General features: G+C 49.6%; 104 protein-coding genes (1 of these 104 running past the window's edge). 37 read left to right on the forward strand and 67 right to left on the reverse strand.

The features are described 5' to 3' along the window. Positions 1-510 precede the first annotated feature (510 nt). The 5 genes from ACM9J1_RS00005 to ACM9J1_RS00025 all read right to left on the reverse strand — a co-directional run bounded on the left by ACM9J1_RS00005 (position 511) and on the right by ACM9J1_RS00025 (position 9,289). Positions 511-2,121, reverse strand: a complete 1,611-nt coding sequence (locus ACM9J1_RS00005) for a type I restriction-modification system subunit M (protein ID WP_415579737.1) — start codon at positions 2,119-2,121, stop codon at positions 511-513. Further along, the gene (locus tag ACM9J1_RS00010; protein WP_415579738.1) at positions 2,118-3,260 is read right to left on the reverse strand and encodes an AAA family ATPase; all 1,143 of its coding nucleotides are present in this window, start codon (positions 3,258-3,260) and stop codon (positions 2,118-2,120) included. The genes ACM9J1_RS00005 and ACM9J1_RS00010 overlap by 4 nt, the downstream gene beginning before the upstream one ends. Next, on the reverse strand, positions 3,257-4,468 hold the full coding sequence (locus tag ACM9J1_RS00015; RefSeq protein WP_415579739.1) for a restriction endonuclease subunit S: 1,212 nt from the start codon (positions 4,466-4,468) through the stop codon (positions 3,257-3,259). Before ACM9J1_RS00015 ends, ACM9J1_RS00010 begins: the two co-directional genes overlap by 4 nt. Continuing rightward, on the reverse strand, positions 4,461-7,421 hold the full coding sequence (locus tag ACM9J1_RS00020; protein ID WP_415579741.1) for a type I restriction endonuclease subunit R: 2,961 nt from the start codon (positions 7,419-7,421) through the stop codon (positions 4,461-4,463). The genes ACM9J1_RS00015 and ACM9J1_RS00020 overlap by 8 nt, the downstream gene beginning before the upstream one ends. 839 nt (positions 7,422-8,260) lie before the next feature. Further along, on the reverse strand, positions 8,261-9,289 hold the full coding sequence (locus ACM9J1_RS00025; RefSeq protein ID WP_415579742.1) for a tyrosine-type recombinase/integrase: 1,029 nt from the start codon (positions 9,287-9,289) through the stop codon (positions 8,261-8,263). A gap of 292 nt (positions 9,290-9,581) precedes the next feature. Here ACM9J1_RS00025 and ACM9J1_RS00030 point away from each other — a divergent pair, with 292 nt between their 5' ends. Next, a complete protein-coding gene (locus ACM9J1_RS00030) occupies positions 9,582-10,601 on the forward strand; it encodes a quinone-dependent dihydroorotate dehydrogenase (protein ID WP_415579743.1) in 1,020 nt (339 codons plus the stop codon). Here the strand turns inward: ACM9J1_RS00030 and ACM9J1_RS00035 are convergent, their stop codons facing one another. The 3 genes from ACM9J1_RS00035 to ACM9J1_RS00045 are packed head-to-tail and all read right to left on the reverse strand — an operon-like array spanning position 10,602 to position 12,477. Then, positions 10,602-11,147: a 3'-5' exonuclease gene (locus ACM9J1_RS00035; protein WP_415579744.1), complete on the reverse strand. Its 546-nt coding sequence runs from the start codon at positions 11,145-11,147 to the stop codon at positions 10,602-10,604. Further along, positions 11,147-11,875: a DUF3307 domain-containing protein gene (locus ACM9J1_RS00040; RefSeq protein WP_415579745.1), complete on the reverse strand. Its 729-nt coding sequence runs from the start codon at positions 11,873-11,875 to the stop codon at positions 11,147-11,149. The genes ACM9J1_RS00035 and ACM9J1_RS00040 overlap by 1 nt, the downstream gene beginning before the upstream one ends. Next, on the reverse strand, positions 11,872-12,477 hold the full coding sequence (locus tag ACM9J1_RS00045) for a SatD family protein (protein WP_415579747.1): 606 nt from the start codon (positions 12,475-12,477) through the stop codon (positions 11,872-11,874). The genes ACM9J1_RS00040 and ACM9J1_RS00045 overlap by 4 nt, the downstream gene beginning before the upstream one ends. Positions 12,478-12,609: 132 nt before the next feature. Here ACM9J1_RS00045 and ACM9J1_RS00050 point away from each other — a divergent pair, with 132 nt between their 5' ends. From ACM9J1_RS00050 to ACM9J1_RS00060, 3 genes are all read left to right on the forward strand, one after another. Beyond that, a complete protein-coding gene (locus ACM9J1_RS00050; RefSeq protein ID WP_415579748.1) occupies positions 12,610-13,473 on the forward strand; it encodes a hydroxymethylglutaryl-CoA lyase in 864 nt (287 codons plus the stop codon). A 183-nt stretch (positions 13,474-13,656) separates the two neighbouring features. Next, a complete protein-coding gene (gene guaB, locus ACM9J1_RS00055; RefSeq protein WP_415579749.1) occupies positions 13,657-15,129 on the forward strand; it encodes an IMP dehydrogenase in 1,473 nt (490 codons plus the stop codon). 101 nt (positions 15,130-15,230) lie between these two features. After that, positions 15,231-15,455, forward strand: coding sequence for a hypothetical protein (locus ACM9J1_RS00060; RefSeq protein WP_415579751.1), 225 nt, complete (start codon positions 15,231-15,233; stop codon positions 15,453-15,455). A 38-nt stretch (positions 15,456-15,493) separates the two neighbouring features. Here the strand turns inward: ACM9J1_RS00060 and ACM9J1_RS00065 are convergent, their stop codons facing one another. The 7 genes from ACM9J1_RS00065 to ACM9J1_RS00095 all read right to left on the reverse strand — a co-directional run bounded on the left by ACM9J1_RS00065 (position 15,494) and on the right by ACM9J1_RS00095 (position 26,456). Further along, on the reverse strand, positions 15,494-17,722 hold the full coding sequence (locus ACM9J1_RS00065; RefSeq protein WP_415579753.1) for a cation:proton antiporter domain-containing protein: 2,229 nt from the start codon (positions 17,720-17,722) through the stop codon (positions 15,494-15,496). 119 nt (positions 17,723-17,841) lie between these two features. Next, complete coding sequence (purB, locus tag ACM9J1_RS00070) at positions 17,842-19,188, reverse strand: adenylosuccinate lyase (RefSeq protein ID WP_415579754.1); 1,347 nt, start codon at positions 19,186-19,188, stop codon at positions 17,842-17,844. A 255-nt stretch (positions 19,189-19,443) separates the two neighbouring features. Beyond that, positions 19,444-20,136: an SIR2 family NAD-dependent protein deacylase gene (locus tag ACM9J1_RS00075; protein ID WP_415579756.1), complete on the reverse strand. Its 693-nt coding sequence runs from the start codon at positions 20,134-20,136 to the stop codon at positions 19,444-19,446. Next, a complete protein-coding gene (locus ACM9J1_RS00080; protein WP_415579758.1) occupies positions 20,133-22,583 on the reverse strand; it encodes a glycoside hydrolase family 2 protein in 2,451 nt (816 codons plus the stop codon). The genes ACM9J1_RS00075 and ACM9J1_RS00080 overlap by 4 nt, the downstream gene beginning before the upstream one ends. Continuing rightward, a complete protein-coding gene (locus tag ACM9J1_RS00085; protein ID WP_415579760.1) occupies positions 22,580-23,239 on the reverse strand; it encodes a copper homeostasis protein CutC in 660 nt (219 codons plus the stop codon). The genes ACM9J1_RS00080 and ACM9J1_RS00085 overlap by 4 nt, the downstream gene beginning before the upstream one ends. Next, positions 23,236-24,219: an isoaspartyl peptidase/L-asparaginase gene (locus ACM9J1_RS00090; protein WP_415579761.1), complete on the reverse strand. Its 984-nt coding sequence runs from the start codon at positions 24,217-24,219 to the stop codon at positions 23,236-23,238. Before ACM9J1_RS00090 ends, ACM9J1_RS00085 begins: the two co-directional genes overlap by 4 nt. After that, entirely contained in the window at positions 24,219-26,456 is a 2,238-nt protein-coding gene (locus ACM9J1_RS00095; protein WP_415579762.1) for a beta-N-acetylhexosaminidase, read from the reverse strand. Before ACM9J1_RS00095 ends, ACM9J1_RS00090 begins: the two co-directional genes overlap by 1 nt. 124 nt (positions 26,457-26,580) lie before the next feature. On the opposite strand from ACM9J1_RS00095, the gene ACM9J1_RS00100 reads away from it, so the two are divergent. Beyond that, positions 26,581-27,243, forward strand: a complete 663-nt coding sequence (locus tag ACM9J1_RS00100; protein ID WP_415579763.1) for a TrmH family RNA methyltransferase — start codon at positions 26,581-26,583, stop codon at positions 27,241-27,243. Here the strand turns inward: ACM9J1_RS00100 and ACM9J1_RS00105 are convergent. The 4 genes from ACM9J1_RS00105 to ACM9J1_RS00120 all read right to left on the reverse strand — a co-directional run bounded on the left by ACM9J1_RS00105 (position 27,233) and on the right by ACM9J1_RS00120 (position 32,019). Then, on the reverse strand, positions 27,233-28,444 hold the full coding sequence (locus tag ACM9J1_RS00105; RefSeq protein ID WP_415579765.1) for a WG repeat-containing protein: 1,212 nt from the start codon (positions 28,442-28,444) through the stop codon (positions 27,233-27,235). The genes ACM9J1_RS00100 and ACM9J1_RS00105 overlap by 11 nt on opposite strands. Next, positions 28,445-29,209 carry a carboxypeptidase-like regulatory domain-containing protein gene (locus ACM9J1_RS00110; RefSeq protein WP_415579767.1) on the reverse strand — a complete coding sequence of 255 codons (765 nt, stop codon included), beginning with the start codon at positions 29,207-29,209 and terminating at the stop codon, positions 28,445-28,447. 83 nt (positions 29,210-29,292) lie between these two features. Beyond that, the gene (locus ACM9J1_RS00115; RefSeq protein WP_415579770.1) at positions 29,293-31,170 is read right to left on the reverse strand and encodes a DEAD/DEAH box helicase; all 1,878 of its coding nucleotides are present in this window, start codon (positions 31,168-31,170) and stop codon (positions 29,293-29,295) included. 273 nt (positions 31,171-31,443) lie between these two features. Beyond that, positions 31,444-32,019, reverse strand: coding sequence for a non-canonical purine NTP diphosphatase (locus tag ACM9J1_RS00120; protein ID WP_415579772.1), 576 nt, complete (start codon positions 32,017-32,019; stop codon positions 31,444-31,446). Between the two features lie 151 nt (positions 32,020-32,170). On the opposite strand from ACM9J1_RS00120, the gene ACM9J1_RS00125 reads away from it, so the two are divergent. Next, positions 32,171-34,540, forward strand: coding sequence for a hybrid sensor histidine kinase/response regulator (locus ACM9J1_RS00125; protein WP_415579774.1), 2,370 nt, complete (start codon positions 32,171-32,173; stop codon positions 34,538-34,540). A gap of 47 nt (positions 34,541-34,587) precedes the next feature. On the opposite strand, the gene ACM9J1_RS00130 is transcribed toward ACM9J1_RS00125, so the two are convergent. After that, positions 34,588-35,511 carry a T9SS type A sorting domain-containing protein gene (locus tag ACM9J1_RS00130; protein WP_415579776.1) on the reverse strand — a complete coding sequence of 308 codons (924 nt, stop codon included), beginning with the start codon at positions 35,509-35,511 and terminating at the stop codon, positions 34,588-34,590. A gap of 339 nt (positions 35,512-35,850) precedes the next feature. Between ACM9J1_RS00130 and ACM9J1_RS00135 the strand changes: the two genes are divergently transcribed. Both ACM9J1_RS00135 and ACM9J1_RS00140 read left to right on the forward strand, forming a co-directional pair. Next, positions 35,851-37,119, forward strand: coding sequence for an aminotransferase class I/II-fold pyridoxal phosphate-dependent enzyme (locus tag ACM9J1_RS00135; protein ID WP_415579778.1), 1,269 nt, complete (start codon positions 35,851-35,853; stop codon positions 37,117-37,119). A 130-nt stretch (positions 37,120-37,249) separates the two neighbouring features. After that, the gene (locus tag ACM9J1_RS00140) at positions 37,250-37,717 is read left to right on the forward strand and encodes a hypothetical protein (RefSeq protein WP_415579779.1); all 468 of its coding nucleotides are present in this window, start codon (positions 37,250-37,252) and stop codon (positions 37,715-37,717) included. 51 nt (positions 37,718-37,768) lie between these two features. Here ACM9J1_RS00140 and ACM9J1_RS00145 read toward each other — a convergent pair whose 3' ends face one another. Then, positions 37,769-38,887, reverse strand: coding sequence for a GTP cyclohydrolase (locus ACM9J1_RS00145; RefSeq protein WP_415579780.1), 1,119 nt, complete (start codon positions 38,885-38,887; stop codon positions 37,769-37,771). 1 nt (position 38,888) lies between these two features. Next, positions 38,889-39,857, reverse strand: a complete 969-nt coding sequence (locus tag ACM9J1_RS00150) for a transporter (RefSeq protein ID WP_415579782.1) — start codon at positions 39,855-39,857, stop codon at positions 38,889-38,891. A 108-nt stretch (positions 39,858-39,965) separates the two neighbouring features. Between ACM9J1_RS00150 and ACM9J1_RS00155 the strand changes: the two genes are divergently transcribed. From ACM9J1_RS00155 to ACM9J1_RS00175, 5 genes are all read left to right on the forward strand, one after another. Beyond that, a complete protein-coding gene (locus ACM9J1_RS00155) occupies positions 39,966-40,202 on the forward strand; it encodes a DUF4834 domain-containing protein (protein WP_415579783.1) in 237 nt (78 codons plus the stop codon). A 62-nt stretch (positions 40,203-40,264) separates the two neighbouring features. Continuing rightward, positions 40,265-42,760, forward strand: coding sequence for a YfhO family protein (locus ACM9J1_RS00160; protein WP_415579784.1), 2,496 nt, complete (start codon positions 40,265-40,267; stop codon positions 42,758-42,760). 18 nt (positions 42,761-42,778) lie between these two features. After that, positions 42,779-44,059 (forward strand): glycosyltransferase family 4 protein, encoded by a 1,281-nt coding sequence (locus ACM9J1_RS00165; protein WP_415579785.1) that lies wholly within the window; start codon positions 42,779-42,781, stop codon positions 44,057-44,059. Continuing rightward, a complete protein-coding gene (locus ACM9J1_RS00170; RefSeq protein WP_415579787.1) occupies positions 44,059-45,522 on the forward strand; it encodes an oligosaccharide flippase family protein in 1,464 nt (487 codons plus the stop codon). The genes ACM9J1_RS00165 and ACM9J1_RS00170 overlap by 1 nt, the downstream gene beginning before the upstream one ends. A gap of 191 nt (positions 45,523-45,713) precedes the next feature. After that, positions 45,714-46,292, forward strand: coding sequence for a low affinity iron permease family protein (locus ACM9J1_RS00175; RefSeq protein ID WP_415579789.1), 579 nt, complete (start codon positions 45,714-45,716; stop codon positions 46,290-46,292). Here the strand turns inward: ACM9J1_RS00175 and uvrA are convergent, their stop codons facing one another. Beyond that, on the reverse strand, positions 46,293-49,079 hold the full coding sequence (gene uvrA, locus ACM9J1_RS00180; RefSeq protein WP_415579790.1) for an excinuclease ABC subunit UvrA: 2,787 nt from the start codon (positions 49,077-49,079) through the stop codon (positions 46,293-46,295). A gap of 295 nt (positions 49,080-49,374) precedes the next feature. Between uvrA and ACM9J1_RS00185 the strand changes: the two genes are divergently transcribed. After that, positions 49,375-49,959 carry an RNA polymerase sigma factor gene (locus ACM9J1_RS00185; protein ID WP_415579791.1) on the forward strand — a complete coding sequence of 195 codons (585 nt, stop codon included), beginning with the start codon at positions 49,375-49,377 and terminating at the stop codon, positions 49,957-49,959. A 274-nt stretch (positions 49,960-50,233) separates the two neighbouring features. Here the strand turns inward: ACM9J1_RS00185 and ACM9J1_RS00190 are convergent, their stop codons facing one another. Beyond that, positions 50,234-50,887, reverse strand: coding sequence for an endonuclease III domain-containing protein (locus ACM9J1_RS00190; protein ID WP_415579792.1), 654 nt, complete (start codon positions 50,885-50,887; stop codon positions 50,234-50,236). 56 nt (positions 50,888-50,943) lie between these two features. On the opposite strand from ACM9J1_RS00190, the gene bcp reads away from it, so the two are divergent. Then, complete coding sequence (gene bcp / locus ACM9J1_RS00195) at positions 50,944-51,399, forward strand: thioredoxin-dependent thiol peroxidase (RefSeq protein ID WP_415579793.1); 456 nt, start codon at positions 50,944-50,946, stop codon at positions 51,397-51,399. Between the two features lie 69 nt (positions 51,400-51,468). Here the strand turns inward: bcp and ACM9J1_RS00200 are convergent, their stop codons facing one another. Further along, positions 51,469-52,932, reverse strand: a complete 1,464-nt coding sequence (locus ACM9J1_RS00200; protein ID WP_415579794.1) for a TonB-dependent receptor — start codon at positions 52,930-52,932, stop codon at positions 51,469-51,471. Between the two features lie 92 nt (positions 52,933-53,024). On the opposite strand from ACM9J1_RS00200, the gene ACM9J1_RS00205 reads away from it, so the two are divergent. The 3 genes from ACM9J1_RS00205 to ACM9J1_RS00215 are packed head-to-tail and all read left to right on the forward strand — an operon-like array spanning position 53,025 to position 54,738. Then, a complete protein-coding gene (locus tag ACM9J1_RS00205; RefSeq protein ID WP_415579796.1) occupies positions 53,025-53,789 on the forward strand; it encodes an MBL fold metallo-hydrolase in 765 nt (254 codons plus the stop codon). 5 nt (positions 53,790-53,794) lie between these two features. Beyond that, positions 53,795-54,307: a hypothetical protein gene (locus tag ACM9J1_RS00210; RefSeq protein ID WP_415579797.1), complete on the forward strand. Its 513-nt coding sequence runs from the start codon at positions 53,795-53,797 to the stop codon at positions 54,305-54,307. After that, positions 54,304-54,738, forward strand: coding sequence for a hypothetical protein (locus ACM9J1_RS00215; protein ID WP_415579798.1), 435 nt, complete (start codon positions 54,304-54,306; stop codon positions 54,736-54,738). The genes ACM9J1_RS00210 and ACM9J1_RS00215 overlap by 4 nt, the downstream gene beginning before the upstream one ends. Here the strand turns inward: ACM9J1_RS00215 and ACM9J1_RS00220 are convergent, their stop codons facing one another. The 8 genes from ACM9J1_RS00220 to ACM9J1_RS00255 all read right to left on the reverse strand — a co-directional run bounded on the left by ACM9J1_RS00220 (position 54,739) and on the right by ACM9J1_RS00255 (position 63,373). Next, positions 54,739-55,383 (reverse strand): alpha/beta hydrolase, encoded by a 645-nt coding sequence (locus ACM9J1_RS00220; protein WP_415579800.1) that lies wholly within the window; start codon positions 55,381-55,383, stop codon positions 54,739-54,741. Continuing rightward, complete coding sequence (locus ACM9J1_RS00225; RefSeq protein ID WP_415579801.1) at positions 55,383-55,706, reverse strand: hypothetical protein; 324 nt, start codon at positions 55,704-55,706, stop codon at positions 55,383-55,385. The genes ACM9J1_RS00220 and ACM9J1_RS00225 overlap by 1 nt, the downstream gene beginning before the upstream one ends. Further along, positions 55,706-56,956: a dihydroorotase gene (locus tag ACM9J1_RS00230; RefSeq protein ID WP_415579802.1), complete on the reverse strand. Its 1,251-nt coding sequence runs from the start codon at positions 56,954-56,956 to the stop codon at positions 55,706-55,708. The genes ACM9J1_RS00225 and ACM9J1_RS00230 overlap by 1 nt, the downstream gene beginning before the upstream one ends. Further along, entirely contained in the window at positions 56,953-58,878 is a 1,926-nt protein-coding gene (locus ACM9J1_RS00235; protein ID WP_415579803.1) for a vWA domain-containing protein, read from the reverse strand. Before ACM9J1_RS00235 ends, ACM9J1_RS00230 begins: the two co-directional genes overlap by 4 nt. 99 nt (positions 58,879-58,977) lie before the next feature. Beyond that, positions 58,978-60,321, reverse strand: a complete 1,344-nt coding sequence (locus tag ACM9J1_RS00240; protein ID WP_415579804.1) for a DEAD/DEAH box helicase — start codon at positions 60,319-60,321, stop codon at positions 58,978-58,980. A gap of 232 nt (positions 60,322-60,553) precedes the next feature. After that, on the reverse strand, positions 60,554-61,315 hold the full coding sequence (locus ACM9J1_RS00245) for a TIGR02757 family protein (RefSeq protein ID WP_415579805.1): 762 nt from the start codon (positions 61,313-61,315) through the stop codon (positions 60,554-60,556). Position 61,316: 1 nt separating this feature from the next. Continuing rightward, complete coding sequence (locus ACM9J1_RS00250) at positions 61,317-62,708, reverse strand: TIGR04222 domain-containing membrane protein (RefSeq protein WP_415579806.1); 1,392 nt, start codon at positions 62,706-62,708, stop codon at positions 61,317-61,319. A 2-nt stretch (positions 62,709-62,710) separates the two neighbouring features. Then, entirely contained in the window at positions 62,711-63,373 is a 663-nt protein-coding gene (locus ACM9J1_RS00255) for an ABC transporter ATP-binding protein (protein ID WP_415579807.1), read from the reverse strand. A gap of 162 nt (positions 63,374-63,535) precedes the next feature. Here ACM9J1_RS00255 and msrA point away from each other — a divergent pair, with 162 nt between their 5' ends. Next, positions 63,536-64,081, forward strand: a complete 546-nt coding sequence (gene msrA / locus ACM9J1_RS00260; RefSeq protein ID WP_415579808.1) for a peptide-methionine (S)-S-oxide reductase MsrA — start codon at positions 63,536-63,538, stop codon at positions 64,079-64,081. After that, positions 64,078-64,392 carry a hypothetical protein gene (locus ACM9J1_RS00265; protein ID WP_415579810.1) on the forward strand — a complete coding sequence of 105 codons (315 nt, stop codon included), beginning with the start codon at positions 64,078-64,080 and terminating at the stop codon, positions 64,390-64,392. The genes msrA and ACM9J1_RS00265 overlap by 4 nt, the downstream gene beginning before the upstream one ends. Here the strand turns inward: ACM9J1_RS00265 and ACM9J1_RS00270 are convergent, their stop codons facing one another. The 6 genes from ACM9J1_RS00270 to ACM9J1_RS00295 form a co-directional block, all read right to left on the reverse strand. Next, entirely contained in the window at positions 64,393-64,701 is a 309-nt protein-coding gene (locus tag ACM9J1_RS00270; RefSeq protein ID WP_415579811.1) for a DUF6787 family protein, read from the reverse strand. It abuts the gene before it with no gap. A gap of 30 nt (positions 64,702-64,731) precedes the next feature. Beyond that, positions 64,732-65,163 (reverse strand): DUF6146 family protein, encoded by a 432-nt coding sequence (locus ACM9J1_RS00275; protein ID WP_415579812.1) that lies wholly within the window; start codon positions 65,161-65,163, stop codon positions 64,732-64,734. 115 nt (positions 65,164-65,278) lie between these two features. Then, positions 65,279-66,241: a D-2-hydroxyacid dehydrogenase gene (locus ACM9J1_RS00280; RefSeq protein ID WP_415579814.1), complete on the reverse strand. Its 963-nt coding sequence runs from the start codon at positions 66,239-66,241 to the stop codon at positions 65,279-65,281. A gap of 183 nt (positions 66,242-66,424) precedes the next feature. Then, positions 66,425-67,498, reverse strand: coding sequence for a 3-phosphoserine/phosphohydroxythreonine transaminase (gene serC, locus ACM9J1_RS00285; RefSeq protein WP_415579815.1), 1,074 nt, complete (start codon positions 67,496-67,498; stop codon positions 66,425-66,427). A 144-nt stretch (positions 67,499-67,642) separates the two neighbouring features. Next, entirely contained in the window at positions 67,643-69,058 is a 1,416-nt protein-coding gene (locus tag ACM9J1_RS00290) for a T9SS type A sorting domain-containing protein (RefSeq protein ID WP_415579816.1), read from the reverse strand. Between the two features lie 22 nt (positions 69,059-69,080). Continuing rightward, positions 69,081-70,136, reverse strand: a complete 1,056-nt coding sequence (locus ACM9J1_RS00295; RefSeq protein ID WP_415579817.1) for an acyl-CoA reductase — start codon at positions 70,134-70,136, stop codon at positions 69,081-69,083. A gap of 187 nt (positions 70,137-70,323) precedes the next feature. Between ACM9J1_RS00295 and ACM9J1_RS00300 the strand changes: the two genes are divergently transcribed. Further along, positions 70,324-70,674, forward strand: a complete 351-nt coding sequence (locus tag ACM9J1_RS00300; protein WP_415579818.1) for a 4Fe-4S dicluster domain-containing protein — start codon at positions 70,324-70,326, stop codon at positions 70,672-70,674. A 57-nt stretch (positions 70,675-70,731) separates the two neighbouring features. Here ACM9J1_RS00300 and ACM9J1_RS00305 read toward each other — a convergent pair whose 3' ends face one another. Then, positions 70,732-71,265: a hypothetical protein gene (locus ACM9J1_RS00305; RefSeq protein ID WP_415579819.1), complete on the reverse strand. Its 534-nt coding sequence runs from the start codon at positions 71,263-71,265 to the stop codon at positions 70,732-70,734. 128 nt (positions 71,266-71,393) lie between these two features. Between ACM9J1_RS00305 and ychF the strand changes: the two genes are divergently transcribed. The 5 genes from ychF to ACM9J1_RS00330 all read left to right on the forward strand — a co-directional run bounded on the left by ychF (position 71,394) and on the right by ACM9J1_RS00330 (position 79,283). Beyond that, entirely contained in the window at positions 71,394-72,488 is a 1,095-nt protein-coding gene (ychF, locus tag ACM9J1_RS00310; protein ID WP_415579820.1) for a redox-regulated ATPase YchF, read from the forward strand. 189 nt (positions 72,489-72,677) lie between these two features. After that, positions 72,678-73,208, forward strand: a complete 531-nt coding sequence (locus tag ACM9J1_RS00315; protein ID WP_415579821.1) for an NADPH-dependent FMN reductase — start codon at positions 72,678-72,680, stop codon at positions 73,206-73,208. 77 nt (positions 73,209-73,285) lie between these two features. After that, positions 73,286-74,236 (forward strand): transglutaminase domain-containing protein, encoded by a 951-nt coding sequence (locus tag ACM9J1_RS00320; RefSeq protein ID WP_415579822.1) that lies wholly within the window; start codon positions 73,286-73,288, stop codon positions 74,234-74,236. A gap of 379 nt (positions 74,237-74,615) precedes the next feature. Further along, positions 74,616-76,469, forward strand: a complete 1,854-nt coding sequence (locus ACM9J1_RS00325) for a DNA topoisomerase IV subunit B (RefSeq protein WP_415579824.1) — start codon at positions 74,616-74,618, stop codon at positions 76,467-76,469. Positions 76,470-76,598: 129 nt separating this feature from the next. Beyond that, a complete protein-coding gene (locus ACM9J1_RS00330; RefSeq protein WP_415579825.1) occupies positions 76,599-79,283 on the forward strand; it encodes a DNA gyrase/topoisomerase IV subunit A in 2,685 nt (894 codons plus the stop codon). Between the two features lie 82 nt (positions 79,284-79,365). On the opposite strand, the gene ACM9J1_RS00335 is transcribed toward ACM9J1_RS00330, so the two are convergent. The 9 genes from ACM9J1_RS00335 to ACM9J1_RS00375 form a co-directional block, all read right to left on the reverse strand. Next, the gene (locus ACM9J1_RS00335; RefSeq protein ID WP_415579827.1) at positions 79,366-79,809 is read right to left on the reverse strand and encodes a YMGG-like glycine zipper-containing protein; all 444 of its coding nucleotides are present in this window, start codon (positions 79,807-79,809) and stop codon (positions 79,366-79,368) included. 151 nt (positions 79,810-79,960) lie between these two features. Next, positions 79,961-80,740 (reverse strand): TerC family protein, encoded by a 780-nt coding sequence (locus ACM9J1_RS00340; RefSeq protein WP_415580440.1) that lies wholly within the window; start codon positions 80,738-80,740, stop codon positions 79,961-79,963. Positions 80,741-80,744: 4 nt separating this feature from the next. Beyond that, positions 80,745-81,122 carry a DNA topoisomerase IV gene (locus ACM9J1_RS00345; RefSeq protein ID WP_415579828.1) on the reverse strand — a complete coding sequence of 126 codons (378 nt, stop codon included), beginning with the start codon at positions 81,120-81,122 and terminating at the stop codon, positions 80,745-80,747. Further along, the gene (locus tag ACM9J1_RS00350; protein ID WP_415579829.1) at positions 81,119-81,703 is read right to left on the reverse strand and encodes a DUF1572 family protein; all 585 of its coding nucleotides are present in this window, start codon (positions 81,701-81,703) and stop codon (positions 81,119-81,121) included. The genes ACM9J1_RS00345 and ACM9J1_RS00350 overlap by 4 nt, the downstream gene beginning before the upstream one ends. 134 nt (positions 81,704-81,837) lie before the next feature. Then, a complete protein-coding gene (locus ACM9J1_RS00355) occupies positions 81,838-82,413 on the reverse strand; it encodes a pentapeptide repeat-containing protein (protein ID WP_415579830.1) in 576 nt (191 codons plus the stop codon). Beyond that, entirely contained in the window at positions 82,410-82,631 is a 222-nt protein-coding gene (locus tag ACM9J1_RS00360; RefSeq protein WP_415579831.1) for a DUF6095 family protein, read from the reverse strand. Before ACM9J1_RS00360 ends, ACM9J1_RS00355 begins: the two co-directional genes overlap by 4 nt. Positions 82,632-82,668: 37 nt before the next feature. Next, positions 82,669-83,496, reverse strand: coding sequence for an N-acetylmuramic acid 6-phosphate etherase (murQ, locus tag ACM9J1_RS00365; protein ID WP_415579832.1), 828 nt, complete (start codon positions 83,494-83,496; stop codon positions 82,669-82,671). Positions 83,497-83,914: 418 nt separating this feature from the next. After that, positions 83,915-84,583, reverse strand: coding sequence for a ZIP family metal transporter (locus ACM9J1_RS00370; protein WP_415580441.1), 669 nt, complete (start codon positions 84,581-84,583; stop codon positions 83,915-83,917). Then, positions 84,583-85,332, reverse strand: coding sequence for a class I SAM-dependent methyltransferase (locus tag ACM9J1_RS00375; RefSeq protein ID WP_415579833.1), 750 nt, complete (start codon positions 85,330-85,332; stop codon positions 84,583-84,585). The genes ACM9J1_RS00370 and ACM9J1_RS00375 overlap by 1 nt, the downstream gene beginning before the upstream one ends. Before the next feature lie 68 nt (positions 85,333-85,400). On the opposite strand from ACM9J1_RS00375, the gene ACM9J1_RS00380 reads away from it, so the two are divergent. Beyond that, positions 85,401-86,558 (forward strand): THUMP domain-containing class I SAM-dependent RNA methyltransferase, encoded by a 1,158-nt coding sequence (locus tag ACM9J1_RS00380; protein WP_415579834.1) that lies wholly within the window; start codon positions 85,401-85,403, stop codon positions 86,556-86,558. 219 nt (positions 86,559-86,777) lie between these two features. Further along, positions 86,778-87,011: a hypothetical protein gene (locus ACM9J1_RS00385; RefSeq protein WP_415579835.1), complete on the forward strand. Its 234-nt coding sequence runs from the start codon at positions 86,778-86,780 to the stop codon at positions 87,009-87,011. Here the strand turns inward: ACM9J1_RS00385 and ACM9J1_RS00390 are convergent. The 4 genes from ACM9J1_RS00390 to rlmD are packed head-to-tail and all read right to left on the reverse strand — an operon-like array spanning position 87,004 to position 90,490. Continuing rightward, positions 87,004-87,792 (reverse strand): class I SAM-dependent methyltransferase, encoded by a 789-nt coding sequence (locus ACM9J1_RS00390; protein WP_415579836.1) that lies wholly within the window; start codon positions 87,790-87,792, stop codon positions 87,004-87,006. The two genes, ACM9J1_RS00385 and ACM9J1_RS00390, sit on opposite strands and share 8 nt — an antisense overlap. Continuing rightward, positions 87,789-88,517 (reverse strand): DUF6048 family protein, encoded by a 729-nt coding sequence (locus ACM9J1_RS00395; RefSeq protein WP_415579837.1) that lies wholly within the window; start codon positions 88,515-88,517, stop codon positions 87,789-87,791. Before ACM9J1_RS00395 ends, ACM9J1_RS00390 begins: the two co-directional genes overlap by 4 nt. Before the next feature lie 46 nt (positions 88,518-88,563). Next, positions 88,564-89,067 carry a DUF6452 family protein gene (locus ACM9J1_RS00400; protein ID WP_415579838.1) on the reverse strand — a complete coding sequence of 168 codons (504 nt, stop codon included), beginning with the start codon at positions 89,065-89,067 and terminating at the stop codon, positions 88,564-88,566. Between the two features lie 13 nt (positions 89,068-89,080). Next, on the reverse strand, positions 89,081-90,490 hold the full coding sequence (gene rlmD, locus ACM9J1_RS00405) for a 23S rRNA (uracil(1939)-C(5))-methyltransferase RlmD (protein ID WP_415579839.1): 1,410 nt from the start codon (positions 90,488-90,490) through the stop codon (positions 89,081-89,083). Between the two features lie 80 nt (positions 90,491-90,570). On the opposite strand from rlmD, the gene ACM9J1_RS00410 reads away from it, so the two are divergent. Together ACM9J1_RS00410 and ACM9J1_RS00415 are read left to right on the forward strand one after the other, a co-directional pair. Beyond that, positions 90,571-91,119, forward strand: coding sequence for a DUF1697 domain-containing protein (locus ACM9J1_RS00410; protein WP_415579840.1), 549 nt, complete (start codon positions 90,571-90,573; stop codon positions 91,117-91,119). Positions 91,120-91,194: 75 nt separating this feature from the next. Further along, complete coding sequence (locus ACM9J1_RS00415) at positions 91,195-91,605, forward strand: OsmC family protein (protein WP_415579842.1); 411 nt, start codon at positions 91,195-91,197, stop codon at positions 91,603-91,605. Here the strand turns inward: ACM9J1_RS00415 and ACM9J1_RS00420 are convergent. Continuing rightward, positions 91,602-92,051, reverse strand: coding sequence for a hypothetical protein (locus ACM9J1_RS00420; protein ID WP_415579844.1), 450 nt, complete (start codon positions 92,049-92,051; stop codon positions 91,602-91,604). The two genes, ACM9J1_RS00415 and ACM9J1_RS00420, sit on opposite strands and share 4 nt — an antisense overlap. 184 nt (positions 92,052-92,235) lie before the next feature. On the opposite strand from ACM9J1_RS00420, the gene rocD reads away from it, so the two are divergent. Further along, positions 92,236-93,480, forward strand: coding sequence for an ornithine--oxo-acid transaminase (gene rocD / locus ACM9J1_RS00425; protein WP_415579845.1), 1,245 nt, complete (start codon positions 92,236-92,238; stop codon positions 93,478-93,480). 29 nt (positions 93,481-93,509) lie between these two features. Here rocD and ACM9J1_RS00430 read toward each other — a convergent pair whose 3' ends face one another. After that, positions 93,510-93,836 (reverse strand): CCC motif membrane protein, encoded by a 327-nt coding sequence (locus ACM9J1_RS00430; protein ID WP_415579846.1) that lies wholly within the window; start codon positions 93,834-93,836, stop codon positions 93,510-93,512. Positions 93,837-93,855: 19 nt separating this feature from the next. Continuing rightward, positions 93,856-94,134, reverse strand: a complete 279-nt coding sequence (locus ACM9J1_RS00435; RefSeq protein WP_415579848.1) for a DUF2752 domain-containing protein — start codon at positions 94,132-94,134, stop codon at positions 93,856-93,858. A 77-nt stretch (positions 94,135-94,211) separates the two neighbouring features. On the opposite strand from ACM9J1_RS00435, the gene ACM9J1_RS00440 reads away from it, so the two are divergent. Together ACM9J1_RS00440 and ACM9J1_RS00445 are read left to right on the forward strand one after the other, a co-directional pair. After that, the gene (locus ACM9J1_RS00440) at positions 94,212-94,385 is read left to right on the forward strand and encodes a hypothetical protein (RefSeq protein ID WP_415579849.1); all 174 of its coding nucleotides are present in this window, start codon (positions 94,212-94,214) and stop codon (positions 94,383-94,385) included. Beyond that, a complete protein-coding gene (locus ACM9J1_RS00445) occupies positions 94,369-94,923 on the forward strand; it encodes a Smr/MutS family protein (RefSeq protein WP_415579850.1) in 555 nt (184 codons plus the stop codon). The genes ACM9J1_RS00440 and ACM9J1_RS00445 overlap by 17 nt, the downstream gene beginning before the upstream one ends. 11 nt (positions 94,924-94,934) lie before the next feature. Here the strand turns inward: ACM9J1_RS00445 and ACM9J1_RS00450 are convergent, their stop codons facing one another. Then, complete coding sequence (locus tag ACM9J1_RS00450; protein WP_415579851.1) at positions 94,935-95,891, reverse strand: hypothetical protein; 957 nt, start codon at positions 95,889-95,891, stop codon at positions 94,935-94,937. A gap of 130 nt (positions 95,892-96,021) precedes the next feature. Here ACM9J1_RS00450 and ACM9J1_RS00455 point away from each other — a divergent pair, with 130 nt between their 5' ends. Continuing rightward, entirely contained in the window at positions 96,022-97,143 is a 1,122-nt protein-coding gene (locus ACM9J1_RS00455; RefSeq protein WP_415580442.1) for a cysteine desulfurase family protein, read from the forward strand. On the opposite strand, the gene ACM9J1_RS00460 is transcribed toward ACM9J1_RS00455, so the two are convergent. Further along, entirely contained in the window at positions 97,140-100,352 is a 3,213-nt protein-coding gene (locus ACM9J1_RS00460; RefSeq protein ID WP_415579852.1) for a PAS domain-containing protein, read from the reverse strand. The genes ACM9J1_RS00455 and ACM9J1_RS00460 overlap by 4 nt on opposite strands. Positions 100,353-100,589: 237 nt before the next feature. Between ACM9J1_RS00460 and ACM9J1_RS00465 the strand changes: the two genes are divergently transcribed. Then, entirely contained in the window at positions 100,590-102,173 is a 1,584-nt protein-coding gene (locus ACM9J1_RS00465; protein ID WP_415579853.1) for a PAS domain-containing sensor histidine kinase, read from the forward strand. A gap of 239 nt (positions 102,174-102,412) precedes the next feature. Here ACM9J1_RS00465 and ACM9J1_RS00470 read toward each other — a convergent pair whose 3' ends face one another. From ACM9J1_RS00470 to truA, 6 genes are all read right to left on the reverse strand, one after another. Next, on the reverse strand, positions 102,413-102,919 hold the full coding sequence (locus ACM9J1_RS00470) for a GNAT family N-acetyltransferase (RefSeq protein ID WP_415579854.1): 507 nt from the start codon (positions 102,917-102,919) through the stop codon (positions 102,413-102,415). A gap of 2 nt (positions 102,920-102,921) precedes the next feature. Beyond that, positions 102,922-104,658, reverse strand: coding sequence for a right-handed parallel beta-helix repeat-containing protein (locus tag ACM9J1_RS00475; RefSeq protein ID WP_415579855.1), 1,737 nt, complete (start codon positions 104,656-104,658; stop codon positions 102,922-102,924). 276 nt (positions 104,659-104,934) lie between these two features. Next, a complete protein-coding gene (gene lpdA / locus ACM9J1_RS00480) occupies positions 104,935-106,323 on the reverse strand; it encodes a dihydrolipoyl dehydrogenase (RefSeq protein ID WP_415579856.1) in 1,389 nt (462 codons plus the stop codon). Positions 106,324-106,366: 43 nt separating this feature from the next. Continuing rightward, the gene (locus ACM9J1_RS00485; protein WP_415579858.1) at positions 106,367-107,026 is read right to left on the reverse strand and encodes a DUF2238 domain-containing protein; all 660 of its coding nucleotides are present in this window, start codon (positions 107,024-107,026) and stop codon (positions 106,367-106,369) included. Beyond that, positions 107,026-108,786: an ABC transporter ATP-binding protein gene (locus ACM9J1_RS00490; protein ID WP_415579860.1), complete on the reverse strand. Its 1,761-nt coding sequence runs from the start codon at positions 108,784-108,786 to the stop codon at positions 107,026-107,028. Before ACM9J1_RS00490 ends, ACM9J1_RS00485 begins: the two co-directional genes overlap by 1 nt. Positions 108,787-108,917: 131 nt before the next feature. Beyond that, positions 108,918-109,661, reverse strand: coding sequence for a tRNA pseudouridine(38-40) synthase TruA (gene truA, locus ACM9J1_RS00495; RefSeq protein WP_415579861.1), 744 nt, complete (start codon positions 109,659-109,661; stop codon positions 108,918-108,920). Positions 109,662-109,870: 209 nt separating this feature from the next. Here truA and ACM9J1_RS00500 point away from each other — a divergent pair, with 209 nt between their 5' ends. Next, positions 109,871-110,365, forward strand: a complete 495-nt coding sequence (locus ACM9J1_RS00500; RefSeq protein ID WP_415579862.1) for a metallophosphoesterase family protein — start codon at positions 109,871-109,873, stop codon at positions 110,363-110,365. Between the two features lie 268 nt (positions 110,366-110,633). Here ACM9J1_RS00500 and ACM9J1_RS00505 read toward each other — a convergent pair whose 3' ends face one another. Further along, on the reverse strand, positions 110,634-111,047 hold the full coding sequence (locus ACM9J1_RS00505) for a DUF4293 domain-containing protein (RefSeq protein ID WP_415579864.1): 414 nt from the start codon (positions 111,045-111,047) through the stop codon (positions 110,634-110,636). A gap of 186 nt (positions 111,048-111,233) precedes the next feature. Between ACM9J1_RS00505 and rho the strand changes: the two genes are divergently transcribed. Next, positions 111,234-113,042, forward strand: coding sequence for a transcription termination factor Rho (gene rho / locus ACM9J1_RS00510; RefSeq protein ID WP_415579865.1), 1,809 nt, complete (start codon positions 111,234-111,236; stop codon positions 113,040-113,042). Positions 113,043-113,167: 125 nt separating this feature from the next. Here rho and ACM9J1_RS00515 read toward each other — a convergent pair whose 3' ends face one another. Both ACM9J1_RS00515 and ACM9J1_RS00520 read right to left on the reverse strand, forming a co-directional pair. Continuing rightward, complete coding sequence (locus ACM9J1_RS00515; protein WP_415579866.1) at positions 113,168-114,247, reverse strand: endonuclease; 1,080 nt, start codon at positions 114,245-114,247, stop codon at positions 113,168-113,170. 106 nt (positions 114,248-114,353) lie between these two features. Then, on the reverse strand, positions 114,354-115,343 hold the 3' portion of the coding sequence (locus tag ACM9J1_RS00520; protein WP_415579867.1) for an endonuclease. 87 nt of this gene lie beyond the right edge of the window; only the last 990 of its 1,077 coding nucleotides appear in the window; its start codon lies off the right edge, out of view; it ends in the stop codon at positions 114,354-114,356.

The raw sequence follows: 115,343 nt of genomic DNA on the forward strand, positions 1-115,343 counted from the left end.
GCGTTTTCGCGACGAATCGAATGAAAAGCTTAGAAGGCATTTTCTTCAAAAATGACCTTGCTTGCGCCAAACGCTTCAAACTTCATTAACGCGCTTCGCTTATCCGCAAAGTTCTTCCGGGTTGACTGTGGTGCTGATACAATCCTGCATAACGTTTTGCGGCTTGGCGTAGTGGCGGATTTTTAGCACAAAAGTTCAATCGAAGAACTGCACTTGAACCTACTACAAAACTGTCATACGAAGCACTGCATCCGCCATTACGCCAAACCGCTGTTACCGGCTGGTGTTCTGTTGTCCGTCTTTGCAAACCATTGTCAGTATTGAGTTTTCGTGTCATTGTCTGTCGGGCTGTGCGTTGCGTTTTTTATTTTTTTTGAAGGGTCGGGAAATTTTTTAAAAACAATTTTGTCCTGCGTTGGCTTTGCAAGCTCTTTGACAAAGCTTTGGTCTGTGCGTTGGCTTGTGCGGCTTTGGCAATGTGCTTGCAAATAGCGTTGGCATTTTCTGTTGTTATATTGGTGGTAGCCCCAATTCCTTTAAAAATTTATTATGTGTCTCTCTTGCTTTGGTAATGTCCTTGTCAAGGTCAACGAGTTTTTTGTTTACCACTTTCAAGTCAATTATTTCTTCGTCTAACGATGTGCTAACATAGCGTGAAATATTTAGGTTGAATTCGTTCTTAATGATTTCGTCCATTGATACTCTACGAGAATAACGGATTTCTTCTTTTCGGTCTTTGTATGTGTCAACAATCTTTTCAATATTTTCAGGTAGTAAACTGTTTTGTCGTTTACCTTTTTCAAAGTGGTCAACGGCATTGATGAACAAAACATCGTCAAACTTCTTGCACTTCTTTAAAACCAAAATACAAACTGGAATTCCTGTCGAAAAAAACAGGTTTGCAGGAAGTCCGATAACTGTGTCAATATTGCCGTCCTCTAAAAGTTTCCGTCTGATTTTTTCTTCTGAACCGCTTCTGAACAAAACACCATGAGGTAAAATGATAGCCATTGTTCCCTCTTTGCTTAAAAAGTGAAAACCGTGTAACAGAAAAGCAAAGTCAGCAGCTGACTTTGGTGCAAGTCCATAACTTTTGAAACGGAAATCTTGTCCCATTTCTTCCGATGGTTCCCAACGATAGCTAAATGGCGGATTGGCTACTATGGCATCAAATTCTAATTTCTTGGAAGGATTTATTTCATTTAAAATTTCCCAATCATTGACCAAAGTATCTCCGTGATGAATTGCAAATTCTGTATCCTTCACTCCATGCAACAGCATGTTCATTCGGGCTAAGTTGTATGTGGTAATGTTCTTTTCTTGTCCGAATATTTTGCCGATTGTTCCTCCTGCATCTGTCATTCTTTTGCGGACGTTGAGCAATAATGAACCTGAACCACAGGTAAAGTCCAATACTCGTTCAATCTTTTTCTTTTCGCCTTTGCTTGGGTCTTGGCTGTCAAGCGTTACAATAGCTGAAAGAATATCTGAAATGCGTTGTGGAGTATAAAATTCACCTGCTTTTTGACCTGAACCTGCCGCAAATTTTCCAATCAGATATTCGTAAGCATCGCCTAAATAGTCAATGTTTTTATCAAAGCTGTTGATGCCTTCTGCAATCTTCTGAATGATGTTGCAGAGTTTTTTGTTTCTTTCTTCGTAGTTCTTGCCAAGCTTATCAGAATCTAAGTTGATTTCAGAAAACAAACCTTGAAAGGTGCTTTCAAAAGATTCATTTTCTATGTATTTAAAACCTTCCTGCAAAGTGCGGAGCAATTCTTTGCTTTGGGTTTTAGCCAATTCGGCAATGCTGTTCCATAAGTGAGAAGGTTCAATCACATAATGAACTTTTCTCCGCATCTGCTTTTCAAACTCTGCAATATCTGCTTTATTCTGTTCATACCAAACAGCAAGCGGTGTTCGCTTGTCGTTGTCTTTTAAAACGGGATAATCTTTCCCTAATTCCTTTTTGGCTGCTACTTCGTAGTTGTCGCTCAGGTAACGTAAGAACAAAAACGAAAGCATATAATCACGGAACTGGTCTGCGTTCATGGCACCACGCAATTCGTCTGCGATTTTCCAAAGTGTATTGCCTAATTGTGTTTGATTATTTTCTGTCATGTTGCTGCTGGTGCTGGAGTTGGGTCATTAAATATTTCTGGAAAATGGAATTCATATTTTGCGAGGAATCCATTAAAAATTCGTTTGAATAATTCTTTGTTATCGCCAATCATTTCTTGTGGGTCAAAAATGGAGTATTTGCCATGGCTGAATAATTGCAAAGCTCTTTCAAAAAGAACTTCATCTTCTAAGCCATGAATACATTTATCAATTTTGTCATACCCGAAAAAACTGGCGGTCTTTTCAAGGATGCTTCGTAAAGCATTAAAATGATAAGTGAATATTTTATCTGATTCTACAACCTTTTTTAGTTCACTAATTGTTGCGATGTGGTGAAAGAACGGTGTATCGCCTGTGTCTTGCAAAGCATAATCGTTTGGCTCTTTGTAGTGCAAGAAGTATCTTTTGTTTTTAACTTTTCTGCCAAATTCATTAAACAATACATTGAAAAATAAACTGTGATGCGTTGAGATTACTGTTTTTATTTCGCTGCCTTCTGTGGTAAGTAGATTGGCTAAATCACAGGCTATTGCTATTGCATTGTTTTCGTCTAATGAAGAAATGGGGTCGTCAATGTAAATATATTTAACCCAGTTGTATGCAGGGTCTTTGTCAATTACTAGCTGGCAAATAGCCAAAAAGAAGCACCAAATGAAAAGCGTTTCTTCTCCTCTCGAAATTTTGATGTTCTCAATTGTTTGTTCTGATCCTTCAACTACAATGCTTCTTGAAAATCTAACTGTTGCGTTTTCATAGTCAATGTTGAATTTCAAATCAACATAATTACGAAAAAAGGATTCAATCTTTACGTCTAACTCCAATTCCTTTAAGCCATCAAAAAATACAGAATCAGTGTTAAGTTTTAAATACCTGTCTGTGTCATTCATAAGGTCGTTGTGCCATGAGAATAAATCTTCCGTAAAGGCATTGAAGTAAAGCGTATCTCTTGAAGTTACATTGCCTTCATCATCATATACCTTACCATCTTCTTTAAACTCCATTGAAAGGCGTGTTTTCCCCGTTCCATTATGGGCAAATAACAGCACCAAGTCTTTCAGCTTTGTATTATCGCCTGTCAAATCCTTTCGGAAGTGTTTGGCAATATCTGTAAGGTTTGTAAATTTTATTACTTCACTCATTCTATTACTTCATTTAAATTAGGAAACAAACCTTGCAATAAGCCTTTCTTGTGAAGTTGTAGTGCCTCTACTTTTTGATTTTGTGCTTTTATCAAATCATCAATTGATGAAAGTGTTTCAGCAATTCTATCTTGTTCTTTCGGATTTTTAGGAACAGGAAATTCGTATTTGATAAAGTTCTTTCCATTGATTGAATTAATAGTTGCACCTAAATCTGCTCTTACTTGCTTGTCATAATAGTCAGATTGGAATAACTGAAAGACAAAAGCAGGGTTATTTGCTCTGAAGACAGTCATGAAAGCACCGTGAGTCGCAAAAGGAATTACTTCAGGAATAATTGCATTTTTACCAATAAGATTTTTTGAACCATTTCTAACACACACTAAAATATCTTTAGGTTTAATTAGGTTAGCTCCGTTTATATCCTCTCTTACATAAACGGAATCTTTTAAATCTATAAGTCCATCCTGAATATTCGACGACCTTAAAACTAATAAACCTTTATCTCGAACATCTTCTGGACTATATGTAAGTCCATTGATTAAATAACCTAATTCACTTAGCTCAGTGACTTCCCACTCCCCACTATTCTCAAACTCCTTAAACCGAAATTTAGGAACAGTTTCACCTGCTTGTGGCAAGAGATTTTGTAGTAAGCCCTTTTTGTGGTCTTTCAGCACCTCCAGCTTTTGGCTCTCGGCTGTGATGACTTCATCTAAGGACGAAAGGCAAGCAGCGATTTTTTGTTGTTCATCTGGTTTTGGAACTCCAATATTTTGGCTTTTGTAATCCGAATAATAAATATGTGGAATGCCCGACCCTTTTACATACGATGAAAAGTCAATTGTATTTAGTAAGTAATACGCCCATTCAATTTGGTATTTTTTTTCATCTTTTGATTTCAGTGCTGATAAAGTTCCTAAAGTTGATGTTTCACTTTCACATAAATTTAAACGACCTACACCCGAACCATCTTTTACTATTGAAATGTATGGGTGTTTATGTTGAAACGTATCAATATACCCAATGATGCTATCAGCTCCATAAACAGCATATCCACTTTGTTTTAATTCAAGTTTATTTAATGCTAATGATGAGCTTTCCGCATTCAGAATACTAGCGATTTGCATTAACTCCCAGGCTTCCTTGCTGTTAAATTCAGGAAAGCGAAGTTTCGGCACTAATTTGTTTTCGTTGTTCTTACTCATACGCTTTCAGTCCTGATATTTCTCGCCCTTCGGCTTTCTTTTTTAAAATAGGTGTCAATTCGGCCATTAACGCCAACTCTCTTTTGGTGCGTTCTTTCCAGCCTAAATCTAAAGGGGCAAACAGTTCACTTAGTTTGTCGGCATCAAAAATCATTCGGCTAATAATAGCATCTGTAAATTGCTGCAAAGCAGAAACTTCTAAACCATTATTGTTGGCAATTTCCGCTAATCGTTTGGCAATTTTTGCTTCTTTAAAGTTTTGATAGCCGTCTTTTATTTCATGCTCGTTTAATGCCTTCCCAACTTCCAGCGTTTTGATGTAGTCAATAATATCTTCCCTTTCTTCCATCAGGTTGGCACTGCTGCTCAATACACCAATGAGTTGGTCACGGGTCATTTTCTGCTTTTTCGGTGTGCCTTGTGTGTATTTGGCAATCAGGTTCATGATGTAATCATAATCCACCACCGAAGAAGCAAACAACACAAATTCAAAATCCAATTGCTGAATGTTTTCAGGTGCTTTGTCGCCTTCTTTTTGCTGAATTTCTTTGAGTTGCTTGGCAATTTCCAAATACGAACTGCGGAATGAACGCAATTGCTCTTCGGGCATCAGTTCGTCTATCTTGGCTTTCTGCTCTTCGTTTAAATCGGTGTATTGGTCAAGCTGTGTTTTCAGACGTTGCACTTCTTTAAAGCGGTTGATAAACTCCACACGGGCAGCATCGCCTTTGATGTTGTAAACCTCTTGCGGTTCTGCTACCATGTTTTTGTCTTCCATCCACTTTTCCATTGCCTTTACTGCCTCTTGATATTTTTCAATCACTTTTGGAGCTGGGTCAACCAACCAAATTTCTTTGGCTCGTCCTGTATCTTCTCCGCTGAACAGGGCAATGGCTCTGTCCACTTCGACTTGTTGTTGCCTAAAGTCTAAAATGTTTCCGTAAGGTTTGGTATCATTTAAAATACGGTTGGTTCGGCTAAAAGCCTGAATCAATCCGTGAAATTTCAGGTTCTTGTCCACATACAAAGTGTTCAGGTATTTACTGTCAAAGCCAGTAAGCAACATGTCCACCACAATCACCAAATCAATTTTGTTCTTGTGCGGATAGTCGGCATTGCTGAACTTCTGAAATTTGATGCGTTGCTGAACATCTTGGTAATACAAGTCAAATTCGGTGATTTTATGGTTTGAGCCATATTGTTTGTTGTAATCGCTGATAATGGCTTCCAATGCCTTTTTCTTCTTTTCAGGTTCAACGTTGTTGTCGGCTTTCTCTTGTTGTAAATCTTCCTGCAACTGCTGAACATCTTTGTTGCCTTCGGCAGGCGGAGAAAATACACAAGCAATATTTAAAGAAATGAAGTTTTCATCTTCTTTGGCTTTGCTTGCCTGAATTTCTTTGAATAGTTCGTAGTATTCAATAGCATCATTGATAGAAGCCGTTGCCAACAAAGCATTGAAACGTTTGCTGTGTGTTGCAGCATCATGTTTTTTCAGGATAGCATTTACAACCGCTTTTTTATGGTCAGTGCTTCCAACAGTTACATTTTTTTCGGGCTTGAAATAGTCAATATGAAATCGCAATACGTTTCTATCTTCTATTGCATGAGTGATTGTGTAGTTGTGTAACGGATTTTGGAAAATGTCTTTGGTGGTTACATACGAGCCAACAGTTCCGTCAATTTGCTTGTAAGTTGCATTGTCGTCAAAAATGGGAGTTCCTGTAAATCCGAATAACTGTGCTTTCGGGAAAAACTCTTTGATTGCTTTATGATTTTCACCAAACTGCGAACGGTGGCACTCATCAAAAATGAAAACAATTCGTTTGTCGCTTAACGGTTGCAAGCGTTCTTTATAGTTGTTTTTGTTGTTTGGGTCTAAAGCCAAACCCAATTTTTGAATGGTCGTAACAATTACTTTATTAGCGTAATCTTCCGAAAGCATTCGCCTTACCAATGTTTCTGTATTGGTGTTTTCCTCCACGCAACCTTCCTGAAACTTGTTGAACTCCTCACGGGTTTGTCTGTCCAAGTCTTTGCGGTCAACCACAAACAAACATTTTTCAATATTCGGATTGTCTTTGAGTAGAGTAGATGCTTTGAAAGATGTCAGCGTTTTTCCGCTTCCTGTTGTATGCCAAATGTAACCGTTGCCTTTGTGTTCCTGTATAGAATTGACAATTGCCTTAACAGCATAAATCTGATAAGGTCGCATCACCAACAACTTTTGTTCGCTTGCAACCAAGACCATGTATTTGCTTATCATTTGGCTCAGTGTGCATTTGCTCAAAAACTTTTCTGAGAAGTCGTCTATGTGTGTAATTTTTTTATTGTCCTCACTGGCAAATTGATAAACGGGTAAAAATTGTTCGTCAGCATTAAAGCTGAAATGAGAAGAGTTGTTATTAGCGAAATAATAGGTGTTACTGCGATTGGTAACAATAAAAAGCTGCATGAAACAAAGCAATGAGTTGGTATAACCATTGCCCGGGTCGCTTTTGTAGTCCACAATTTGCTGCATGGCTTTTCGTGGGCTTACTTCAAGCGTTTTTAATTCTATTTGAATAACAGGAATTCCGTTAATCAATAAAATCACATCGTAACGGTGATTGCTGTTTTCTGTATTTATGCGAAGTTGATTGATAACTTCAAATTCGTTTTTGCACCAGTCTTTTATGTTTACCAAGGTGTAATGCAAAGGCGTTCCGTCCTCACGGCTGAAAGTGTTTATTTCACGTAATCGTTTAGAGGAAGCAAAAACGTCTGAATTGATAATCTCGTCTCGTAGTCTGGCAAATTCAGCGTCAGTCAGGTTAACTCTGTTGAGAGCCTGAAATTTTTCACGGAAATTCTTTTCCAGCGAAGCCCTGTCCTTTATGTCCGACCTGTAACTGTATTTCAGGTCAGTCAGTTTGGCTATTAAACTATCTTCTATTTGTTGCTCTTTAATCATCTAAAATATATATCGGTCAAAGTTACTTTTTTAATCACGTTAATCAGTCTGTGCGTTGGCAAAAAGTGGCTCTTTTGGCTTTGCGAAGGGTCGGCTTGCGGGTGGGGCAAAGCCAAATGTGCCACTTGCGGGCTGGTTAAAATTGTTTTTAAAAAATGCGGGTGGAAAAAAAATAAAAAACACAGGGTCGGCAATGAGTGTAGGCTTACTCGTTGTCCACTTGAAATATGGTCTGTATGTTGTCCAACTGTCAAAATGGTTTGTCCTTGTGTTAATGTTCAAATTTTAGTCGTCTGTTTCATGTTTGCACTGTCGTTTTACACTTGCCGGTAACGGTTGCAGACAGGCGAGGTTCGCGGATCCTGCGAACTGCGTTCTATCGGTGAAGATACAAAATGTTCGTGAGAAGCAACTTCCGGCGGCAAAAAACTAGCGAATCTTGCCTGTTTGCTGTTATGCGGGGTTGTGCCGTCCAATATTCCGCAACGATTTCGGATCGTTTTCGCAACGTTATGATTTGATGCGGTTTTCCCGCAACGGAATGTCATTTTTTTCGTGTAACTTCACTAAGCTTTTCAAGCGCTTCGCTCGGAAAACGCGTTTTCGCGACGAATCGAATGAAAAGCTTAGAAGGCATTTTCTTCAAAAATGACCTTGCTTGCGCCAAACGCTTCAAACTTCATTAACGCGCTTCGCTTATCCGCAAAGTTCTTCCGGGNTGACTGTGGTGCTGATACAATCCTGCATAACTCCCTTATACCTCCCCAAATTCCCATTCCATATAGCAAAAAGAAGGAAATAGGCGGGGTTTTTAGCTACCAAATATATTAAAACATTTATCACAAATCATCGAACGGGCTTTTCACCATTTGAATACTTCTTGTGCTTACGTGCGTATATATTTCGGTGGTGCGGCTGCTGTTGTGGCCAAGGATTTCTTGGATGTAGCGCAGATCCGTGCCGCTTTCCAGTAGGTGCGTAGCATAACTATGGCGCAGCCAGTGTAAAGTTACGGGTTTGTCGATACCCGCTTTGGTCACTGCTACGCGCAAGACTTCACTCAGGCTTCGCGCGTCATAAGGTTCGCCGGGTGTGCGGCCTTCGAAAAGGTAAATTTCAGGGCGGTAGTAGCGGTAATATTCCCGCAGCAACGTCAGGATTTTTGGAGACAATGGCGCAATCCGGTCTTTGCGGCCTTTCGCTTGCCGAATCAATACGACTTGTCGGTCGGCATTAATGTCTTGCGGTTTTAGCGCGAGCAATTCACTGCGCCGCAGCCCGCAGCTGTAAATCATTGACAGCATTGCGCGGTGCTTGATGTTCGCCTGGCACGACAGAATCTCCTTAATCTCACTCTTGCTCAGGACATTGGGAAGATTTTTCGGGTTTTTCGGGCGGTGAATTTTCCCGATATCGATTTTCCGGTTTTCGATCGTCTGAAAATACAACTTGATCGCATTCACCACTTGATTTTGGTATGACGCCGAAAACTTATTTTTCAGCACATATTCATTATTGAAATACACCACATCATCGTCGGTCATGTCAGAAGTTGGCATATCCCCGAAAAATTTCAAAAAAGTCATCAGCGCCTCACAATACGTCCGCACCGTATTCTCGCTGTATCGGCGCGATCGCAGCCATTGCCGGAACCGTTCCACTTCCAGCCGTTGCGGCGTAAATTCAGTTTGGAGGTTAAAAATACGCAGGTTGTCGGGCGATGCGGGCAAGTGCCACACTTTTAAGGAATTGCTCCAGGCCGAACCCGGAAAATCCCGCATCTTGTCAATGTTCCAAGGCGTTTTCTCGAATGTAACCGCAATGCGTCGCTCGCCGCGGTGCTTGATGATTTTGGCTGTCCACTTCATGATTTTGGCGTATATAGAGGCATAAAAATACGCTTTTTTTATTTGGTTTTGAAGCATGTTCCGGTTTTTCGCTGCAACGCCTCGCGCAATTGGCTGCAACGGCCATGCGGCGGCCAAGCGCTTCCGTTGGTCGCGTTGGCCGCGGCGCCTTTGCACGCCGCTTGCCCTGCGGGGTTTCCGCTGCAACCCGGGCTATGGCATTGTTTAGCCGAAACATGCACGCCATCGGAATTCCCACCCGACTAATTATTCATTATTCATTGTTATTTATCTTTGCCCCAACAACACAACCATGTACAAATTTCTCATCCGTCCGCTGCTGTTCGCCCTCGACCCCGAAAAGGCGCACCACATCACATTTTCCGCCATTCGTTTCCTATGCAGGATTCCCGGCATGAAAGCCTTGTTCCGCTCCATGTACGAGATCAAAGACCATAGGCTCGAGCGCGAAGTGTTCGGCATTATGTTCAAGAATCCGGTCGGGTTGGCCGCCGGTTTTGACAAAGACGCCAAATGTTACCAAGAGTTGTCTGCGTTTGGGTTTGGTTTCATCGAAATCGGCACGCTTACCCCGAAACCGCAGGACGGCAATCCAAAGAAACGATTGTTCCGTTTGCTCGAAGATTCGGCCATCATCAATAGAATGGGTTTCAACAACCAAGGCGTCGCGGCGGCAGTTGAAAGATTGCGTACCAATAAAAGTGTCCTCATCGGCGGCAACATCGGCAAGAATAAAGTAACGCCCAACGAAGAAGCCGCCAAGGATTATGAAAGCTGTTTCGACGCACTTTATGACGTCGTCGATTATTTCGTGGTCAACGTCAGTTCGCCCAACACGCCCAATCTCCGCGCGTTGCAAGACAAAGAACCATTAACGGACTTGTTGCAGACCTTACAGGACAAGAATGCCGCTAAGCCAAAACCAAAGCCCATATTGCTCAAGATTGCCCCGGATCTTACCAACGAACAACTGCTCGACATCATCGACATCGTCAACCAAACCAAAATAGCCGGCGTCATCGCCACCAATACCACATTGTCCCGCGACGGGTTGCAGTCGGCCAACCAATCAGAAACCGGCGGCCTGTCCGGGAAACCGCTCACCAAACGCGCCACCGAAGTCATCCGGTTCCTCTCCGAGAAAAGCAACAAATCCTTCCCGATCATTGGCGTCGGCGGCATCCATTCGGCGCAGGATGCGTTAGACAAGTTGGATGCGGGTGCGGCGTTGGTGCAGCTGTACACTGGTTTCATCTATGAAGGTCCGGCGCTGGTGAAAGCCATCAACAAGGAAATTTTGCGTCGCGGCTAGTTATCGCAAAATCGAATACAGTATTTTCGCGATGTTCCGCGCATCGTCCACGCCGCGGTGGTGTGTGCCTTCGAGCGGTAAACCCAGTAGCTGCAGCGCGCCGGCCATTCCGGTTTCATGAGGCAATTTATGCTTCACGGCGAACAGGCTTTTCACGTTGATGTGCGACGGCCCGAACGGAAAACCCACGCCCAAATCGCTGCACTGCCGTTGGAATTGTTTCAGGTCATACGCGCCGTAACTCGCCCATATCCGGCTTTGCGAATCGTATTCCGATTTCAGGATTTTGAGGGCATCCTGGAATGCGATGCCTTCGGTGGTGACCATTTCGGGCGTAATCGTCGTCAGTTCGGTGCAGAAGTCGCTTACCGTTGAGCGCGAAGGCGTTACGATGATGCCGCGATTGTCGGTAACTTCACCGGTGTTTACATCGAGCAGGCAAACGCCAATTTCGATGATGTCGCTGGTCATGCCATCCGGCGGATTGCCGTTCCAGCACGTGGCTTCCACATCAATTACGATGATCTTGTCCAGTTTCTTAGCCATTACAAAAGCGTGATTACAGAAGTTACTGCAAATCCGGTTGCGATGGCTACGCCGAAGCTCAATAGCGTCCCGATCAACACATATTCGGTGAGTTTGCGGTCATTGGATTTCGTCAGGTCGCCGAAGCGGAAGATGGATTTCGCCGCCATCAAAAAACCGATAGACGCGAAGTTTCCGGTTACGATAAAGAAAAATACGAAAAGCCTTTCCAGGATGCCGATGTATTTCCCGGCGTTCTGCAAATCGGCCGTTTGCGAAGTGGCCACATCGGCGTTGGGCGTTTGGCCTGGCGTCCAGATCGAGATGACTTTCTTGATCAAGATTGAGGCCGGTGAAGTGAGCAACAGCACCGCCGCGGCGTAAATCCAGGCGCGGTCGTCCAAGGTATAATGACGCAGGTCAATACCGTTCCACAAAATGGTGATGATGACCATAGACAACACGTGTAAAGCCTGGTCACCAATGAACCAAATGCGCTCCGTGCGCTCGTTTTGGGCATATAGTTTTATCGTGTCGATGACACCGTGCGCCAATGCCAGCAACGCAGCATATCCCACAAATTGGACATCCCAGACTACAGCCCAAGCCAGTGCGAAATGCAGCAACGTGTGCGCGTACAGGAATTTGCTTCTGCCTTTGTGTGCGTTCTTGTGCGCCACCCAACGGTCTGGCTGGAAGACGAAATCGCCGAGCAAATGGGCGAGGAGTAGTTTGGCGAAAATGATCATAGCGTTTTGATTTTATCGCGGAAATAGGCATCCACATCCATCATGAGGTCAAATTGTGCGCGTTTGTGGCGGCGGCTTACGGCGGCTTGGTTGATGCCCAGTTTTTGGCCGAGTTCTTCCTGTGACAAGTTCGGGTTGCCGATGGCCGTCACGACATATTCCGCAGATTGTGCGAGCCAGCCGTCGGCGATGGTCATGGCCAGTTGCAGCATCAGGTTCAGTTCGCGGTCAAAAGCGGTGTTTCCGGTGTTTATGGCCAGGTTGGTCTTGAGTTTCTTAAGCATTTCAAAAGTTTCGCCCGAGCGGATGTATGCCGTGCCGTTGCTTTCGGAGATTTTCGCCGCCCGGTGTTGCGTGTCGCCGATGCCGATGCTCATCCTGAGATCGACACCGACCGCTTTCAGCGCGGCCTTGATTTCGAGCGCCGTCAGCAGGACATCTTCCGGGTTGCCGATTTCCAGTTGGAATTGGTCGCCGCGGTAGATTTCCCAGTCGTGCGGATTGTCGCCTTTGGTCGCCAGCAAATCCTTGAGCCTGTCGAGCCACGCTTTGGTCTTGAGTTTTCGGGAGTTGGCGATGTCGCCGGTGATGATAGCCGTCATAAATTTTTATATTACCAAATAGCGTAATATTTGTAATTATTACCAAATAACGTAATATTTTTGATTATTACCAAATAGCGTAATAATTTTTTGTTTGGCGTCCCGTCATCTTTTGCCTAACTTTGGGCACTTATGAGCGACATCAAGATCATCGAATGTCCGCGCGACGCCATGCAAGGCATCCGGACGTTTATCCCGACGGACACCAAGGTTTCGTACATCCAGGCGTTGCTGCGCGTGGGTTTCGATACCATTGACTTCGGGAGTTTCGTGTCGCCCAAGGCCATTCCGCAAATGCAGGACACCGCTGAGGTGCTGGCCAAACTCGATCTGTCGCAAACCCAGAGCAAGTTGCTCGCGATCATCGCCAACGTGCAAGGCGCGGAATCGGCCTCGAAACATCCGGAAATCAAATATTTGGGTTATCCGTTCTCGATTTCAGAGAATTTCCAGATGCGGAACACCCATAAAACCATTGCGGAATCCATCGTCACCTTGCAGGAAATCCTGGACATCGCCAGCCGGTCAAACAAAGAAGTCGTGGCGTATTTGTCTATGGGTTTCGGCAACCCGTACGGCGACCCGTGGAATGTGGAAATCGTAGGCGATTGGACCGAAAAGCTCGCGGGCATGGGCGTCAAGATTTTGTCGTTGTCCGACACGATTGGCAGCTCTACGCCTGAAGTCATCGATTATCTGTTTGCGAACCTGATCCCGAAATATCCCGGCATCGAATTCGGGGCGCATTTGCATACCACGCCAGACAAGTGGTTCGAGAAAGTAGATGCCGCGTACAAGGCCGGCTGCAAGCGCTTTGACGGCGCCATCCAGGGTTTCGGCGGTTGCCCGATGGCCAAGGACGACTTGACCGGCAACATGCCCACCGAGAAATTGCTGTCCTACTTCACGACCGTCAAGCAAGACACCGGCACGCGCCCGATGAGTTTCGAGAGTGCATACAACGAGGCGAGCAAAGTATTCCAGGCCTACCATTAAATTTCCGGTTTGGCCGCGTTAGGGATGGAAGCGGCAGCCCGGAGCGCAGCGAGGACTACAGCGTACAGCCCGGCGCTTGCGCAACGCCCAAAAAATAGTCGAAATATCTCGCCACCAACCACTAGCAACTAACAACTAAAAGTAGTATATTTGCATGCAATTTAACTACAACAACAAATTGCAATGCACGCACACAACGCCAAGATCGTCGGCGAAGGATTAACCTACGACGATGTCCTGCTGGTTCCCAATTATTCAGAAGTCTTACCGCGCGAAGTCAGCATCCAAACCAAGTTTTCACGCAACATTACCTTGAACGTTCCGGTGGTTTCGGCGGCCATGGATACCGTGACCGAAAGCGCGATGGCCATTGCGATGGCGCAGGAAGGCGGCATCGGCGTACTCCACAAAAATATGACGATTGCCGAGCAGGCGGCGAAAGTACGCAAAGTGAAGCGTGCCGAATCCGGGATGATCATCGATCCGGTGACTTTGCCCTTGACGGCTACCGTGGCCGACGCCAAGAAAGCGATGGCCGAATTCGGGATTGGCGGCATTCCGGTCGTGGACGACCACCGCACGCTGAAAGGCATTGTGACCAACCGCGATTTGCGTTTCGAGAAGAACGGCGCGCGCCCGATCGTGGAAGTGATGACCTCAGAAAACCTTGTAACCACGGGCGAAGGCACGTCTTTGCAGGAAGCCGAAGTGATTCTGCAAGGCAACAAAATAGAGAAACTCCCGGTCGTGGACGCGAACGATAAGTTGATTGGACTGATTACCTTCCGCGACATCACCAAATTGACCCAGAAGCCGATCGCCAACAAAGATTCTTACGGACGTTTGCGCGTGGCCGCGGCCATTGGCGTCACGGGCGACGCGATTGACAGGGCAGAAGCGCTCGTGAACGCAGGCGTGGATGCCATCATCATCGATACGGCGCACGGGCATACCAAAGGTGTCGTTGAAATATTGAAGCAAGTAAAGACCAAGTTTACCGGCATCGACGTTATCGTGGGCAACATTGCTACGGGCGAAGCAGCGAAATACCTGGTGGCCAACGGCGCCGATGGCGTGAAAGTAGGCATCGGACCTGGCTCGATCTGCACGACGCGTGTCGTGGCGGGCGTGGGCTTTCCACAGTTTTCTGCGGTACTCGAAGTGGCGGCGGCGATTAAAGGTTCGGGTGTTCCGGTGATTGCCGACGGCGGCATCCGTTATACGGGCGACATCCCGAAAGCGCTGGCAGCCGGTGCAGATTCGGTCATGCTGGGTTCACTGTTGGCCGGTACGAAAGAGTCGCCGGGCGAGACGATTATTTTTGAAGGGCGCAAGTTTAAATCCTACCGCGGCATGGGTTCGGTGGAAGCGATGAAAGAAGGTTCGAAAGACCGCTATTTCCAGGATGTGGAAGACGATGTAAAGAAACTCGTCCCGGAAGGCATTGTGGGCCGCGTGCCGTACAAAGGCGAACTCAACGAAAGCATGCAACAGTTCGTGGGCGGACTGCGCGCCGGCATGGGTTATTGTGGCGCGAAAGACATCCCGACGTTGCAGGAAACTGCGCGCTTTGTGCGCATCACTTCGAGCGGCATTACCGAAAGCCATCCGCACAATGTTACAATTACCAAGGAGGCACCGAATTATTCACGATAAAAGTTTAAAGTTCAAAGTTCAAAGTTCAAAGTTCAAGGTTCAAAGTTCAAAGTGACTAAACCTTGAACTTCTAATTTCAACTTTCGGCTTTCACCCCAATAATGAAACTAGAGAAGCAACTACTTATCATCGGCATCGTGGCCGTCATTTTTACGGCCGTCGTTTATTTTACGACGGGAAATACCAATACCGCTGGTTTCTCCGGAACGTTCAATACCATTTTTGAATTGTTCCTGATGAGCGCGATGGTGTTTCTGGTGCTGGCCATCAATTTTTTTGCATTGCGTTTTTTTGTCCGGAAGTTGCGGGAGATTGTTCGAAAGTAAATGTTTCGAAATAATTGCCGGGAGTTTCGATCGCGCCATTACTGTTTCAGCGTGGCCAGTAATTTCTTGTCGCCGACGATCCAGAGAATGTCATCTTGCTCGAGGATTTCGTGCGACTCCGGGTTGAGGATGCGTTTCCCTTTTCGTTCCAGGCCAACGACCAAGCCATTCGTTTTTTCCCGTAGCTGTGATTCGCGGATGCTTTTCCCGATGAATTCCGGATGCGTCAGGTCAATCTGTTGCAGCACGATGTCGTCTTCGGCCAGATGTTCGGCCGGTGCGGCTTCGTGATGGTCCAGATAGTCCTGGAATTGCTTGAGCTGCTGGTCGGTTCCGATGACGCATACTTCGTCGCCCGGAAAAATACGTTCGTTGCGGCTCGGCATCTTGATGTTGATCTCGCCGCGTTTGATGAAGGCGATGTTGATGCCGAATTTTTCCCGCAGTTTCAGTTCCTTGAGCATTTTGCCACCGATATTCGATTCCTTGGCGATGTCGAAGAAACTCATGTGGCCGTCCCAAGGCGTGAGGTCAGACCGGCGGCGTTTGTCCTTGAGGATGTCGCGCGCATTGAAATTCTTGAGGAAATGGTTTTCGATCTTGTGGTATTGCGCGTTGAGTTTCTTCGGGAAAATCAGATACAGTACGATGGCTGCCACGAAGGTGATGAACGCCGTTTGCGACGAGAAGAAGTTGTCCAGCAGAAAGCCGATGTACACCAACGTCAGGATAAAACGAAACAAAATCATCATAAAGATCGGGCCGCGGTATTTGCGCTCTGACAGCAATTGACGCACTTGTTCAACGGCCACGCGGCGGAGCGACAACGCCCAAAGGAACGGCGCCACGGCAATCAGCGTTCCGGCGGCGGCGAGCAAACGTCCGAAGCGTGTGCCTTCCACCATCGGCAAAATGTATTGGGCCGAGAGTAAAATCATCGCGACAATGATCACGGAATGAATGACCACTTGCATGAAATAGGCGCGCAGCACGATTTGCCAGTTGCTTACCGATTTGATGGACTGCGCGTTGGCGCTGTAGCGTTCAATCTGTTTGCGCCATTTGCGCGGGAGTTTCCGCTCGAGGAATTCAGATACGGGAACGCTCGCCTTGACCATGAACGGCGTGGTAAAAGTCGTGATGGCCGACACCGCAACGATGACCGGATACAGGAAATCACTGGTGACTTTCAAGGTCATGCCGAGTGTGGCGATGATGAACGAGAATTCCCCGATTTGCGACAAACTCATGCCGGTTTGTACAGATTGTTTCAGTGGTTGCCCCGAAAGAAGTGCGCCAATCGTAGAACTCAGCGACTGTCCTAAAATGGTAAGTAACGTCAAGACGACAATCGGCAACCAATGTTCGGCCAAGGAAGCCGGATCGATCAGCATCCCGACCGATACGAAAAAGACCGCGCCGAATAAATCCTTTACCGGTTTCACCAGGTGTTCAATGTGTTCGGCCTGCGTCGTCTCGGCGATGATGGAACCCATAATGAACGCGCCCAGCGCAGGCGAAAACCCGACGTTGGCGGCCAAGGTCACCATCAACAGGCAGAGCGCGATGGAAATGATCAGCATCATTTCGTCTGTGAGCAGGTTTTTGGCGCGTTTGAGTAGTGTCGGGACAAAGAAAATCCCGCCCACGAACCAGATGATCAAAAAGAATGAGAGTTTCAGGACAGACATCAAGAGTTCGTTCCCGGAAAATTGTTGGCTTACCGCTATGGTCGACAACAAAACCATCATCAAAATCGCAAGCAAATCCTGTACGATGAGCGCGCCGATGACGTTTTGCGCGAATTTCTGTGCCTTTACACCCAGTTCTTCAAACGTCTTGACGATGATGGTCGTGGATGATATCGCGAGCATCACGCCCAGAAAAATACTGTCCATTTTCCGCCAGTCCATCAAATTCCCGACGGTGTAACCCAGCAACAGCATGGTCGTGATTTGTGTCACCGCGGTAATCGAAGCCGTGCCTCCGACCTTGACCAGCTTCTTGAACGAGAATTCCAGCCCGAGGCTGAACAGTAGGAAAATCACCCCGATCTCGGCCCAGACTTCCACACTGTGCATGTCGGTCACCGATGGGAAAAAGTCAAAATGATTCCCGGCCAGGAAACCCGCGATAAGGTAACCCAATACCAACGGTTGCTTGATTTTCCGGAAAAGCAATACCGCAACCCCGGCCGTGACCAGGATCAGGCCCAAATCGGTGATCAACGGATACAGGTGCGTGGCGGCTTCGGCGGTGGCGCTCATTGTTGTTGTTTTTCGGGTTTTCGGTAAGATAGCGAAAAATCCGATTTTCACCAATCCGGAATGAAAAAAAGCCACCGGGAAGGCAGCATTTTAAAGGTTTTATAACAGAGCGGTGCGCGTCAGACCGACAGCCCGAGGTAATTGCTTGGTGTGATCCGGAGCAATTCATCGCGGACGTCCGGCGATACGGAAAGCGTCCCGATAAAGTCGTGGATCGCTTTGCGGTTGATGGCTTCGTTGGTGCGCGTCAAACCCTTGAGTGCTTCGTAAGGATTCGGGTAGCCCTCGCGGCGCAATATCGTTTGGATGGCTTCGGCCACCACGGCCCAATTGTTTTCAAGATCTTGCGCGAACTTGTCTGTGTTGAGCAAGAGCTTGTTCAGCCCTTTGAGCGTGGCTTCGAACCCGATGAGCGTGTGGCCGAGCGGCACGCCGATGTTGCGCAATACCGTGCTGTCGGTCAGGTCGCGTTGCAGCCTCGATACCGGAAGTTTGGCCGACAGATGTTCGAATATCGCGTTGGCCATGCCCAAGTTGCCTTCCGAGTTCTCGAAATCGATGGGGTTGACTTTGTGTGGCATCGCCGACGAACCCACTTCGCCTGCCTTGATTTTTTGTTTGAAGTAGTCCATCGACACATAGGTCCAGATGTCGCGGTCCAAATCGATGACGATGGTGTTGATGCGTTTGAGTGCGTCGAAAAATGCCGCAAAGTGGTCGTAATGCTCAATCTGCGTGGTCGGGAAGGAATGGTGTAACCCCAGGACATTTTCTACGAAATCATTCCCGAATTTCCGCCAGTCAATGGCTGGATATGCTACGACATGCGCGTTGTAATTGCCCGTCGCGCCGCCAAATTTTGCAGCAAACGGAATGTTGAACAACAACCGCATCTGTTCCTCGAGCCGCTCCACGAAAACCCCGATTTCCTTGCCCAGTCGGGTGGGCGAGGCCGGTTGCCCGTGCGTACGCGCCAGCATGGCGATGTCTTTCCATTCGATGCTGAGGTCTTTCAGTTTTTGGATAACCGAAATCAACATCGGCATGTATACTTTTTCAAAAGCTTCCATCGCCGAGAGCGGAATCGCGGTATTGTTGATGTCCTGTGAGGTCAATCCGAAATGGATGAATTCCTTGTGCGCCGACAATCCGAGCCGGTCAAACGCCTGCTTGATGAAATATTCCACCGCTTTTACATCGTGGTTGGTGGTTTTCTCGATGTCCTTGATGGCTTTGGCGTCGTCTGCCGTAAAACCGGTGTAGCACTGGCGCAACTGCTCGAAAATGGCAGGATCGACGCCTTTCAACTGCGGCAGCGGCAGTTCGCACAGCGCAATGAAATACTCGATTTCCACCAAGACACGATAGCGGATGAGCGCTTCTTCGGAAAAGTACGGGGAGAGGGAAACGGTTTTACTGCGGTAACGCCCGTCTATTGGCGATACGGCATTGAGTTCGGTAAGCATTGTGTTGTTTTTTGCAAGCCAAAGATACGGGATAATTCACAAATCACCATTCACCATTCACCATTCACCATTCACAATTCACAATTCACAATTGACATTAATGTGTTCAAGGTTTAAAGTTTAAGGTTCAAAGTTCAAGGTTCAAGGTTGAAAGTTCAAGGTTCAAGGTTTAAGGTTCAAAGTTTAAGGTTCAAGGTTCAAGGTTCAAGGTCTTTCTTCTTTAGTCTTTCTTCTTTCCTCTTTCTTCTTTCTTCTCTACATCATCTCGAGCAACGTCTGCTTTAAGTCTGCTACACCGAGCGATGCGACTTTGTCTATCACCACGACCGGATTTGACAGATTGTATATGCTCGCGGGTTTCGGATCGACGTAAAACACCGGCGTATTCGGTTTGGTGTAATGCATCAATCCTGCGGCAGGATACACTTGCAATGACGTCCCGACGACCGCGAAAAAATCCGCTTGGTGCGCCATCGCGGCCGCTTCTTCCAGCGCCGGAACCATTTCCCCAAACCATACAATGTGTGGCCGGAGTTGGTGGCCGCGGTCATCGGTATCGCCCAGATTCAGGTCATCGTGCCAGTCCAAAACGTAATTTGGGTTGCCAACGCTGCGTACTTTCAGGAGTTCGCCATGTAAATGCAATACGTTTGAACTTCCGGCGCGCTCGTGCAGATCGTCCACGTTTTGCGTGATGATGCGCACGTCGAAATCTTGTTCCAATTCGGCCAGTGCGAGGTGTCCGGCATTAGGCGATACGTCCTTGAGTTGCCGCCGGCGTTGGTTGTAGAATTCCAGCACGAGCTCCGGATCGCGCTGCCAGCCTTCCGGCGAGGCGACATCCATGACGTTGTGGCCTTCCCACAAACCATCGGAGTCGCGGAACGTTTTGAGCCCGGATTCGGCCGAAATCCCGGCGCCGGTCAATACCACGAGGTTCTTTTTCATAGCGTATCGTATAAAGTCTTGATGTTGATTTCGGTTGCTCTCCCAGACACCGTGACGGTTTTCTTCTCGCCGGGCAGTAAATCGAAATAATTGTCGTCGAATGTGGCATCGTCACCCGAAAGGAAAACGTTTTTCGCCAACACATCGGTCGTGATTTGCAGCGTTTTCTCGTCAAGCCATTCCCATGTGACGTTCGGTTTCCGTAGTTTAAGATCTTTCGGTTTGGCCATGAAATAAAGCGCGGAATGTTTTGTGGTTCCCTGAAATTCCATCGTAACGACTGCGTTGTCTGTGTGTTGCTTCCACCTGTGGAAGTCGATTTCGAGATGCGACCGGCTTTCGTTCGCGCCCGCAACAACGGGCTTCGATGTCGTCCAGATTTCCTTTCCATCAAAAGACAGTAACGTCACGGTCAGTAATCCTTTTTCCGGTTGCAGGTTGTCGTTGACGATAAAAACCGAAAGTGTGTCGCCGCGTTTTTCAGCTGAAACCAAGACATCGGCAAAACTGCGCCGTGCCTGATAATGCAAGGCTTTACGTCGTCCGAAGGCATCAATCGAACTCCACGAGGTCACCGGCCAACAGTCGTTGAGTTGCCAGTACAACGAACCCATGCAATACGGTTTCTTGCGGCGGTGCGCTTCCATCGCGGTTTTCATCCCGTCGGCCTGCAGCAATTGGGAAACGTAAATATAATCCTGGAACGCTGTCGGAATTTTATAGTCGCGCGCCATATAGTTGTCGATGGTTTGGTAACCGGTCGGGTGTTTCTGGTGGTTTTTGACCGATGCCGAAGACAAATTCAACTGATCCGCAGGCGTAAAATCCTTAAAAGTTTCCAGCGGCGGCATGCCTTGGAATCCGTATTCGCTCATGAAACGCCCGACTTTTTCCTCGTACACGTCAAAGGGCTCGTTTCCCCACCAAACGCCCCAATAATGCGAATCGCCTTGCAGCAGGCTTTCCTTTCTGCCCCAGCCGATCGAGGGCGAGGAAGGCCAATAAATGAAACGCTTTTGCGAAATGCTGTCCAAGGTTTTTGGGATCAATCGGTGGAATAACTTTTCATAATCGTTCCAGATCTTCGTCGAATCGGCTTTCGAATACTTGAACTGTTTTTGCCAACCCCAATTGTGCCAGCCTTCGTCGTTTTCATTGTTGCCGCACCAGAGTGCAAGGCTCGCGTGATTTTGCAGCCGGTTCACGTTGTCCGCGATTTCGTGCCTGACCGACGCGAGGAATTGGTCATCGCCGGGATACATCGCACAGGCGAACATGAAATCCTGCCAGACCAAGATTCCACGCCTGTCGCACGCTTCATAAAATGCATCGTCCGGATAAACGCCGCCGCCCCAGACGCGGAGCATGTTCATGTTGGCCAGCACGGCTTCGTTCACGATTCGTTCATAATCCTTTCGGGTCACACGCGGCAGGAAATTATCGGGCGGAATGTAATTTGCGCCTTTCATGAACACCGGAACGCCATTGAGCTTGAAGTAAAAACTTTTCCCTTTGTTGTCTTTTTCCTGGACGAGTTCGATGGTGCGCAACCCGATGTGCAACTTTCTGGCGTCCAATTCAATGTCATTTTCCGACAGGCTGATGGCAAAAGGATACAGGAACGGTTCGCCAAGCCCGTTGCACCACCAGCGTTTGGGTTTGTGGATGTCGTATTGGAATTCGACCGTGTTGGTCCCTTTTTTCAAGCGGACGTTTTTTTGTTCCGAATTGATTTTTAGGATGTAGTCGCCGGTTTTTTCACAGGCGATTGTCGTTTTGAAAACGATTTCTGCTTTGGCGTCGGTAAGTAAAGCTTGTTCATAACCGATGTTTCCAAGGTTTGCGAGGCCGTGAAAATGCAACGAAGCGGGTTTCCAGATGCCGCACGTCAGCAATTTCGGTCCCCAATCCCAACCGAAATGGTATTGCGCCTTACGGGTAAATACGCGCGCCGATTCAGGCAAGGTGTAGGGCAATTTTGCGGCCTCGGCTTTCTGGAAGTCGGCGATGGGCTTGAAAATAATCCGCAACGTATTATTGCCTTGTTGGAGCAAATGGGCGACCGGAATTTTCCAGGTGCGGAACATATTGTCGGCATTGAGGATGCGTTTTCCGTTGAGCGTCACTTCGGCGTAGGTGTCGAGTCCGTCGAAAACCAAATCCACTTTCCCGTATTTCTTTTCATCGGCTGAAAGGCCGAAAGTCGTTTCATAAACCCAGGATTCCTTGTCAACCCATTGTACCTTTTGCTCATTGTCGCCGAAGAAAGGATCCGGAATCAGTTGGTTGGCCAGCAAGTCAGTATGTATGGTTCCGGGAACTGATGCCACATAGTTTTTGTTTTCGCCATCGCGATGGAATGTCCAACCGTCGTTGAGGTTTCGGTAACGGTTCTGCGCCGTCATCGCCCATGAAAGTAACAGCAATATGACGGAAACGATTCTCATCCGATATTTTTTAATGCCTTGATTTCATCCGCATCGGCCATTTGCGAGCCATCGGTAATGGCCGACGAATGGTAAAAGTGTGCGCCGACGGTTTCATGCAGCGCCGCAAGATTCGTGGAACGAAGGCCGCCGCCGGGCATGACCGTGATGCGATTCGCCGCTTTTTCCACCAAAGTCTTCAGTACGGGCGCGCCCTCGATAACATTGGATTTTGTCCCCGAAGTCAATACCGTCGAAAACCCGCAGGCGATGATTTCCTCGAGTGCCGATAAGGGTTCCGAAACCTGGTCGAAAGCGCGGTGGAACGTCGCCGGAAGCGGTTGCGCCAAGTCGATGAGTATTTTGTTTCGTTCAGTGTCGATTGTCGCGTCCGGATGCAGCACGCCGAAGACAAATCCGTCAACAAATGGTTTTACAGTTAGGATGTCGGCTTTCATTTGGGCGAATTCGGCATCTGAGTAACAAAAATCGCCGCCGCGTGGCCGGATCATCACAAACAAAACCGTCTTTGTCTTGTGGCGTACTTCGCGGACGATGTCGGTGGCAGGCGTCGTTCCGCCCACGGCATAACCGTCGCAGAGTTCGATGCGATCTGCCCCTGATTGATCGGCGATGGATGCCGATTCGGGATTGAAGCAGGCAATTTCTATCCTCATTTCAAATGATAATCTGAATCCACCAAAACATTTCCGCTGTTGTCTTGCTTGGCGTAGTTGAATCCGCCTTGGATGCAGTACGCGCCGTGGTTGCCGTTCTTGTCCAGCGCGATAAACCCGACTTGGATGTCTTTCAGGTTTTTTCCGCGGAGTTTGGTCAGTTTGATTATTCGGGCAACGGCTTCCTCACAGGCTTTTTGCGGCGATTTGCCTTGCCGCATCAGTTCGACGACCAAATGGCAGCCCGTAATGCGGATGACTTCTTCGCCGTGCCCGGTTGCCGTGGCAGCCCCAATTTCATTATCGACATACAAGCCTGCCCCGATGATGGGTGAATCGCCCACGCGGCCGTGCATTTTATACGCCATGCCGCTCGTCGTGCACGCACCCGAAAGATTGCCGTGTTGGTCGAGCGCAATCATCCCGATGGTGTCGTGGTTTTCGATGTTGGCTTTGGGCTTGTACTCGCTGGTCTTGAGCCATTCCCGCCATTCTTTTTCGGACGCTTCCGTGAGCAGATTTTCTTTTTGGAAACCTTGTGACAAGGCAAACTGCAATGCGCCTTCGCCCACAATCATGACGTGCGGCGTTTTTTCCATGACTGCCCGCGCCACCGAGATCGGGTGCTTGATGTGTTGCAGGGCCGCAACCGAGCCGATGTTCGATTTTTCGTCCATGATGCAGGCGTCGAGCGTCACGTTGCCATCGCGATCTGGCCGCCCGCCGTAGCCTACGCTTCGTTCGTTTGGGTCGGCTTCGGTCACGCGGACGCCGGTTTCTACCGCATCGAGCGCTTTCCCGTTGCTTTTAAGGATTTCCCACGCGGCGGCATTGGCGGTCAATCCGAAGTTCCAAGTCGACAACACGATAGGCTTGGTTCCCACATTCTGAGCGGTAATGCCTTCGAAATCCAGTTTCGGTAATGCCGCGCCTGCCGTGACCAGCGCCGCCTGTTTTAAAAAGTCTCGTCTGTTTGCCATTATTCTGCGCTTATTTCGTCTATGAAAAGCCAGGCTTTTGCACCGGCGCCGGGTTTGCCGTCTGGAATCGTGCCCGCATTTTCGGCGGTTATGTTCAGTTGGGAATAGGCTGATTTTGGAACCGAAACGACAACGCGTCCGTTTTGTTTGCGGATGTCATCGATGGATATTTCCTGCAATAGATTGCCTTGTCCATCGCTAATCTTCACCGATTTCGGGAAATAAATCCAACTGCCCCGGCTTTCGAGGAAGTTTATTTTTATGACCGATATGGTTTCGGCGCGGTTAAGATCGATGATTGCCGAAACGTCGCTGCCGCTGAACCCAAGCCAGTTTTGCCCGTAGCGTTTCGGGTCGCCAAGCAGGCCGTCAACGAGCGCAAAAGCACCGCCGCTGTTGTAATTGGCGTGCGGTTGTTCCTTTAAAGTAATGGCGCGCCCAGTGGTTTTGGAAGATTTGAAATCCTGCGAAATGGTGTTGCCTTTCATCGAACCGTTGTCAAAATAGGCAGCAACTACCGTTTGTGGCTCGGTCACGCGGATGGGTTCGCGGTAGGCCGCAGACTGCAGGGTCGGCGTCGTGCCGTCGGTGGTAAAACGGATGCCTTGTCCGTCTATAGAAGTCAATGTAACCGAAACGCCATCTTTTGTTGGAAGCGGTGCAACCAAGGCTTTCAGGTCGTAGATGTTTTTGGCGTAGTTGATTCCTTTGGCCTCATAAACATCGAAATGACGCAGTAGCCGGTTTCGGAAATCATCATATTTCGCCGGATTTGACGTGCCCCAAACCACTTCAGACAGCGCAGCCATTCGCGGCATGACCATGTATTCGGCGTGCGATGGCGTGGCAATGTATTCTGTCCAGAGATTGGCCTGTGCGCCCAGGATGTACTTTGATTCATCGGCCGTCAAACCATCCGGTGTAACGTTGAAGGCATATACTTTTTCGACCGGAAGGTAACCGCCAATGGCCACCGGTTCATATTTCGGATTGCCCTGATAGGCGTCAAAATAACAGTGCGAACCCGGCGACATCACCACGTAATGTTTTTGTTTGGCCGCCGCAATCCCGCCTTCGGTACCACGCCAGCTCATGACCGCGGCATTCGGTGCCAGGCCGCCCTCGAGGATTTCATCCCAGCCGATGATTTGCCGGCCTTTGCCGTTTACGAATTTCTCGATTCTTGTGATGAAATGGCTTTGCAATCCGTGCTCGTCGCCGAGTTGGAGATCGGCGATCAATTGCTGGCAATGTGGGCAATTTTTCCAGCGGATTTTCGGGCATTCATCGCCGCCGATATGGATGTATTTCGAAGGGAACAACGCCATGACTTCGGTCAAGACATTCTCCAGAAAAGTAAAGGTTTCGTCCTTCGGGCAAAAAACCTCTTCGAACACGCCCCATTCTTTTGCGGTTTCAAACGGCCCGCCGCTGCAGGACAATTCAGGATAAGCAGCAAGTGCGGCGCGCGCATGGCCGGGCATTTCGATTTCCGGGACAACGGTAATGTGCCGCGCGGCAGCGTAGGCCACAACCGATTTGATTTCATCCTGCGTATAAAACCCGCCGTACCGGATCGTATCAAACTTTTGATCGTTGTAATGCCCCACCATCGAGCCGTTGCGCCAGCCGCCGATTTCGGTCAATTTCGGGTACTTCTTGATTTCGATGCGCCAGCCCTGGTCGTCGGTCAAATGCCAATGGAACGTGTTCATTTTGTACATCGCCAGGTAATCGATGTATTTTTTGACAAACGACACCGGAAAGAAATGCCGTGCCACATCGAGGTGCATGCCGCGCCACGAATATTTTGGTTGGTCTTTGATCGAGATTCCGGAAACCTTTACCGAAGCGACCGGTTTGTTGGGCAGGAGTTGCAGTAAGGTCTGGATGCCGTAGAAAATGCCTTTTGGTGATGCCGCAGAAATGGTAATGTTATTTTTCGCGACGTCAAGCCCGTACGATTCATCGGTTGCAAAACCTTGGGCAATCTCGAGCCTGATGGCATTTGTTGCCGCTTTTTTGACGATGGGAAGCTGGAAGCCAGTTTGCAAAAAAATCGCCTTTTGCAAGAATGTCGCCTCGAACGTGTTTGGCGCACAAATGACCGTTTGCCCATTGACGGTGAATGCGCCGGCTTGTTGCTCCACCTGCGCCGGATAAGGAATCAGCGGCGGTTGTTGCGCGCCGAGCGACAGCGTGACAAAAAAGAGGAGCAACAAAAATGGTTGGCGCATGACGTGGTTTTTACTTCGTACCGTTTGGCCTTGGCGGCCTCGGCTGACCAAATATAAGCATTTTGGCTTTGGAATTTTAACGGGCGCGTGTGATGGAAATCGTGCAAACACCTATTTTTACGGCATGATTGACCGCGACTATCTCCGTTATCTCGAAGGTTACCTGACCGACAGCCGGAAAGCGAAATTCCTGCAAGTCCTGTCGCAACGTACCAACCATTTTACCGTGGCGATGGAAGATGTGTTCCAGTTGCATAACACCAGCGCCGTCATGCGTTCGTGCGAGGTTTTTGGCGTTCAACGGCTGCATGTCGTGGAAGAGCGTTATGGGAAAAGCATCGATAAGGAAATCGCGATGGGCGCGCAGAAATGGGTGGACGTCTTCCGATACGAAAACATGAACGATTGTTTGGAATCGATAAAATTACAAGGCTACCAGATTATCGCCACGACGCCGCACCAAGACGATTGCCTGCTTGATGATTTCGATATTTCCAAGCCATCGGCATTCTTTTTCGGGACCGAGAAAATGGGATTGTCCGAAGAAGTGCTCGCGCAGGCCGACGGTTTTCTGAAAATCCCGATGGTCGGGTTTACCGAAAGCCTGAATATTTCGGTATCGGCGGCCATCGTCCTGCAACACGTGACGGAAAAACTTCGCAAATCAGGCGTGGATTGGCAACTGACAGCCGATGAAATCCTCGAGAAACGCCTCGATTGGGCACGCAAATCCATCAAGGACATCGACCGGATCGAAGCGCGTTATTACGGCGGGCTTATTCCTTGAAAAATTCAATGCCGTTTTCACCGACGAAACCTTCGCCGGAATCGGTCGTGACCTTAAACAATCCGAACGACCAACTGCTTTTCACCGGAATCTGTATCCTTTCCGTAATCGAATTGTATTTGGGCCGGATGTACGGATAAGACGTGTTGCGCACATAAAAACCTTTTTTGCCGTTTTGCTGCAGGATGAACCCGCCGAGGTTTTTGTCAGGGACGATGTTGTCGAACGCAATCGGGACGACGATGGCATTGTCTGATTTGACCATGCCCAATTTGCCGTTCAGCCGCACGCCGAAAATCTTTACATCTCTTTCGATTGACGCGAGGCTGATGCTTTCGTATTGCGGCGCGATGGTTTCCTTGTCGGCCAAGCCATCGTAGACGCCGGACAGGCCGTTCTTTTTGACATAGTAGATGGCGTAATGCGGGTCGGCTTTGACCGCATCGTATTGTGAGCCGATACGTTCGGGAATGCTGGCGTCGGCAATTTTTTCTTCATCGGCCAGGCGTTTCTCGTAGATGATTTGATCGAAGTCGTCCGAATCCGGCACTTTGACGTCGGTGAATTTCTTTTCAACGTCGCGGATTTTGGCCAGCCAGACGATTTTGGTTTTGGTGCTTTCTTCCCAGATGATGTCGATCTCGGCAAATTCCGTCGGGACAATTACTTTTCCGGTATTGTTGACCAAGCCCACCAAGCCGTTGTCGTTATAAACGATGAAACTTTCATTCGGCTCCGGCCTGATGCTGCGGTAAACAGGCTTGAAGATTTCCTTGCCTTTGTAGTTGACGCCGATTTTTCCGTCTTTGTGCAGGTATACGTAGTCTTCCCAATAACTGTCGATGGCAATCGAATCATATTGCGCCGAAGCGGTTTCGGACACGAGCACTTGATGGTTTTGGTTGACGGCAATCCATCCAGTTTCGCCTTTGAGGACAAAATTGGCCTTGCCGCCATCGTAATAATAAGCCTTGACCAATTGCCGGTAAACCGGCTGCACTTTGATGTTTCCGAGCGTGTCCGAAAATCCCCAACGGTCCTTGACGCGGTACGGCACCAAGATGTTGATGGTTTTCTTTGGCTTCGGGAGGTGTTTTTTTACGGGTGCCGTTTTCGATACCGTTTTTTTGCTCTTGGTTTTTTGCGCATGAGAAGTGTTGAAGGTGAAGAGCAACGCCAAAAGCAGCAAGACGTATTTCATTTATTTCTGTTTTTTCAGGACTTTGTATTCCTCATAACATTCAGAAATCGCATCGAGGATTTGCAAGTCATTCGCCGTTTGCGCAAATGCCTCGGAGTAATTGCAGCGTCCCAGGATTTCCGGGATGTCTTTCTTGTCGATGCCCAACAATGCGGCGATAGTTTCCCGGTCATACCGCGATTCGAGCATGCCGCGCATTTTTTCGTCCCGCTTGAGTTCCTTGAGCCGTTTGAGTTCGCGGGGTTTCTTCCCGAACAGGTTGTAGAGCGCATCGGCCGGGTTAAAGATGGAACCCAGTACTTTCCCGAACGCGCCCGGTTGGTATTGTCCGGCTTCGTAGCCCTGGTCGTGCAATCCGGCAATGGCGTAGCGGTGGCTTTCTCGCATCGGGATCAGCCTGGAATCTACTTCGAGATAACCCGTTAAGATGTAAGGTTGGATAATGACTTCCTCGAGCGCGATGGCTTTTTCGGTCATGAGAATTTTGTTGGCTTTGTTCTTCACCCAGTCATTGCTCACGCGCACTTTCATGCTGGCATAGCCCAAAAGCGAGACATAGAGCGTGTCGTTGGCTTCGGCCTCGATCTCGAAAACACCGCGTTCATTGGTGGAAGCGCCCCGGACTTTGTTGAGGTTGACGATGTTGACATTCTGGATGGGCAGCAAGGTCTGGTCGTTGATGACCGTACCCGAAATCTTGCCGTTGTCCTGCGCAAAAGTGACGGCCGAACAACACAAAAAAAAGAAGACTGCTAAATACCTCATGCCTGTTTTTGATGCGCTAAAAGTAAGCAAACAGGACGCAATATTGAGCAGCCTTTTTATAATTATCAGAAAATTAACAGATGTTATCCTTTGCGCGGCCGTCTTGCCCTTGGCGCATCAGAGAAACTCTCCGAACGGCGTGGGGCGCGGTCTGTCGCATTGCGGTCGGCACCACGTCTTGGCGCTTTATCTGTAAATTCTTTTTTCCACGGTTTGTCGCCGCCGAACGATTTCTTTTCTTTCTTGAAACCGCCGCCACCGAAATCGCTTCGGGTATCGCGTTCGCCACGACGGGCAAATTTCTTCTTCTCGAAACCGCCGCCGCCAAAGCTTTTTCCGCCACCGCCACGACTGTTGCCGCCGTCCTTGGAGATTTCCACGTTGATGCGGCGTCCGTCCATGGTGATGTTGTTCAGTGTTTCCATGACGCGCTCCGAATGTTCGGCGCCGGTGTTGAAGAATGAAAATCCTTCTTTCACATCAACCTTAAAGACGTCTTCCTTGCCCAGTTCGAGCGTGTCGCGCAGGAAATCCTTAAGCGACATCCAGTTGAATTCGTCGCGCGAGCCGATGTTCACGAAATAGCGCACTTCATTGCTCGAACCAAAAGACTTTCTTTCGCTTTCGGTACCGCGTGCCTGTGCAGACAAATCCTTGGTTTTCTTGTAATAATTCAGGAATCGGTTGAATTCCACCGACACCATTTTCTTGATGAGTTCTTCCTTGTCGAGTTCTTCCAACACGCCCATGATGGCCGGCAGGTAATTGTCGATTTCGTGATCCACTTCGGTGTCCTTGATCTTGTTGGCCAAATGCAGCAACTGGATCTCGCAGATTTCCATCCCCGACGGAATCGTTTTCTCCTCAAACTTCTGCTTGATGATTTTTTCGATCGCGTGGATTTTCCTAAGTTCACTCTTGGTAATGATGACGATCGATGTGCCCAGTTTTCCGGCGCGTCCGGTACGCCCGGAACGGTGGTTGTAGGTTTCGATCTCGTCCGGCAACTGGTAGTTTACCACGTGTGTGATGTTGTCCACGTCGATGCCACGAGCGGCCACGTCGGTAGCCACGAGCATCTGGATCTGGCGCCCGCGGAACGATTTCATGACGCCGTCGCGTTGCGCCTGAGACAAGTCGCCATGCAAAGCGGCTGCGTTGTAACCGTCTTCAATGAGTTTCTCCGCAATCTGCTGGGTGTCGCGCTTGGTGCGGCAGAACACCACCGAGAAAATATCCGGATTCGCATCGGCCAGACGCTTGAGCGCTTCGTAACGGTCGCGCGCCTGCACCATGTAAAATTCGTGCGAGACGGTCGCTGAACCTGAATTCCTTGTGCCGACGGTGATTTCAGCAGGATGGCGCATGAATTCTTTTGCGATGCGCGCTACTTCAGCCGGCATCGTCGCAGAGAACAGCCATGTATTCTTGGTGTCAGGTGTTTCTGAAAGGATTGCGACCATGTCTTCGTAGAAGCCCATGTTGAGCATTTCGTCGGCTTCGTCGAGTACGCAAAAATCAATCTGCGAAATGTTGACGAGCTTGCGGTTGATCATGTCCTGCATACGCCCCGGCGTAGCCACGATGATCTGCGCGCCGCGTTTGATCTGGCGCGCTTGGTCTGTAATCGACGCGCCGCCGTAAACCGCGACCACGTCCAGACCTTTTACGTATTTCGAATAGAGCTTCAGTTCATTGGTGATTTGGAGGCAAAGCTCGCGTGTGGGAGCCAAAATCAACGCCTGCGTGTTGCGGTTTTCTGCGTCGATTTTCTGGATAAGCGGAAACCCGAATGCAGCGGTCTTGCCGGTGCCGGTTTGCGCGAGGGCCACGATATCAATGTCTGCTTCAAGCAACATCGGTATCGCCTTTTCCTGTACTTCTGACGGATTCTCAAATCCGAGGTCTTTAACCGCCAGCAGTAGCAGTTCATTTAGACCCAATTGTTCAAATTTATTCATTATGTGTTTTAAAATTACGCCTCAGGCCCTATGGCCTTTGGCGGTGCAAAAGTAGTCTTTATAAATGGATAAGTAGGGAAGTTTTTGTTTTTATTTTGTATTGAAAACCAATAAGTTAGAATGGTGAATGGTAAATGGTGAATGGGCAATTAAAAAAAAGCGTCGAGTAAAATGGTGAATCACAGTTTAGAGACTTAGTATTTTAACACGAATTCCACCAATTTCATGAATTCAAGCACATTTGAAAATTCGTGCAATTCGTGCAATTCGTGTTTATTTTTTTGTCAGGAAATCAATGAGTTGGCGGACGGCTTTTCCGCGGTGGCTGTGGGCGGCTTTCTCTTCCATGGTCAATTCGGCGAAAGTCTTCTGGAAACCGTCGGCCCTGAAAATCGGATCGTAACCAAAGCCTTGATTTCCGTGGCGTTCGCGGGTAATTTCGCCCCGGACGATTCCCGTGAATAAGTGTTGTTGTCCGCGTAGGTTGAGCGCGATGACGGTTTTGAATTGTGCGCTGCGGTTGGTGGCGGCTTCGAGCTTGTCGAGAAGCTTTGCCATGTTGTCATCGGCATTTTTCTGTTGGCCGGCGTAACGTGCAGAATATACGCCGGGTTCGCCATGTAATGCATCGACTTCCAAACCCGTATCGTCGGCGAAACAATCGAAGCCGAATTTTTGGGTGACATAGTCGGCCTTAAGGATGGCGTTGCCTTCAATGGTCTCGGCCGTTTCCGGGATGTCGTCGTGGCATCCGATGTCGTCCAGACCCAGCAAAGTAATCGAGTTGGGCAACATCGCCCTAATTTCGGCGATTTTGTGTGTGTTGTGCGAAGCGAATACGAGTGTCATCTTACTGGAAAAAAGTGGCAAGTTATATCACGACGGGGTTTCCTGCAAGCGTAGTTTGTGAAATGGACGGTCTGTAATTTTTGGCGTGGCGTTTTTTCGGACTTGTAGGAAGACATTTTTTTGTATGTTTACCAAACCCAAAATAAAACAGATGAGAAAAAAGTTACCCAAATTATACTTGCTTCCGCTGTGCGCGCTATTTTTCTCCAATTTTCTCCATTCGCAACTCATTCTTTCCGAAAATTCCGGGCCGGAGCATTTGTCGCTTTTTCCGCACGCCAGGATTGCCAATGCAGGAAATGACCCTATTGATGTCCGGCAACTGATCACCGGCCAACGCCGTCTTGATTTCCGACCGGTGACCGGCGAAAATATGGATCTCGGGTTCAATACAGACAATTTCTGGGTGACATTTTCAATCCGGAATGCCGCCAGCAAACCTTTGGAATACTATCTGGAAACGGCACGTCCCATCACCGATACCGTTGAGTTGTATATCGTCAGGCCAGACAAGAGTTATGTGACGATGCGCACCGGCGATCACATGAAAACTTCCGATCGGGCCTATCCGCATCGCAAAAGCATCTTTAAATTATTGTTGCCCGCCGATACAGAAATGCAGTATTACATTCGGCTGCGAAGCGACGGGGAAGTCATCAACTTGCCACTTGAGTTGCGGACGTATGAAGACTTGATGTGGCTCACGTCTTTGGAACAATTCACCTTCGGGATCTTCTACGGGATTTTGTTCCTGGCGGCACTCGTCTATCTTTTTTTCTTTTTCGGACTCAAGGAACGGACGTTTATCTATTATTCAATGTATGTCGTGTTCATCGGGCTTTTGCAGTTTTCGCTCGACGGTTATTTTTATCAATACATCACACCAAACGGCAACTGGCTATCTTGTCACGCCGTGTTGCTTTTCGCGCTCGTTGCGGCGTATTTCCTGGGCCGCTACAGCCAAGTCTTTTTAAAGTTGAAAACGTTTGACCCGATGATGAACCGCTTGTTCAACGGTTTGTATGTGGTTATCGTGTTATGGACGGTAATTTTTGTAGGCATGCCTTCGGCGTTGGCCGTAAGTTATCCTGTGGTCAATATTTTGGGGATGTTTGTCCTGACGTTGATCATTGCATCGGTGGTGCGGCTCTACAAAAACAGGCATCCGGTCGATATGTTCTTTACCGCAGGTATTTTCTTTCTGGTCGCCGGATTCGTCATCTTCATCCTGAATAATTTCGGGCAGATTCCAACGAGCTTTATCTCCCAGAACAGTTCCAAATTCGGCACCGGGCTGGAAGTCATCTTCCTGTCGCTTTCCATGGCGAACCTGATCCGGCGCGTCAAAAATGAGCGCGAGGAATTCAACCGTTTAGCGCTGGCCAGGGCAGAGGAAATGAACGAGATGAAAACGTATTTCCTCTCGAATATCAGCCATGAGTTGCGCACGCCTTTGAACGCCATCCTGACGCTATCTTCGGAATTGTCCAAAAACGCCGACGACGACAAAGTCCGGCATGACGCGCAGGTCATCAAGTATTCCGCGCACGGATTGCTGAGCTCGGTGAATGACATCCTGGATTTCTCTAAAATCGAAAAAGACCAGCTGCAGTTCGAGGAAGTACAGTTTGACCCGGTCCGCGTGCTGGAACACATCAAGAACAACGCGACCATCAGGGCCAATGACGCCGACTTGGTTTTCGAATACCAGAAGAGCGGGATTTTTCCGGAGTTGTTGCTGGGCGATGTCACGCGACTGGGGCAAATTGTCAACAACATCCTGAGCAATGCCATTAAATTCACCGCAGAAGGCAAAGTAACATTTACCCTAGAAGGCCAACCGTTGCCTGATAACCGCTGCCGGTTGACCATTACCGTTACCGATACCGGCGTGGGTATCGCCAAAGAGAAAATGCACAACATCTTTGAGTCTTTCACCCAGGACAACATCAACAACAAAAGAAAGTTCGGCGGTCTTGGTCTTGGGCTGTATATCGTGAAGAACTTGGTCGACCGGCAGCATGGGAAAATCACCCTTGACAGCAAACTGGGTGAAGGAACCATATGCCGCGTCGTGCTCGATTATGCCGTCGTCGCCGTTGAGAAGGTAACCGAAACACCCGCCGCAACCTCCGAATTTGACTTGGGCGGCAGACACCTGCTCGTGGTGGAAGACAACGCCATCAACCAGATGGTCATCAAAATGATCCTGAAAAAATGGCAAAATGCCACCGCCGAATACGCCGTCAATGGGCGGGAAGCGCTCGATAAATTGCAGTCGGCACAGTTCGACCTGATCTTGATGGACTTGCAGATGCCGGTCATGGACGGCTATGAAGCCACCGAAGCCATCCGCAAGGGCGAGGCCGGAGATCAATATCGCAACATCCCGATCATCGCCGTCACCGCCGATGTCATGGAAACCAGTAAGGCTACCGCGCGTGAAATCGGGATGAATGATTACCTCACCAAGCCGCTCAAGAACGAAACATTGTACGAAGCCGTCAAGAAATGGTTATAAAAAAAGGCCGCCCGAAGACAGCCTTTTCTATACTATTTCAAGAAAAATTATTTCACGATCAGTTTCTGCACCGCGCCGTTCTGGTTTTTCACGAAATACACGCCGCTGGCGAAATCGCTCGTATCCATAGTCGAAACGTTGGTGCCTTTGAAGATTACTTTGCCGGCAACATTATAGACTTCCACGTCAAAAGCTTCGTTGAAGCTCACCACTTCTTTGTTCGAAGGGTTAGGCGATACCGTGAACGCGTTGCGCGCCGGGTTGATTTCATCCAAGCCCATGGTGGTTGCACTCGACACTTTCACTTGATCAAAACGCAAGGTTCCGCCCGGTGCCGCATAGGTATTGGTGGAACGGCTCGCCAGATAGTCACCCGTCACCGGGTCAAACGCACTCACGATGCGGAATGCCACATTCGGGTTGTTGTTCAGTGCGGTAACGTTTGAAAAGTCAAAAGACCTGCCGTTGTACCAAGTGTCGCCCGTGCCCGTTGCGGCCGGTGTAAAGGTGAAGGTCTCGGCGTCAACCCATACAGGCGCGCCTACCGCGGCATTGGTTGTGTATTGCAACACAATCGTGTTGGCCGCGCCGTTGCTGTGGCGGTTTTCAAAAGAGAACGTGATGCCCATTTGGCCTACCGTGCTCACATTGAATTGCACACCTGCGGTTTTGCTGCCCACGCCCGGTGCCGGATAACCCGTAGTGTTCCAGCCAAAGTTCGGCGGCGATGTCGTTTCGGTTTCGGTTGTTCCAGTAGAACTGTTGCCGCTCGCGAAAGTAGCCGTTGTGCCGCCTACCAATGATGCGGTTCCAGCGCCTTCAGACGGCGTTGGCGCGTTCACGCCGCCGGCGATAGCATCCGCAGCGGTACCGTTGAAATTCCACTTGGCGATGGTGGCCTGCGCAAAAGATGCGGTAGAGAACAACAAGGCCGCTGCCAGTGTATAAAATAAATTGTAATTTGTCTTCATGTAGATTTGTGTTAAAATTTCGCCGCTAAATTATTGATTTAATTCTGATTGTCGTGCAATCCATCGACGAAACGCCTTAATTTAACGTTGGCTTAATCTTTCGGTGTATTTGGTCGGACTTTTTGGGCGAACGGCCGGGCTGTACGCGCTCGCTTTTTTAAACCCCAAAGGTTTGCGAAACCTTTGGGGTTTAAAAAGAGCTCAAACAACGCTTCCATCCCTGTCGCGCAACCGTTTATGTGCGTGGCACGCCACATTTCGCACCCAAAATAAAATTCCAAGATTCAAGAACAACTTGCCACGGGAATGATTACTTTTGCACGCGATAAAACAATGATCATGGTTAAAGATTTATTCGAAAGAATCCAGAACAATAAAGGACCGCTGGGCAAATGGGCTTCGCAGGCAGAAGGCTATTACGTTTTCCCGAAACTCGAGGGCGAACTCGGGCCGCGCATGCAGTTCCACGGCCGCGAAATCCTGAACTGGAGCATCAATGATTACCTCGGGCTGGCCAATCATCCCGAAGTGCGCCAGGCCGATGCCGACGCCGCACAGCAATATGGGGCAGCTTATCCGATGGGTGCCCGCATGATGAGCGGCCACACGAACATCCACGAACAACTCGAAAAAGAACTCGCCGAATTCGTCATGAAAGAATCGGCTTACCTGCTCAACTTCGGTTACCAAGGCATGGTGTCCATCATCGATGCACTGGTCACCAAGAATGACATTATCGTCTACGACGTAGATTCGCACGCTTGCATCATCGATGGCGTCCGGCTGCACATGGGCAAGCGTTTCACCTATAAGCACAACGACATCGAGAGCATGGAGAAAAACCTCCAGCGCGCTACCAAAATGGCCCAGGAAACCGGCGGCGGCATCTTGTTCATCACCGAAGGCGTTTTTGGGATGCGCGGCCAGCAGGGCAAGCTCAAGGAGATCGTCGCACTCAAGGACAAATACAATTTCCGTTTGCTCGTGGACGATGCGCACGGCTTCGGCACGCTGGGTAAAACCGGCGCAGGGGCAGGCGAGGAGCAAGGCGTACAGGACGGCATCGATGTGTATTTTTCCACCTTCGCCAAGTCTATGGCTAACATTGGCGCTTTCGTGGCCGCCGACAAAGACATCATCGATTACTTGAAATACAACCTGCGTTCACAGATGTTCGCGAAGGCGTTGCCGATGATCCAAACCGTGGGCTCGCTCAAACGCCTGCGCATGATCAGGACGATGCCCGAACTTAAGCATAAACTCTGGGAAAACGTAAATGCGTTGCAGAACGGCCTCAAGTCGCGCGGGTTCAACATCGGCGATACCAACACATGTGTCACGCCGGTTTACCTGAACGGTTCCATTCCGGAAGCCATGATGCTCGTGAATGATTTGCGCGAGAACTATCATATTTTCCTGTCGATCGTAGTGTATCCGGTGATCCCGAAAGGCATCATCCTGTTGCGCATGATCCCGACGGCGTCGCATACGTTGCAGGACATCGAGGAAACGCTGGACGCTTTTGAAGCCGTTCGCGAGAAGCTCACCAACGGCACGTACCTGCGCATCGCCTCAGAGAACACCGTAGACATGAGCGAAGAGCGATAAGATCCATCTTCTCCAATATTGCAAGCGCTTCCCAACCGAAGCGCTTTCTTTTTTGCATTTTCCGTAAATTTTGTCACGGGTAAGCGAATATTCCTTAATTTTATGCCTCACTTAACCCAAACCTGAATTTATGAGAAGCCCACTCTTTGCCACCTGCCTGCTTGCAGTGGCTTTTGCCTGTAGTAAAAAGGAAGAAAACAAGAAACCCATTGAAACTGCCGCGCCCGAAGCCACCGCCATGGTCAACGGGAAATCCTGTTACCTCTACGCCAAAGGCCGCGATACGATTACGATGTCCTTGGCCATGAATGCCAATAACGCCAACGGAGAATTGATATACAGACTCGACGGAAAAGACAAGAACGAAGGCACGTTTTCCGGGACGTTTATCGGGGATACGCTGTTTGCTGATTATTCTTTTTCGTCTGAAGGCACGACCTCAGTCCGGGAATCCATTTTCCTGCGTACCGGCGAAGTCTTGACCGAAGGTTACGGCGAAATGGAAGAGAAAAGCGGCAAGATGGTTTTCAAGAACCCGCGCAAGGTGCAGTTCGACGCCAAAAGCATCGTGCTGGCCAAGACCGACTGCAAAGAATAGCCTTGATTTGATCCACAAAAAAAAAGCCGTTGAAAAATCAGCGGCTTTTTTTTATAGGGTTTTGGTGTAGGTGCGGCGGCGCTTATGGATGACCGGGTTGAAATTCTTCCACAAATTATGGATGGCGTGGTTTTCTTCCAATTCCGGCGTGCGGATGCAGGTTTCCACGCGGTTTTTCGCGAATGTCTTGTAGTATTCCCCGAAGATAATGGCCGTGACGCCTTTGTTCTGGTATTCGGGTAAAATCCCGATGAGGTAAAAAATCACTTCCTTGTTCTTGCGTTTGGCCTTCAACAGATCGATCCAGCCGAAAGGAAACAGTTTTCCGCCGGCTTTCTTCAACGCCCGCGACAGCGATGGCATCACAATCGTGAAGGCAATCATTTTTCCGTTGGCATCGTCAATGAACTTGATGTAATCCGGGTTGATGAGGTTGATGTATTTTTTCTTGAAGAAATCTTTCTGCTTTTCCGTAATCGGGACAAACGACGCAAGGTTGGCATAAGTGGCGTTGAACAGGTCGAACATTTCATCCACGCGCGGCATGATGTCCTTGGTACTGGTGAAATTCACCGGGGTAAGGTTGTAACGTCTTTTGACGAGTTCTTCGGCCTTGAGGAATACCGACGGATCGATGCCCACGAAAGAAAAGTAACTTTCGATAAACTCTTTTTCCTTCACGTAATCCAACTGTTCCAGATGCGTCACGTAGTACGGATGGTTGTACCAGGTAATCATCGTCCCGATCTGGTCAAAACCCTCGGTCAGCAAACCTACTTTGTCCAGATTAGAGAAACCCATCGGGCCTTCTACGTGATCCAGCCCGTGTGAGCGTCCGAATTCATAGACTTTTTCCAGCAATGCTTTCGTGACTTCAATATCGTCGATTACATCAAACCAGCCAAAACGGACTTTCTTTTTCTGGAGCGTGCGCACTTCGTCCCAATTGACGATGGCCGAAATCCGACCCGCAGGCTTTCCGTCTTTATAGGCCAGGTAGAATTTGGCTTCGGCACTTTCGAATACCGGATTCTTAGTCTTGTCAAAAGCTTCGGCTTCCTCCGAAATTAGTGGCGGAATCCAATATGGATTGTCTTTGTAGAGCAAGAACGGAAATTTCACGTATTCCATGATTTCCGACTTGGTAACGGCTTCCTTGATGGTAATCATATCATTTGGTGTCTTCGGTGCCTTCAATCGCGTCTTTGCGCTTCTTCTTTTCTTTCTCTTTTTTCTTGTCTTCCTTGCTCTTTTTCTCGTCTTTGTCTTTCGGCGCCCGGATCAACACTTCCTCATAATTCTCGTCGAAACGCCACGAAACGCCGATGCCCGCCGTGAAAATGCCCGGTGTATCTTTGATGTTTTTCCCGAAGGCGGCATCCACCTGAAGGTTTTCCTTGAGCAAATAGGCCGCACCGATGCGGAAAATCCCATCAGAATAGTAATCGCCTTTGAAGCCTTGGTTTTCCACAAAGCCAGACCAGCGTTCGTTGAAGCCGCGTGTCAGGGTAACGACGTAACCGTAGCTTTGGTAGTCGCTGGCCAAATCGTCCGCGAAAATATTCATCACAAATACATAACGCCCAAATTCATTTTGGGTGAGCACCATGAGTTTCGGGGTGATTTTTTCGTTGCGGTCGCGGAACGGGTTGTCGAAAAGATTCAAGTTCAATCCGCCATAAACGGCCACCGACGGTACGAAATCATGCCAGCTGAATTTGTGGTTGGCTTTCCAACTGTAGAGATTGGGCTTGGCCTCATAATTTTTATCGGGGTCGAAAACCAGGTATTTCCCGCCGAGGATAATCTGGTTGAAACCATTGCGGCGCTCATCCAACCGGGGCGATTCATACTTGTCGAACCGATACTGCAAATTCAGGATGAGTTCGAGCTGCTCGAAAAATGCGCCGTAACGCAGGTCGGTGTCCAAGGCGAATCCCGAAGCCTGGTAATTGAGTACGTTGTGGTCTTCGTTGACGTAAGTCAATCCTGCCTCGGCCTGGATCACGGTTTTCCCGATGGAGAACGGCGACATTGATTCGCCGGGACGGTTTGAGTTGATCACATCGGTAAACTGGGCCTGGAGCAAGGAAGTAGCCATCAGCAACACAAATACGATGGCTTGCCTGAAGTAACACATAGCGTCTTTTTTTGGTATCCCCAAAAATACTATTTATTATTTATTTAAGACTGTTAATTCCAAAGCTAACGTTTCAATTCGTAATTTTGGCGAAACATCCAGAAAAGTATGAACGTCCTTAAGACCATCTTATACATTCTCCTTTTTTACTACGCGTTTAAGTTTATCATGCGGTTGCTCCTGCCGGTACTGGTTCAGAAAACCGTAGAGAAGATGGGAGAAACCATCCGCAACCAGCAGCAATATCAAGCGCCACAAGAACCATCCGCGCCACAGCCTTCGGGCAAATATCCTCGCGAAACCAAGAAAGTAGGCGAGTACGTCGACTTCGAAGAAATAGAGTAAAAGTCGCCTTCGGGCGCTTTTTTTATTTTATTTTTACGGGGTAAAAAATGCCACAGCAGCTTATGAAATTACTCCAGAAGAGTTATCCGCACCTGGCGGCGATTGCCGGGTTTGTCCTGATTTCACTCGTTTATTTTTATCCCGTATTGCAGGGCAAGAAGATGTTCCAGTCAGACATCGCCCAATATACCGGCATGGCCAAGGAACAGAATGATTTCCGTTTGGCCGAGCATGCCGAACCCTACTGGACCAATTCGGCTTTCGGCGGCATGCCTACCTACCAGTTGGGCGCGCAGTATCCGCATGATTACATCGGGAAGCTAGACGACATGCTGCGTTTTTTGCCGCGTCCGGCCGATTATCTTTTCCTGTATTTCCTTGGCTTTTACGTACTGTTGATGGTTTTGAAGACCGATCCGCTCAAGGCGTTTTTCGGCGCGTTGGCCTTCGGGTTGTCCACCTATATGATTGTCATCCTGGGCGTCGGCCACAATGCCAAGGCGCACGCCATTGCGTATATGCCGATGGTGATCGCGGGCGTATTGATGGTGTTTAAACGGCGTTACATTGCCGGCGGATTATTGACGTTGTTTGCCGCGGCCCTGGAGATCAATGCGAACCACTTCCAGATGACGTATTATTTGCTGTTGTTGCTCTTGCCCATCGTCGTATATTATTTCTGGAAATACATCAAAGCGAAGGAATTCAAACCGCTGCTGACGGCACTCGGCGTGTTCGTCGTGGCTGGGATTGTCGCCATCGGGACAAACGCCGCAAACTTGATGGCTACTGCAGAATACACCGATTTTTCGATGCGTGGCAAAAGCGAGTTGACATACAATGCCGATGGCACGAAGGACAACACGACCTCGGCCATGAAATACGATTACATCACCGAGTACAGCTATGGCCTGGCCGAGAGTTTTAACCTGATTGCGCCGCGCTTGTTCGGTGGCGGAAACGGCGAAGAACTCGGCCCGGACAGCGAATCGTACAAATACGTCATCAGCCAAGGCGGGTCAGATGCAGAGGCGCGCGAATTTACCACAAGGCTTCCGATTTATTGGGGCCAGCAGCCTATTGTGGCCGCGCCTGCCTATATCGGTGCGGTGGTGTTTTTCCTTTTTGTGTTGGCACTTTTCAGTGATAAGCGCAGGATCAAATGGGCATTCCTGGCGGCCGCGATTCTTTCGTTGTTGCTATCCTGGGGCAAGAATTTCCCGGCGCTCACCAATTTCTTTATCGATCATGTGCCGCTGTACGACAAGTTCCGCGCGGTGTCGTCTATACAAGTGATCCTGGAATTGTGCATTCCGGTGCTGGCCATCATGGGCTTGCAGTCGTTCTTTAAGGAAGAAGACAAAGCCCGCCAATGGAAACATTTGTGGCAGGCGGGCGCCGTGGCATTAGGCGTTATCGTCTTGTTGTTCTTGGGCAAGGGCATGTTTGATTTTGCGGGCATGCGCGACGACCAATTGCGTGGCGGCGAAATCGGGGATACGTTGCTCAACATCGTCAAGTCTGACCGGAAAAGTTTGTATTCGGCCGATCTGCTTCGTTCCGGCTTCCTGATCCTGTTGGCTTTCGGCGCGTTGTGGCTCGCCCACAAAGACAAGCTTAAGCAAACGGTGGCGGTTGTGGTTGTCGGGCTGATTATGGTTTCAGATTTATTTTTCATCGACAAGAAATACGTCAAGAATGACGACCGTACGTTTGCGAGTGCGCTCCAGATCGACCAGCCGTTCCAGCCTACGGAAGCCGACATGATGATCCTGAAAGACCAAAGCCATTATCGCGTCTATGATGTTTTCGGCAGGTTGGAAGGCCGCGCGTCTTATTTCCACAAAGCCGTGGGCGGTTACAGCGCCGTGCGGCCACGACGGATGGACCAGTTGTTCGAATACCAGATCGACAAGAAATTGGGCGAAGCGATGAAGTCAGTCGATACGGCCACTTTGGCGCTCACGCGAAGCGTTCCGGTCATGGACATGCTCAACATCAAATACCTGATTTTCCAGACCAACGACGGCAGTAGCGTCCCGGTGACCAACCCGTTCGCCTACGGCAATGCTTGGTTCGTGGACAATGTACGCACCGTGGCCAGTGCCGATGCCGAAATGAAAGCGCTCGGCGAAACCGATTTGCGCAAAACTGCCATCGTCAACAAAGCCGACGTGCCGGGTATCCAGTTGCCTGCTCCGGTAGCCGCCCGCGATACCGTGTCGTCCATCAAGCTTGACCAGTACAAATCGAACTATGCCAAATACACTACTTCGAACGATGTCAGGCAGTTGGCGGTATTTTCCGAGATGTATTACCCGAAAGGCTGGAATGCGTACATCGACGGAAAGCTCACGCCGCATTTCCGCGCGAATTATGTCTTGCGTGCCATGGAAATCCCGGCGGGCAAGCATACCGTAGAATTCAAGTTTGAACCCGAAGTCGTAGCCACCGGAGGAACCATCTCGTTGGTGAGTTTCCTCGGCGCGATGCTGCTGCTCATCGGCGGCGTGTATGTGCGAAGGAAAAAAATCGCTTCGGCCATCGTCGTCTCGTAATATTAAAACAACTGTGCCGTGCATAAAAAAGTACTGATCATCACGTATTATTGGCCACCCGCCGGCGGACCCGGTGTGCAGCGGTGGCTGAAATTCGTGAAGTACTTGCCTGAATTCGGCTTTGACCCGATTGTGTACATCCCCGAAAACCCGACGTATCCGATCATAGACGAGGCGTTGGCGGCTGAGGTTTCGCGCGATGTAAAAATCATCCGCCGCAAAATATTCGAGCCATACGGTTTGGCCGCGTGGCTGACCGGAAAAGGCACGAAGCGGATTTCGTCTGGCATCATCCCGAGCAACCACAAACAAACACCGTTGGAAAAGTTGTCCTTGTGGATCCGGGGCAATTTGTTCATCCCGGATGCGCGCCGTTTCTGGGTTAGGCCATCGGTGAGATTTTTACGAAAGTACATCCAGGAAGAAAACATCCACACGGTAATTACGACCGGACCGCCGCACAGCCTACACCTGATTGGTTTGCGGTTGAAAGCCACGCTGGACATCCGTTGGATTGCAGATTTCCGCGATCCGTGGACGAGCATCGGCTACCACAAATCCTTGAAATTGACGCCTTTTTCGGAAGATTTGCATAAATCGCTAGAGGAAAAAGTACTCAATGCCGCAGATCAGATCATCGTGACGAGCCAATCCACCAAACAGGAATTCCGCGACATCACGACCAAACCGATTGCCGTCATCACCAATGGTTATGATGTGGCGCTCGGGAAAAGCGATGTGCTGGATGCGCGTTTTAGTTTGGCGCACATCGGTTCTTTGCTTTCGGAAAGAAACCCGACCGTGTTGTGGCAAGTGCTGGCTGAATTGGTCCGGGAACTTCCCGGTTTCGCCGACGATTTGGAACTGAAACTCATCGGCACGGTAAGCAACGACGTTTTGCTGGACATTCATCGTTACGACCTCGACCCGCACGTGAACCACATGGGCTACGTGCCGCACCACGAAGCGGTGAAACACCAGAAACAGTCGCAGGTTTTGTTGCTGATTGAGATCAATTCCGTGGAAACCAAAAGCATCATTCCCGGAAAGTTATTTGAATACATGGTGTCCGGCCGACCCATCGTCGCCATTGGCCCGACGGGTTCAGATTTCGCGCCGATTGTTGCCCAAACCCATACGGGCGTTTTCGTTGATTATTCCGAAAAGGCCAAACTCAAGGAAACCATTGTTGATTTTTACCAACGGTACAAAAGTGGAAATCTGTCTGTGGAAGCGCTCGGCATTGACCAGTATTCCCGTAAGAACCTGACGGCCAGTCTTGCCGAATTGCTGCGCTGATGGGCATCGTCGGGAAACAGTCCATCAGGAACACCATTGTTACGTACATCGGTTTTGCGATCGGGGCGGTCAATGCGTTGTACATGTATCCGATTTTTCTCGGAGAGACATTCTACGGACTGACGAATTTCATCTTGTCGTCGGCCAACATCATGATGCCGCTGATGGCCTTCGGGGTACACAATACGATGGTGAAATTCTATTCGGGCTACAAGACCGAGGAAGAAAAGTCTTCATTTTTGACCTTTATGCTGTTCTTGCCGTTGCTGTTCATCGTTCCCGTGATGCTCATCGGTTTGTCGTTCCAAGAAGACATTGCAGCATTGCTGTCTCAACGGAACGCCATCATTCACGACTATGTTTGGATGATTCCGGTTATCGGACTGTGTATGGGCTATTTCGAGATTTTTTACGCCTGGGTGAAAGTACATTTCAAGTCGGTGTATGGGAGTTTTTTGCGTGAAGTCCTGTTGCGCGTATTTATGTCTTTCTTTTTAATCGCGGTATACCAAAGTTGGCTCACACCAGTCCAGTTCATATATGCCAGTGTCTGGATTTACGTAGCGATAACGGTTATGATGATCGTTTCGGCGTTTCGGGTAAAAAAACCTGTGTTCACTATGCGTTTTCCGGCCGTCAAGAAGCCGTTGTTCGTGTACTCGCTGTTCATTATTTTTTCGGGCAGTGTGGCCAATTTGCTACTCGATATTGACAAGTTTATGCTATCGCAATATATCAACATCAATAATGTCGCGTATTATTCCGTGGCGGTTTTCATTACGTTGGTGATTGCCGTTCCGAGCCGGGCGATGCACCAAATCGCGTATCCGCTTACGGCCAAACTGATGACTGAAAATAAAATGGACGAACTGAACAGTTTTTATAAGAAGACATCAATCAGTCTGCAAATTGTAGGTGGTTTTGTTTTTCTTGCCATCTTGGTCAATATCAAACAGGTCTATCTGTTGTTACCCGCCAAGTATTCCGGCGGCATATTCGTCGTGTTTACCATCGGGCTTTCCAAATACTTAGACTTGATTTTGGGCAACAACAACGCGATCATTTTCAATTCGAAATACTACCGGATGGTGTTGTTCCTAGGCCTGATGCTCGGCATTTTCGCGATTGGGCTGAATATGGTGCTGATCCCCAAATTTGGTATCAACGGCGCAGCGGTGGCGACGTTATTGGCCGTGACATTGTACATTTCGGCGAAACTGATGTTCGTGGTGTTCAAGATGAAGCTTTTTCCGTTCACCAGGCAAACCGTGTATTCGCTGTTTGTTTCCGTGGCAGTATTTTTCCTGTTTTATTATTGGGATTTCGGGTATCATCCGCTGGTCAATATCTTGCTCAAATCTGCGTTGCTGACCGTGGTGTACGTCTATGCGAATTATAAGCTCAAATTGTCGTCCGACCTGAATGAAGTCATGGACAAAGTCATCGGCCGGTTCAGGCCATAAAACAGAAAACCCGCCGTATCTTCAACAGCGGGCTTTCGAACAAACCAAATAAACCAATCAATTATATTATGACGGCAGCGCATTTTCAAGATGCATGCCAAAGCGCAAACGGCCGTGTATTTTTTGAAAAATTTAGCAGTCCTGCACCGCATTAGTTCGTAACTTTAAACAACAACCAAATTCCAAACCCGATGAAACACAGCCAGCCTGCCAGCAAAAGGAACTTTTTCGAGACCTTCGCCACCAAAGTCACCAAAGCCACCGGATCTACGCCGGTATTCATTACCGCGTTCGCCGTTGTCTTGATTTGGGCCTTGACCGGGCCGATTTTCGACTACTCCGAAACCTGGCAACTCGTCATCAATACTGGCACGACCATCATTACGTTCCTGATGGTATTCCTGATCCAGAAAACGCAGAACAAAGACTCGCTGGCCATACAGCTCAAACTCAACGAATTGGTGGCATCGAGCCGGTCTGCCAGTAACCGGCTGGTTGATGTGGAAGATCTGACCGAAGAGGAAATGGAAGTCTTGAAGAAATTCTACATGAAACTGGCCACGTTGTCCAAAAAAGAAAGTGCGCTGCGGCTGTCGCATTCCATTGACGAAGCCGAGGAAAAGCACCGGGAAAAAACCAAAGCCACGAAAGCACCGCAAAAGGGAAAAACAAAGCAGGCGAGCGCTGCTACCGAGAAAGAAGCGTCGGCTAAAAAGCGCAAGCCGCGCCGCAAACCGCGTCCGAAACAGGACAATCCAGAGAAAGAATAACTACAACTTCTCTTTTAAGTATTTCGCCGTCACCGAATCTTTGTTCTTGACGATGTCTTCAGGCGTTCCGGTGGCCAGGATGCGCCCGCCGTTTTCGCCGCCTTCCGGGCCGAGGTCGATGATCCAATCGGCGCACTTGATCAAATCAAGGTTGTGTTCAATGACGATGATGGAATGGCCTTTCTCCAGCAGCGCGTCGAACGACGCCAGCAATTTGTTGATGTCGTGGAAATGTAACCCGGTCGTGGGTTCATCGAAAACAAACAACGCCTTGTCTTTTGTGGCGCCTTTCACCAGGAACGACGCGAGTTTGATGCGTTGCGCCTCGCCGCCTGAAAGCGTTGCAGAGGATTGTCCGAGTTGTACATAACCCAAGCCGACGTCTTGCAGCGGCTGTAATTTCTGGATGATTTTGGTTTGCTTGTGTTCCTTGAAGAACGACACGGCATTGTCTATGGTCATCGTCAGGACGTCGTCGATGTTTTTGCCTTCGAACATGACTTCGAGCACTTCTTTCTTGAAACGCTTGCCTTTACAGGTTTCGCATTCCAGTTGGACGTCGGCCATGAACACCATTTCCACGTTGATCGAGCCTTCGCCTTTGCAGGTTTCGCAGCGGCCGCCGTCTACGTTGAACGAAAAATGCTTGGCTTGATACCCGCGGATTTTCGAGAGTTTTTCCTTGGCGAACAAATCCCGGATGTCGTCATAGGCTTTGATATACGTGACCGGATTGGAACGTGAACTGCGCCCGATCGGGTTTTGGTCTACGTATTCAATGTGCCGGATTTTGTGGTAATGCCCGCGCAATTCGGTGAACTGGCCGGCTTTTTCGCCCACGCCTTCCAATTGCTTCTGCATGGCCGGGAACAGGATTTTTTTGACCAGCGTACTTTTGCCGCTGCCTGAAACGCCCGTAATCACGGCCAGAGTTTCGAGCGGGAACTTCACATCGACGTTCTGCAGGTTGTTTTCGCGTGCGCCGAGGATTTCGATGTATGCGCCAGATTTACGTCTGGTGCGCGGTACTTTGATTTCACGCTTGCCATTGAGGTATTCTGCGGTCAACGAGTCTGATTTCAGGATGTCCTTGAACGTGCCCTGCGCCACCAATCGTCCGCCATGCGTACCGGCTTCCGGGCCGATGTCAATAATCATGTCGGCTGCTTTCATGATGTCTTCGTCGTGTTCAACGACGATTACGGTATTGCCCAAATCGCGCAACGATTCCAAGACCTTGATGAGTTTTTCGGTGTCTTTCGGATGCAACCCGATGCTGGGTTCGTCCAGAATATACATCGACCCGACGAGAGAGCTGCCGAGCGATGTTGCCAGATTGATGCGTTGCGATTCGCCGCCGGAAAGTGTCGCGGAGTTTCGGTTTAGCGTCAAATAATCGAGCCCGACTTGCGAGAGGAATTGCAGGCGGTTGTTGATTTCGATGAGCAACCGTTTGGCGATGACCGCATCGTGTTCAGACAACTTCAGTTTCTTGAAGAAATCGACCAGTTTTGCGATGGGCATGTCGACAAGGTCAGAAATGGTGCGGCCGCCCACTTGTACGTAATTGGCTTCGGGCCGCAGCCGTTTCCCTTTGCAGGCGTGGCATTTCGTCTTTCCACGGTAACGGGACAGCATCACGCGGTTCTGGATTTTGTAGTTTTTCGCTTCGAGTTCGGCGAAGAAATCATGCAGGCCGGTGAAATAACTGTTGCCTTTCCAGACAAGTTCCTTTTGGGCTTCGGTCAATTCAAAAAACGGCTTGTGTATCGGGAAATCGAATTTATAGGCGTTGTTCACCAATTGGTCGCGGTACCAGCCCATGCTTTCGCCGCGCCACGGGTAAATCGCATTTTCGTAGACTGATAATCCGGTGTTCGGGACGACGAGTTCAGGGTCGATGCCGATGATGTTGCCGTAACCTTCGCAAAGCGGGCACGCGCCGTATGGGTTATTGAAACTGAACAGGTGCACGTTCGGTTCCAGGAACGACATGCCGTCGAGCGCAAAATTGTTGCTGTATTCCGTGCGCTTTTTCGTGCCGACTTCCTGCAGGTAACACACGCCTTTGCCTTCATAGAACGCGGCCTGGACGGCGTCGGCGAGCCGGTTGTAGAATTCCTCCTCGTGCTTGACTACGATGCGGTCTATGATAAGCAGGATGTCTTTGTCGTCGAGGGAATGCGCGTCGAGTTCATCGAGACGCACCATGTCGTTACCCACCAGAATCCTGATGAAACCCTGGTGCAACAGCGCCTTGAGTTTGTCTTCGAGCGCGCGGCCTTTCTCCAGATGGATCGGCGCGAGGAGCAACCATTTGCTTTCCGGGTCGAATTGCTTGACATCGGTGATGACATCCGAAACCGTATCCTTTTTGACTTCCTTGCCCGATACCGGAGAAATCGTTTTGCCGACGCGGGCAAAGAGCAGCTTCAGGTAATCGTAGATTTCGGTGGATGTGCCCACGGTAGAACGCGCGTTGGTCGTATTGACTTTTTGTTCGATGGCGATGGCCGGCGCGATGCCTTTGATGTAATCCACTTTCGGTTTGTTGAGCCTGCCCAGGAATTGCCGTGCGTAAGACGATAGGCTTTCCACGTATCGGCGTTGCCCTTCGGCGTACAACGTATCGAACGCCAAGCTTGATTTCCCCGAACCCGACAGCCCTGTGATCACGACCAATTGGTTGCGCGGAATGGCCACGTCCACATTTTTGAGGTTGTGCAATTGCGCGCCCTTGATGATGATATTTTTTTTCGGTTCGAGTTGGGAAATGTCTGGCTTCATGAAAAAAAACGATGAACGCAAAGATAATCAAAAGCCGCGTTGCATCTGGAAAGTGTTAACACGCTTTTGTCAACACAGGGTTTAAAATTCCTTTAACTTTTCATCGGACAGAATAATATGATGTTTATCAGCGTTATTGCATTGTAAGTGTTAATTTTTTGTCATAATTTGGAAGTACAGAAGATTATCCGTTACATTTGGCTTAAATAATCCACAAAAAACATTTGCCTATACCAGAGCTCTACTTTTTAGAACAAGATTAAAGATTTTTAACCCAAAACTAAAAGGTACGACTATGGCACATGTTCACACCCCAGACGCCGTATTGGTCAAAAATTATGTAGCTGGCGATGAGAGCGCGCTGGCGGTATTGATCAACAGGCACCAATCCAAGATTTATGGGTTTATCTACTCGAAGATTGCAGACCGCGATGTTTCGGACGATATCTTCCAGGACACTTTCATCAAAGTCATTAAGACGTTGAAATCGAATTCGTATAACGAGGAAGGTAAATTCTTGCCTTGGGTTATGCGTATCGCGCACAACTTGATCGTAGACCACTTCCGACGCAATAAGAAAATGCCGATGTTTCGCGAAACCGAGGAGTTTTCGATCTTCTCGATCATGTCGGACAACGCGCCCAACATCGAAACCCAAATCATCTCCTCGCAAGTCGAGAACGACCTGCAGAAGCTCATCGAGGAGTTGCCGCAAGACCAGCGCGACGTTTTGGTGATGCGGATGTATCAGGATTTGAGTTTCAAGGAAATCTCCGAAATCACGGGCGTCAGCATCAACACGGCGCTCGGCCGGATGCGGTACGCGCTGATGAATTTGCGCAAGGTCATTGAGAAACACAATATTATTTTGACCAACTGACAATATTTTGAAAAGCTTGCCGTTGTAAAGGAAATCCAACCTAACAATATGGCAAAACTTTACTCTAAGAATGTGTTAGCTGCCCCAAAAATGTTACCCAAAAAAGAAACGATTAAATTCCTGTTGAGCTATTCGCAGGCCCTGAGCATCGTCAAAGTAGGGAAAATGCGTTTCGAATGCGTAGCTAACTAAAAAGATATCCCGGTGTAAGCCGGGATTTTTTTTGACCACGAATTCACGAATTCCCAATGTGTGTAATTCGCGAATTCGTGGTTTATTTTTTCTTTGTTATCTCGGCAATGACTTCTTTTCTCCCGATGGCAGCGGTGATGATGTCCTTTTCCAAAGACCAGCCGCGCGCCGGAGAATATTCGCGTCCGTAGTAAATGATTTGTAGGTGCAATTTGTTCCAGCTTTCTTCGGGGAACAAGGCTTTTGCATCGCGTTCGGTTTGTTCGACGCTTTTCCCGCTTGATAGATTCCAACGGTACATCATGCGGTGGATGTGCGTATCCACCGGAAATGCCGGTACACCGAATGCCTGAGACATCACCACGCTCGCCGTCTTATGGCCCACTGCGGGCAAGGCTTCGAGCGCTGCGAAACTTTGCGGGACTTCTCCATCATATTTGTCGATCAAGATATTGGACAATCCATAAATGCCTTTTGATTTCATCGGCGAAAGTCCGCACGGGCGGATGATGTCCTGGATTTCTTCGACCGACATTTTCACCATGTCATACGGATTGTCGGCCTTTGCAAACAGTAGCGGCGTGATCTGGTTCACGCGGACATCGGTGCATTGGGCAGATAACAACACGGCGATCAACAACGTGTAAGCGTCTTTGTGATCGAGCGGAATCGGAACCACCGGATACAATCGTTCCAAGGTTTCCATCGCGAATCTGGCGCGTTCTTTTTTTGTCATGACGGTTTTTGAAACTAGTTTTGTTTTATATTTGTAAAAAAAGATTAAACAAAATTATGCATACACTTAAAGCGGGCGACAAAGCCCCAGCCTTCGAAAGCAAAGATCAGGACGGAAAATTACACAAACTTTCAGACTACGCAGGTAAAAAATTGGTCGTTTTCTTTTATCCGGCCGCCGACACGCCAACCTGTACTACCGAAGCCTGCAACCTGCGCGACAATTACGAGCGGTTCATCGCGAAGAATTATGCTATCTTGGGCGTGAGTCCGGATACCGAGAAAAAACAAGGAAAATTTGCATCCAAGTACAATTTGCCGTTCCCTTTGTTGGCCGATGAGAACCGTTCGGTGATTGAGGCCTTCGGGGTTTGGGGACCGAAGAAATTCATGGGCCGGTTGTTCGACGGGTTGCACCGCACCACATTCATCATCGACGAGAAAGGCATCATAGAAGAAGTGATCTCCGACGTGAAATCAAAAATGCACGCCGACCAGATTCTACATGCGTAAAAAAAACAAAGCCGCGAATCCATTAGAATTTGCGGCTTTGTATTTTTTCAACCAGCGTTACACGTGGCGTCAATTCGTGTTTTCTTCCAACTCGCGTTTCGGATCAAAGTCAAAAAGTTGGTGTTTCTTGATGATTGACGCGATGCCTTCCGGAAGCATTTCTTCCCAACCGGGCTGGCCTTTTCCAATCATCTTCAAGACTTCACGCGAGAATATCTTCAGCGTATGCGGGTCGAAATCCTCGATGTCGATCACCTTGCCGTTGAATTTGAAGAACTTGTACAATTCCTTCATCCTCGGATGCACTTTCAGGTTTTCCGAATTGATGATTTCGCCTTCTTCGCCAAGCATCGGGTAGAGGAAGACCTTCAAATCGCGGTAGAACAATTTGCCGAAAGCTTCCAGGATGCCGCCGCTCAGGTGTCGGTAGTATTTTTCGTCGAAAATGTCGATCAGGTTGTTCACACCCATCGCCAATCCCATGCGGGCTTTGGTGTAGGCCGAGAAATATTCCACGACTTTATAGTATTCCTGAAAGTTCGAAATCATTACGGTTTGGCCCAATCGGCAAAGCAATTCAGCCCGGTCCATGAAGTCGCGCTCGTCGATTTCACCGTCAGAACGAAGGTTTGACAGGGTAATCTCGAAAATCACCAGCGTATTTTCTTTTTCGACCTTGCTTTCCTCGAGGAACATTTTCAATGATTTCTCGTACATGTCCATGTTGACCTTGGTCACCGGACGGAAACTGCCGCGCAAGGCCAGGATATTTTTCTTGTAAAGTACGGCGGCCGGCAGAATGTTGTTGCCTTGCGGATCGAACATTACGGCGTCGGTCATGCCATTTTTCACCAATTGCAGGCTCATCAGTCGGTTGTCGACATCGGCGAAACGCGGCCCGGAAAAATTGATGGTATCAATCTCAATCTGGTCTTTGTCCAAATGGTCGTACAAATAACGCAACAATTTCTTCGGATCGTTGTATTTGTAGAACGCGCCATAAATCAGGTTTACGCCCAAAATACCAAGTGTTTCCTGTTGCAATCTGGCGTCGTTTTCCTTGAAACGGATGTGCAGGATGATTTCGTTGTAGTCTTCGTCTGGCTCGAGTTGGTATTTGATCCCGACCCAGCCGTGGCCTTTGAACTGTTTGGCGAAATCAATCGTAGCAACGGTGTTGGCGTAACTAAAGAACAATTTCCCGGGATGTTTGTCGCGGCTCAATCGTTTCTCGATCAGGTTGACCTCGTGCGACAACATTTTCTTCAAACGGCTTTCGGTGACATAACGGCCATCTGTTTCTGAGCCGTAAATCGCATCACTAAAGTCTTTATCGTAGGCAGACATGGCTTTCGCAATCGTACCCGACGAACCGCCAGAACGGAAAAAATGCCTTACGGTTTCTTGTCCGGCGCCAATTTCGGCGAACGTGCCATAAATGTTTTCATTGAGGTTGATGCGAAGGGCTTTGTCTCTGAGCGAAGGAATTTGCTCAATGACTTTGTCGCCTTTCAGTCTGATTTCGGTAGCCATTTTTTTTGTTTCGCTTACTTGGATTACAAAGTTAGTAATTAACGGCATCTGTTAAAGAAGAATTGTCCTATTTTTGTAAAAAAATAACACGCTTGAAGGTTTATTTTCTGGGTACGGGAACTTCGCAGGGCATTCCGGTCATCGGCTCCGACGACCCGGTTTGCCACAGTGCAGACCCGCGCGACACCAGGCTTCGCGTATCGGTTTGGATCCATGCCGATGAGTTTTCCCTCGTGATAGACTGCGGCCCGGATTTCCGCCAGCAAATGTTGGCCAGCCGCTGCCGCCGTATCGATGCGCTGCTTTTCACCCACGAACATGCAGACCATACCGCCGGGATCGATGACATCCGGCCGTTCAATTTCCGTCAAGGCAACTTGCCGATTTTTGCGCACCGCCGCGTCCTGGACAACCTGAAGCGCCGTTTTGACTACGTGTTTGAAACCGAGAATCGCTATCCCGGCGCGCCGTCGGTAAAGGCTGTCGAAGTGCAAAACAACCGTCCATTTTCGGTGGCCGGACAAGAAATTATCCCGATCGATGTCATGCACGGCAACCTGCAGGTTTTTGGCTACCGCATCGGGGATTTCGCGTACTTGACCGACGTGAAGACCATCGCCCGACCTGAAATCGAGAAGTTGAGAAACCTGAAAGTATTGGTTGTGAATGCGCTGCGCGAAGAACCTCACGACACACATTTCAACCTGGCCGAAGCATTGGATTTCATCGAAACCATCAAGCCCGAGCGCGCTTACCTGACGCACATCAGCCACAGAATGGGTTTCCACGCCGATGTCGAAAAACGATTGCCTGCCCATGTTTTCCTCGCTTACGATAACTTAGAAATCACTATTTAATTACCATGAAACGATCGCTTTTACTGTATTTGTTTATCCTTGCCGTTTTGATGAATATTTTTACTTACGCGTACTTCAGCAGGAAGAACGCCGCCGAGCAGCCGAAAACCGCCGGCGATGCCACCGAAGTCCAAAAACTGAAAGACAGCATTGATGTCATGTACAACAAATGGGTCGATGCGGATTATTTTTCCCTTGAACGCGACCAGAACGCCCAGGATTACATCGTCAACAACAACCTTGACAAAATTGTCCCGTATGACCAATTCACGACTGTCGTAACCGAACAACTCATGTCTTACAACGACAAGCCTGAAGGCAATCCGTACATCGGGCAACAGCAATTGGGCGAACGGAAGTTTATCGTCAACAAGGCAAAATTGCTCAACCACCGCTGGCTCATCGCCGACTATTCGGACGGCACATTTTGGGGCGTGGCGCTCATCAAATACTTCATCAACGAGGACAAAACGGTGAGTTTTGAGAACATGGAAAGCTTCCTTTATACCAAACAATGAGAAATATTTTAGGCCTTCTGGTGTTTTTGGTGTTCGCCTGCGGAAAGAAAGAAACCGAGCAGGTGTCAAATTCAAAGGATGCGGTTGCCACTGTAGATTCCGTCTCACCTGCGCCGATAGTTGGCGCCGACGAGGATGCACATGGCTGCAAAACGTCCGCGGGCTACACGTGGTCTTTCGTTAAGAATGAATGTGTACGGATTTTTGAAGCGGGAACGGCGCTCAAGCCCGTCGATACGAGTGGCGTGCAAATGGCCGCTTTCGTTATTTTCGAGGGCGACAAAGCCGAACTTTTCGTCCAGACCGAAAAACCTTTAATCTTGATGCGCAAGGCTGAAGGCGAACCGTTCACTGGGGCCGGCTGGCAACTGATTCCGTGGAAAGGTTACGTGCTTAAGAAAGACGGCAAAATCCTGTATACCGGGAAATAATCAGCGTTTGAGCCACGCCAGCAGGTCGTAGAAATTCTGCGGCGCTACCCCGTGCCCGACAGGATATTCCTTATAAACCGATTCGATGCCGAGTTTGTCTAGTTCAGGTTTGGCTTTCCGCGCCCAATCCACCGGAATGACTTGGTCTGCGCTGCCGTGTGAAATGAACATTTTCAGTTGGCTGAAGTCATTTTCCCTAAAACCTTCAACGGCGATGTCTTCATTGAGATAACCGCTCATGGCTACCACGCGCCGTATTTTTTGAGGGTGCGACAACGCCGCGGCATAGCCCAGGATGCAACCTTGGCTGAAACCCACCAGCGTAACATCTTCCGCATCTATTGGGTATTGCGCCGTCAATTCATCAATAAATTGCAACACCAGATCACGCGATTGGCGCGCTTCGGCAATGTCCGAGAATTTGTTTTCGTCCGCATCGAAATTAATCGCATACCACGCATAACCATAAGGCGGCAAACCGTACGGCGCGCGGGCTGAAATCACGTAGTATTCGTCGGGAAGTTCACTGGCGAATGAAAACAGATCTTCCTCGTTGCTGCCGTATCCGTGCAAGAGCAAGAGCAACGGGTTTTTACCTTTCTTGGTTTTTGGTTCGCGGACCAGGTGAAATAGTGAGAATGCCATTAGAGCCGTTTAAAGAATTTCTGGAAAAAAATACCCAATATCGGGATCAAGTGGTAGCGGCCTTGCAGCGCACCGATGAATCCGTAAAGCCACAAGACGAAAAAGAATCCCCAAAAGCCTGCGGTGATGCCGATATTGTCAAACCATCCCACGACGAATCCCAGCAGGAGCGAGGCAAACGAAAGCCCCAATGCCTGACGGATGTGGAACGAGGCAAACGCTTTTTTGTCGTCGTTGTTGATGGACATGGCGATCAACGCGCCAATAACGGTGCAATAACTTAAAACAGCCAATGATTTTCCCTGCTTGTCTTCATCTTTCATTACAAAATTAGTTTGTTGTTGTTGTAAATGCCGTAGGCGCGGCCGGCCATCTTGCTACCCAAAAACGCGGAATTCTTTGATTTGGAAGCCACGTGTTCTTTGCCGAAAACCCAAGTTTCATCTGGATTGAACAGCGTCAGGTTGGCAGATGCGCCAATAGTAATGGAAGTTGGGGCGAGGCCGAAAATATTCCTTCCGGCGGTTAGTTTTTCGATGACGGCTTCCAGCGGCAGCACGGTCATGAGCGCGCCGAAAATACTTTCGAGGCCAATGGTACCGTTTTTAGCGAGGTCGAATTCCATCTTCTTGTGTTCGATGTCAATCGGGTTGTGGTCTGAGGTGATGCAGTCGATGGTGCCGTCTTTCACCGCTTTGACCAGTGCTTTACGGTCGGCGTCGTTGCGCAATGGTGGCGAAACTTTGTAGCGGGTATCGAATCCTTCGAGCTTTTCGTCGGTGAGCGTCAAGTGGTGCGCCGCCACACTGCAAGTGACGCGTAATCCTCTGGCTTTGGCTTCCTTGATGAGCTGTACCGATTTTGGCGTAGATACGGTCGGGATGTGCAACCTGCCGCCGGTGTATTCCAAAAGGAACAAGTTCCGGGCGATCTGGATTTCCTCGGCCAGCGCCGGGATGCCTTTTAAGCCAAGTTTCGTGGCTGCGATGCCTTCGTTCGCGACACCGCTTCCTTTGAGCTGCGCGTCCTGAGCAAAAGCCACGACCAAACCGTCGAAATCCTGCGTGTATTGCAAGGCTATTTTCAACAAATTCGGATTGTCGATGTTTTTATTGTAGTCGCCAAACGCCACGGCACCGGCATTCTTCATGTCGAATAATTCGGCGAGGTCTTTCCCTTCGCTGTTTTTCGTCAGCGCACCGATCGGGTACAAGCTGGTCGCCGATCGATCCGCTTTCTCCCGGACGAAACGAATGGCTTGTTGGTTGTCGGCCACAGGGAAACCGTTGGGCTGCAACGCGATGCCCGTAAAACCGCTATTGGCCGCCACCTGTAAACCGTGGTCTATCGTCTCGCGTTCTTCAAATCCCGGTTCGCCCAAGGAAACGCTGGTGTCAAACCATCCGGTAGAAACGTGCAGATTTTTAAGTGTTATTTCCTGGTATTTGCCGGGATTGTCGATTTTCTTGCCGATGGCTTCAATCGCATCGCCCGAAATCCGGATGTCGGCAACCTTGTTGTGCCAATCGCTGCTCGGGTCGATAATCGTGGCTTGCCTCAGGATCAGTTTCATTTGACGAATTTTTGGATGAGTATTTCAAGAACCAGGAAAAGCAGGGCCAAGATAACAAACCATTTCCAAAGTTCGTTGTCGGTACGCCCGGAAAGCATGTCGTCCATGACTTGGTCTATGCTCGATACGGCTTTGCATTCGGCCAGTACGTCTGGGTTGGCGCTGTTCAGGTCGCCTTCGGTGCGCGCGTAATTAAAACTGATTTCCTTTTGCAATTCCGTCTGTTTATACACGCCGTAATTTCCGGAAACCGTCGGCAACCCATTAAAATTGAGCTTCACCTTGCCCGAAAGCAGTTGTTGCACTGGAATGAACGCGTCGCTTTTGCCCTTGATGTTCACGATTTCGTCTCTGCCGAGCGCAATGTCCAGCACGAGTGGGTTGTCGTCGCCAATGGTGATGCTGCTGATGCCGGTCTTGCCGCCCGTAGCCGCCATGTTGTAGAACGTCGGGACGATGAGCGGCGAATTCTGTAAATTGCTGTTGTCTTTGTTGATGGGCGCCGTGAACACATACACCGACGATACCGGATTGGCCAACGCCAGCAAGAATGCACTTTGGTCGTCAAAAGCCAACACGGGCGCCGCACCGCTATTCACGGCGAACGACGATTTTACTTCCGGATACTGGAAATTATCGATTTTCTTCTCGAAAACCGTGGCGTACAGCGGATGCCCGAACGCGATTTTCGTCACCAGTTTCTTGCCGTCGCGCAACGCGTTGAATTTGACGTTACCCCACGAGGCAAGTAAATTGTTCAGGTTGGCCAAACTGGTTTCCGTGGATGGAATGACGACCAAATTGCCGCCTTTCTCCACGAACGATTTCAATGTGGTTTGCAACGCTTGCGGAATATCAGCCAATTCATTGAGCACGATGGCGTCTTGCTTGTCGATGGTGTTGTAGTCCAGTGAAGGCAGGTCAAACTGTGCATAAATAAATTCGTCCGGCGTGTAAATCCGGGACAGAAACGCGCACTTGTCTGAAGTGCCAATGGCCAGTACATTGATTTTCTTCGGCTTTGAAATGCTGAAATACAAGGTGTTGTCGTATTCCAGGCTGTTGTCCGAAATTTGTACGTAGCCGTGGAAATCGTCTTTCGGGATCGTAAAGTTTACGGTTTTGGCCTTTGCGTCGAACTTCAATTGCGTCTTGGCGATGAGTTTCTCGCGGTTGTACAATGCAATCGGGACATCGCCGAAGTCTTCGCCATAAGCCGAAAGTTTCACCGCAATCTCATAGAAGTTGTCCAGCACCTGCGACACGAATACGCTGTCGGCCGAAACGTTGTTTTTCTGTTGCGCCTCAGGCACGATCGCATAGGCATTCGCTTCCCCGATACTTTTGGCTTCGCTGGCCTGCAGCCCGACGGCATCGGTAATGATTACGATGTCACGGCCGGTTTGCGACGGGCGCGACTTGATCTTCGCCATCGCACTTTCCAGGGAGAACGCCGTGGGCGAATAGTTCAGGTTCTGCAGGTCTTTCCGGACCGATTTGATGTCTGTATTCCAAAACGTTTCCGAATTCGTCACCAGCGAAAAACTGCGGTTGTCCGGCGTGTGTTCGAGCAAATCTTCCACGGCGCGGCGCATCAATTCGCCTTTCTGCCCTTTGGCCTGCATCGAAAAGGAGTTGTCTAAGACGATGTACATTTCGTTCGTGGCGTTCTTGCTGTCTTTCGCTTCGAAAAACGGCTGCGCGAAGGCAAAAATCAATGCGGCGAGCAACAACAATCGCGTGGCCAGCAGCAGGTATTTCTTGAGTTTGGAGCTTTTGCGCGTCTGGACAGACAGTTCTTTCAGGAAACGCACGTTGGTGAACAGTTCTTTCTTGAACCGGCGCAACTGGAACAAATGCACCAAGATCGGGATGATCAACAAGAAAAGGAACCAGAGAATTTCAGGATGTTTAAAGTGCATTCCGGCTTAAGGATGCGGCGTCATTTGGTTTCGCGCCGCCGGTCAAAAATACGCATCGACAGTTAAAATTCCTAACGACCGCCGATTTTAACAACAGTATTATTTCTTTTTCTTCTTGGCGGCTTGTGCACGCAACAAGGCGCGGTTCACAGAGCCGGTTTTCTTCTTGGTCTTGCCCGGCCCGCCGAGGTTAATTTTCTTGTTCTTGGCGGCTTTTTCGTGGAATGCCCCGGTGTCTGAAATCTTCGGTTTCTTCAGCAGGAATTTCACTTTCTCTTTTTCTTTTTCCGGCCCGATCAATTGTTTGGAGATTTCCACCGCTTCCGGAAACGGCAACAGGTCGATTTCCTTGTTCATCAGGATTTCCACCTCGATTTTCATGTCGGCTTCACGCGGCGTCACCAAACTTAGCGCATTGCCCGAGCCACCGGCGCGTCCGGTCCGCCCGATGCGGTGGATGTATTGCTCCGGGATTTCCGGCATTTCGAAATTCACCACGTGCGAAATGTCCGAAATGTCCAGGCCGCGCGCCATGATGTCTGTCGTGATCAGGCCACGCAAATCGCCACGCTGGAAATCCGCCATCGCATTCAAACGATAGTTCTGTGATTTGTTGGAATGGATGACGCCGAACTGGCCGGGCAGTAATTCGTCGATCTTGTCGAACAGCAAATCGGCGATGCGCTTGTTGTTCACGAAGACCAGCACGCGCTCCATGGCATCATCGGTTTGGAGCAAATGCACCAGCAAATTCACTTTCGTGTTGAAATTCGGGACATCATACGCCGTTTGCGCGATCTTTTCCAACGGCGTGCCGCTGGGTGCGAGCGTGACTTCCTCCGGGTAATCGAAGAAATCTTCCAAAACGGCATCCACGTCATCGGTCATCGTGGCCGAAAACAGGATGTTTTGTCGTTTGGGCTTCATCATTGCCAGTATCGACGTGAGTTGCGGGCGGAAACCCATATTGAGCATTTCGTCGAATTCGTCGATCACCAACTTTTGTGTTTCGTCGAACCGCAAATAATTGTCCAGCGCCAGATCCATGACGCGGCCCGGCGTTCCCACCAATACGTCAATGCCGTCCATGACGCTGTTTTTCTGCGTGTTGATGTTGACGCCTCCGTAAATCCCGAGCGTGCGTACCGACATGTATTTGGTGAGTTTCTCGACTTCTTCCACCACCTGCACGACGAGTTCGCGCGTCGGGACCAGCACGACGATTTTAGGTGTGTCGGTTGGGGTAAATTTGTACATTTTGAGCAGCGGAAGCAGGTACGCAAAGGTTTTTCCGGTGCCGGTTTGCGCAATGCCCATCATGTCACGGCCAGACATGATCACCGGAAATGCTTTCTCCTGAATGGGCGTCGGCGCCGCGAATCCGAGGTCGTCAATAGCTTTCTGCAGTGATTTCGGGAGGTTGAGCTGTTCAAATGTGGCCATGCTGGAAATTTTCGCAAAGGTAAGCAAACCAAAGTTCTTGTGTGATTTTGTTTTTGGGCGTGCCGGCGCTCCGTAAACTACGCGCCGTCGCGCTGTCCGCACTCGCGTTTGCAGACCTCAGAGGTTTTTAACCCGAGGCGTACCGAACGGTAGGTCGCAGTAGCATGAAACCTCTGAGGTCTTGCAAAGCGCTCACACAATGCTTCCATCGCTCACGCGGCTGTCGCTTCCGTCAAAATCCCTCGAAAACCCCGAGCCCGAACAACGCAAAATCGTATTTCACCGGATCGTTCGGGTCAAATTTCCGCAGCGTCGCATCCAATTCGGCGAGCGCCTTTGCGTCATTCTGTTTGCGTTGGAGCAAGCCGAGTTTGCGTGCCACATTCCCGGAATGCACATCCAGCGGGCAAGACAATGCCGAGGCCGGAATGCTGGTCCAGATGCCCAAATCCACGCGCCGGTCGTCGCGCACCATCCAACGCAGGAACATGTTGATGCGCTTGGCCGCAGAATTATTCATCGGGTCAGAAACGTGTTTGTGCGTACGCGGGCTGTCGGTCGTGGTAAAGAAGATCTTCTTGAATTCGCAGATGCTTTGTTGCATGCCGTTGCCGTTGCGGTGGCGTGCGAAAACAGCCTCAAGTCCGCGGTGTTCGGTATAAACATGTTTGAGGCCGTGCACAAACGCGGCGAAATCTTGTCCGTTAAAGGTGCGGTGAACAAAAGATTGCAACCGGGCCAAATCGTCTTCGGTCGCCGACATCACGAAATCATAGGGCGCGTTGCCCATCAAGTCCATCATTTTGTTGGCGCTCGATATGATTGACTTGCGGTTGCCCCAAGCGATGGTCGCTGCCAGGAATCCGGCAATTTCGATGTCTTCTTTTTGCGTAAACCGATGCGGGATCTGTACCGGGTCGGACGTGATGAAATCCATCCGGTTGTACAAATCCGCTTTTTCGTCCAGGAATGATTTGAGTTCGGATTGCTTCATGTCAACTGCCGCCGCATCCGCCACAACCGCCGCCACAAGAGCTGCCACAACTGCTGCCGCAACTGCTGCCACATGTACTGCCGTGCGCGCCACAACCACTCGCTCCGCCCCAGAATCCGGCGTCTTTCTCTTTCGCATCGGCCATCAACGGTAGGAAAGAGGCTGCCATCACGGCGTTGCCCATCAGGAAAAAGCTCCAATCGGGTGCATCGTCGTGCGTGGGTTCTTGAAGTATCTTGTCACGGAACAGGTTCGGGATGCAATCGCGCAGGAAGAAACGGCTTTCCACTACAAGGTGTCGTATGGCGAGAATCATCACCACAATCAGCAAAAGCGTCAAAAACAGCACGGGTTTGTCGCGTGTCACGCCAATGATGAGACGCGAAAGTCCGATACCGAACAACAACAGCAACAAGGCGAAATTCACGGCAAAATATAGGGTAAACTCCCGCGATGCTTTGAAACGCCTGTCTATTGCTTCGGCCGATTTGGTAATTTGCCGGAACGCGGGTTTTGCCTGCAGTTTATGCGCTAAACTTGAATAATGGATCTTTTCGGCATCGGCTACCGTATCCAGCACGGCGGCGACCATGGCATTTTTGGGTTGCCGGTTGGTCGTCACGCTGATGGTTTTGTCCTTACCGATAGACAGCAACCCATTTTTCACGAGTGTGTTCACATGGCCGTGGATGACATTCACCAACCGTCCGGATTCCATAAACACCAATTCTTCCGGACGAAGTTCTTTAATGAGCGGAAAGCAGCTGATTTCCGTGCCTACTTTTTCCGAAATCCAACGACTGTACTGCATCAGCGAAATGAAAGTAATTACGGTAAGTACGCTGTAGCCGATCAGGAAAGTGTTGGCTGAAATCTCTACAAATAAAGTGCGCAAAGCAAATGCAATAGGGAAGAGCATCGCCAGGAACAGCGCGCCACCCACAAGCAGTATTTTTGCGATATTCCACGCCGAACGCTTGAACGGCAAACTCTCGATCATGGTGTGTTTGGTCCAGTATTCGGGAGGTTGCGGCCCGAAAATACTTTCGTAAAGTGCGGCGGTTCGCTTCTCGGCTTCCCGGAAGGCATCGGCCTGTTTCGGGTCGTGGGTTGACGGCACGTGCGCAATCCTTTTACCGAGCAACTCGCAGAAATCGGCGTACGATTGCGTAAAGATCAAATGTTGGTGCCACACGATGTCGACAATGGGCGAGGGCGACACCATTTGATCGGACGTAGCGGCTAAAAACATGAACTTTTTGTATTCGAGAATCGCACCTTTGGTAAACCCGATGGTCCATTGGTTTTCAAAGGCGAGTCTCGTAGAGAAGCCGTATTCGGCCACAGGTTTGTCCAAGTCAAAGGCTTCGATTTTTTCCCAAGGTGTAGTCATGGCTATGGGTTTTGGATGCGGCCGTCTACCATAGTGAGCTTGCGGTCGGCCATGTTCGCAAGTTCTTCGTTGTGAGTCACGATGACGAACGTCTGCCCGAATTCGTCCCGGAGTTTGAAAAACAATTGGTGCAGGTTTTCTGCAGACTGGGTGTCGAGGTTGCCCGATGGCTCGTCGGCAAAAATCACCGACGGCTTGTTGATGAGCGCCCGCGCCACGGCCACGCGCTGTTGTTCGCCGCCCGAGAGTTCGCCCGGTTTATGGTCGGTACGGTGTCCTAATCCCAAATATTCCAATAACCTTTTGGCTTCGGCCTGTGTCTCGGAAGGTTTTTTCCCGCCGATGTAAGCCGGGATGCACACATTTTCAAGAGCAGTGAATTCCGGCAGCAACTGGTGAAACTGGAAGATGAAGCCGAGGTGCGCGTTGCGGAACTTGGAAAGGTGTTTATCGCTCATCGACAACACGTCCTGACCATCGATGGAAAGTGCGGCGCCGGTTTTTGTGGGCCGGTCTAACGTGCCGAGGATTTGCAGCAACGTGGTTTTTCCGGCACCCGATGCGCCCACGATGGACACGATTTCCCCTTTTTTGATGTGCAGGTCAACCCCTTTCAGGACTTCAAGTTGTCCGTAAGATTTTATGATATTGGTGGCGTCGATCATAAGGATGGCGTGTCAGGTTTGTTGGTTCACAAAGAAAACGAATTTCGGCTGATATTTTACAACGGCGTTAGACACCGCCGCGAGCTTTTCGTTACGGCTTAAAGTTACGTTAACGGCAGTTTTGCGCCTTGGATGTTTGCTTATTTTTGTGAAAATTATTTTATGGACCACACGACTGTTGAAAAAGCCACGTTTGCCGGTGGCTGTTTTTGGTGTACCGAAGCGGTATTTCTGCGTTTGAACGGCGTAAAGCACGTTGTTTCCGGATATATCGGCGGCAAAACCCTAAACCCGACCTATAAAGACATTTGCACTGGCGAAACCGGCCACGCCGAGGCCATCGAAATTACCTTCGACCCGGCGCAACTTTCTTTCGGCGAGCTGCTCGAGATTTTTTTCGCAACGCACGACCCGACGACCATCAACCGCCAAGGAAACGATGTCGGGACGCAATACCGCAGCGAAATTTTTTACCACGATGACAGCCAGCGAGACTTGTCCGAGGCCTACATCAAACTGCTCAACGACGAAAATACGTTCGGCAAGAAAGTGGTGACGCGGCTTTCCCCGGCGACTGTTTTTTATCCGGCCGAAGATTACCATCAGAATTATTTCAACCGCAACCCAGATCAGCCTTATTGTAATTTTGCCATTCCGCCGAAAATTGCGAAACTTGAAGCAAAATTTGCCGATAAACTCAAATCATGACCTACGACGCCGCTTACGAAAACCGCAAACAGCGCAACCTGATCCTCGGGATTGTCTTTGACTGCATTGGGATGCTGTCTTTTTCAATTCCCGGCATCGGGGAATTCTCGGATGTCATCTGGGCGCCCGTTTCAGGATTTCTGATGGTTTGGATGTATAAAGGCATTATCGGAAAAATTTCAGGAAGCATTTCGTTCTTGGAAGAACTTTGCCCGTTCACGGACATCATCCCGACCTTTACGCTGACCTGGATTTACACCTATTACATCAGGCACGATAAAGGAAAGTTTCTTCGTGAGAAGCCGCACTGATTATTTTTCCTTCGGCAATAGAAAACCTAATTTCATGGCGCGCAACATCTTTTTCTCGAACGCCCAGAAAAATTTGAATTGTCCGAACAAAAATCCGAAGCTCACGAGCAAGATTTGGTAAACCGGAAAGATCAAGATGATGTACAGCGGGTAATATACCCAGCCGGAAACGGTGTCTTTTGTAATGCCGAGCCAGGACAATATGGGCTTCGACAGGTACGCGGAAGTGGAACCCGTGACGGCAAACACCACGATAATCATGAAAACCTGAAAGTTGGAGGTAATGCCCCAGCGCGACTTAAATCCCATATTGGTTGATTGTCCCGCAAATATAAGAACTTATCTGTCAGGCACGCGTCCGCCAAGGCGTTGGTTGTATTTATTCTGGAAATAAACGAGGTAATTGTAGAGCAGGTAATTGACTTCGTAGCCGTAGTTGATGCCGGGGTTGTAGTCAATCGGCAACAGATAAAGGTCGCCATAGACCGACGGATTCCTTGCGCGTATGTTCCATTCAAATACCCACGGCCGGTTCTTGCCTTCCAGATACGCTTGCGAATAGTAGTTTCGAGGGTATGCGCGACCAGCGAGCCAAGAGGTAAAACCGGCGTCGATGATGATCACTTCGTATTCAAGCGAGTCGTTCACGATGCGAACCGTGTCATTCTGGGCGATCGGTTTTTCAGGTTGCGGGTTTGAGGTCAAGGTTTTGTTCGACGTGCAGGCCAGCACCAAGACCAACACCAAAACCGTGTAAAGAATTGTTTTCATACGTTTAAAGTTATGAAATGTAGGAGTACAATCCGTCAGTTTGGGTTGGAATTAACAGCCGACAATCAGAACGCGAAAGATTATTAAATGATCGAACAGCCGGGCAATGGAACCATCAATTCTGCTCCACCTTCATCAAACTGATGATTTGTTCGGCGAGTTCTGTTCCGATGCGGTCTTGCGCTTCAAGGGTTGCGGCACCTATGTGCGGCGTGAGTGAAATCTGCGGATGCATCAGCACTTGTATGGCCGGTGTGGGTTCGTCTTCAAATACGTCCAACCCAGCAAAACTGACTTTTCCGCTGTCGAGTGCGTCCACCAGCGCCACTTCGTCTATGATACCGCCGCGCGCGCAGTTTACGATGCCCACACCGTCCTTCATTGCTGCCAATTCTTCCGTACCAATGACGTAGCCGTCTTGAGATGGCACGTGCAACGTAATGAAATCGGCGTGTTTGAAGATGTCTTCCATTGGTTCGGTGATGATGTCTACATTGATGAACTGGCCGTTGTAGAAATCGACTTTTATTTCAGCGTTGCCCACGAATTTATCCGAGGCAATGACGCGCATACCCATCCCCAAGGCGATTTTCGCCACGGCTTTCCCGATGCGTCCAAACCCGATGATGCCGAGTGTTTTGCCGCGCAACTCAATCCCGTTCGCATACGATTTTTTCAAGGCTTCAAAGTTGGTGTCGCCTTCCAGCGGCATGTTGCGGTTGGCATCGTGCAGGAAACGCACGCCAGTAAACAGGTGCGCAAATACCAATTCGGCCACAGATTCTGAAGATGATGCCGGCGTGTTGATGACCTGGATGCCACGGCTGCGCGCGTAATCCACGTCGATGTTGTCCATGCCCACGCCGCCGCGCCCGATGATTTTCAGGCTTGGACACGCGTCGATGATGTCTTGACGCACTTTGGTGGCGCTGCGCACGAGCAATACGCTCACGTGGTTCTGATTGATGAAGTTGGCCACTTGTTCTTGCGCGACTTTAGTGGTGATGACTTCAAATCCGGCTTTTTGCAGGGCTTGGATTCCGGCCGGGGAAAGGCCGTCGTTGGCGAGTATTTTCATTTTTTTAGTTGTTAGTGGCTAGTTGCTAGTTCCTAGTTCCTAGTTGCTAGTTCCTAGTTGTTAGCGCCACAGCCTCTATTTACCATAATTTTTTGTTCCTTCGTGTTCTTCTAGCAACTAAAAACTAGCAACTAGCAACTTCTTCATTTTTGTTCTTCTAACCACTAGCAACTAGCAACTTCTTCATCCTGTAATTTCCAACCGCTTCATCACATCCACCAACACCTGCACGCTTTCTATCGGCATGGCGTTGTACATCGAGGCGCGGTAGCCGCCCACGGAACGGTGTCCGGTAAGGCCTGAAATTCCGGCTTCTTTCCACATTTTGTCGAAATTTTCGGTGTGCGCGATGTCATTCAGGACGAAAGTCGCGTTCATCAGCGAGCGGTCTTCGGTAGCGGCCGTTCCGGTAAACAGCGGGTTTCGGTCAATCTCGTTGTACAGCAACTCGGCTTTGGCGTTGTTGCGTTGTTCCATGGCACCGATGCCACCATTTTCATTGAGCCAGCGCAAGGTTAGGAGCGAGGTGTAGACCGCAAAAACCGACGGCGTGTTGTACATGCTCTCTTTATCGATGTGTTGCTTATAATCCAGTATCGATGGGATTTTACGCCCGGTCTCGCCCAGCGCGTCTTCTTTCACCACGACCAGCGTCACACCGGCCGGACCCATATTTTTCTGGGCGCCCGCATAGATCAAATCGAATTTGGAAAAGTCGATCTGGCGCGAGAAAATGTCGGAACTCATGTCGCAGACCATCGGCACCGGCGAATCCGGGAAACTTTTCATCTGCGTCCCGAAAATCGTGTTGTTGGACGTGCAGTGAAAATAATCCGCATCGGCCGGAATCGTGTAGTCTTTCGGGATGAAATTGTAATTGGATTCCTTGGACGACGCGATGATTTCGGTATGCCCGAACACTTTCGCTTCTTTGATGGCCGCGGCCGCCCAAGTTCCGGTGTCGAGATACGCTGCTTTTCCTTGCATGCCCATGAAATTGTACGGGATGCGCAAGAACTCCATACTCGCGCCGCCTTGCAGGAACAAGGCCTGATAACCCTGCCCGGTCAAGCCCATCAGATCGAGCGACAAGGCACGCGCTTCTTCCATCACGGCCACGAAATCCTTGCTGCGGTGCGAAACTTCCAGGATCGACAAGCCCGAACCGTTGAAATCAAGTACGGCATCGGCAGCCTGACGAAAAACTTCTTGCGGCAAAATGCTCGGTCCGGCGCTGAAATTATGCTTTTTATTCACGGTTTAATTTTTTTGGTGTTCAGGAACATGTGGTTTCGTCCCCAAAAAATTAAGCGACAAATTTCGGGAATAGCAGCCGAAATTGCGAAACGAGTTGTTAAATAATTATGTGATGTTATCAACAAAAACGTTGTAGTCAGTCCATTACAGCTTGACGATTTTATGGGTTTGCAACGTGCGTCCGGCCGTAAACAATTTCAGGAAATAGACACCCGGCGTCAAATCGGTGAAGTCAATGCGGTCGCCCGGCGCATGGATGGTTTTGACCAAGACACCGTTTACGGCATAAATTTCGGCGCTTTCGACAGATTCGGATGCCGATGAAAAAAATATGTTCTCATTCGTAGGGTTTGGCCAAACGCTGCTCGTGCGGTTTGGGTTCGAAAGTCCTAGCGAGGCGTTGATGGCGTAGGCCTTGCCATAATTCGGTTGGCTTTGGATGGGCGCGCCCACGACAAACAAATCTGGCGACATTGCGATGTGTGCGCCGAATGCGTCGTCGAAACCTTCGGCTCCGTTGCCATTCAAAGTTTCCTGGTATGTCCAGACACCGTCGGTTTTTTTGTAGTATAAAGTAGGCGATTTACGCGGCATCAGCAATAAGTAGGTCGCCTTCCCGATAAGCATATGGTCACCCGATACGTCGAAGTCGGTCAGGAAGTTGTCATCATTCGGTAAAAAACAGGGAATGGCTGCCTCTTCAATCCAAAAGCCGTTTTCGTCCGGATGATAGACTAGGATTTCACGATCGTTCAACGCCGAATCCGTACCGCCGCCCACATATAGATTGCCGTTGTCGAGCCTTATCTGCTGTATGTCGTAATCGGGTGTCATGTACGACGTGCCGCCCTGCGAATCCCAGAATGAACCTGCGATGTCATCGTAATAGCGCACGTCTACATCATGCGTTCCGGTCGCCGAATTGTGCGAATAATAAGCAAGTTGGTTGTAATCTACGCCAAAGGTTTGGCCGATGCCGTCGTTGGACACGCTGTAAATAAGATGGTCGAAATCTGGTCCTGAAGGCGAGAGGGCGTAAATGTATATCGCGCCGCTGTTGAAGTTATTCGCCGTGTAGCCCGGCGCCCCCACGAACATCCAGAATCCCGCCATTTTTAGTTTGGAACCGAAATGTTCGTTCGCCATTGCACCAGACGGCGGTGTCACTTTCAGATAGAATTGCCATACGCCATTGTTTTTGCGATAAACGTACACCGCTCCTGAATTCTCGGCGCCTTCATCACAGTAGGGCGCACCAACCGCGGCCCAATCGCCGGAGATGCAGACCGATGCCCCATATGCATCCGAAATCTGCCCGTCGGCGGGTGTAAAGGCCGCAACCTGATTCATATCGGTGCCATTATTTTCAAAGATAAAAACTTGCTGTTGGCCCATAACACTGCCATTCCAAGCCGTGACGATGGCGTTGTTGCCCGATGCGTCAAGACTACTTCCAAAGTTAAACTGCCCCGGCGTCTCCGGCTGGAACGGTGTCAATGACAGCTGAGGCATGGCCCAGTTCGCGCAAAGGCAAAGCAGGGCAAGGGTAAAATTTTTCATGGCTGGAATTTTTAGAAAGATACTAAATTTCCTGTAGGAATTTGATGGTGTCGACATCGTCTGCATAATCCCAAAGCTCAGGTTGCTGTGTTTTCCCGAACGGTACGCTGTAATCAATCACGCCAGAAACAATGCATTGTATTTGGTCGCGGTCGGTTTCGATGCGCTTGGTGACGTCGGACAAATCATCGTAATATTCATAGAATACGCTGGAAATAGGCGAGCCGTACGCAGTGTCTTCCTTGATGGTCAGGAAACCGTTGTCCAGGATGTTGAAGCGGCTCATCAGGAAAACAGCCTTGTTGTAGTCGTAATTGTTGGCATATTTCTCGTAATGGATGATGTCTCCGTAAGCGAACATCGCCTCGAAAAAATCCTTGAAATCGTAGCCTTTCGGGACGAAGAGTTTAGACACGTTGCGGCAGCCCAACCCGAAATAACGGAAAATATCTTCGCCCAATCGTACCAGATCTTCACGGGTTTCTTTTCCGGTCAACACGGCCACCGAATTTCGGTTCTTGCGGATGATACCCGGCTTGTCGCGGAAATAATATTCGAAATACCGCGCCGTGTTGTTGCTTCCGGTTGCGATGACGGCATCGAAATGCCCGAGTTTGCCGTCGGTGAATTCGATGAAATCGTTCAGTTTGGGTGCTACGGCTACGAGATATTTGGCCAGGAACGGCAGCAATTGCTGGTCGTTGGACGATAGCTTGACGAGTGCTTTATGGCCGGAAATCACCACCGACAAAAAATCGTGGAAGCCTACCAGCGGAATGTTTCCGGCCAGGATGAGCGCCACGGTTTTTGGGCTTTTTTCGGCGAAATCGTAACGAGAAAGCCATTGGTCCAGATTCTCGGGCGTGAGCGCATTCGCCCACGATTGTACCGCGAAAAACACCTGTTCGGGCGTGTACCAGCCATTGTGGTGTTGCGCGGTGTGGATCAGGTTTTCAAGTCCGGCAAAAAACGGGTCATTGCACAGCACGTCAGGCTTTTGGGCCGAACCCGAGGAGGCGAATTGCCCAAGGAATTTACCCAATTCAACAAAAGCCTTTTTTTTTGCTGCCAATGTCATCACAAAACTTTTTTATAATGTGTTTTTTTGCTGTAATTTTGCGGCAAAAATACGGGATAATGTTGGAACGCGAAAGCCCGCGTTAGGGATTACAACGGAAATCCTTTTGAAATCCCTTTCAAAAGATTGCAGTGGAAAGCCCGGCGCGTAGCGCAACGCCCAAAATTGAACCCAAATACGATAGCCCATGGCCATTATCATCACCGACGAATGCATCAACTGCGGCGCTTGCGAGCCCGAGTGCCCGAATACTGCCATTTATGAAGGCGCCGACGATTGGCGTTATCGCGATGGCACCAAATTGCGTGGCAAGATCGTGTTGCCCAATGGCGAGACTGTAGATGCCGATGCCGCACAGAAACCTGTTTCAGACGATATCTACTACATTGTCCCCAGCAAATGCACCGAGTGCAAAGGCTTCCACGAAGAGCCGCAGTGCGCCGCGGTTTGCCCGGTTGATTGTTGCGTGCCCGACGAAAACCACGTGGAAAGCGAAGAGACTTTGCTCAACCGACAAGCTTTCTTGCATAACGAATAAACAAAAAATCCTGGACGAGCGTCCAGGATTTTTTCTATATAGCGAGTGTCAAGAAGTTTAGTTCTTGGTGTACACGGTTTTGGTGAACGAATCTGTTTTGTCGTCATACGTTTGGATCACCAGATTGCCGTTGTTGTCGAACGAGGCGTAAGACGTTTGGTTACCCGTACGGTAGATGTACGTATTGTTGCCCATCTGCCTTAACAGTCCGGCGCGTTTTCCCGTGGCGTCGGTCATGGTATAGCCGATGTTGTCTACGCTGACTTTGTATTTGGCACCGCCGATAGAGTAGTACGCAGAGCGATCCACATCCACCACGCGGGTTTTGCCATCTGGCCCGGTTACCGTCACGGTTTCGGTGACTTGCACAGGCGTGGCTTTCATGTCTTTGTTGAGTTCGCCCGATTCTGCGTTTTGGAATTCAATGTTCTGTTTTTCCTTGATGTCTTCCTTGGTGACTACCTTGCGCTCACCGTCCGAATCTTTTACGGTGGTTACCGTTGTTTTACTGATGTCGGTGACGTTGGTATTTTGTGCTGCTGCGCCCGAAGCAAATGCGATTGCGGCCAGGCTTAAGAATAATCTTTTCATGTTCTCTTCGTATTGGTTACAAGGCAAAATTACCGACCTTTCTGAAAATCAGCGTTATAGAATTAGTCCTATGTATTACAGAATTTTCAGTTGCATCGACTATATTTGCACACCTTTATAAAAATCTCATGAAAGCAGGAATCGTCGGATTGCCGAATGTGGGCAAATCAACCTTGTTCAATTGTTTGTCTAACGCCAAAGCGCAGAGTGCGAACTTTCCTTTTTGCACCATCGAACCCAACATCGGTGTGGTGAACGTGCCCGATCCGCGTTTGCAGAAATTGGAAGAATTGGTGAAACCCGAGCGTGTACTTCCTGCTACTGTTGATATTGTGGACATCGCCGGATTGGTGAAAGGCGCGAGCAAAGGCGAAGGTTTGGGCAACCAGTTCTTGGGCAACATCCGCGAGTGTAATGCCATCATCCATGTGTTGCGTTGTTTCGATAACGACAACATCGTACACGTCGAAGGCAACGTGAACCCGATCCGCGACAAGGAAACCATCGACATCGAATTGCAGTTGAAAGATTTGGAAACTGTCGATAAACGCCTCGAGAAAGTAAACCGTGCGGCCAAGACCGGCGACAAAACCGCTTTGGTTGAACAGGATTTGCTCAACCGCATCCGCGAAGCGTTGTTGCAGGCGAAATCTGCACGGACGGTGCAACCCAAAAACGAGGAAGAAGAAGGTTTGGTGGAAAGTTTCCAGTTGATCACGACCAAGCCGGTGTTGTACGTTTGCAATGTTGACGAAGGTTCGGCCGTAAACGGAAACCAATACGTCGAGCAAGTCCGCGAGATGGTGAAGGACGAGAATGCGCAGGTCATTGTTCTGGCCGTTGCCACCGAAGCCGACATCGCCGAACTGGAAACCTACGAAGAACGCCAGATGTTCCTGGAAGATCTCGGTTTGAAAGAGCCGGGCGTTTCCATCCTGATCCGCGCCGCATACAAACTCCTGAACCAGCAAACGTATTTTACCGCCGGGGTGAAGGAAGTGCGCGCCTGGACCATCAATGTAGGCGATACCGCACCGCAAGCCGCAGGCGTGATCCATTCCGATTTTGAAAAAGGTTTCATCCGCGCCGAAGTCATCGCCTACGATGATTATGTACAATACGGCACCGAAGCGAAAGTCAAGGAAGCCGGAAAATTCCGTGTGGAAGGCAAGGAATACATCGTCAAGGACGGCGACGTGATGCATTTCAGGTTCAACGTATAGCTTGAGTCGAAAGAAGAAAGAAGAAAGAGGAAAGAGGAAAGAGAAAAGAGAAAAGAGGAAAGAGGAAAGAGAAAAGACAAAAGAGAAAAGACAAAAGATACGACTTTACATCTAGCCACTAACCACTAACTACTAGCCACTAACCACTAACCACTAGCCACTAACCACTAACCACCAGCAACTAACCCCATGAAAATCATCGCCTTCGCCGGAAGCAATTCTTCCAGATCGATCAATAAAAAACTCGCCACCTACGCAACGTCTTTGTTTGACAATGCCGACGTTGAAATCCTGGATTTGAATGATTACGAACTGCCGTTGTTCAGTATTGACCGTGAGGCCGTGCTCGGAAAACCGCAATTGGCGCAAGATTTCCTGGATAAGATTGCCTCAGCCGATTTGCTCGTGGTGTCGCTTGCCGAAAACAACGGGAATTATTCGGCGGCATTCAAGAACTTGTTCGATTGGTGTTCGCGCAACCGGAACGATGTGTTCCAAGACAAACCGATGCTGCTCATGGCCACTTCTCCCGGACGTCGCGGCGGACGCAGCGTGCTGGACATTGCGCAAAGCAACCTGCCGCGTTACGGCGGCAACATCAAGGCGGAGTTTTCGTTGCCGTTGTTCAACGAGGCTTTCGATGTGGCCAAAGGTGTTATTTCGGATGCAAACAAAGACGCCGAACTCAAAAGCATCGTGTCGCAGTTCACGGCTTTATAAACGATTTAACTTTTTCCGCGCACTTTTTTACCGTTGAGAATCGTTTCTATCGTACCGAAACCATTTCGGGACAGACGATGAAGAAGATCATTTCCGGCATTTTGCTGCTTTTCGTATCGGTCATGTCTGCGCAATATGAAAGCGTGGATGCCGCCGTACGGTCGTATCCGGATTTTTCCGATGCAGACAAACTGGCCGCGCGAATCAGCAAGGATTTCAAGACAGACATTGATAAAGCCCGCGCCATTTACACCTGGATCGGGACGCATATCGCCTATGACATGAAAGCGTTGTACAGCCAGCAGAACGGCGGCATCGCGTTCAGTTACACCACGCCCGAAGACCGCATGCAGAAAGAGCGCGCATTCCGCCTCAACTTGGTGAAAAAGACCATGCGCAGCAAAAAGGCGATTTGCGAAGGTTACGCGAGTTTGTTCACGTATTTGTGCGCGATGACCGATTTGCCGGCCGTCATCATTCCCGGTACGTCCAAGACCAGCCACACCGAAATCGGGAAATTGCCCACCGAAGGCGACCACACCTGGAATGCCGTCAAGATCAACGGCGCGTGGCAACTCATTGACGTGACTTGGGCTGCAGGCGTAGTCAGGGGCAATGAGAAAAAGTTTACACCCGTATTCAACGACGCGTATTTTTGCACCGACCCGGATTTGTTTTTCCTGAACCATTTCCCGGATGATAAGCGCTGGCTTTTGACCGACCGTTCTGCCGAGGAATTTGCCGAACTGCCGTTTTATTACCCGACATACCTCAAAAGCGATTACCGCATCAACGCCGACAAAGGTGCCATCCTGTTTCCGAAGAATACCGGCGTCAGGTTCAAGATCGAGAATCTGGACCCGGGAGACGAACTTTACTATATCACCAGCCGCGACAACACGCTCGACCGACTCATCGTGGATGAACACAACCACTTCGTGATTCCGCCCAGCGCCAAACTCTCCGGCTACCTGACGATTTTTGTGAACATGAAACCGCTGGTGGCGTATAAGATTGTGAGAGGATAGTGGCTAGTTTCTAGTGGCTGGTTGTTAGATACTTTGAGTGGCCGGGACATTTTCTCTCATCGAGATGTGTCCGCGTGACGGATTGGAGCAAAGTGCCGCGCACTGCGGAAAGCCGGACGGCGTTGAAAAGATTCGTTGATAGCGATGGACGGGATTAACGCCGGCACGCCCAAAAGCCCCATATTCTTATCACCGCGCAACAGCAGGCTAGACCACTTATCTAGCCACTAGCAACTAACAACTAACAACTAGCAACTAACCACTAGCCACTAGCCACTAACTTTGTCAATATCCCGTTTGATAACTTTCCCGAAAACGCCTTTAAAAATCTTGGTTTATCAGTTAAATTAGCGCACACCCAAGAAATCCAGCGCGGCCAATGGCAGAAACTACTTATACCGAAGACAACATCCGATCGCTAGATTGGAAAGAGCATATCCGGATGCGTCCGGGCATGTACATCGGGAAATTGGGCGACGGTTCATCGCCCGACGACGGCATTTACATCTTGCTCAAGGAAGTGATCGACAACTGTATCGACGAATTCGTCATGGGCGCGGGCAAGACCATCGAAGTAACCATCAAGGACAAGACCGTCACGGTGCGCGATTACGGCCGCGGCATTCCCTTGGGCAAAGTGGTCGATGTGGTGTCAAAAATGAACACTGGCGGCAAGTATGACTCGCTGGCGTTCAAGAAATCGGTCGGTTTGAATGGCGTCGGTACCAAAGCCGTGAACGCCTTGTCGAATTATTTCAGGGTAGAATCGGTGCGCGACGACAAACAGAAAGCCGCTGAATTCTCTGCCGGTAACCTGACTTTGGAAGAAGACATCATTGACACGACCAAGCGCAAAGGCACGAAAGTCATTTTCGTCCCGGACGACACGATTTTCAAGAACTTCAAGTTCCGTAACGAGTACGTCGTGAAAATGCTCAAGAATTATTGCTATTTGAACAATGGCTTGACGATTCTCTACAACGGCGAGAAATACTATTCCGAAAACGGACTCAAGGATTTGCTGGCCGAAACCATTGCGGTGGAAGACCAGGAATACCCGATCATCCATTTGAAGGGCGACGACATCGAGATTGCCATGACGCACTCCAAAACCCAGTATTCCGAAGAATATTACTCGTTCGTCAACGGGCAGAATACCACGCAGGGAGGCACGCATTTGGGCGCTTTCCGGGAAGCTGCCGTGAAAACCATCCGCGAATTCTACAACAAGCCGTTCGAGGGTTCGGACATCCGCAAATCCATCGTCAGCGCCATTTCGGTAAAAGTCATGGAGCCGGTGTTCGAATCGCAGACCAAGACCAAACTGGGTTCCACCGAAATGGGGCCGGGGTTGGCTTCCGTCCGGACGTTCATCAACGATTTCGTGAAGACCAACCTCGACAACTTTTTACATAAAAATCCCGAAGTGGCCGACGCGCTCCTGCGCAAGATTTTGCAGGCCGAACGCGAACGCAAGGAATTGTCGGGCATTCGGAAACTGGCCCGCGACCGCGCCAAGAAGGCCAGCCTGCACAACAAAAAGCTCCGCGATTGCCGCGTGCATTTGACCGATACGAAAAACCCGAAATCGCTGGAAAGCACGTTGTTCATCACCGAGGGCGATTCTGCGTCGGGTTCCATCACCAAGTCGCGCGACGTGAATACGCAGGCCGTGTTCTCGCTCCGGGGCAAGCCGCTCAATTCGTACGGCATGTCCAAGAAAATCGTGTACGAGAACGAGGAATTCAACCTCTTGCAGGCCGCACTCGACATCGAGGACGAAATGGAAAACCTGCGCTACAACAACATCGTCATCGCGACCGACGCCGACGTGGACGGCATGCACATCCGGTTGCTTTTGATTACGTTTTTCCTGCAGTTTTTCCCCGAACTCATCAAGGAAAACCACTTGTACATCCTGCAAACGCCGTTGTTCCGCGTACGGAATAAAAAAGAAACCATTTATTGCTATTCAGACGAAGAGCGTGTGGCAGCCATAGAAAAACTGAAGCCGAAGCCTGAAATCACGCGATTCAAAGGATTGGGCGAGATTTCCCCGGACGAATTCGCGCATTTCATCGGCGAGGACATCCGGCTCGATCCGGTGATGCTCGACACGGCGACTTCCATCGAGAAGCTGCTCGAGTTTTACATGGGCAAGAACACGCCCGACCGGCAAGAATTCATCATCAACAATTTGAAGGTGGAGATCGATGCGGTGGACAGCAATTAGCAATGAATAATTAATAATTAATAGCGTGTTGCAGCTTCCGGCCGCCGACATCTAGCCACCTTTGAAATAAAAAGGAGGAAGCCCAATGGGCTTCAGGTATTTTTGCTTTAGCAAAACACTAAAAACCAAATGGAGGAAGAAGAAGAATTAACTAACATCCCCGAGCAAGATGGCGATGACATCGTCGAAGGCCAGCCTTCCGCCGGCGACCATTTCTACGACCACGACGAAGTAAACCCCGACGACACCATCACGAAAGTTACCGGGATGTACAAGGATTGGTTCCTGGATTATGCGTCATACGTCATTTTGGAGCGTGCGGTGCCGGCCATCGAGGACGGTTTCAAACCCGTACAGCGCCGCATCATGCATGCACTCAAGGAACTCGACGACGGGCGTTACAACAAAGTCGCCAACGTGGTCGGGCATACCATGCAATACCATCCGCACGGCGACGCCAGTATCGGCGATGCCATGGTGCAGATCGGGCAAAAGGACTTGCTCATTGACACGCAGGGCAACTGGGGCAACATCTTAACCGGCGACGGCGCGGCAGCATCGCGTTACATTGAGGCGCGTTTGTCCAAGTTCGCGCTCGAGGTTTTGTACAGCCCGAAAATCACCGAATGGGGCATGTCTTATGACGGACGAAAGGCCGAACCTATCCATCTTCCGGTCAAATTCCCGCTGCTTTTGGCCCAGGGCGGCGAAGGCATCGCGGTAGGGTTGTCTACGAAAATTCTCCCGCACAATTTCAATGAACTCATCGACGCGTCCATCCGCATCCTGAAAGGGAAGTCGTTCCAACTGTTCCCGGATTTCCAGACTGCCGGTATCGCCGACGTGTCCAATTACAACGACGGGATGCGCGGCGGCCGTGTGCGCGTACGGGCAAAGATTGCACAGCTCGACAAGCAAACGCTGGTGATATCGCAAATTCCGTTTTCGACCAATACATCGACGTTGATCGATTCGATCTTGAAAGCCAATGAGAAAGGCAAGATCAAGATCAAGAAAATCGAGGACAATACGGCGGCCGAAGTCGAAATCCTGATCCATCTGTATCCAGGCGTGTCGCCAGACAAAACCATCGATGCGTTGTTTGCGTTTACCGCATGTGAAACCTCGGTGGCGCCATTGGGCTGCGTGATTGAAGACAACAAGCCGCGGTTCGTGGGCGTGTCTGAAATGCTTCGGGTTTCCACGCACCGCACGGTGGACTTACTGAAGAAGGAACTGGAAATCCTGTTGAGCGAACTCGAGGAGAGCTGGCATTTCCAATCACTCGAGCGCATCTTCATCGAAAATCGGATTTACCGTTTGATTGAAGAAGAGGAAACCTGGGAAGGCGTGATTGCGGCCATCGACAAAGGCCTGAAGCCACACACCAAGCATTTGAAGCGTGCGGTCACCGAAGACGACATCGTCCGGCTCACGGAAATCCGGATTAAAAGGATTTCCAAATTCGACATCGACAAGGCGCAGGAAAAAATCGAAGCGCTCGAAGGCGAGATTGAACAAGTGAAACACGACCTGGCCAACCTGACCGATTTTGCGATTGCCTATTTTACCAGGCTGAAAGAGAAATACGGAAAAGGCCGCGAACGCCAAACCGAGTTGCGTATTTTCGACGTCATCCAATCTACGAAGGTCGTGCTCCGCAATACGAAATTGTACGTCAATAGGGAAGAAGGCTTCGTGGGCACGGCGCTCAAGAAAGACGAATACGTGGCCGATTGTTCAGACATCGATGACATCATCGTGTTCCTGCGCGACGGCACGATGATGGTCACCAAAGTGTCGGACAAAGCCTTCGTGGGCAAAGACATCATCCACGTAGCAGTTTTCGACAAAAACGACAAGCGCACCATTTACAACATGGTGTACCGCGACGGAAAATCAGGGCCATCGTACATCAAGCGTTTCAACGTGTCGGGCGTGACCCGCGACAAGGCGTACGATTTGACCAACGGCACCAAGGGTTCACAAATCCTGTATTTTTCGTGTAATCCGAACGGCGAGGCGGAAACCATTACGATTTTGCTGCGTCAGATCGGCACTATAAAAAAGTTGAAATGGGACATGGATTTTGCCGAGATCGCCATCAAAGGCCGCGCGTCCAAGGGCAACACGGTAACGAAATATCCGATCAAGAAAATCGAACTCAAGGAAAAAGGCATTTCCACGCTCAAACCGCGCAAAATCTGGTTTGACGATACCGTCCAGAAACTCAATGTAGATGAACGCGGCGAACTGTTGGGTGAATTCCGTCCTAACGACCGCTTGCTGATCATCAACCAATCGGGCAAGCTCAAAACCATCGTGCCTGAACTCACGACACACTTCGACGAAGATATGGTCGTGCTCGAGAAATGGATCCCGAACAAGCCGATTTCCGTGATTTATTTCGATGGCGAAAAAGAGCGTTATTTCGTGAAGCGTTTCCTGGTGGAAAACGAAGGCAAGGAAGAAATCTTTATTTCGGAACACCCGAATTCACAAATGGAAATTGTCCTGACGGATTACCGTCCGCAGGCCGAGGTCGTTTTTGCGAAAGTGAAAGGCAACCAAAAGCCGAACCTGACCATCGATTTGGAATCGTTCATCACGGTGAAAGGCATTAAGGCGTTGGGCAACCAATTGACCTCAGACAAAATCAAGCAAATCAACCGTTTGGAACCGCTGCCATACGAGCCGCCGGTAGAAGTCATTCCGGAAGAGTTGGAAGTGGAAGGCAACACGACCGTAGCCGATGTCGATGCTGATGCCGGTGATGTGCAAGTGGACGACGAAGGCCAGATTACCCTTTTCTAGAAAACAACCACGAATTCACGAATAGATTAATTCGCGAATTCGTGGCCGAAAAAAAGCCGCGGGAATCTGCGGCTTTTTGTTTTTACTTCTGTTGTTTCTTCTTTTTTTCCGAATCGATGATCGCACCGGTACCGGCACCAACACCACCACCGGCCAATCCGCCGATCACGGCACCACGTCCGGGTTTGTCCTTGTCGATCACGGCGCCGGTCACTGCGCCCACGCCGGCTCCGATGACTGCCCCTTTGGCAGCACCGCTCCAGCCTTTGCGCTGCTCTACGGTTGTGGTGTTGCCGTTCTCGCGGATGATGACGGTTTTCTGCTGTTGGGCGGCGACGGCTTTCATCGAGTCGATGGTGCGCTGTTTGGCCAGTTCGGCTTCTTTGGCTGCTTCCACCGCTTTGAGTGAATCGATGGTCCTGAGGCGTGCTTCTTCGGCGATCTGTGCTTCTTTTTCTGCATTTCGACAAGACATGATGGCCGTTGCGGAAAGCAGGATTAAAGCAAATCTTTGAATCGTTTTCATGGCTTTATTATTTTAGAGTTTACCTGAAATTACCCAAAAAAATCGTGCCTTACAGCCGATTTAGCATTCCCTTAACGGGTTAAAAAAATGCAAAAGCCACGGGCAAACTAGGCTGGCCGTGGCTTCCGGTATGTTTTGAAAAATAAGGTTTTTAGTGTTTTTTCACTTTTTTCATCCGCTTCATGTTCAGGACTTCTACGCCCAGGGAAAACGCGATAGCGAAATACAGATAGCCTTTTGGAATCGGCGTAACATGGTTGCCGAAGAACGACGCTTCAGACAAATGCGCGGCTTCGGTCACGAGCATGAACCCAATCAGGATCAGGAATGACAGCGCCAAGATTTGGATTGATGGATGCTTGTTGACGAATTGGCCCACCGGAACGGCAAACTGCATCATCACCATCACGGAGATGATCACCGCGGTAATCATGATGTATAGCGCGCCTTCCACGCCATTGGTCATGCCCACAGCCGTCAGGATACTGTCAAACGAAAAAACGATGTCGATCATGATGATCTGCAAGATGACTTTGCTGAATTTCTTCGCCGCCGATCTGCCGATTTCCTTTTCTTCCTGGCCGTGCTCATCGACCTTTTCGCGGATTTCATTGGTACTTTTGTACAAAAGGAACAAACCACCCAGCAGCAAAATCAGGCTTTGCCCGGTGACTTTTGCGCTGAAGGCTTCCGTTTGGAATTCAAACCAAGGTTTTTTCATCCCAATCAGGATGCTGATGCCGAAGAGTAGTGCAATCCGCATGAACATGGCCAGGAACATCCCGATCTTAGTAGCGCGCTTGCGGTCTTCCTCGGCCAATTTCCCGGTGGTGATCGAGATGAAGATGATGTTGTCTATACCCAGTACGATTTCTAGGAAAGTTAAAGTCAGTAAAGCAATCCAGGCGTTCGGATTGGACAGGATTTCGATCATTTCAGTTGATTTTGGTTACGGTGCCGGTTTGCTTGACGTCGCTGTCTACTTCACCGAATTCAAAAGTATAGGAATTTTTTGAGGTGTTCAAGATTTTAATCGCATAGGCTTTCTTTTCGGCCATATTTTTTGGGTGTTTCTGCTTTACGATGTATTCACAATCGCTCACCCAACGTACGGTAGCCGTATCGGTCTTGCCTTGGTAGGTCTCGATTTGGATGGAATCGTTTCGCTCGAGCATCGTGATTTGCTTTTGCCCATTGACCTCAAATTCCACCTGGAACTTCCCGGTCTTGAAGGCTGCGCAATTGCGCTCTTGTTGTTTGAAGCAAGACGTCAGCACAAGGCCAATGCCTGCCAACCACAGCATTCTTTTCATTTTTTCAGTTTCTTAAGTTCGGCATCCGTGAACTGGCCGATGGTTTTGTCTTTCGAGAATTTGTCTGCATTGTAATCAGTCGATTGGTTCTTCGGGATCGACAGACTTTCCCAAGCGCCGTTTTTCAGCATTTTGGCATAAAACACGATTTGCCCGATGTGATACGGATAGTGCGCCAGTTGCCGGTTGATGGCTTCCATGACCGTGTGGCCTTCATTGCGGATGTAAACGATGTCGTCCAGTTGGTCATCGGTCAAACCATCGAGCGCATCGAACAGGCATGTCCAGCCTTTTTCCCACGCCGTCAGCAAGTCGGTCTTGGCTTGGTGGGCATCGGCAAGTTCGGGGTTTTCCTCGAATTCGCCGTCGCGGTCGCGCCAGGTTTTTTCGCCGTCGGACGTCAGGAAATCTGTCCAGCGCGACAGCATATTGCCAGACAAATGTTTCACGATGACCGCAATGCTGTTCGTGTCTTCATTGGCCGAAGTGAACAATTGCCCTGGCTCGAGTTGGTGCATGGCTTTTTCGCCGAGGGTTTTATAGTAGCGGAAAAGTTGTTTTGTACTGTCTAGATAGCTCATGGTGTAGTTGTTAGTTGCTAGTTGCTAGTTTTTAGTTGCTAGTTTTTAGTTGTTGGTGATTTGTCCCAACCTTAGCTATTCATTATTCAATATTAATTGTGAATTGTCAATTGTCAATTGTCAATTGTCAATTGTCAACTGATCCTAATATCATACTTCTCCAGCAACCCCGGAAGCCCGTCCTGCGAAAACTTTGCCTTTTCCATCGGGTTGAATTGCGGATCGATTTTGTAATTGTAGGCCGACGAAAAATCCGCACTTTTTAAAATGGTATTGTCGAATACGGCACCGTCAAGGTTGCAACCGGAAAAATCTGAACCCGTCACATCTGCACCGGCGAAATTCACGCCCTTTAGCGAACAACTGGAGAATACGGTCTTGGGCATTTTCCGGCCGGTGAACCACGAATAATCGAGGGTTGAATCATGCGCGCCGATGGCAAACAGGAACGGGTCGGCCTCGTCGAAAGGGATGCCGAGCAATTTACAATCCTTGAACGTTACGGTTTTGAGGCCGGTTTGCGGGAACTTCACCATAGACAGGTTGCAGCCGGTGAACGTACAGTCTATGAATGTGCATTCGGTAAAAACCGTGTTGGAGAAATCACAATGTACGAAAGAACAGCCATCGAATTCCCGTCCGGTAACACGCGCGTCCATGCGTATGATTTTCTCGAAAGTCTTGTCGATGTTGATGAAATCGTCCATCATTCGTCGGTTTGGCTTTTTAATATTGTCCTGATTCCGCGCAAGAGCATGATGACGGCGAACACGCACAGGATGATGCCCAGTCCGAGCACTGGGATGAACATCGTGTGGCCTTGGTTCTTGAACGCGCTATGGATGATGGACGGCCCGATGAAAAAGAACGGCAAACCGATGAAGGCGTAGGCGATGCCGCGGTTGAGGATTTGTTTGTTGGTAGGCATTTCTTAAGTCGAAAGTCAAAGGTCGAAGACCTCCTGATTAAAGATTAAATTTATCGGCGTTGTATTGATCTACGGCTTTGCGGACGCTGCCGTAGGTGGATAACAACACCGACGCTTCTTCATACGTGACGGGAATTTCGCCCATGATCATGCGTACGCCGCGGTCAACCAGTTTGTTGTTCGAGAGTTGCATGTCCACCATCTTGTTGCCTTTCACACGGCCGAGTTGGATCATCGTGGCGGTAGAAACCATGTTGAGCACGAGTTTTTGCGCCGTGCCGGCTTTCATGCGTGAGCTTCCGGTGACGAATTCTGGGCCCACGACAACCACGACGGGGAATTGTGCCGTCAAAGCCAGCGGACTGCCGTCATTGCACGTAATGCAACCTGTAACGATTTTGTGTTGGTTGCATTGTTCCAAGCCGCCGATGACGTATGGCGTGGTGCCCGATGCGGCAATCCCGATGACGACGTCTTTGTCTGAAATGGTGTGCTGCTGCAAGTCTTTCCAGGCTTGGTCCACATTGTCTTCGGCGTTTTCTACGGCACGGCGGATGGCTTTGTCGCCGCCGGCAATAAGCCCGTTCACCAAGTCATGCGGTACGCCGAAGGTTGGCGGGCACTCGGACGCATCGACGATGCCCAGCCTGCCGGAAGTTCCGGCGCCGATGTAAAACAGACGCCCACCGTTTTTTAGTTTGCCGACCACTTCAGACACCAACCGCTCGATTTGCGGCAAGGCTTTCTCCACCGCCAACGGAACGGTTTGGTCTTCGGCATTGATGTGCGCGAGCAACTCATTGACCGGCATGTGTTCAAGGCTGTCGTAGCGGGAAGGTTGTTCGGTGGTTTTGGTGAAGGTCATGTTTGGTTCAAGGTGTAAAGTTCAAAGTTTAGCGGTTTGACACTTGAGACTGACTTTTATTTTCCAACTTTAACAAAATTTACGGTCTTTCCGCAATTCGGTTTTTCGGAATTTCGTTAGGGATACTACCCGATTTCCCCTACCCTGTAGTGAAGATACGCGGCAACCCGCAAAACCCACTACGGCAAACCCGTACCAAATCCTAAAAAATTCAACAAAAACGTAAACCGATATCCAGTCTTTCTTCTTTCAGCTTCGCGGTCTTTCCTCTTTTGTTTTCTGACGTTCAAAGATACGAAGTTTCGGGTGATATTTTCACATGATTCGCTGGCCCGCGTTAGGGATGGAAGCGGCATCCTTTTGCAGCGTGCAACGGAGCAAAAGATACAGCGTACAGCCCGGCGCAAAGCGCAACGCCCTACAAAAAAGCTGCGGAAAGAATGCCCAGCGCGATCATGGTGAGTTTGGCCAGGTTGAATTTGTGGTTCTCGGTGGCCTCGAAAATGATGGTGGACGAAATGTGGAACAGGATGCCGATGACTACCGCGGTGATTTCGTTGTAATAGTGATTGACCTGCGGCACGAACTGCGAAACGGCCGTACCCAGCGGTGTCATGAGCGCAAAGGCCAGCATGAAGATGAAAATCGAGGTTTTGTTGAGTTTGGCGCTCACAAAGAAAATGGTCAGGATGATCGCGATGGGGAAGTGGTGCACCGCAATGGCGATGGCCATGTCGTGGTGGTGGCTCACCGGAAACCCTTCGAGCAGCGCGTGCAGGCATAAACTGATGAATAAAGCCCACGGAATGTTGCGCATTTCATGGTGGCCGTGGACGTGTCCGTGTTCTGCGCCCTTAGAGAAAAATTCCAGGACGATTTGAAAAAGGATGCCGCCCATGATGAACAACCCTATTGATTTTCCGTGGCTTTCGTAGACTTCCGGGAGCAAATGCATGACCGTGAGCGAGAGTAGGAACGACCCGCTGAACGACAACAGCAACTTGATCCGGGATTTGTTCTCGGGACGCAGGAAAAACGCAAAGCCGTAGCCGGCGAGTACGGCCAGCATCGGGATAAGGTATTGCATCATTTGAAAATCATGATAAGGCGTTCGGAACTTTTCGGGCTGTATTTGTGCAATTTGTAATCGCCGAAGACTTCAAGCAAGTGGATGCCCGCGGTTTCCATCATGCCTTCGAAATCCTCGAGTGTAAAGGCGCGGACTTTTTCGGTGAAATGGTAGGCGCAGCCTTGGTCTTCAAAGTCGATTTCCTTGTAGATGTTGCCATCGATGTGAAAGCGTTTGATGTGGAAGTCAATGCCGTCGACGGTTTTGGTTTCTTGTGGCACCAAACTGTCAATGACTTGTTGGGCGTTGAGGAAGTCAATGACGCCAAAGCCGTATTCACCCAAGCTGTCGCGGATGGCGGCCAGCGTTTTCAGGTTGTCCTGGTCGTCGTCAAAATACCCGAAGCTGGTGAACAGGTTGAGCACGGCGTCAAATTGCAACCCACTGAACGGCTGGCGCATGTCGTGAACGCAGAAATGAAGCGTGTCGTTCTCGAATTGTTTGGCTTCGGCGATGGAATTCTCGGACAAATCTGCGCCCGTGACGTCAAACCCCAGTTGGTTCAAATAAATCGAGTGGCGGCCTTTGCCACAGGCCAGGTCGAGGATTTTCGCGTTGTCGGGCAAATTCAGGTAATTGGTGATGTTGTCCATGAAGAGCTGCGCCTCAGTATAATCGCGGTCTTTGTAAAGGATGTGGTAATAAGGCGTATCAAACCACGAGGCGTACCAGTTGTTGCAATTCTTGGCTTTGGGCGTGTTGGACATTTATCTGCGCTGAAATCGATTCCGGCCACAAATTTAGCGTATTTTTGCACGGTTTATAGCGTTTTACGATGGAAAATAATTTCAGGATGGTGGCCAAGACGTTCTTCGGATTCGAGGAAATCCTGGCGAAGGAACTGCTTACGCTGGGCGCACAGGACATTGTGAAAGGAACGCGTGTGGTAAGTTTCAAGGGCGACAAAGGTTTCATGTACAAGGCGAACATTGCGTTGCGTACGGCGCTTAAAATCCTCAAACCGATCCATTCGTTCCGGGCCACGAATGACGATGCGTTGTACCGTGGCGTGTATGCTTTGGATTGGTCGCAGTTTTTATCATCGGGCAGTACGTTCGTGATTGATGCGACGGTACATTCAGACCATTTCCGCCATTCGCAATTCGTGGCCCAGAAAGCCAAAGACGCCATCGTGGACCAGTTCCGCAAGAACACCGGCATGCGCCCGAGCATCGACAAAGACCATCCGGATTTGCGCATCAACCTGCACATTGACCGCGAGAACGTGACTGTTTCGCTCGACACATCAGGCGCTTCATTGCACCACCGTGGCTACCGGACGGCCACCAACATTGCACCCATCAACGAAGTGCTGGCGGCGGGTATGCTGTTGCTCTCCGGTTGGAACGGGCAGGGCGATTTCCTCGACCCGATGTGTGGTTCGGGAACTATTTTGGCCGAAGCCGCGATGATTGCCTGCAACGTTCCGGCGAACATCAACCGAAAGGAATTTGCCTTCGAAAAATGGAATGACTGGGACAATGATCTGTTCGATCTGATCACTGAATCGTTGCTCAAGCGCGTCAGGGAATTCCATTATACAATTACCGGTTACGACAAAGCGCCGTCGGCCGTAATGAAAGCCAAAGACAATATCAAGAATGCCAACCTGGAGGATTATGTCACGATATCGGAGCGCAATTTCTTCGATACCCAAAAGGAAACACGCGGGCCGCTACACATGTTGTTCAATCCGCCGTACGGGGAAAGGCTTGACATTGAGATGGAGCGTTTCTATCGTGAGATAGGCGATACGCTGAAAAACAGTTATCCAGGAACCGACGCGTGGTTCATCACAGCCAATCTCGAAGCGCTGAAATACGTCGGGCTCCGGCCTTCGCGCAAAATCAAGTTGTTCAACGGCAGCCTTGAAGCGCGTTTGGTAGAATTCGAAATGTATGAAGGCAGCAAGCGGGGGAAGTTTCAGGGCTAGAGAAAAGACCGCTTCGCTGAAAGAAGAAAGAAAAGATTGAACCTCAAACCTCAAACTTCAAACGTCAAACATCTAACAGAAAAGGCCGCTTCGCCGAAAGAAGAAGGAAAACCTTGAACGTCAAACGACCAACGGAAAAACACAGATTGCACAGAATTTTCTTCTAGCACTGACAACTAGCCACTTTTGTCCACCGACCAACAAACAACGTCAAAAATCATGAATCCAGAAACCAAATCATTGCTCTATCAGTTCCTTGCGTTTGCGCTCATTTTTGTCGGCGTCCGTTACCTGGCGTTGCCCTTTACAGGTTTGTCCGGCTTGTGGCTGCCCTTTACGGCTTTCGTGATCACCACGATCATCACGCCGGTGTTCAAGGCGGAACGCACGCCGCAAGGACATAAGTTATTCGTGAAATGGATTTTCCTGAAAGGCGTGAAGGAAATCAAATAGCCTTTTCCAGGACAATGAAGAGGTAATCGCCCAGCGCATTTTCGTAGCGTTTCCTGACGGATTCAAAACAGCCAGTGTCTATATCTAATCGTAATTGCGCGAGTCCAGCGTTTACTTCATCTTGATGGGCGAGCGACGCAAAAGAGGAGATTCCGTTGCGGATGCGCGTGTCAAAATACATTTCAGGTTTGTGCTTCCCGATGTAAAGAAAACCGTCCTGCAAGTCGTCGGCGACATGGTATTTCTCGGTTTCGACAACCGTTAAGCCAGATTTTTCGCCGGCCAAGGCAATGGCATCCAAAGACGGCATCTGCGCGATGGACGCCGCGAGCATCGCCGGGAAATAATGGTTGAGCCAATAGCCTTTCATCTGTGCGGGCCATGAGGTGAAAACAACCCATCGGCCTTTTGGTTTCAAAACGCGACTGATTTCCGCGAAACCTTTTTCCAGTGCGTTCCAATGATGTATCGTTAGTGTTGCAATTGCACCGAGAAAAGTGTCCGGCGGAAACGGGATGGCTTCGGCGGCACCTGAAATCCAATTCATGTGAGCGTGCCTGAGCCTGGCAGTTTCCAGCATCACTTCGGAAGGTTCAACGCCAACAATGTCCAATCCCTTGTTCCGGAGTGCGGCCGTATAATTTCCCGTACCGCAGCCAATATCGAGGTATTTGCCATGTGCTTCCGGCTGAATCAAATCAAGAAGTCGTGCGGTCAAATACGGATCGGCGCATCTTGAGGAGTCGTAACTTTTGCCGATGCGGTCGTATTCACGGGTCATTTTTTCTGACTTTTTCCCTCACCGATCGCTTTGGTCTTTTTATAAATCGGGATGAAATATGAAATCGTGTAGTTGAATCCGGCGCCGAAATCACCGTCATACGTACGGCCATATCCGGGAATGTACAAGTTGTCGAAATTCTCAGGCTTTTTATTGCTGACGATGCGGTACAACCTCAGGCTGAAACCGACATAGATGTTGTTGATGACCTCGACCTTTACGCCTGCGACCGCTTCGAGCCAACTGGCCGACAATCCGTTCCATTTCTGGCCAGAAATCACCAGTGGATCTTCGCCGAAATAAGGATTCGGGTTATAGATTTCGTAACTTTCCAATTCCTGGCTGAAACTGCTCACGCCGTACCGAAGCCCGATCGTAATCTGGTTTTCCATGTCGAGCCAGTTCTGATAGGTGTTGTAATCAAAGCCAACCTTGAAATAAGTTCCTTTGGTCTTTGAGTTCAATTGGTCGTCATCGGTGGTTTTGTTTTCGTTGCCGAGTTCGCCCGCAAGCCAGAATTTCTTCGTCAGCCGGTAATCGCCCACCAATTCCAATCCTTTGTAATCATCTTCATAGAATGCACGGGCTATTTTAGACAAATCTACGCCCAGACGCAAGCCGTACCGGTCTGTTTTGACGACAGAATCCTTAACCTTCTTCGCTTCTTTTGGCGCCGATGAAAATTGAATGGTCGACGTACCGATCGATGCGGAATCGGCCGCCACGGTTTTTGGTTTGTCCTGTGCCCAAAGCGAAGCACACAGCAAAAGGCTAAAACAAAACGCTGATGTGTACTTCATCTTCATTGAGGATATTGGGTTGTTCTACCGTTACGTTGTTCATCCAGCGCAAATCCGAGCCATCGTCCTGGACAAACGGCGTGGTGTCGTCCAAAGTAAAAACAGTTTTGTAACCGCAGGCGCGAGAAACGAAAACCTGATCGCGGGTATAATTGAACGTCAGCACGTCGGTATTGTCGATACTAGTATTGTTGCTGTTGAGCGTGAAGGTGTATTGGGTTTGGTCTTCAGTGATGCGCAACGGCAATACGATTTGGCTCACGCCGCTGAAAACGCCTAGTGCTTCGCTGGCGCCGGTTCCGGAAACCAACAAACTGGTGACGTTCTTGGCCGTTGTCGGGTCGTTGATGTCGTAGAATTGCACCACGAGCCGCGGTGTGGTTGGCGTGCTTTCACTGCAGATGTCGTCTTTCTCACAGTTCCAGCTGAAAAGCGCGATGAGCGCCACGACCGGGATCAAAATCAGTTTTTTCATAGCCGGAAGGCAGTTATCTTTTTTGTAAAAGTACGACATTTTCCACGTGGTGCGTTTGCGGGAACATGTCCACGGGGCGCACGCGTTTAACTTCATATTTTTCGTCGAGCAATGCCAAGTCACGAGCCTGCGTACCGGAATTACAGCTTACATACACGATTTTCTCCGCGCCGATCTTCAGCAATTGGTCCACGACATCTTTGTGCATGCCGTCGCGCGGCGGGTCGGTGATCACGACATCAGGCTGGCCGTGTTGCGCGAGGAACGCGTCGTTGAACACCGCTTTCATGTCGCCTACTACAAACTCACAATTTGAAATATTGTTGCGTTTGGCGTTTTCCTTCGCATCGGCAATGGCTTCGGGAACGGCTTCCACGCCGACGACTTTCTTGGCCTGTCTCGACACGAATTGCGCAATCGTCCCGGTTCCGGTATATAAATCGTACACGGTTTCGCTTCCGGTCAAACCGGCAAAATCACGGGCAATTTTATAAAGTTCGTAGGCCTGTTCGGAGTTGGTCTGGTAAAAAGATTTGGCGTTGATGGAAAACTGCAACCCTTCCATTTCCTCCAAAATATAGTCGCGCCCGGAGTACAGCAGGATGTTTTGATCGTATAGCGTATCATTCGCTTTTTGGTTTACGACGTATTGCAGCGAAGTGATTTGCGGGAATTTTTCCAATAGGAAATCCAGCAACAACACGCGTTTTTCGGCATCGTCGTCAAAGAATTGGATGACGACCATGATTTCGCCGGTGGATGCCGTTCGGATCATCAACGTGCGTAGCAAACCTTCATGATTTCTCGGATTGAAGAAGGTCAGCCCATTGGCGATGGCGAACGCCCGGATTTCATTGCGGATGGCGTTGGACGGATCTTCCTGCAGGTGGCATTTTTTGATGTCGAGGATTTTATCCCACATTTTCGGGATGTGGAAACCCAGCGCGTTGCGCTCAAAGGTGTCGCCGCTTTTGATTTCGTCTTCGGTGAGCCAACGGCTGTCGGAAAACGAGAATTCCATTTTATTGCGATAGAAGTATTGTTTTTCGGAGCCAAGAATCGGTTCGAACTCCGGAAGTTCAATCTTCCCGATACGCTTCAAATGATTGAAAACCTCATTCTGCTTGTAAAAGAGCTGTTGAGAATACAGCATGTTTTGCCATTTGCAACCACCGCACACCCCAAAATGGATGCAATGCGGCGCGGTCCGGTACTCGGAATGCTCGTGGATTTTGATGGCTTTTCCCTCGTAATACGCCTTCCGCTTCTTGAAGGTCTGGATGTCGGCCACATCGCCCGGAACTACATTCGGCACAAAAATGACTTTGCCGTCCGGCGCCTTGGCAACCGAAACGCCTTTCGCTCCGGCATCGAGGATTTTCACATTCGTAAAAACGATTTTATCGGTGGTTTTTCTTCCCATGGCGCAAAGGTATAGTTTAAAGTTCAAAGTCTAAAGTTTGGCGTAACTTTGAACTTTGAACTTTAAACTTTATACCTTCCATGACCACACACCTCGTGCTGCTTCGCGGCATCAACGTAAGCGGGCAAAAACTCATTAAGATGGAAGATTTGCGCAGGTTGTTGGCCGATGCCGGATTCGAGAACGTCGTCACTTACATCCAAAGCGGAAATATTATTTTTGAAAGTGAGCAAACCGATAAGGTAAAAGTGGCCGCGCAGGTAAAAGCATTGATTAAAAAGCAATACAGATGGGAAGTCGGCGTATTGGCGCTAGATTTGACCGATTTGGTGCAAACCATCGGCAATAATCCATTCCTGAAACAGCCGGATCCCGACCTGAAGCACCTATATGTGGCGTATTTGTCCGAGCAACCGTCGGCGGATAACTTGGCTAAGTTCCAAGCGTTTGATATTGGGCGGGACGAGGCTGTTCTGGGCGACCGCGTTTTGTATCTGAGGTACGCGTCCGGTGCGGGAAACACGAAATTGTCCAACGCCTTGATCGAGAATAAACTGAAAGTAGTGGCTACGAGCAGGAACTGGAACACGACATTAAAGTTGCGCGACATGCTGTCCGAGAGAAGCTAAAATTAACCCAAAGACAACAAGGTTTCTTCGCGCCATTGCGTAACTTTAGCGGAAACAATCATTAAATCCATCATTATGAAAAGAAACGCTACCGCGGTCTGGGAAGGATCGCTTAAGGAAGGCAACGGCCGTATTTCCACGCAGAGCAAAGTGCTCAACAACACGCAGTATTCCTTTAAGACTCGTTTTGAAGATGGCATAGGTACCAACCCGGAAGAATTGGTGGCCGCCGCGCACGCGGGTTGTTTCACCATGCAACTCTCGGCGTTCATCGGGGAAGCCGGCCACGACATCGAAAGCCTTGAAACTACGTGCGCGATTGACTTCCAGAACGGTACCGTAGTGGGTTCGCACTTGTCGGTCACGGGAAAAGTCGCCGGAATCTCCAATGAAACCTTTCAGGAACTGGTCACAAAAGCCGAAAAGCAGTGCCCGATTTCGAGACTGCTCAATACGGCAATTACGTCTGAAGCGGTGTTGCTTTAGTAACGGATGGTAAATGTCCCGTTTTGCACCGGAATAATATTGAATGGCTCAGCGTCTGCCTGGACTTGTCCGGCGAACGTGCCTACGATCTTATTTCCGGTGTTTTCGGTGACACTCATTTGAAAATCGTCCATTTTAGGATGCGCCATTTCGTTGTTGAAATAGGCGAAATACCAACTCGCTTCCAGGCCAACGACGCCTTCTTCGATCACAAACGAAATTCTTCGATCAGGACTATTGTTGATGGAAGCCGTAACGATGACATCGGTGTAGGTATAGTCGCCCTCAGTATAGGTTTCCTGATCAACGTTAACAGTATTGAAGATGTAATCGACGCCGCCGATTTTGGCCGTCACCACAGAATTGTTGCCTCCCGAATCATCGGATGAACAGCCTGAAAAGGCAATCGCTAAGACCAGGCAGCAAGAAAGTAGAATTTTTTTCATGGTTAGTTCGTTTTGTTGTGGGTCAAAAATACCTCTTATTAAGATTTCTTGAAAATTAATTTACGTTAAATTAACCTTAAAGCGAGCGGTCGACTCTTATTTGCGCCGAAATCGCTACTTTTGCCGTGGGTGATTTCTCCCCGTAAGAAGGAATGGCTGGTTTGTTTCCTCAAAAAAATGAATTATGACTGTTTTAGAAAGGATGACTTCGCAAGAGGCGATAGCGCTCGAAGACCGTTACGGTGCGCATAATTATCATCCGTTACCCGTAGTGCTGCACAAAGGCGAAGGCGTTTACGTCTGGGATGTGGAAGGGAAAAAATACTACGACTTCCTTTCGGCATATTCGGCCGTAAACCAAGGGCATTGCCACCCGAAAATCGTCGGTGCGATGGTCAATCAGGCGCAAACCCTGACGCTGACCTCGCGTGCGTTCTACAACGACCAACTCGGGCCGTACGAAAAATACCTTACTGCATATTTCGGGTTCGACAAAGTCCTGCCGATGAATACCGGTGCGGAAGCCGTAGAAACCGCGATCAAACTTTGCCGCAAATGGGCATACGAGAAGAAAGGCATCGCGGAGCAGGAAGCCCAAATCATCGTCTGCGAAGGCAACTTCCACGGGCGCACGACAACGATTATCTCATTTTCAAACGATGCTTCGGCGCGCAAGAATTTTGGCCCATATACACCGGGCTTTATTAAAATCCCTTACGATGATACCGCTGCCTTGGAGCGCGTGTTGTCGTCTTCCGATAATATTGCAGGTTTTCTCGTAGAGCCTATCCAGGGCGAAGCGGGTGTTTATGTACCGCACGAAGGCTATCTCGCAAAAGCGAAAGCACTCTGCGAGCAGCATAACGTGTTGTTTATCGCCGATGAAGTCCAGACGGGCATTGCGCGTACGGGAAAATTATTGGCCGTCCAACATGAAAACGTGACGCCCGATATTTTGGTTCTGGGCAAGGCGCTTTCCGGCGGTGTGTATCCTGTTTCGGCAGTTTTGGCGAACAACCACATCATGGACGTCATCAAGCCCGGTCAGCATGGTTCCACTTTTGGCGGTAACCCGATTGCGGCTGCGGTGGCCGTTGCGGCGCTCGAAGTCGTGAAAGACGAAAAGTTAGCGGAAAATGCGGTTTATCTCGGGAATCTTTTCCGCGAGAAGTTGGGCGAATATGTAAAAAGTTCCAACATCGTAACCTTGGTGCGCGGCAAAGGCTTGCTCAATGCTATTGTCATCAACGATACCGAAGACAGTTCAACGGCCTGGGACATTTGTATGGCATTGCGCGACAACGGTCTTCTGGCCAAACCCACGCACGGCAACATCATCAGGTTTGCACCGCCGCTGGTCATGACCGAAGCGCAGTTGCTGGATTGTGTGTCCATCATCACCAAGACGCTTCAGCAATTTGAACGATAAAAAAAAAGCTCCGTGAGGAGCTTTTTTCATTATTGGTTGGCGCGTTGCATCTCTTCCAGTTTCATTTGCAGTTCGCGCATGCCGTCTTCGCCAAGGACGAACCACATGTAAGCCATCAAGCAAAGATACAACCCGCATATCACGATACCGATGATACATAGGATGCGGCCCACTTTCAGGTTGCTGTAATTGGAATACAGTTCCGGGTTGGCCAAATATTCTTTCTGGTCTTTCGAGGCCAAGACCATTCCGACGATTCCTGGGACAAGCCCAATGCCGTAGCAACAGCAACTGATGATCGAAATAATTCCTAAGACGAGAACGGCGGTGGCATTTGGTAATTTGTTTTGACTCATGTGAATTGATTTTTATGGGTTAGCAAGTTATTATTTTATAAATATAGGCAATAATCATTACGGCACCATTCAACAAGGCTGTCCAGATCACGATTCTGTGGTAGTCACGCGCCCGGTCGAGCAGGTGCAGGCCGAGGAATACGGTAAAAATAATCAGCGTATAGACCGCGGGAAAAATATGGAACGCTTTTTCAAATTCGCCATGCCACAGAAAGAGCAGTCCGCGTTGCAGCCCGCAGCCGGGGCAATCCAGCCCGAACAACCATTTATTCGTACAAGGCAACATGTATTCTTCCATCAGGGCAAAAGTGGTAAAAAAAGATGAAACTTGCGCAAGTCTTTTCGCCCGGCCTAAAGTTTCCGTACTTTTGAGACATGAAAAAATTAATGGTCGTACTCGTCATCTTGGCTATCGGCGTGGCATTCTATGAACAAAGCAAGCCGCATCCGAACGTATACATTACGGTTGCTGCCGTCGTGGTCATCATGTATGGCGCGATGCGATTGAGTGCGAAAATACCAGGTAGGAAAGATGACGACATTCAATAAAGGCGACAAAGTGTCCGTGCTCGACGACAACCTTCACGGCGTAGTCCTTGACGTGAACGGGCACCAGATTACAGTGGAAACGAGCGATGGATTCGTGGTAAAATACACTTCACATGAGTTGATAAAGATATTGGAAACCAGTGTCTTAGATTTAAGTATTCGAAGTTTTAATTCCGCTGATATAAAAAAACAGAAAGAAATCCCGAAACGCAAGTCTTCGGTAAAGGTCGCAGTCAAGGGAGAAATCCCGCCGCCCGAATTTGACCTGCATATCGAGAAGCTCGTCAAGAACCACAAAAGCTTGTCGAATTTCGACATCCTCAGCATCCAGGCCGAGACCGCCAAGCGCCACATTGAGTTTGCGTTGCGGCATCGCATCCCAAAGATCATCTTCATTCACGGGGTAGGCGAAGGCATCCTGAAAGCCGAGCTGGATTTCATGTTGAACCGTTACGATAACCTCATTTTTCGTGACGCGGACTTCCGAAAATACGGTGTCGGCGCGACGGAAATCACATTTAAACAAAAAGTAAAATAAAAAGACTATAACTAGCTGGTTGTCAGAAATCCTAATAGGTAGTTATCGGCTAGTTTGAAAGCGGAATTTCCTTTGCGGAACATCGCATTCTTCAACCGGATTTCATGTAGGAAAACGCCAGGGCCGCTCGAGGTCGTGGTCACTTCAATCGTGCCGCTTACGTTCAGCACGCCGGCATCGCCCAGCCATTGTTCTTTAATGAGTGGCGTTGTTGGCGTTGGGGCAACGCAAAAATAATCACTTGACACCGCCGATTGGAACAATGTATATGTCAGGACATTCGTGGCCGTTCCCAGTAATGCCGTTCTTGGCGTGCCAACCGGTGTCACTTCGTTAGCGATCAGTTCGGGGGAAATGGCCAGCGTGACGGCTTCGCTGCCATTGATGTTGTACACAAGGTTGCCGCAGCTTTCGGCGGTATCGTCAAAATTGAAAGGCAGCGTATTGGCCGGCGTAAAGTAGCTTCCAAAAGTAAAATCCCCGAATTCAGTGCCGCTCGGCGTGTTTTTATTTACCGCCCGGAACACGATGTCATGGCGGTACTTCTGGATGATTTCCCCGCCGGCAAGTTCGGTGTTTGCAATGATGACTGGCGATGTCGTGACTTCAATCCTGCCGTTGTCACCGGTAAAAGTCCACTCTTCCACGACGCTTGGCGTGGCTGGCGGTATGGAACTGCACAGGACATCGTCGTCGATATCGCCACTGTAGGCCCGATAAAAAATGCGGTTGGTACTGTTTACGGGAAGCGTGCGTGGCGAACCTTCTGGCGTAGCGTCGTTTATAAACAATGCATCGTGGTCTGCCACTTCAAAGAAAAAAGCCTCCGTGTCCTTGAGTTTGTACACGATGTTTCCGCAATGGGCCGCGGTCTGGCTGGTGAAGTCAATGTTCTCGACCGTTAAATCACCGTCGTCACAACCTTGGATAAAAGCGGAAAAAGCCAAAAAGGCAACTATTTTCTTCATGAGATAAGCGTTTGGTCTGGCAGCAAGCGGCCGCGTCAGCAAAAATAGTTTTTTTCGGCCACGAAACATTTACCCGGCGATTAAAGCGCTAAAATTTAACGGCATATTAGTAACTTTGCGGCCTACTATGATAAGGAAAACCTATCTCGACAATGCCGCGACCACGCAGGTTCGGCCAGAAGTCATCGCTGAAATGGCGAAAGTGCTCGCCGAGGATTTCGGCAACGCGTCGTCGTCGCACAGTTTCGGGCGCCACGCGAAAAGTGTCGTTGAAATGGCCCGAAAGTCCATCGCCAAGCAACTCAACGTTTCCGCGCAGGAAATCATCTTCACGTCTTGCGGGACAGAGGCCGACAACTGGATTTTGCGTTCGGCGGTGCGTGATTTGGGCGTGAAGCGCATCATCACCGGAAAGATGGAACACCATGCGGTATTGCATGCGGCCGAAGCCATCGCCGCGGAATTTCAAATCCCATTGGAATTCGTCCGGACATTGCCCAGCGGAAATATCGATTTAGAGCATTTACAAGAACTGTTACGGTCGGGCGTCCCAACATTGGTATCGCTGATGCACGTCAACAATGAAATCGGGACCGTACTCGATTTGGCGGCCGTCGGGAAATTGTGTCGGGAAAACCACGCCTATTTCCACTCCGATACGGTGCAATCGGTAGGGAAATGCCGGTTCGATTTGCAGCAGTTGCCGGTGGATTTCATCGTGGCGAGCGCCCACAAATTCCACGGCCCGAAAGGAATCGGGTTTGCCTACGTACGCAAAGGCATCGTGCTCCAACCGATGCTCTTCGGCGGCGAACAGGAGAAAGGACTGCGCGCCGGCACGGAAGCCGTCCACAACATTGCCGGTATGGCCAAGGCGTTGGAACTGGCGTATGAACATCTTGAGGACGAAGAAAACGACATTACTTCACTTAAACACTATGCAATCTCGCAATTGCAGCAACATTTTCCCGGCGCGAAAGTCAACGGAGCCGACACGTTTTACAACATCGTCAACGTTTGTTTGCCCATCGCTCCGGAAAAAACAGCGATGATATTGTTTCACCTTGACATGAAAGGCATCGCCGTATCCCGTGGCAGCGCGTGTCAATCGGGCAGCGCAAAGCCCTCGCACGTACTGGCGGAAATCCTTTCGGACGAAGACCTGAAAAAGCCCTCGATTCGGATTTCGTTCAGCCATTACAACACCAGGGAAGACATCGATTACTTGATTGATGTGTTGCAGTCGGTCTAGATGAGGCGTTTTTGCTGTTTCACCGGCAACATGATGGTGAACACGGCGCCTTCATCGCGCATTCCGGTCGCGGAAATCCGGCCGTGGTGGCGCTCTACGATTTTTTTACACAAAGCCAATCCCAGCCCGGTGCCTTCGTATTGGTCTTTGCCGTGCAGTCTTGAAAACGGATTGAAAATCTGCTCGGCATACTGCTGTTCGAGCCCGATGCCGTTGTCGGCGATGGTGATTTCAACATAATCGACACCTTCGCTGTTAATGATGGAATGATAATAGGCGATAAGCGGCGCGCGTTCCGGCTTCGAGAATTTCAACGCATTGTTGATCAAGTTGTAGAACAACTGGTAAATCAACACCGATGCGCCTTCAATGACCGGCAAAGGCGCACCTTTTATGGCGGCTTGCTTGCGGTGCATGACTACTTCCAAATCATCCTTGATGTCTGATAGTATCTGGTCAAGGTCCACTTTCTCGATGGGTTGTTCACCGGCATTCAGCGTGGAGTAGGACAGCACGCCTTCGATCATCGCAAACATGCGGTCGGTCGCGTTCTGGATCTTGGCCAAGTGATTTAGGCCGCGTTCGGGCAACAGTCCTGAGAATTCCTCAGCCAGCATGTTCCCGAATACTTTTATTTTCCGGATAGGTTCCTTTAGATCATGGCTCGCGACGTGGGCAAAATGCAGCAAGTCTTCGTTGGAACGGTGCAGTTCGGCGGTGCGTTCCTTGACTTGTTTCTGCAATTCCGCGGCGAAGAGTTTCTGGTCGTTGATGTCTTGTACGACGCCCAACAAGGTCAGCGGTTTCCCATCGTCGTCGTACACAATCTTACCCTTGACGCGGATCCAATGGATGGATTGGTCGTCCCAGATGAGTCGCGCTTCGTAAAACAAATAGCCGGTCTCCAGCGATTCCCGGTGCGCTTTTGCACGGATTTCAAGGTCGTCCGGATGGATGTAATGGGAATAGGATTGTCTCGGCAAGTAGTCGGTGACGCCCCAGATTTCGTTGAAACGTTCGGAAACCTTGATCGCGTCGGTCCGCAAATCCACTTCGTATTTGCCCAAATCGGCAGATTCTATGGCAAGGCGTGCGCTTTCTTCGGCCTGTTCGATTTTTTTACGGGCGAGGACTTGTTCGGTAACGTCGGTCGCAACCACGATGACGCCTTCAATCGTGCCGTCCTTTGCGCGGAACGCCTCATAGACAAAGTCCACATAAACAGTTTGCAGCGATTCGCCCCGAGGCAGGTTTACCGAAACGTCATAGGCTTTGTACGTTTTTCCAGACTCGAACACATAGTCCAGCAGCAAGTCAAACCCTTGCCCTTCAATTTCCCGCAACCCGTCCATCAAGTTTTTGCCCACGATTTCCGAGGCTTGCTTGCCCCACAATTCCAGCATGCGTTCGTTGGCGATTTCCACGAAATGCGTTTTGCCTTTGAGGATGCACATGGCCACGGGCGCCTGCAGGATGGTGTTGCGGAGGTTGTTGCGGCTTTGTTCGGCTTCCTGGTTGGCAAGGTTGACATCGGTCACGTCGGCACCGGTGTTCATCACGCCATAAACGTTGCCGTGCGAATCGAACAGCGGCGTGAAGCTGTAGTTGAAATAGAAAGTCTTGAGTTGGCCGTCGATCACCAAATCAAGATGCGTGTTCTTGGCGTGGAAAGGTTTTCCTGTCTCGAAAACGTCCTTGAGTTGCTGGAATACTTCGCTACCCTCGAGTTCGGGTAGTATCTCGGTATATTTCATCCCGATGACATCGCGGCCTTTTCCCCAAGTCTTCAACATGACGTCATTGGCGAGTTGGATAACGAATTCCGGACCGATGTAAACGCCGATAGGGAATGGCGCACTTTCCACCACATCGCGGAAACGGTGTTCGCTTTCGCTGATGGCTCTTTCGGCGAGGACCTTTTCGGTGACATCCACAGATGTGGCCAAGATGCCGTACACTTCGCTTTGGGCGTTGAGGATCGGGTTATACCAGAAATCAAAATACGACGACGTCCATTGGCCTTCGTGCAGCAAACGCAATTCGGAGTTTTTTCCGCTGCGGGGAACACCGGTCGTGTACACGCTGTTGAGGATCTCGAAAAACGGTTGGTCGGTCAATTCGGGCAGTATTTCCGCGAGCGGTTTGCCGAAAGCCTGCTCCTTGCTCTTGTTCCAGCCTTTCAGGATGGTTTCGTTGGCAATCTTCACGGTCATTTCCGGGCCGGTCATCAGTGCCATGCGCACCGGCGATTCTTCGATGACTTTTTTCAACAGGTATTCGTCCTCGGCGAGTTTCTGTTTGTCGCGGACTTGCTCGGTCACGTCATGGCACAAAATCATTACGCCGCTCACCGAACCGTCGGCTTCGCGATAGGGTTGGTACACCAGATTCAAGTAGCCGCCACGCGTCTGGTTGTCGATGAAATACTGATACGGATAATCATACAATTGCAGTGGCTCGCCGGAAAGCCTTACGCGGTCTATGATAGGACGGAAATGGGCTTCGGTTTCCGGTACGATGTCGAAAATATCGCGGCCCAGCAAGTCTTCTGCTTTGCGATCGATTAACCGCGCGAAACCTTCGTTGACGATTTCTACTTTCATTTGCTCGCCGCCCAACACGATGATGCCCACCGTGGCTTCACGGATCAAGTTCTGGAAGCGTTGTTCAGACATTTGCAACGCATTGATTGAATGGACGGTTTTCGTTGTTTCCACGACGGTAACGAAAACGCCACCGGGTGTTCCCGATTCGTCAATGACAGGACTGTAGCTGTAGGTCCAAAACACTTCCTCGATTTTGCCATTGCGGAAGATAGGAATCAGTTGGTCTTCGTACCATGTTGCTTCTCCGCCCGCCAAAACTTGGTCAATCTGCGGCTTGATGACCGGCCAGATCTCGCCCCATACTTCGGCCGCCGGTTTGCCCAAGGCATCGGGGTGTTTTCCATTTTCGCCAAGGCTCGGCCGATAAGCATCGTTGTAGAAACAGATGAGGTCTTCTCCCCAGAAAAGGAACATCGGGAATTTTGAATGGATCAGGATGCCAAGTGTCGTCTTAAGGCTTTGCGGCCAAGATTCCACGGGGCCAATGGGCGATGATGCCCAGTCGTACGCACGGATGCGCTGGGCCATTTCGCCGTTGGCGCTGAAAATACCTGTATCTGAAATGGTTTGAGGGTTTGAATTTCGCTTCTGGGAAAATGGCATAGGGAAACTTGCTTACCTAAAGATAGTCCTTTTTTCAAGCGCGGGCAGCGCGTTTAGATGAAATTAAGAAAATCTTTTCATTGTGCGGTTTTTTGCCTGTAAATCAAGTCTTTCTTGGAATTATATAAAACGTATTTGTTAACATATAAGGTTGTTGCCGCATTTGGCCTTACTTTTAGGCCATTGTAACCCAAAGCGAACCCATTTCCCGGTTTCGTTCCTTACAAAGTCCAAGCTATGGAACCATCTTCATCGTCTTCTGTCTCACCATCGCCCAATGCTGTTTCCGGGGTGCATTTGCTCTCGTCGCTGGCCGTACCGGTTTATTTGTGCGATATGGAAGGCAAGATCACATTCTACAATGCGGCTGCCGTCGCGCTTTGGGGCAGAGAACCTGTCCCCGGAGACCGTTGGTGCGGAAGCCATCGGATTTTTACGACCGACGGTTCATTGATGTTGCCCGATTCCTACCCGGCGGCCATCGCCATCCGGGAGAAACGCGCCGTGGACGATTTGCAAACCGTGATGGAACGTCCCGACGGCACACGGATCAACGTCATTTCGCGCCCGCGCCCGGTGTATGACAACGACGGAAACATGTGCGGCACCATCAACCTTTTGACCGAAACATCAGAGCAAAGTAAGCCGATTGACCATACAAATCCGTTGTCGCAACTTGAACGTAAGATGGCCAAGCGCACCGAAAAGCTCCGTAAAAGTGAAGAACAATATCACAAAATGATCGATGAGGTGCAGGACTATGCGATCCTGATGCTGGACATCCAAGGGAATATCCTGAATTGGAACCGTGGCGCCGAAAACATCAAAGGCTATAAGGAAGACGAAGTCATCGGGCATAATTTCAGGATGTTTTACCGGGAAGAAGACATTGCTGCCGGATTGCCCGACAAACTCATCACGGAGGCGGCTCAAAACGGAAAAGCGATGCACGAAGGTTGGCGGCTCAGGAAAGACGGTTCAACGTTCTGGGGTTACATCGTCATCACGGCGCTACACGATAATGACGGACATGTCATCGGGTTTTCTAAAGTGACCAGAGATTTGACCGAAAAGAAAAAATCCGACGACCGGCTCAAGGCTTACGCTGAAGACATCGCCTTGCGCAACAAACAACTTGAGGAGTTTGCCTATATCGCGTCGCACGATTTGCAGGAACCGCTTCGGAAAATACAGACGTTTGCGGACATTCTCCGGATGAAAATCGACGACAAGCAAGCCGTGGCCGCCAACGCCGATAAAATAGCCGGGGCGGCGCAACGCATGTCTTTGCTGATCAAGGATGTGTTGAAATATTCGCAGCTTTCGGCTACCGATATCTTAATGGAACCCGTTGACCTCAATGAAGTGATTTCGGAAGTCCTTGGCGATTTTGAATTGCTGATCCAGGAAAAAGGCGTGCGATTGTCTATTGCGCCGCTGCCCGTAGTGAAAGGCATTCCGATACAATTGCGCCAACTCTTCGCGAATCTGGTCAGCAACGCCATCAAGTTTTCGGACAAGACCGAGCCGACCATCGGTGTCACGGCGCAACATGTATCGGGTTCGGCGCTGGCGGATACCGGCGTTGCGGATATGCGCGGACACTATGTGAAAATCGCCTTCAGCGACAACGGCATCGGGTTTTCACAGGACTACGCCGAGCACGTGTTCAAACTCTTCAAACGGCTGAATAATTTCAGCAACGGGACCGGTATCGGGCTGGCGTTGTGCCGCAAGATCGTGGACAATCACCACGGGCACATCCATGCCGAAAGTCAACCCGGAGCGGGCGCAACATTCTACATTTACCTGCCAATCTGAAACTGTAAGATTTCTTAAAAATCGTGTAACGGTAAGGCAATGTGGCGGGTGTATTTTTGAAATAAAAACGCCATGAGCCCCAAAGCCATCCAACTATTCGTTACCGTGCAACAGAAAGGAATCGTTGCCTACCAGTATGTCTATTCGTTGTTACTGCCGTACTTGCGCTGACTATTGGAGATGCCTCTAAGCCGTGGCACGAAAGCCGAAATCTCTCCGTTTATTGGCGAAAAGAGCGTTTAATCAACTACGCTAATCCGGTAGACGACACCCGGGCCGCCGTGGAAATCAAACGGTCGTTCATAATGCAATCCGATTTTTTCCAACACCCGGATGGACGCCTTGTTGTCCGCCATAGCACGCCCGATTATCGAGGGCAAACCCAAATGGGAAAATCCGAAGTCCAGACAGGCTTGCGCGGCTTCGGTGGCAAATCCGGCATTCCAATAACGTTGGTGCAACCGGAAGCCAATGTCGGTTTCGCCGGTATCCGGATGGAATTTGAGCCCGCACCAGCCCAAGAATGCGCCCGTTTCTTTTTCGATCATCGCCCAGCGGCCATAACCGTTTTTCTTATAATCCGAATAGTTCCGGATGAACATTGCGGCGTCGGCTTCGTCGGCAAATGGCGTATCGCCGGTGTAACGAATCACTTCCGGATCTTCGTTAAGCGCATACAATGCAGCGGCATCGCCTGGGGTAAATTCCCGTAACAGCAGCCGGGGCGTTTCGATGATGGTTTCCACGTTTATTCCACGACCAGTTTTCCGGAACCAATGGCGTTTCCTTGCCGGACGATGCGGTAAAAATACAAACCAGATGGTAGATTTCCCTGTTTGAGTAAGATGGTGTTTTCGGATGTTGGCTGTTGTGTCCGGACCAATCGGCCCGATAAATCGTAGAGCAACAGTACGGCACCGTCAAGGCCTGCGGTCGTCTTGAAAAGCGTTTCGCCCGAAAAAGGGTTTGGTGAAACCGAAACGGTTGGCAAATCGTGATACGCATTTCCGAGTGCGGGATTGAACTCATGCGCGCCAATGTCGATGCGGTTGGCGACGATCCGCGGATTGCCTTCAAAATCTGTTTCCCCGACCGTAATCTGCAACGCCGGATTCCCTTTATTGATACACAGGCTGTTCTGCATCAGCGCCAGATCGGGCTCGGGTAGCGCGGTGCTCATGAAGCCCGGATTGCTGTACACCGAACTGTTTTCCTGCGCCGTGCCGTTCTTGTAGGCATTGATGGTATGGTACGTGGACTCACCCCAATACACAATGATGTTGTTGGCGTTGCCGGATGGTGTGTAGAAACAGTTGTAATTGAGCAGGTTGTTTTCCTGTGGCGCGATGTCGAGCATCGTCAACAGGACATTCTGGTTGTTCGCGTGGACGATGTTTCCCTCGAAAACGCAATTCGATGCTTTTGACACCGTGATTTCGCCCATGCCCGTGTTGAGTGCATTGTTCTTAAAGAACGTATTGTTGCGGAACGTACTGAACAATACTTGCCCGGATGTATCTGTCGTATAGCCGCCCACGGCAAGCCCGGTGTAATGGTTGTTGAAAATGAGGTTGTTCTTTACCCGGATGTATTGCGCCACGCCGTCGTCCTCGCAACCCACTTCAATCCCGATCGGGTTGTCGTAACAACTGTTTTTTTCGATGACGATGTCTTGTGCGCCATCCACATAAATCCCTGCTGACTGCGCCACTGGCGATGTATTTCGGTAACAGGTGTTCCCCGTAATCAGGCCGTTTCGTGGCCAGTCCAGGTCCGGATCTGAACTCGAGTCGTTGTGCCCGATGATGTCGATCCCGATGTTGGTGTTGTCGTGTATTGCGCAATCTTTGATCACGAAACCGTCCACGTGGCCCGCAATCGTTATGGCTTCGCTGTAACCCAGCACATTGCCGTATATCTCGCAGTTTTCTATGGTCAGGTTCCAGATGCCGCCCACTTGTCCTTTCACCTTCAAACCCCAGGCGTTGTCTGAGTTGCTGGGCATGTCGTTCGGGTCGTCGGTCCAAGCGATATCCTTGATGAGCAGGTTGCGGAACGTCAGCCCGGTACAACTTCCCGTTCCGGCTTCCACGCTGATGCCTTTGGCGTAGGTCGACGTAAGGTTCTGAATACTCATGTTCTCGAAGGTCACATGGCTTTTGTTGGTGATGGATAGCATGATCGTGCCCGTGGTACCGCCGCCATCGAGAATTACGACGTCGTCCTGATAATTGGTGAAGACAATCGGGTTGTTTTGCGTACCGCTGACGTTGAGCGTCAGGTTTTCATGATACGAGCCGCCCTTGATGTGCACAATGCTGTTGGCAGGCGCGGCGTTACAGGCTTTCTGGATGGTTTTCCAAGCTGTAGCCATAGACAGGCCATTGTTGCTGTTGCTGCCGGTGGCGCCGTTCACATAATAGTTGGTCTGCGCGGCGCACAAGGCTGCGTACAATACGAAAAGGAAACTGAAGATTTCTCTCATCTTGTTTTGGCAGCATCGAAGGTAGGCAGGATTCGCGGGGCGCGACAGTTTTCTCGGCAATGGACCGTTATTTAGGATTAACGGCTTGTTTTGGCGTGCGTTACAAAGTAAAAGCGCTTGCGACGGAAAATGAAAATCCCGACGTGTTTTTTGTCAACAAAAACGTGTTAGTTGTACACAATACCAGCGCGCCAAGGTTGCCGCGCGATGGACATCGGTAGAAAAAGGCAAAAAAGAATCCGCCCGAAGGCGGATGGAATATTTCGACAAAATGATTTACAAGTGGATCACTTCTCCATAGGCGTCGGCCACGGCTTCCATGACAGCTTCACTCATGGTTGGGTGCGGGTGTACGGCTTTTAGGATTTCATGTCCTGTCGTTTCGAGTTTGCGCGCCACGACGGCCTCTGCAATCATATCGGTTACGCCGGCGCCGATCATGTGGCAGCCCAGCCATTCGCCGTATTTAGCGTCGAAAATCACCTTCACGAAACCATCCGGCGTACCGGCAGCCTTAGCCTTACCGGATGCCGTGAACGGGAATTTACCGATTTTGAGTTCGTATCCTTTTTCCTTCGCTTGCTTTTCGGTCAAACCGACCGACGCGATTTCCGGCGTTGCATACGTACAGCCCGGAATGTTGCCGTAATCGATCGGGTCAACGTGCATGCCCGCGATTTTCTCCACGCAGGTAATGCCTTCTGCCGAGGCCACGTGCGCCAAGGCTTGTCCCGGAACCACATCGCCAATGGCATAGTAACCCGGTATGTTGGTCTGGTAAAACGCATTAACCATGATTTTGTCTTTGTCTACCGCGATGCCACATTCCTCAAGCCCGATGTTCTCGATATTCGTTTTGATGCCCACCGCCGAAAGCAAGATGTCGGCCTCCAGGATTTCTTCGCCCTTGGCTGTTTTCACGGTGGCTTTCACGCCATTTCCGGACGTATCGATTTTTTCGACCGAAGAATTGGTCATGATCTTTACGCCGGCTTTTTTCATGGAACGTTCCATTTGCTTGGAGATGTCTTCGTCTTCTACCGGAACGATGTTCGGCATGAATTCAACGATCGTCACGTCGGTGCCCATCGAATTGTAGAAATGCGCGAACTCGACACCGATGGCGCCCGAACCCACGACAATCATCGATTTTGGCTGTTTTTCCAACGTCATCGCCTGGCGGTAACCAATTACTCTTACACCGTCCTGCGGCAGGTTCGGCAACTCGCGGGAACGCGCGCCGGTAGCGATAACGATGTGGTCGGCTTCATACGTGGTCGTTTTTCCGTCGGCCGCCGTTACGTCTATTTTCTTGCCCGGCTTGAGTTTGCCCGTGCCTTCGATGACATCGATCTTGTTTTTCTTCATCAGGAACTGGATGCCTTTGCTCATGCCGTCGGCCACACCGCGCGAACGGGAAATGACCGCGCCGAAATCTTTGTCGAAAGCCGTCACGGACAAGCCATATTCTGCGGCATGCTTCAAATAATCGAACACTTGCGCAGACTTCAACAACGCCTTGGTCGGGATACAGCCCCAGTTAAGACAGACGCCGCCGAGATTTTCTTTTTCAACGATGGCGGTCTTGAAACCCAGTTGCGATGCCCTGATGGCGGTGACGTAGCCGCCCGGTCCGCTTCCTAAAACTATGATGTCGTATTTCATGGTATTACTTGATTTTTTGCGTAGCGAAAGTACATAATTTTTCTCAAAGGGATGATTTCGGTTCGTTGATATTTCCGATGCGTTTCACCACCGATACGATGGTCGTGGCGATGATCGATCCTGAAAATGCCAGGAAAATATCTTTTTGCGCATCCCAAACGTCGCCCTGCGTACCCAGATAGGCAGCACCCTGCGCTTTAAAGAAAACGTCGGCGACCGCCCATTCGATAAGTTCGTAAAACCCACTCACGGACAGCGTGATTTCTATGGGCAACGTCCAAGCAACCCAGGCCGGAAACCGGAGCCATTTGAGAAACATTTCACGCATCGGGTAGGCGAGCAGGAATCCGAAACTGAAATGCACGATGCGGTCGTAATGGTTTCGTGACAAGTCAAACGCGTCCTTGAGCCAGTAACCGAACGGATTTTCGGCGTAGGTATATTTCGAGCCGTACACGTGAAGACACAAATAGACGCAAATGAGCAGGTAACTCAAATCGCTGAACTGGTATTTCCGGTACGAATATGCCAGAAATCCGAGGAAAATGAATACCAACGTATTCTCGAGCAGCCAGTTGGCGTCGTCGGTATTGCCGATGTAGGAGTTGGCCCAACACAGCAGAAATACCGATAGGAAAATCTTGAGCCAGCGGTTCTGTCTCAGCGGCGTACGTTCCTTTGAAATTGCAATGGTAAAAGCCATCAGTTTTGTTCGGCGGCTAGGAATTGTGATTCATACAGGTTTTTATAGTAGCCATCGGGCTTGGACAGCAACTCGCCATGCGTGCCTTGTTCAACGACTTTGCCCTTGTCCATGACCACGATTTTATCGGCGTTGATGACCGTGGCCAAACGGTGTGCGATGACGATAGACGTGCGGCCTTTGGTCACGGCTTCGGTGGCATGCTGGATCAATTCTTCGGTGTGCGTATCAACCGACGACGTGGCTTCGTCCAAAATTAAAATCCCGGGATTGCTCACGTAGGCGCGGAGAAAAGCAATCAATTGCCGTTGCCCGGACGAAAGCATGACGCCGCGTTCCTTTACATTATAGTCATAACCCTGCGGCAAGCTCATGATGAAATCGTGTACGCCTATTTTCTTGGCGGCGGCAATGACGTCCTCGCGGGAAATGTCCGGATTGTTAAGCGTGATGTTGTTCAGGATGGTGTCGGCAAAAAGGAAAACATCCTGCAACACCACGGCAATCTGCTTGCGGAGCGACGCCAATGTATAGTGCTCGATGTTGGTGCCATCGATGTCTATTTCACCGCTGTTGAGTTCATAAAAACGGTTGAGCAAATTGATGATCGTTGATTTTCCGGCGCCGGTTGCACCCACGATGGCTACCGTTTCACCTGCGCTGATGGACAAGTTCACGCCCTTGATCACTTCTTCGTTTTCGAGGTAACCGAAATGCACGTTGTTAAATTCGATGTTGCCTGTAAAATCTGGTGCCTCAATGGTCCCCGTGTCTTGGATGTGGCTGGTCGTGTCCAGGATATCGAAGACGCGGTTGGCCGAAATCATGCCCATTTGCATCTCGTTGAATTTATCGGCAATTTGACGCAAAGGGTTGAACAACATCCCGATGAACATCGTGTAGGAGAACAAATCCCCGAACGTCGTGAAGTTATCGCCGCCGATGATCCGGATGCCGCCGTACCAAACCACCATGCCCAAGGTAAGCGACGAAATGATGTCGGCGATGGGGAAGAAGATGGAGTTGTACCAAATGGTTTTTACCCAAGCCTTGCGGTGTTTGTCGTTAATCTGGCGGAATTTTTCGGCCTCGATGGCCTCGCGGTTGAAAAGCTGTACGATTTTCATTCCGGTGACACGCTCCTGCACAAACGTATTGAGATTGGCCACCTGGTTCCGAACTTCTTCGAAAGTCACCTGCATCTTGCGCTGGAAAATCCGGGTGACGTACACCAAAATCGGCATGGCCACGATCACGATCCAGGTCAGTTTCCAGTTCATGTAGAACATGAATCCGAGCACGACGATCATTTTCATCAGGTCCGAAATGATCATGAACAAACCTTGGCTAAAGATGCGCGCGATCTGCTCGATGTCGGACACGGCGCGTGTGACGAGTTGGCCTACCGGCGCATTGTCAAAATACTGCATCCGGAAGGACAGCATGTGCCGGAAGAGTTTCATCCGGATGTCCTTAACGATGTCTTGCCCGAGCCAATTAGCCCAATACACAAAGTAGAACTGCGAGAACACTTCAAAGAGCATGACCACGCCCATCAGGACGATGTACATCAAAAGCCCGTGCGAATCTTTCGGCTGTATATACGCATCGACCGTTTTCTTTAGTAAATACGGACGCAAAGCCGCAAAGACCGAGAGCGCCACGGCGAAGAAAATCACGCCGTAGAATCTGGCTTTGTAAGGTTTGGTATAGACCAGGATGCGTTTGAACAGCCTGGAGTCAAATGCTTTTGCTTTCACTCGAAGTGGTTGTTGTTTTTATCGGACTCGTGCAATCGCTGCGCTCGTGCCATTTTCTAGTCGAAAGTCAAAAGAGATATTCCAAGTGAAACCTGTACGCGTTCCGATTCTTTCGACTTTGGTCTTTCGACTCATGTAATATAATCGTATTCGATCTTCGTTAAATATAATCCGTGCGCGGGTACCGAAAATCCGGCTTCCCGTCGGTCCTTGCTCTCGATGATGCGCGTCACGTCATCGGGTGTGATTTTGCCCAACCCGACATCGATGAGCGTGCCCACGATGGCGCGTACCATGTTGCGCAGGAAGCGGTCAGCCGAAATGGTGAACACCAATTTGTCGTCGGTTTCTTCCCAATGCGCGGCAAAAATACGGCAAATGAACGTGCCTACGTCGGTTTTAACTTTTGAAAAACACTCGAAATCACTGTGGTTGAACAGCAATTGCGCTGCCCGGTTCATTTTGCCCACGTCGAGCCGGTGCATGTATTGGAAACTCCGCTCCTGTAAGAAGGCATCTTTTTGCTTGTGGATGTGGTATTCATACGTGCGGCGTTTGGCGTCGAACCGCGCGTGCGCGTCGTCATGGACTTTGATGAAACGGGTTATCGCGATGTCGTCGGGCAAACACGCGTTGAGGTTGTAAGTTAATTTTTCCGAAGAAATGGCGCCGTCGAAATCAAAATGCGCAAACTGCTGTCGTGCATGTACGCCTGCATCTGTACGGCCTGCACCGGTAACCTTGATGGGCGTGCGCAAAACCATCGACAGGTTTTTCTCCAGGGTTTCCTGTACGGTTTTCGTGGTGTCCGGTTGCGATTGCCAGCCGTGGTAGGCGGTTCCTTTGTAAGCGAAATCGATGAAATATCTTGGCATCGCGCAAAGGTAAGAAAGTTTAAAGTTTGTTCGTCGTAACTTTGAACCTTGAACCTTGAACCTTGAACCTTAAACCTTAAACCTTGAACCTTAAACCTTGAACCTTAAACCTTGAACCTTAAACCTTGAACCTTAAACCTTAAACCTTGAACCTTAAACCTTGAACCTTAAACCTTGAACCTTAAACCTTGAACCTTAAACCTTGAACCTTGACACGTATTCTGCTCCTTTCCGACACCCATTCCTACATCGATGATAAAATCCTGAAGTACGCCGAAGCCGCCGACGAAATCTGGCATGCGGGCGATATCGGCCATTTAAGCGTGACCGACGCCTTGAAAAAAGTCAAACCGCTTCGTGGCGTGTACGGGAATATCGACGACGACAAGGCGCGGCTGGAATTCCCGCTACACAACCGGTTTATGTGTGAAGGCGTCGATGTCTGGATCACGCACATTGGCGGTTATCCCGGGAAATACAATCAGGACATCAGGGCGGAAATCAACGCAAACCCTCCGAAATTGTTCGTCTGCGGGCATTCGCACATCCTGAAAGTACAGTTTGACCAGAAGTTGAACCTACTGCACATGAATCCGGGCGCTGCGGGGATTTCGGGTTTCCACAAAGTGCGGACGATGCTGCGCTTTACGATCGACGGGGAAAAAATCGGGAACCTCGAAGTCATCGAAATGGGAAGTAAATGACCGTGGGTTCAAAATAGCCAACTATGAATTGACGAATTGATAAGGACCAACAACAAAATCACGGATGTTATGTCATTCGCGAATTCGTGGTGCGGTCTGCCGGTAGTGGTTTGCGTTAGGGATAGCAGCGCAAATCCTTTTATGTAATACAATGGAATAAAAGATTGTAGCGGATAGCCCGGCGCGACGCAGGAAGCGCAACGCCCCAATAAAAAATCCGGGTGTTTGCCCGGATTCTTTTCGCACTAAATAAACTAAGTTAGTAGGTTTACCTGAGCCGGTCCACAGATTTTACGAGATCGTCGTCCTTCTTGATGGCCTTGTTGGCCAAAACCAACAACACGATAGAAACAATCGGGAGGAACATCCCAATGCCCTTCTCAGAAACCGCTGGGGTTTCTCCGGACAAGTTTAGTGAACAGTACACAAATAGCCCTATTAAAATAAGGTTCAATATCATGTTCAGCCTGTTGATCACAAACTGATGTTGTCTTTTTTTATAGCTTAAAATGGCAAGCAACGCTAAAGTGGCGCTGAGCCCGAACAGAATGGCGTAAGCCATGTTTTCCATGAACCAGACGACTTTCTTGTCGGTAAGGGTCCAGAGCGGGAACACAAACGGCAACACACCCGAGACGATCATCGTCAGGGCAAGATAAACAGTTTGTATCCGTTGGATCATAGCCGGTTTTTAGCGACACAAAAATAAATTTTCTTTTTGATTATTGCTATTGTACGGTAAATTTTTATTCGTAATATTGCAGTACGAAACCGCAAGTACTTCATCTTTCGGGACATCGCCAAATTCACTTCCCAACTATTTATTGTGCCCTACCGTCCTTTTTACAATTCAAATTAACATATTTACATGTTTGATATTTCCGTATTAAAAGAAATGAAGCTTCCCGAGCTTCAGGAAATTGCGAAAGCAACCAAAAAAATCAAGTTTGCCGGCGTCAAGAAAGAAGAGTTGATCTATAAAATCCTCGACTTCCAGGCCGCAAATCCGAGCCCAGATCAAGAGACCGCCGAAGAAAAACCGAAACGTGCCCGCATTGGCAGGCCAGCAAAGGAGCAGAACGGCCCGCGCATGCCCAAACAGGAAAATTTATTTGCGGAAGCGCCCGAACCCACTACTGAGCCCGCAGAAGAGCATCCGCGAAACCAAAGGAACGATCGCCAGAATCGCGTAGAAAATGAAAGAGGCGGCAAGTTCAAGAAAAACCGTTTTGACAAGCCGCAAGCCCCGGTGACCGCCGAAGAGCCGCAGCAAAGGGACGCCGTTTCAGAAGCGCCGGCGGCAGGAAATGCCGAGGAACCAACGCAAGAGCGTCCGCAAAAACACAAACACCAGCACCAAAACCGTGGCGGTGTTGAACGCGGCGAAGCCAACAACCCGAACCAAAATCAGAACCCGCAAAATACAAGCGACGGGCAGCCGCGCAACGGGAATGGTAACGGAAACGGCAATTATAACCAAAACCAAAACCGGAACATTGACCGGAACGATGGCAATTTCAAAAAGCAGAAGACCAGTAACGTACGCGATGCGGACTTTGAATTTGACGGCATCATCGAGAGCGAAGGTGTGTTGGAAATGATGCCCGACGGCTATGGTTTTTTGCGTTCGTCCGATTACAATTACCTGGCGTCGCCAGATGACATCTATTTGTCTACGTCGCAAATCCGACTGTTCGGGTTGAAAACGGGCGATACCGTAAAAGGCGTTGTGCGTCCGCCGAAAGAAGGCGAGAAATTCTTTCCGCTGGTAAAAGTATTGAAAATCAACGGGCATGACCCGCAAGTAGTGCGAGACCGTATCGCGTTTGAACATTTGACGCCGGTTTTCCCGACTGAGAAGTTCAAACTGGCCGAAAGGCAAAGTTCGGTATCGACGCGCATCATCGATTTGTTCGCGCCTATCGGCAAAGGCCAGCGTGGCATGATCGTGGCGCAACCCAAAACCGGTAAGACGATGCTCTTGAAAGACATCGCCAACGCCATTGCGGCCAACCATCCGGAAGTGTATTTGCTGGTGTTGCTCATCGACGAACGCCCGGAGGAAGTTACCGACATGCAACGCAGCGTTCGTGGCGAAGTCATCGCATCGACCTTTGACCGCGAGCCGCAGGAACACGTAAAAATCGCGAACATCGTCCTGGAGAAAGCCAAGCGTTTGGTGGAATGCGGGCACGACGTCGTGATTCTGCTCGACTCGATTACCCGTTTGGCGCGCGCTTACAATACGGTACAGCCGGCATCGGGTAAAGTGTTATCCGGCGGTGTGGACGCCAATGCGTTGCAAAAACCGAAGCGTTTCTTCGGTGCGGCACGTAACGTGGAAAATGGCGGTTCATTGTCGATCATCGCGACGGCGCTTACCGAAACCGGTTCAAAGATGGACGAAGTGATTTTCGAGGAATTTAAAGGTACGGGCAACATGGAATTGCAGCTTGACCGCAAGATTGCGAACAAACGTATTTTCCCTGCTATTGACCTGACTTCTTCGAGTACGCGCCGCGACGATTTGCTCATGCCGAAAGACGTCATCCAGCGCATGTGGATCATGCGGAAATACCTGTCCGACATGAATCCGGTGGAAGCGATGGATTTCATCAACGACCGTTTCAGCAAAACGCGCAACAATGAGGAATTCCTGATTTCGATGAACGACTAACAGGATACCCATAAATAAACAATCCCGCCTAAAGCGGGATTTTTTTATGCTGATGATTTCGGCAGCCGGTTATTTGGTTCGCCACGAATTCACGAATTAATTTGGGAATTCGTGGTCAAAGAAAGTTATTGTACGACAATTTTTTTTACCGCCGACTGGCTACCTGCGGTGAGTTTCATCAGGTAAAAGCCGCTCGGGACGTTTGCCACCGAGTAAGTTTGATTTTGCATCGCCGGCTTTTGGATACGCTGCACCAATTGCCCATTGATATTGATGATTTCAACCGTGTCGATGTCGGCGTCAGAAGAAATGTTGATGGTGTTGTTAACGGTCGGATTCGGGTAAATTGCGACTTGCGAACCCAAATCTGCCGACGGTGCAGCCAGCATCGCGCCCCAGACGGTTTCTACCCACTCCGGATGGTCGATGAATGGATTGCGGTTGGCCTGCCGTGCATAAATCGCATTGTTCCGGGTAATCTCACGTTCGCTCACCGGATCTTGCGCGTGCCAATGTTTCAGTATTTCCAAGAATGTCGGTGTAAAAACTTGATTGCTGGTGCCGTTAAACATGGCATACGACCCGAAACCCGTAATGACATTCTGGTAGCGCGTTGCAAAATAAAAATACATCCTGGCGATGTCGCCCTTGAATTCATTAATGGGTTCGAAAACAGTGCCCGAATAACCCGCCGCATAACCCGAGTTGCTCGCGCTGCCCAATTTACAGCCGTTTTGCGAGGTATATGTCGCGCTCCCGACCACGCCAAACGGATGGTTGCTCCGGTAGCCGTTGACTTTTCCGTCTGACGGCACCACGAAATGCGCATCGCTTTTCATTGGTTGCGCTTCATTGAATACAGACTGTGGGATGATGTGCTCACGGTTGTAGCAATCGCCTTCAGACTGGTAGTTGCCGCAGCGCTGAGACTCGCCGGCCGAGTAAGTGTAAGGATCGGTGCCGTTTGGATTCTCGGAATACATGTCCAGGATTGTCCCGTCGTTTTCGTAGAAATAATCCCGGTCCGACGTCTGATAGGTGTCGTACAAGCCGTCATAGCCAAAGCTCGTATGTCCTTTAATGATATTGTGCAGTTGGGTTTTCAGGGTGTAACCCGTACCGGTTGCCGTATCATAATAACCGGCTGGAATTTGCGCGATGGCAGAAACTGCACACAACAACGCAGGAAGTAGGAATTTGTTCATCTTTTCGATTTTAGGCCGGGCAAATGTAAGCGAATAATCGGTCCGGGAAAATTTTTTAACGAAAAAAGCCTCCCGGAATGGAAGGCTTTTCAGGTTATGGATCGAATTAATTTACAAGAACCTTTTTAACCGTCGCTTGTTGGTTGGACACCAGCCTGAGCAAATAAAAGCCTTGCGGCAGGTTTTCAATCGTATATGTATTATTTTGGAAGACAGGACGCTGGATGCGTTGCATGACCTGTCCATTGATGGTGATCAGTTCGATTTCATCCAATTCTACTTCGCTGTCGATGTTGATGCGGTGGTCGTTCGATGGGTTCGGATACACGCTGATCAGCGAGAAGGCGTCCGATACTTGTGGCAAAGCCAGCGTCGGCCAACGGTTCTGGGCAGGCGTTCCACCCCAGATTAAAGTGGCCAAATACGGGTTGTCGATAAATGGGTTGCGGTTGCCTTGCCCATAGGTGTTCGAGGCGTTGCCCAGATATGTGTTGCGGTTGTCTTCATACTGCGATACCGGATCTTCGGCATTCCATTGCAGGAACAGGTTGAGCATGTTCGAGTCGGTAGGTGCAGTGGTTCCAATTCCGATGGTTGTTGGCAGGCATTGCGTGTCATAATGCAAATACATGTACATCATCATGCGGGCTACGTCGCCTTTCCATTCGTCGCCCGGATACCAGCCGCTTCCAGATGCGCCCGAAGGTGTTCCGCTTCCGGCCGCAAATTTCAGGTTGCCGCGCGTGCCGTTGCGTTGTACGTCACAAGCGCGCAAATGATGCGCATCGGCACCTGGGCCAGATTGCCCCAAGTCAGGGTTTCCGAGCGCCTGTGCAAACGTGTGTTCGCGGTTCCACTGGCCATTGCTGCCACCATTGTCGTCCTTCGACCTTGAATGGTCATTGGTGGCGTTGCCGTCGGAGCCGTTTTCCCAACCGTAAATCAATAGCACGTTGTTGGCGTTTGCCGGATCGCGGTCGGCGATCTTCAGGGCTTCCCATACATTTGAATAGCTTAGTTCCTTGGTGTGTGTGGCCTGGATTTTATTGGCCAGCGCCGTTTTGAGTGCTGTTCCGGTTTGGTTGAAATTAAAACC

Source organism: Flavobacterium longum, assembly GCF_965137575.1.
Taxonomy (GTDB): Bacteria; Bacteroidota; Bacteroidia; order Flavobacteriales; family Flavobacteriaceae; genus Flavobacterium; species Flavobacterium longum.

Excerpts from the sequence above, each read along its gene's own strand:
- uvrA (WP_415579790.1), bottom strand. The coding sequence starts at position 49,079 with ATGAAGCCAGACATTTCCCAACTCGAACCGAAAAAAAATATCATCATC.
- ACM9J1_RS00225 (WP_415579801.1), bottom strand. The coding sequence starts at position 55,706 with ATGAAAGATGAAGACAAGCAGGGAAAATCATTGGCTGTTTTAAGTTAT.
- ACM9J1_RS00085 (WP_415579760.1), bottom strand. The coding sequence starts at position 23,239 with ATGAGGATAGAAATTGCCTGCTTCAATCCCGAATCGGCATCCATCGCC.
- ACM9J1_RS00240 (WP_415579804.1), bottom strand. The coding sequence starts at position 60,321 with ATGGCCACATTTGAACAGCTCAACCTCCCGAAATCACTGCAGAAAGCT.
- ACM9J1_RS00005 (WP_415579737.1), bottom strand. The coding sequence starts at position 2,121 with ATGACAGAAAATAATCAAACACAATTAGGCAATACACTTTGGAAAATC.
- ACM9J1_RS00185 (WP_415579791.1), top strand. The coding sequence starts at position 49,375 with ATGGCACATGTTCACACCCCAGACGCCGTATTGGTCAAAAATTATGTA.
- ACM9J1_RS00300 (WP_415579818.1), top strand. The coding sequence starts at position 70,324 with ATGGCCATTATCATCACCGACGAATGCATCAACTGCGGCGCTTGCGAG.
- ACM9J1_RS00330 (WP_415579825.1), top strand. The coding sequence starts at position 76,599 with ATGGAGGAAGAAGAAGAATTAACTAACATCCCCGAGCAAGATGGCGAT.
- ACM9J1_RS00515 (WP_415579866.1), bottom strand. The coding sequence starts at position 114,247 with ATGAACAAATTCCTACTTCCTGCGTTGTTGTGTGCAGTTTCTGCCATC.
- ACM9J1_RS00115 (WP_415579770.1), bottom strand. The coding sequence starts at position 31,170 with ATGAATAAATTTGAACAATTGGGTCTAAATGAACTGCTACTGCTGGCG.
- ACM9J1_RS00400 (WP_415579838.1), bottom strand. The coding sequence starts at position 89,067 with ATGAAAAAACTGATTTTGATCCCGGTCGTGGCGCTCATCGCGCTTTTC.
- ACM9J1_RS00110 (WP_415579767.1), bottom strand. The coding sequence starts at position 29,209 with ATGAGGTATTTAGCAGTCTTCTTTTTTTTGTGTTGTTCGGCCGTCACT.
- ACM9J1_RS00140 (WP_415579779.1), top strand. The coding sequence starts at position 37,250 with ATGAGAAGCCCACTCTTTGCCACCTGCCTGCTTGCAGTGGCTTTTGCC.
- ACM9J1_RS00485 (WP_415579858.1), bottom strand. The coding sequence starts at position 107,026 with ATGGCTTTTACCATTGCAATTTCAAAGGAACGTACGCCGCTGAGACAG.
- ACM9J1_RS00505 (WP_415579864.1), bottom strand. The coding sequence starts at position 111,047 with ATGATCCAACGGATACAAACTGTTTATCTTGCCCTGACGATGATCGTC.
- ACM9J1_RS00150 (WP_415579782.1), bottom strand. The coding sequence starts at position 39,857 with ATGTGTTACTTCAGGCAAGCCATCGTATTTGTGTTGCTGATGGCTACT.
- ACM9J1_RS00245 (WP_415579805.1), bottom strand. The coding sequence starts at position 61,315 with ATGAAGCAATCCGAACTCAAATCATTCCTGGACGAAAAAGCGGATTTG.
- ACM9J1_RS00290 (WP_415579816.1), bottom strand. The coding sequence starts at position 69,058 with ATGAAAAATTTTACCCTTGCCCTGCTTTGCCTTTGCGCGAACTGGGCC.
- ACM9J1_RS00280 (WP_415579814.1), bottom strand. The coding sequence starts at position 66,241 with ATGAAAATACTCGCCAACGACGGCCTTTCCCCGGCCGGAATCCAAGCC.
- ACM9J1_RS00275 (WP_415579812.1), bottom strand. The coding sequence starts at position 65,163 with ATGAAAACAATTCTTTACACGGTTTTGGTGTTGGTCTTGGTGCTGGCC.
- rocD (WP_415579845.1), top strand. The coding sequence starts at position 92,236 with ATGACTGTTTTAGAAAGGATGACTTCGCAAGAGGCGATAGCGCTCGAA.
- ACM9J1_RS00370 (WP_415580441.1), bottom strand. The coding sequence starts at position 84,583 with ATGCAATACCTTATCCCGATGCTGGCCGTACTCGCCGGCTACGGCTTT.
- ACM9J1_RS00450 (WP_415579851.1), bottom strand. The coding sequence starts at position 95,891 with ATGAAGAAAATAGTTGCCTTTTTGGCTTTTTCCGCTTTTATCCAAGGT.
- ACM9J1_RS00060 (WP_415579751.1), top strand. The coding sequence starts at position 15,231 with ATGAAACTAGAGAAGCAACTACTTATCATCGGCATCGTGGCCGTCATT.
- purB (WP_415579754.1), bottom strand. The coding sequence starts at position 19,188 with ATGCTTACCGAACTCAATGCCGTATCGCCAATAGACGGGCGTTACCGC.
- ACM9J1_RS00230 (WP_415579802.1), bottom strand. The coding sequence starts at position 56,956 with ATGAAACTGATCCTGAGGCAAGCCACGATTATCGACCCGAGCAGCGAT.
- ACM9J1_RS00320 (WP_415579822.1), top strand. The coding sequence starts at position 73,286 with ATGAAGAAGATCATTTCCGGCATTTTGCTGCTTTTCGTATCGGTCATG.
- ACM9J1_RS00120 (WP_415579772.1), bottom strand. The coding sequence starts at position 32,019 with ATGACACTCGTATTCGCTTCGCACAACACACACAAAATCGCCGAAATT.
- ACM9J1_RS00095 (WP_415579762.1), bottom strand. The coding sequence starts at position 26,456 with ATGCGCCAACCATTTTTGTTGCTCCTCTTTTTTGTCACGCTGTCGCTC.
- ACM9J1_RS00385 (WP_415579835.1), top strand. The coding sequence starts at position 86,778 with ATGAATCCAGAAACCAAATCATTGCTCTATCAGTTCCTTGCGTTTGCG.
- bcp (WP_415579793.1), top strand. The coding sequence starts at position 50,944 with ATGCATACACTTAAAGCGGGCGACAAAGCCCCAGCCTTCGAAAGCAAA.
- ACM9J1_RS00145 (WP_415579780.1), bottom strand. The coding sequence starts at position 38,887 with ATGATTACCATCAAGGAAGCCGTTACCAAGTCGGAAATCATGGAATAC.
- ACM9J1_RS00065 (WP_415579753.1), bottom strand. The coding sequence starts at position 17,722 with ATGAGCGCCACCGCCGAAGCCGCCACGCACCTGTATCCGTTGATCACC.
- ACM9J1_RS00380 (WP_415579834.1), top strand. The coding sequence starts at position 85,401 with ATGGAAAATAATTTCAGGATGGTGGCCAAGACGTTCTTCGGATTCGAG.
- ACM9J1_RS00435 (WP_415579848.1), bottom strand. The coding sequence starts at position 94,134 with ATGGAAGAATACATGTTGCCTTGTACGAATAAATGGTTGTTCGGGCTG.
- ACM9J1_RS00440 (WP_415579849.1), top strand. The coding sequence starts at position 94,212 with ATGAAAAAATTAATGGTCGTACTCGTCATCTTGGCTATCGGCGTGGCA.
- ACM9J1_RS00190 (WP_415579792.1), bottom strand. The coding sequence starts at position 50,887 with ATGACAAAAAAAGAACGCGCCAGATTCGCGATGGAAACCTTGGAACGA.
- ACM9J1_RS00175 (WP_415579789.1), top strand. The coding sequence starts at position 45,714 with ATGAAACACAGCCAGCCTGCCAGCAAAAGGAACTTTTTCGAGACCTTC.
- ACM9J1_RS00035 (WP_415579744.1), bottom strand. The coding sequence starts at position 11,147 with ATGGCTAAGAAACTGGACAAGATCATCGTAATTGATGTGGAAGCCACG.
- ACM9J1_RS00125 (WP_415579774.1), top strand. The coding sequence starts at position 32,171 with ATGAGAAAAAAGTTACCCAAATTATACTTGCTTCCGCTGTGCGCGCTA.
- ACM9J1_RS00315 (WP_415579821.1), top strand. The coding sequence starts at position 72,678 with ATGAAAATCATCGCCTTCGCCGGAAGCAATTCTTCCAGATCGATCAAT.
- ACM9J1_RS00135 (WP_415579778.1), top strand. The coding sequence starts at position 35,851 with ATGGTTAAAGATTTATTCGAAAGAATCCAGAACAATAAAGGACCGCTG.
- ACM9J1_RS00325 (WP_415579824.1), top strand. The coding sequence starts at position 74,616 with ATGGCAGAAACTACTTATACCGAAGACAACATCCGATCGCTAGATTGG.
- ACM9J1_RS00080 (WP_415579758.1), bottom strand. The coding sequence starts at position 22,583 with ATGAGAATCGTTTCCGTCATATTGCTGTTACTTTCATGGGCGATGACG.
- ACM9J1_RS00255 (WP_415579807.1), bottom strand. The coding sequence starts at position 63,373 with ATGATCGACGCCACCAATATCATAAAATCTTACGGACAACTTGAAGTC.
- ACM9J1_RS00200 (WP_415579794.1), bottom strand. The coding sequence starts at position 52,932 with ATGGCTACCGAAATCAGACTGAAAGGCGACAAAGTCATTGAGCAAATT.
- ACM9J1_RS00040 (WP_415579745.1), bottom strand. The coding sequence starts at position 11,875 with ATGATCATTTTCGCCAAACTACTCCTCGCCCATTTGCTCGGCGATTTC.
- ACM9J1_RS00355 (WP_415579830.1), bottom strand. The coding sequence starts at position 82,413 with ATGATGGACGATTTCATCAACATCGACAAGACTTTCGAGAAAATCATA.
- truA (WP_415579861.1), bottom strand. The coding sequence starts at position 109,661 with ATGCCAAGATATTTCATCGATTTCGCTTACAAAGGAACCGCCTACCAC.
- rlmD (WP_415579839.1), bottom strand. The coding sequence starts at position 90,490 with ATGGGAAGAAAAACCACCGATAAAATCGTTTTTACGAATGTGAAAATC.
- ACM9J1_RS00210 (WP_415579797.1), top strand. The coding sequence starts at position 53,795 with ATGAAACGATCGCTTTTACTGTATTTGTTTATCCTTGCCGTTTTGATG.
- ACM9J1_RS00375 (WP_415579833.1), bottom strand. The coding sequence starts at position 85,332 with ATGTCCAACACGCCCAAAGCCAAGAATTGCAACAACTGGTACGCCTCG.
- ACM9J1_RS00025 (WP_415579742.1), bottom strand. The coding sequence starts at position 9,289 with ATGAAGTGGACAGCCAAAATCATCAAGCACCGCGGCGAGCGACGCATT.
- ACM9J1_RS00465 (WP_415579853.1), top strand. The coding sequence starts at position 100,590 with ATGGAACCATCTTCATCGTCTTCTGTCTCACCATCGCCCAATGCTGTT.
- rho (WP_415579865.1), top strand. The coding sequence starts at position 111,234 with ATGTTTGATATTTCCGTATTAAAAGAAATGAAGCTTCCCGAGCTTCAG.
- ACM9J1_RS00445 (WP_415579850.1), top strand. The coding sequence starts at position 94,369 with ATGACGACATTCAATAAAGGCGACAAAGTGTCCGTGCTCGACGACAAC.
- ACM9J1_RS00130 (WP_415579776.1), bottom strand. The coding sequence starts at position 35,511 with ATGAAGACAAATTACAATTTATTTTATACACTGGCAGCGGCCTTGTTG.
- ACM9J1_RS00350 (WP_415579829.1), bottom strand. The coding sequence starts at position 81,703 with ATGAGCTATCTAGACAGTACAAAACAACTTTTCCGCTACTATAAAACC.
- ACM9J1_RS00220 (WP_415579800.1), bottom strand. The coding sequence starts at position 55,383 with ATGGCATTCTCACTATTTCACCTGGTCCGCGAACCAAAAACCAAGAAA.
- ACM9J1_RS00360 (WP_415579831.1), bottom strand. The coding sequence starts at position 82,631 with ATGCCTACCAACAAACAAATCCTCAACCGCGGCATCGCCTACGCCTTC.
- ACM9J1_RS00420 (WP_415579844.1), bottom strand. The coding sequence starts at position 92,051 with ATGAAAAAAATTCTACTTTCTTGCTGCCTGGTCTTAGCGATTGCCTTT.
- ACM9J1_RS00295 (WP_415579817.1), bottom strand. The coding sequence starts at position 70,136 with ATGACATTGGCAGCAAAAAAAAAGGCTTTTGTTGAATTGGGTAAATTC.
- ACM9J1_RS00075 (WP_415579756.1), bottom strand. The coding sequence starts at position 20,136 with ATGAAAAAGAACCTCGTGGTATTGACCGGCGCCGGGATTTCGGCCGAA.
- ACM9J1_RS00265 (WP_415579810.1), top strand. The coding sequence starts at position 64,078 with ATGACCTACGACGCCGCTTACGAAAACCGCAAACAGCGCAACCTGATC.
- ACM9J1_RS00345 (WP_415579828.1), bottom strand. The coding sequence starts at position 81,122 with ATGAAAAGAATGCTGTGGTTGGCAGGCATTGGCCTTGTGCTGACGTCT.
- ACM9J1_RS00160 (WP_415579784.1), top strand. The coding sequence starts at position 40,265 with ATGAAATTACTCCAGAAGAGTTATCCGCACCTGGCGGCGATTGCCGGG.
- lpdA (WP_415579856.1), bottom strand. The coding sequence starts at position 106,323 with ATGAAATACGACATCATAGTTTTAGGAAGCGGACCGGGCGGCTACGTC.
- ACM9J1_RS00475 (WP_415579855.1), bottom strand. The coding sequence starts at position 104,658 with ATGAGAGAAATCTTCAGTTTCCTTTTCGTATTGTACGCAGCCTTGTGC.
- ACM9J1_RS00460 (WP_415579852.1), bottom strand. The coding sequence starts at position 100,352 with ATGCCATTTTCCCAGAAGCGAAATTCAAACCCTCAAACCATTTCAGAT.
- ACM9J1_RS00305 (WP_415579819.1), bottom strand. The coding sequence starts at position 71,265 with ATGAAAAGATTATTCTTAAGCCTGGCCGCAATCGCATTTGCTTCGGGC.
- ACM9J1_RS00020 (WP_415579741.1), bottom strand. The coding sequence starts at position 7,421 with ATGATTAAAGAGCAACAAATAGAAGATAGTTTAATAGCCAAACTGACT.
- ACM9J1_RS00335 (WP_415579827.1), bottom strand. The coding sequence starts at position 79,809 with ATGAAAACGATTCAAAGATTTGCTTTAATCCTGCTTTCCGCAACGGCC.
- ACM9J1_RS00410 (WP_415579840.1), top strand. The coding sequence starts at position 90,571 with ATGACCACACACCTCGTGCTGCTTCGCGGCATCAACGTAAGCGGGCAA.
- ACM9J1_RS00045 (WP_415579747.1), bottom strand. The coding sequence starts at position 12,477 with ATGACGGCTATCATCACCGGCGACATCGCCAACTCCCGAAAACTCAAG.
- ACM9J1_RS00100 (WP_415579763.1), top strand. The coding sequence starts at position 26,581 with ATGATTGACCGCGACTATCTCCGTTATCTCGAAGGTTACCTGACCGAC.
- guaB (WP_415579749.1), top strand. The coding sequence starts at position 13,657 with ATGCACGCACACAACGCCAAGATCGTCGGCGAAGGATTAACCTACGAC.
- ACM9J1_RS00090 (WP_415579761.1), bottom strand. The coding sequence starts at position 24,219 with ATGGCAAACAGACGAGACTTTTTAAAACAGGCGGCGCTGGTCACGGCA.
- ACM9J1_RS00430 (WP_415579846.1), bottom strand. The coding sequence starts at position 93,836 with ATGAGTCAAAACAAATTACCAAATGCCACCGCCGTTCTCGTCTTAGGA.
- ychF (WP_415579820.1), top strand. The coding sequence starts at position 71,394 with ATGAAAGCAGGAATCGTCGGATTGCCGAATGTGGGCAAATCAACCTTG.
- ACM9J1_RS00015 (WP_415579739.1), bottom strand. The coding sequence starts at position 4,468 with ATGAGTAAGAACAACGAAAACAAATTAGTGCCGAAACTTCGCTTTCCT.
- murQ (WP_415579832.1), bottom strand. The coding sequence starts at position 83,496 with ATGACCTTCACCAAAACCACCGAACAACCTTCCCGCTACGACAGCCTT.
- ACM9J1_RS00170 (WP_415579787.1), top strand. The coding sequence starts at position 44,059 with ATGGGCATCGTCGGGAAACAGTCCATCAGGAACACCATTGTTACGTAC.
- ACM9J1_RS00235 (WP_415579803.1), bottom strand. The coding sequence starts at position 58,878 with ATGCACTTTAAACATCCTGAAATTCTCTGGTTCCTTTTCTTGTTGATC.
- ACM9J1_RS00010 (WP_415579738.1), bottom strand. The coding sequence starts at position 3,260 with ATGAGTGAAGTAATAAAATTTACAAACCTTACAGATATTGCCAAACAC.
- ACM9J1_RS00250 (WP_415579806.1), bottom strand. The coding sequence starts at position 62,708 with ATGACTACACCTTGGGAAAAAATCGAAGCCTTTGACTTGGACAAACCT.
- ACM9J1_RS00105 (WP_415579765.1), bottom strand. The coding sequence starts at position 28,444 with ATGAAATACGTCTTGCTGCTTTTGGCGTTGCTCTTCACCTTCAACACT.
- ACM9J1_RS00030 (WP_415579743.1), top strand. The coding sequence starts at position 9,582 with ATGTACAAATTTCTCATCCGTCCGCTGCTGTTCGCCCTCGACCCCGAA.
- ACM9J1_RS00215 (WP_415579798.1), top strand. The coding sequence starts at position 54,304 with ATGAGAAATATTTTAGGCCTTCTGGTGTTTTTGGTGTTCGCCTGCGGA.
- ACM9J1_RS00390 (WP_415579836.1), bottom strand. The coding sequence starts at position 87,792 with ATGACCCGTGAATACGACCGCATCGGCAAAAGTTACGACTCCTCAAGA.
- msrA (WP_415579808.1), top strand. The coding sequence starts at position 63,536 with ATGGACCACACGACTGTTGAAAAAGCCACGTTTGCCGGTGGCTGTTTT.
- ACM9J1_RS00415 (WP_415579842.1), top strand. The coding sequence starts at position 91,195 with ATGAAAAGAAACGCTACCGCGGTCTGGGAAGGATCGCTTAAGGAAGGC.
- ACM9J1_RS00270 (WP_415579811.1), bottom strand. The coding sequence starts at position 64,701 with ATGGGATTTAAGTCGCGCTGGGGCATTACCTCCAACTTTCAGGTTTTC.
- ACM9J1_RS00155 (WP_415579783.1), top strand. The coding sequence starts at position 39,966 with ATGAACGTCCTTAAGACCATCTTATACATTCTCCTTTTTTACTACGCG.
- ACM9J1_RS00050 (WP_415579748.1), top strand. The coding sequence starts at position 12,610 with ATGAGCGACATCAAGATCATCGAATGTCCGCGCGACGCCATGCAAGGC.